Raw genomic sequence first — 114,274 nt, forward strand, 5'->3', positions numbered from 1 at the left:
AGGCCCTGTCTTCATGCACAGCCACGACAGAATCACCCGCCCCGAGGGCCACTTTCGATCACACCGCACTCAAGATCGATAGGACAACGTCTTCTTACGTACCTCTCGACGACACCTTGCGGCTCCGGACCGTACGACCCCGGCCCCGCCGGGTTCTCGTCCACATGGCCCGGGGGCTGGACCTGGGCGTGTTTCCGGGAGCGCCCGGATGACCGTCGACGGGCTCACCGTCCCCGTACCCGACATCCTCACCGCCGACTGCGCCCACTGCGGTCGCCCCACCCTCGCCCCCGTACCCCTTCGCTGGGCCGAACGCTCGCTTCACTACGCATGTCCCCACTGCGCCCCCCTCCTCACCCCAGGCCCCACCCCCGACGACGAAACACCGCCTGCCCCTGAGCCCCCGCGTGCGACAGACTCGGACGTATGAGACTCTTCGCCGCCGTGCTGCCGCCCGCCGACGCCCTCGCCGAACTCGGTGTCGCCGTGGACCGGTTGAGGGAGATGGAGGGCGCGGACCGGCTGCGTTGGACCGGGCGGGGCGGGTGGCACTACACGCTCGCGTTCATGGGGGAGGTCGACGAGAGACTCCTGCCGGAGCTGACGGAGCGGCTCGGGAGGGCGGCGCGGCGGAGTGAGGCGTTCGGGCTTCGGATCCACGGGGGCGGGCACTTCGCGAACCGGGCGCTGTGGGCCGGGGCAGCGGGTGGGTTCGACGAGATGAGGCTGCTCGCGGAGCGGGCGGACGCGGCGGCGCGGCGGAGCGGGATCGCGATGGAGGAGCACCGGCGCTACGCCGCGCATCTCACGGTCGCCCGCAACCGTACGCACGCGTCCCTGCGGCCGTACGCCGAGGAGCTGGACCGCTTCGAGGGCACGCCCTGGGAGGTGGCCGAACTGGCGCTGGTGCGCAGCAATCTGCCGGTGAGCGGGGTCAAGGGGGAAGAGCCCCGGTACGAAACGGTCGGAACGTGGGCCCTGGGCGCGGGCTCCGCCGAACGGCGGAGTTAGGCGCGAGTCGGGCGCGAGACGGGCGCTTCGCCCACCGTTCCGGACGGCCTCGGCAGCGGCTGCCGACGGCGTTCGGCGTGATCCGCCGGGACCAGGACCGGGGCTCGGACCGGGGCCGGTATCAGGTCTGGGGCTGGGCGGGTGAAGGTGCCGGGCAGGGCGGCTCTGCGCACCGTGAACCCGAGCCGGGAACGATAGAGATGAGCAGGTCCGGATTCTCCGTGCGCGACAGGTCAGACCTCCCCTGACCAGCTGTCCCACATGATCATTCAAAGGACCGATATGCATTCACTTCCCTTCCGGCGGCGGCGTGGTGCCGCCGTCGTCTCGGGTCTGCTCGCGGCGGTGACGGCTTTCGCCGCCTGGGCGATGCCCGCCGCCACCGCCACCGCCCAAGAGGGTCGGATCAAGGGCTGGGGCGCCAACGACAACTACCAGCTCGGCGGCACCCTCACCGGCGCGAAGTACAAGCCCGTGACCATTCCCGGAGCCACGGGCAGCGACATCGACAGCCTGGCCGCCGGTTACTACCACAGCCTCTCGCTGCTCTCCAACGGGACGGTGGAGAGCTGGGGGCGCAACGCCGAGGGCCAGCTCGGCATCGGGAACACCGCCGCCCAGGAGCAGGCGTCCACCGTCACCGGGCTCCGCGGCGTGGTCGCGGTCGCCGCCGGTCAGCAGCACAGCCTGGCGCTGCTCGCCGACGGCACGGTACGCGCCTGGGGGCTCAACACCTCGGGTCAGCTCGGCGACAACACCACCGCCAACCGCACCACCCCGGTCACCGTCTCCGGCCTGACCAATGTGGAGGCCATCGCCGCCGGAGCCTTCCACAGCATCGCCGTGCTCTCCGACGGCACCGTCAAGACCTGGGGTTCCAACGGCAACGGCCAGCTCGGCGACGGCACCGTGGCCACCCGCACCACCCCGGTCACCGCGACGGGCCTCGCCAACGTCCGCAGCGTCGCGGGCGGCTACGCCCACAGCCTCGCCCGTCTGGCCGACGGCACGGTCTGGTCCTGGGGCCGCAACTCCGAAGGCCAGCTCGGCGACAACACGACCACCCAGCGCCTCACGGCGGTCAAGGCCGACAACATCGCCACCGCTCGGGAGATCAGCGCCGGCGTCTACCACAGCGTCGCCCGGCTCGCGGACGGCACCGTGAAGAACTGGGGCTACAACGCGCAGGGCCAGCTCGGCGACGGCACCACCACCAACCGCACCACCGCCATCACCCTGGACGGCGCGGCCAATATCCGCGCCATCTCCGCCGGCGGCTACCACACCCTGGTCCTCGACCGGGACGGCAAGGTGAGCACGGTCGGCTACAACAACAACGGCCAGCTCGGCGATGGCACGGCCACCAACCGCAGCACCCTCGCCACCCCCGTGAACAGTCTCAGCAGCGTGTCGCTGATCGCGGGCGGCGGCGAATTCAGCCTCGCGGGCTGACGTCCTCGGCGCATCGATCACGCGCGGCGCATCGATCACGCGCGGCACATCGATCGTGCGGGGCGGGCTTCGTGTGGGGCGGGCATACGGTCTCCGGCCAGGGAGACCGGAGCCCGCCCCGCACGCCGTTCCGGGCTCATCCGCCGGATCACCATGACTATTCGTACCGGACCGGGCGGTCGGATGGGCGGTCGGATGATCGGAGCGAGGCATGGCATAGCCTCGTGGTGTGAAAACAAAGACCAGGAACCGGATCATGGCCGGTGTGCTTCTACTGATGTTCGCGATCATCGCGGTGGCTTCCGTGGCCGGTCTGTAGCCAAACCGACCGACCACGGCGCCTCAGCCGTCGGGGCTCACCGGCGGCCGACCGGGCGTACGGCCGCCGTCCCGCCCCTGTCTCACCAGGCGAACGCCTCGGGCGACGGACCCGTCCCGGGGAAGATCTCCTCCAGCGAGGCGAGCAGTTCCTCGCTCAGCTTCAGCTTGACCGCGCGCAGGGCGCTCGCCAGCTGGTCCGCCGTACGGGGCCCGACGATCGGCCCGGTGACCCCCGGCCGGGTCAGCAGCCAGGCGAGCGCGACCTCGCCGGGTTCCAGCCCGTGCTTGTCCAGCAGATCCTCGTACGACTGGATCCGCTCCCGCACGCCCGCCTGGGCCAGCGTCTGCCCGGCGAGCCCGGCCGCGCGGCGCGTGCCCTGGTTCTCCTTCTTCAGTACCCCGCCGAGGAGCCCGCCGTGCAGGGGAGACCAGGCGATGACCCCGAGTCCGTACTCCTGGGCGGCGGGGATGATCTCCATCTCGGCGCGCCGCTCGAACATGTTGTACAGACACTGCTCGCTGACCAGTCCGTACGAGCCCCTCCGCCGGGCGGCCTCGTTGGCCTGGGCGATCTTCCAGCCGGGGAAGTTGGACGATCCCGCGTAGAGGATCTTGCCCTGCTGGATCAGGGTGTCGATCGCCTGCCAGATCTCCTCGAACGGAGTGTTTCGGTCGACGTGATGAAACTGGTACAGATCGATGTAGTCGGTGCCGAGCCGTCTCAGGCTCGCCTCGACCGCGCGGCGGATGTTGAGCGCGGAGAGCTTGTCGTGGTTGGGCCACGGGTCGCCGACGGCCATGTTCCCGTACACCTTGGTGCCGAGCACGACCTTGTCCCGCCGGTCGCCTCCCTTGGCGAACCAGCTGCCGATGATCGATTCCGTACGGCCCTTGTTCTCGCCCCAGCCGTAGACGTTGGCCGTGTCGACGAAGTTGACCCCCGCCTCCAGCGCGCTGTCCATGATCGCGTGGCTTTCGGCCTCGGTGGTGTGGGGACCGAAGTTCATCGTCCCCAGGACGAGACGGCTGACCTTGAGTCCGGTGCGTCCGAGCTGTGTGTATTCCATGAATCCGTAGCCAACGCCTCAAAGCAACCTCAAAGCAAGGTTTGTGGCAAGCGGGTCGCGATGAGCGATCGTAGCGCGGGATAACTTCCTTGATGCGGCACATGTCATGCGGCGGATGTAGAAGATCATGAAATTGGGGCCCCTGCGTCCGGCACGGGGATGACAAGGTGACATCCTCGTACTCCACCGGGTCACTTACGGCCGTGGTGGTTGACGCGCGCGGCCGGTGACAACAACCTGGTTCCGGCCGCGCCAACGGGACCTGCTTCCCCGGTGATCCGCACACGCGCCGGGCAGCCGCCGCCATCACACGACCACGAAAGCAGCCAGGAAGCAGCGATGCCACAGATCTCCGTCGTCGTGCCGTGCTTCAACGAGAGGGAGGTGATCGAGACTTTTCACACCGAGCTGGTCGCCGCGCTCGATCCGACCGGGGAGACCTTCGAGATCTGCTACGTCGACGACGGCAGCAGCGACGGCACCCGCGACCGGCTGCGAGCGCTCTGCTCCGCCGGATCCCCGGCGCGCTACACGTCTTTCAGCCGCAACTTCGGCAAGGAGTCGGCCATGCTCGCGGGGCTGCGCATGTCCCGTGGCGAGGTGGTGGTCCTCATGGACGCCGACCTCCAGCACCCGCCGACGCTGATCCCCAGGATGCTGGAACTGCAGAAGCAGGGCTACGACCAGGTCATCGCCCAGCGCGACCGGGCCGGCGAGGGCATGGTGCGGACCGCGCTCAGCCAGGCGTACTACCGGCTGGTGCGCCGCTTCATGGACGTCGAAGTCATCGACGGCGCGGGCGACTTCCGTCTGCTGTCGCGGCGCGCGGTGAACGCGCTGCTGACCCTGCCGGAGAGTAATCGGTTCTCCAAGGGCCTGTTCTCCTGGATCGGGTTCGACACCGTCAGCTTCACGTACGAGAACGTGCAGCGCGCGGCCGGCCAGTCCAAGTGGGGCGGCCGACGGCTCCTCAACTACGGCATCGACGGGCTGCTCTCCTTCAACAGCCGCCCGCTGCGGCTGGCCATCCACACCGGGCTCTGGCTGGTGCTCTCCGCGCTGGCGTACGCCTTCTGGATCGTCCTGAACGTCCTCGTGAACGGGGTCGACACCCCCGGATACGCGACCCTCATCACCGCCATGGTCGGCCTGGGCGGCATACAGATCGCGACGCTCGGTGTGATCGGGGAGTACGTGGGGCGCATCTACCACGAGTCAAAACGCAGGCCGCACTACGTGATCCGGGAGACGGACGAGACCACCATGCCCACGCCCAACAACACCGTCGCCGCCGCGACCGGTCTGCGGGAAGGGCGGCGGTGACGTGACGGTCGACGTGTCCGACGCCAACGCAGGTGACAGCAAGTCAGGTATGAGCAGGTCAGGCGAGAACAAGCCAGGTATGAACAAGTCGGGTACGAGCAATTCGGTTACGAGCAAGTCGGATGTCGGGCAATCAGATGACAGCACATCAGATGACATAAAGTCAGGAATCGGTGGACCGGGCGGCGGCGACGCCGGGCCCCGGTCCCCGCGGCGGGGCCGGTTCGCCGCTCTGCTCTCCCTCTGGCCCTTCGCCCTCGCGCTGCTGCCGCTCGGACTGCTCGCCAGGGCGATCTGGTTCGGCCGGCACGTCCGGCCGAGCGCCGACGAGTGGTGCTTCCTGCCGCAGGTCCGCGAGGACGGCATCTGGGGCCTGGTCAGCACGTTCTACCTCACCGACAACGGCCGCCTCGCCAACGGGATCCTCGTCGGCGCCTATACGAAGTTCCCGGTCGGCGGACATCAGTGGTACGGCCTCGTCAGCGGCGTCCTGATGCTGGGTCTGCTGTGGGCCGTCACCGCCCAACTGCTGCGCCGAACCGGCCAGCGGGTCCCGCGCGGCGTACCGCTGCTGGTCGCGTCCATGATCGCCGCGGTGTTCCTGTTCGCCACGCCCAACACGTACAAGACGTTCTACTGGCCCGCCGCCTCCGTCTCCCACACCCTCGCGCCGGTCCTCGCCGTCGCCGCGGCGATTCCGCTGATGCGGGCACACGGCAGGCGGGGGCGGATCACCGCGCTGGTGGTCGTGGTCCTCGCGGGCGTCTTCATGGGCACCCTCTCCGAGGAGGCGTCCGTCGTCGCCCTCGTGGTGCTCGCCGGAGTCGTGCTGTTCGCCCGGTGGATCTTCGTCGAGCGCGTACGCCGCTACGCGCGGATCTGGTCGCTGGCGGGCATGGCCGGGATCGCCGTCGGCACGATCATCCTGATGACCTCTCCGGGCTCCCGCAACCGCCGGACCCGGTACGACGCCGAGAGCGTCTCCATGCTCGCCCCCGAGTCCCTGATGGGCTCGCTGCGCGGCTATGCGCACATCCTGGAGACCGTCTTCACCACCTGGCAGTACGCGGGGGCCGTCGCCGCGGGTGTGCTGCTCGGCCTGCTCGCCAAGGGCACGGCCGGCCGCGAACGGGTCCTCCTCCCGGCACGCCCGGCGCTGCTGCTGCCGCTGGGCGCGGCGGCGTTCCTCGTCTCCGGCTATCTGTGCACGGTCATCACCTACCCCGTCTTCGGCAAGGCGGTCGTGACGACGGAACGCACCTGGAACGACTACCTGTTGATGTACGTCCTGCTGCTGGTGGCCGCGGGCGCGTTCCTGGGCCGCTGGCTGCGGCTGCGTACGGCTGCCGCAGGGCCGCGGACCCAGGCAACGGCAGGGGCCGAGGCGCAGGCGGCGGCAGGGACCCAGGTGCAGGCAGGGGCGCGGACAGGCCGGTCCGGGGCGCGGGGCGCGGTGCTCGTGCGCCTCACCGCCGTGGGCGCCGCCGCCGTCTGCGCCCTCACCGTCGCGGGCCTCACGCTCCCCCTGCTCTCGCTGGCGCAGGACATGCGCGTACGGGCCGAGAAGTGGGACCGCCAGGACGCCTACCTCCGCGAGGGCGCGGCGCGCGGCGAGACGGTCATGCCGTACACGCCCACGAAGGTCGGGCGCATGCTGGAACCGTTCGGCGCGAAGGGGACCAAGCCGTGGCCCGCGCAGTGCGTCGCCGAGTACTACCGGCTGGACCGGGTGACGTACGCGCCGAAGCTGGTGCCGTAGGCGGACGGGCGGACGGGCGGACGGGCGGACGGGCGGACGGGCGGACGGGCAGACGGGCCGGGCGGTCGCGCGGGCGCGACCGGATGAGCGGCGGGCCGGGCTGCTGTGGATCTCGCCGCAGCCCGGTCCGTGGGCCCCTCCCGTACCGTCGGAGCCGTCCGGCCAGGGCCGGCCACGGGCGGACGGCTCCGCCCGGACCTCCGTCACCGAGCCGATCGGGAGGTTCGCCCGCGAGGAGTGGCAGGCTTGGGGCATGCGTTCGCTTCCGTACGTCACCGGTGCCGCCGCCCTCTTCCTCCTGCTCGCAGCCGCTTCACCCGCCGTGGCCGGGGAGCGGGACGCCGACTTCACGATCAAGGACCCGAGGATCAAGGAGTCCAGCGGTCTCGCGGCCAGCCGGGTCCACCCGGGGGTCTACTGGACGCACAACGACCAGGACGAGCCGCGCGTCTTCGCGGTCGACTCGACGACCGGGGAGACCGTCGCCACCGTGACCCTGCGCGGTGTGGGCAAGCCGCGGGACATGGAGGCGATCTCCATCGGCCCCGACGGGAGGATCTACGTCGGCGACATCGGCGACAACCTCAACGGCAGCTGGAGCCACGTCTGGATCTACGCCTTCCCCGAGCCCAAGACGCTGGGGGACATGACCGTACGGGCGACGCAGTACACGGTGAAGTACGCGGACGGGCCGAGGAACGCCGAGGCGCTGATGGTCCACCCAACGACCGGCCGGGCCTACATCGCGTCCAAGAACGAGGAGGGCGGCGGACTGTACGAGGGTCCGGCGAAGCTCACCGCCTCCGGCACGAACACTTTCCGGCGGGTGGGCGAGGTGCCGTGGGTGACGGACGGCGCGTTCTCGCCCGACGGGACGCGGCTGGTGCTGCGCTCGTACTTCTCCGCCCGCGTCTATGAGTGGGAGAACGGCCGCCTCGGCGCGGACGAGCGGGTGAGGGCTCCCATCCAGGGGCAGTCGGAGTCCGTCACGTACACGGCCGACGGCAAGGCCGTGATGTTCGGGTCCGAGGGCGAGCGGAGCGAGGTGCGCCGGGTCGCCGTCGAAGGCGGCGGCGAGGACGGCAAGTCGCCCTCCGGGGAGGGTGGTTCCGTGGCCGGGGCGGGCGGCGGCGACGGTGACCGGAGCAATTTCACCTACGGGGTGATCGTGCTGGCGGGGGCCACCGCGCTGGTCCTCGGCGTCAAAAGGCTGCTGCGCCGGGGGTGACGCGCCGCCGTCCCGCTCCGCCGTCTGCCCGTTCGGTGGGAGGCCCAGCGGGCTGAGGCAGTGGCCATGCGAGCGGTCCATGGGTCCGGCCCCTTCGTATCATCGGATGTGCGGTGCAACTTTTCTCCTCCGTCACGAGTCTCTGTGCTGTACGTCCTGCCCGCATGGCTTGAAAGGTCCCCGTGCACAAGAGTCTTGTCACCGCCGGAACCGGTGGTGCGATGTCCGTCGTCGTCCTCGGCAGCCTGCTGGCCGCCGGCCCTCAGGCGGCAGCCGCCGAGGCCACCTGCTCGACCAACGTCTACAAGCGGACGTTCTACAAGAACACGTCGTTCTCCGGCTCCCCGGTGAAGGCCGCTTGCGACGCCGCCATCAGCGAGAGCTGGTCCGGCAGCCCGGTTTCCGGCGTGCCGTCGAACAACTTCGGTGTCCGCTGGTCGGTGACCCGCGACTTCGGCTCCGGTGGCCCCTTCACCTTCACCGTCTCCGCCACCGACGGGGTCCGCGTCTACCTGGACGGTGCCCGCAAGATCGACCTGTGGAAGGGCACCGGTGACGCCGCCCGCTCCAAGAGCGTCAACCTCACCGTTCCCTCCGGCAAGCACACCCTGCGCGTCGACTATGTGAACTGGACCGGCGCCGCGAAGGTCAAGTTCACCTATGCGCCAAGGACATCGGCCGCGTACGACAGGGTGAAGCCGCTCACTCCCACCGGCGTCAAGACCGCCTACAACACCACGACACGCAAGACGACCGTCTCCTGGTCCGCCAACAAGGAGATGGACCTGGCGAGCTACTCCCTCTACCGGCGGCCCGTCAGCTCCGGCACCTGGACGAGGGTCGCCACGACCACCGCCCGCAGTCACACCGACCCCCTCGTCAACCCCGACGACCGCACGCCCTACTACTACGAGGTCCGCGCCTCGGACAAGGCGGGCAGGGTGTCGACGGGCAGCGCGGACACCATCGTCCGTCCCCTGCCCGTCGTGACCTCACTGACCGGCGCCTATGACAAGGCGACCGGCAAGGTCACCCTGAAGTGGCCCCTCAACACCGAGCCGCACTTCAACCGCTACACGGTCCTGAGCAACGACAAGGTGGACGGCTCCTACGTCTGGGTTCCGCTCGGCACCACCAAGGGCAACACCTGGACCACCGGCCCCGTCGTCTCCGACGGCGAGACCCGCCACTACCGCGTCCTCGTCACCAACGACGGCGGCACCACCACCTACAACCCGCGCTGGCTCGATGCCACCGCGGACAATGAGTTCTGGCTCGCCGTCCCCGACGGTATCGCTCCCGCGTACGCCCCCGACCTGACCCTGGGCTCGTGCGCGAGCGGAGTCCAGGCGACAGCGGTCGACTACACGCCGTCCCCGATCCGCGACTTCACCGGCTTCGCGATCGAACGCCGTGTGGCGGGGGCGGAAACCTGGTCCGTCGTCCTGCACCGGACCTTCGATCCGCGCCTCGACACCGCCACGGCCACCGTGTGCGACCCGCTGCCCGCCGACGGGCGCACCTATGAGTACAGGGCCCGTACGTATGACGCGGCCGTGAACTACTCGCCGTACAGCGAGATCCGCGCCGTGACCGTGCCGGCCCGCTGACCGCCGCGCGGAACGCGAGGCAGGGCGCACGGCGGTTACGTGCCGCCGGGACCGGCTGATCCGCAGGCGCAACCCGAGGCCGCCGGCGCGGGCTCTGGCTGCGGCTGTGCCGTCGCCGCGGGCTCGGCGCTCTCCTCCTGCCCGGCGCAGCACGCGTCGCCGCCGGAGAGGGGGCTCTTTCCGAGCTGGTCGGCGTCGGCCTTGACGACGTAGACCTCCCACGGCTCCTTGCCGGGGCCGGTCACCCACACCTTGTCCTGGAGCGCGTAGCAGCAGGAGGTGTCGTTCTCCTCGAAGGTGGCGAGCCCGGCGTCCTTGAGGCGGGTGGTGGCGGCGGTGACCTCCTCGGTGGAGGCGACCTCGACGCCGAGATGGTCCAGGCGGGTGGCCTGCCCCGGCTCGCCCTCGATGAGGACGAGCTTGAGCGGCGGGGTGGTGAGGGCGAAGTTCGCGTATCCGGGACGGCGCTTGGCGGGCTCGACGCCGAAGAGCTTGGAGTAGAAGGCCACCGACCCTTCGAGGTCGGCGACGTTGAGCGCGAGCTGCACACGGGACATGGCGGTCTCCCTGATCAGGTTGAATCGATATCTGTCGATGCAACCTTGCGCCTTGAATCGAAAAACGTCAACATAGAAGCATGTCGAAACAAGAGTTTGTGGTGCTCGGCCAGGACGGCGCCGACGGATGCTGTCCGGGGCTGCTGACCGCGCCGCTGGACGAGGACCAGGCCCAGACGCTGGCCAAGGTGTTCAAGGCGCTGGGCGATCCGGTGCGGCTGAGGCTGCTGTCGATGATCGCCTCCCGCGCGGGCGGGGAAGTCTGCGTCTGCGACCTCACCCCGGCCTTCGACCTGTCCCAGCCGACGGTCTCCCACCACCTCAAGCTGCTGAAACAGGCCGGACTGATCGACTCCGAGCGGCGCGGGACGTGGGTGTACTACCGGCTGCTGCCGCAGATGACCGACCGCCTCGCCGAGATCCTCACCCGCCCCGCCGACGCGCCGCTTCCGCAGTCCGCGTCGGCCGGGACCGCCTCGTGAGCACCGGCACTGGTACCGGCACCGGCACTGGTGCTGGTACCGACACCGCCGCACCGGCCGGGACGGTGGCCGCCCGGCTGTCGTTCCTGGACCGGTTCCTCGCGGTGTGGATCGTCCTGGCGATGGCCGCCGGTCTCGGGCTCGGCCGCCTCGTTCCCGGCCTCGGTGACGCGCTCGCGAAGGTCACCGTCACCGGCGTCTCGCTGCCGATCGCGCTCGGCCTGCTCGTGATGATGTACCCGGTGCTCGCCAAGGTCCGCTACGACCGCCTGGACACCGTCACCCGCGATCGGCGGCTGCTCATTCCCTCCCTGGTCCTGAACTGGATCGCCGGCCCGGCCCTGATGTTCGCCCTCGCCTGGCTCTTCCTGCCGGACCTGCCCGAGTACCGCACCGGTCTGATCATCGTCGGCCTCGCCCGCTGCATCGCCATGGTCATCATCTGGAACGACCTCGCCTGCGGCGACCGCGAAGCCGCCGCCGTTCTCGTGGCTCTGAACTCCGTGTTCCAGGTCTTCGCGTTCAGCCTGCTGGGCTGGTTCTACCTGAGCGTGCTACCCGGCTGGCTCGGTCTGGAGCAGACCGCGCTCGACGTGTCCGTGTGGGAGATCGCCCGCAGTGTGCTGATCTTCCTCGGCATCCCGCTGCTGGCCGGGTTCCTCACCCGCCGCCTGGGCGAGAAGACACGCGGCCGCGACTGGTACGAGACGAAGCTGATCCCCAGGATCGGCCCGTTCGCCCTGTACGGGCTGCTGTTCACCATCGTCGTCCTCTTCGCCCTCCAGGGTGACGCCATCACCTCCAAGCCGCTGGACGTCGCCCGGATCGCGCTGCCCCTGCTGGTGTACTTCGCCGTGATGTGGGCCGGGTCCATGGCCGTCGGCCGCGCGGCCGGGCTGGACTACCCGAAGGCCACCACGCTCGCGTTCACCGCCGCGGGCAACAACTTCGAACTCGCCATCGCGGTCGCCATCGCCACCTTCGGCGCCACCTCCGGCCAGGCCCTCGCCGGAGTCGTCGGCCCCCTCATCGAGGTCCCCGTCCTGATCGGCCTGGTCTACGTCGCCCTGGCCGCCCGCCGCTTCTTCCCCTCCTTCCCCCAGCCCGCCCCGGCGGCCGGACCGGCCGTCGCCCCGGAGGATTCCGCCCGTGTCTGAGTCCAAGCCGTCCGTGCTGTTCGTGTGCGTCCACAACGCCGGACGCTCGCAGATGGCCGCCGCCTTCCTCACCCACCTCTCCGAGGGCCGGGTCGAGGTCCGCTCCGCCGGGTCCGCGCCGGCCGACACCGTCAACCCGGCCGCCGTGCGGGCGATGGCGGAGGTCGGCATCGACATGTCCGCCCAGACGCCGAAGGAGCTGACCGCCGAGGCCGTGCGGACGTCCGACGTGGTGATCACCATGGGCTGCGGCGACACCTGTCCCGTCTTCCCCGGCAAGACCTACCTCGACTGGAAGCTCGACGACCCGGCGGGGCGGGGTGTCGACGCGGTTCGGCCGATCCGGGACGAGATCGAGCGGCGCATCCGCACACTGCTGGCCGAACTCCTGCCGGGTGAGGAGCCCCGGTAAGACCGACCGATCTCACCGGGATTTCCCGTACCTCGCCTCCTCACATCCTTGGACCACGAGCCGCCGTGCGGGCCCCGGCTTCGAGGGCGACCGCACGGCGACCGTACGGCGACCGCACGGCGGCGGACCGGCCGTGCGACCGGGGGGCCAGCCTTGTTGTGGACCGGCCGGGCTGTTCCGCCGCACGCGGCGTGGGGGCACCTCCCGGGCCGCCAGGCCCAGGGGGAGTACTGGTCGCCGCACACGGCGGTCACCGCACGCCCGCCCGGCAGGACTCGGAGAACGAGCGGCCCTACGCGCCGGGGGCCCCGGACTTACCGGCTCCGTCGGTCTCGCGGGCCCCTCCGGCCTCCTCGGCCACTCTGGTCTCCTCGGCCCCTCCGGCCTCGCGCTTCCGCCCCCGCCCGCGCGCCCGTGTCCGTGCCCGTTGCCTCTCCCGCTCCCGCTCCCGTACCAGCACCTCCAGCCCGTCCACCAGCCGCCGCAGCCCGAACTCGAAGTGGTCGAAGTCCTGGTCGAACGTGTCCTCGGCGAGAGCCGCCATCATCGGGTACGACCCGCTCAGCATCGCCTTCGTGAGGAAGGGCTCCTGCGCTTTCCAGAAGTCGTCGTGGCTGAGGCCGGACTCGTGCGCGGCCGCTTCCGCGTCGGATTCCATTCGTACGATGCCGCTGACGAGACTCTGCGTGGCGACGATCACCGAGATCACCTCGGCATCGCCGAGCCCCATGCCCCTGAGCCCGGTGAGGGCGGCTTCGAGGGACCGGAGCGTACTGGGACCCAGCACGCTCCGGGCCTGGTTGACCCTGAGCATCCAGGGATGCTTCCGGTAGAGGTCGAGATAGCCGCGCGCGAGTGAGTCGACGGCCTCGCGCCAGTCGATCACCTCGTCGGGGGCGGGCGGCTCCCACGGGCCCGGATCGCTGACCCGGTCCAGCATCAGGTAGAGCAGCTCGGCCTTACCGGGGACGTACCGGTAGAGGCTCATCGTGCCGGTGCCCAGCTCGGTGGAGAGACGGCGCATCGAGACCGCGTCCAGTCCCGCCGTGTCGGCGACGTCGATGGCGGCCTGCACGATCCGGTCGAGCGTCAGGCCCGGCTTGGGGCCGCGACTCGGGCGTTCGCCCGTACCCCACATCAGCTCCAGGCTGCGGGTGATATCGCCGCTGCCATCCGCGTCGTTCGTCATGACCCCAGCCTATTCGTCGCGTTCCGGCTCTCCGAAAACACCCTGGACAGGAATTGGGTACGATGTACTCTCTTGTGGGTACACTGTACGCGATTCTGTGTCCGTCCGGGATCCCCCGGAGCCGAGAACCCTGGAGACCACGTGGATGAGTACGCCGTACAGGCCGAGGGCCTGGAGAAGCGGTACGGGGAGAAGCGCGCCCTTGACGGCTTCGACCTGGCCGTCCGCCGGGGCACCGTGCACGGCCTGCTCGGGCCGAACGGCGCGGGCAAGACCACCGCCGTGCGCGTCCTTTCGACCCTGCTCCGGTTCGACGGGGGCCGGGCGCGGGTGGCCGGGCTGGACGTGGCGCGCGAGCCTCGCCGCGTACGCGGCCGGATCGGCCTCACCGGCCAGTACGCGGCCGTGGACGAGGTGATGACGGGCCGGCAGAACCTGGAGATGTTCGGCCGTCTCTTCCACCTCGGCGGGCGGCGGGCCGCACAGCGGGCCGCCGAGCTGCTGGAGCGGTTCGACCTGGTGGAGGCCGCCGACAAGGGCGTCGGCGACTACAGCGGCGGCATGCGCCGCCGTCTCGACCTCGCCTCCTCGATGATCCTCACGCCCGACGTCCTCTTTCTGGACGAGCCGACGACCGGACTCGACCCGCGGGGCCGCGGCGAGGTGTGGACGGCGGTACGGGACCTGGTGGCGGGCGGCACGACGGTCCTGCTCACCACCCAGTATCTGGAGGAGGCCGACCAGCTCGCCTCCCGTATCACGGTCATCGACCACGGCCGCGCGATCGCCGACGACTCCCCCGACGGGCTGAAGAGCACCGTCGGCGGCGACCGGATCGAGGTCGTCGTCGAGGACGCGGCCGGCCTCGAAGCGGCCTGGAAGGCGGTGGCGCGCGTCGCCGCGAGCGTGCCCGAGATGGACAAGGCCGAGCGCCGGGTCCACGCGCCCGTGAACGACCGGGTGGCCGCGCTCACCGATGTGGCCCGCACCCTCCAGGACGAGGGCGTCGCGGTCGAGGACATCGGGCTGCGCAGGCCGAGCCTGGACGACGTCTTCCTCCGCCTGACCGGACACCGTACGGAGACGAAGGAGAAGGAGAAGGAGGCGAGCAAGGCATGAGCGATCTCGCTCTGCAGAAGGGGAACGCCGGAGCGCCCGTGGCGGACGACCGACCGGACACCGGACCGGAGCGCCGCGCCTACTGGGCGGTGATGGACTGCTGGAACGTCGTACGCCGGGGCCTGACCCACTACCAGCGCCAGCCCGTCAACATCGTCTGGCAGCTCGGCTTCCCGATCCTCTCGGTCCTGCTGTACGCGTACGTGTTCGGCGGCGCGATGAAGCCGCCCGGCGGCGGGGACTACCGCGACTACCTGATGCCCGGCATGTTCGTGATGACGATGACCTTCGGCTTCATGAACACGGCCATCACCGTGGTCTACGACTCCCAGAAGGGGGTCATCGACCGTTTCCGGTCGATGCCGATGGCGCCCTCCGCCGTGGTCTCGGGCCGGGGCGTCACCGATCTCCTCGTCGCGGTCGCGGAACTCACCATCCTCGCGGCGACGGCCGTCGCGACCGGCTGGCGCGTCGGCGGCGGTGTCATGGCCACGGTGGGGGCCTTCGCGCTGCTGATCCTCCTCCGGTTCAGCCTGATCTGGGTCGGCGTCTGGCTCGGCCTGATGATCCCCACCCCGGACGCCGCCGGCGGCCTCTACGCGGTGGTCTTCCCGCTCACGATGATCTCCAGCATCTTCGTGCCCCCGTCCACGATGCCGGACTGGCTGGGCGCGGTCGCGGCCTGGAACCCGATCTCGTCCACGGCGACGGCGGCCCGTGATCTGTTCGGCAACCCGGTCGCGAGCGACGGAAGCTGGATCCAGGAGAACGCGATCCTGATGGCGGTGGTCTGGCCCCTGGTGGTGACGGCGATCTTCCTGCCGCTGGCGGTCCGCCGCTTCCAGCGGCTGAGCCGGTGAGATGTGACCGCGTGGCGTAGGGTCTGAGGTTCCGGGGGGAACCTCAGACCCTTGCCGGCTTCACGGACGTCGTGCACGACGTCGTGCACGGACGTCGTGCCAGGAAGACGAACTCCCTTCCCGGACGGTCGGGCGCGTCGCGGATCTCCTCGACCACGTAGCCGTGTGCGACCAGGTCCCGCTCGACTTCCTCGAGTTCTCGGAAGCGCAACGTCGAATCCGACGTCAGCACCTGTCCGTCCGCCGCGAACCCGTAGGTCCAGCGGAATGTCACCAGGGGCAAGCTCACGTCGATCAGCTGGACCCAGGTCTCGACGGAGCCGACGCCGGGGATCTCCGTCACGCGGTAGGAGCTCTCGCGGGTCCACTCTTCCCAGGCGCGTCCGGCCGGGTCGCGGGTCTCGAAGACCAGACGCCCGCCGGGCCGTAGCGCTTCGTAGGATCCCCGCAGCGTCGCCTGCCACGTATGAGGGTCGGCGATTGCCTGGGCGACGTTCCCCGTCATCGTCGCGAGGTCGACTCGCAGCGGTGGGAGGTCTGTCGCGTCACCGCGGATCCAGCGCACTCGCTCGCTACCCGGCTTCGTCCGGGCGACGTCGATGGACGCCAGGGCGGGATCGACGCCGACGACCTCGATCCCACGGTCGGCCAGAAGGAGTGCGAACACCCCTGTGCCGCAGCCGATGTCCAGCACTCGGTGTGTCCCGAACTCTTCCGCGATCCGCAGGTATGCGTCGAGATCGCTGCGGTCGGGGTCGAGCGGATCGTAGATCGCGGCGAGCCGTGGATGCGCGAAGCAGTCGTCAGCCATGCGGCCGAACGTATGCGGGGCCGGGCCCGAACAGCCACCGGGTTTCGCCCGTGGTGGCGAATCCCGAGCGACTCGGCACATGTGCCGGTGCTGTATCGGCGCTCTTCGAAATGGCGCTCTTCGCCGACGGCTTCGAGGCGTGCTGTGAGAGTGGCCGGCGGAATCCGGACGTCTTGGCGGTCGACGAGGTCGCGCCATTCCTTTTGGGGAGCCATTCCGTGCGCGTTGCAGGTCCGGAGCCTGCCGCAGATTATCCTTTTTTATGAATGCGTTTTTCCTGGCCGACGCGAGGGCGGAGCCGTTAACTTCAAGTAGCGGAGTTCGTCTGCGGTTTGGGGGGCCGGGTGGGTGGCGGTGAAGCCGTGGGTGTTCACGAAAAATGGCGTCAGATCAATTCTGTAAATGCGATACGCAGTTCAAAGGAATCGATATCGTGTCCGTTGCATGAGTCGATGGCGTGGGCCCTTTGAGTGCCAGTGCCGACGTGGCTCTCCGTGGAACGAAAGGGCTGAGCGTGAGAGTAGTAAATAGGGTAATAGGAAAATCGACACGGGTTGTGCGTGCGGTGACGACGGGTCTCCTCGCGTCCGTCGTGCTCTTCACGCCTGGAACGGCTACGGCCGCCGGCGTCGCCGCGTCTCCGCAGGAGGGCGGCACGGTGTACATCGGTGGCCGAGAGGGATACAGCGGCACTGGAATCTTCTCCGTCCACGCGGACACACCGGCGGACCCCGGAAATCCGGGTGAGCCGGAGCTCTGGGCGTACTGCATCGAGCACGATGTGAACCCGCTGACGAAAATCAAGGGCACGGTGGGCGATCTCGGGAGCTATCTCGGAGCCAACCACTTCACCGATCCGGCGATCCAGAGCAAGGTCCTCTGGGTGCTCGCCCACAGCTATCCCGCCCTGAGCCTCGAAGAGTTCGGAACCGCGGCAGGAGTGCCCGGGATCGCACGCAATGACGCGATCGAGGCGACGCAGTACGCGATCTGGCGATACACCGATCTCGACTTCGACGCGGCCTGGTCATGGGAGAACGCCGACTCGGAAGCCGCCTACTGGCACCTCCTCGAGGGTGCGAACGCGAGCACCGGGACGACGGCGGCCACGACCACGATCTCGATCTCCGCGCCGACCACTCCGCAGGAAGCCGGAACGATCGTCGGCCCGTTCGTCGTGACGACCAATCAGCCCAAGGTGAGCGTCTCCGTCGACCCCGCGGCGACGCTGACCGATGCGAATGGGACCGCTCTCGACCCTGACTCCGTCGTCGACGGCCAGGCCCTGTACCTCGATCTCCGAGGCACGAACAAGTCCGGGACCGCGACGATCAAGGCGACGGCCGCGGGTTCGGCGGTCAACGGCAAGGTCGTCTCGGTTCCCACTACGCCCGGAGGCACGCCCACCACGGCGAACCACGCTCAGTCGATCATCCTCGTGGCGCCGAGCGGAGCCACGACGAGTGCCGAGGCCGTCGCACAGTGGAACGCCGACGATGACGCCGGCACCAGCGGCGGTGGCACCAGCGCCGGCGGGAGCAACGGCACCAGCGGGAGCAACGGCACCAGCGGCGGTGGCAGCAGCACGGGCGGGAGCAACGGCACCAGCGGCGGTGGCGACAGCACCGGAGGGGGCGCGGCGGGTGCCACCACCGGTGGGGCGACTCCGTCCGCCACCCCGAGCGTGTCGGTCTCGCCCACGGGCCGCCCGCTGGCCGAGACCGGCAGCAGCGGCACGGGTGTGATCGCGGGTATCGCCGCCGCGCTCGCGGTGGTCGGTGGCGGCGTCCTGTTCGCCGTCCACCGTCGGCGTTCCGCCCGGCACTGACCCGGCCCGGCACTGACCCAGGCCGTCACTGGCCCAGCCCCGCAGGCCCGCCGCTTCGCACTGCGCGAAGCGGCGGGCCTGTCGCGTGTACGGGACCGGCGGGTCAGCCGGTGTCGCGCGGGACGGCACGGCAGCGGCACGGCGGCAGCGGCATCCGGCCCGAGCTGTCCACGACCTCGAAGTCGCCGACCCGAACGGGGTAGACCTCATAGCTTTCGGTGGGACGCGGCGATGAGTCTTCCAGGCCCGGCGAGTCTCACCACCGTTGTCGACAACACAGGAGGAACACATGGCTCAGCTACTGAGAGTCCAGAACTTCAACGTCTCGAGTGACGGGATCGGTGCCGGTGAGGACCAGACCCTGGAGAGGCCATTCGGTCATGTCGATCCCGAGAGGCTGTTCGCCTGGGCCGGCGCCACGGCGAGCTGGCCCATGCGCGCCGAACCCGGAGGGAGCCGGGGGCTGGACGACTATCTCGTGCGGGACTTCGCCCGCAACATCGGTGCCGAGATCATGGGCCGTAACAAGTTCGGGCCCCAGCGCGGGCCCTGGCTCGACCATGAGTGGCAGGGCTGGTGGGGTGACGAACCCCCGTTCCACACCCCGGTATTCGTCCTGACCCACCACAAGCGTCCTTCGTTCACGCTGTCGGACACCACCTTCCACTTCGTGGACGGCGACCCCGCTACGGTCCTCGAACAGGCCCGGGAGGCGGCGCGGGGCAAGGACGTCCGACTCGGCGGCGGGGCCACCACCATCCGTCAGTTCCTCGACGCCGACCTCGTCGACACCCTGCACGTGGTGGTCTCGCCGGTGAAGCTCGGGTCCGGAGTACGCCTCTGGGAGTCCCCCGACGAGCTGCTCGACCGGTTCCACCTGGAGGTGGTTCCCAGCCCGAGCGGGGTGACGCATCACCTGTTCTGGCGAAAGTGACCGGTCGTCAGGGCCATGCCGCTCCACCTACCGGGGCCGCTCTGAGGCGTGCCGCCGAAGCCGCGCGGAGGCGTGGATCGGTTTCCGCGCGCGCTGTCATCCGTGGGGCGGCGCGTCATTCCTCTTCGTCGCGGACGGTCCACCAGGCCGCGCCGGGGCCCTCGTAGGGAGCGAACCGCCGGGAGACGTACGGGATGTAGACGGTGAGCACGAGCGCGACGGTCACGGCCGCCCAGCCGGTGAGGGTGCCGGTGAGGCAGAGCGCGGTCAGCAGGACCGCGAACGCGAGGGCGAGCAGCAGCTTGGGGGTCTTGGAGGGGTCGTAGCGGGAGGGGCGGGGGGCTGGAGCGACCGTGCGGCCGGGGTCGGTCTGGCGCAGCGGGGCGCGTCGTTCGGGTAGATGGGGGATCCACTCGTGCTCGCCGGTACGTCCCCAGACGATGTGGCCGGCGTCGGTCACCAGGACCGTCGGCATGACCCGGGTCCGCATCCGGTACTCGCTCTGGTGGATCGCGTCCCAGTTCTTCGGCCAGCAGAGCCAGGCGTTCTCGCCGACGAGGTGGGGGATGGAGTGCATGAAGTGGCGCCTGGCGATTTCGTCGCGATGGGAGAACATTCCCTGCATCGGGCCGAAGCGCAGTTCCTCACCGGGCGTTCCGTCGGGTCCGGGCTCGTGCGGCGTGAGCGCGAGATAGGTCCCGTGGACGTCGTTCCAGCGGCCTCGGCTCCCGAGCGGGCGCAGGTCGGACACGGCCGCGTCAACGCGGACGCGTATCGCGCGCACCCTGCCCGCGGCCGCGTCGGTGCCCAGCCGGGTGTACGGGGGCCGGACCGTCCGGCCGAGGAATTCCGACCAGAAGATGACGGCGCAGAGGCAGAGGAATCCCAGGGCGCCGGTGAGCAGCAGGGCGGTGACGACCGGCCCGTCGGGGTCGGTGCCCGGGATGTGGGCGATGCTCAATACCGCCAGAGCGGTGAAGAAGGGTGCCCATATCGCCAGGAAGGTGGATGCGGCGGCTCCCTTCTGCCGGTTGTAGAAGGGCAGTTCGGCCGGGATCGGCGGTGGGCTGTCGGTGTCCGGTGCGGCCGGGACCGGTAGCGGGCCCTGGGGGTCCGGTACGGGTGGCGCGGCGCGTGAGACCAGGGCCCATCCGGCCGCGAGCAGCGCGGCGAGGCCCAGGGGTATCAGGACGCTCCACCGCGGCGCGGGTTCGTACCAGAAGACGGCGGCCATCAGGTAGGCGGTACCGAGCGAGACGAGCGCGGCCCCGCCGAGTCTGTTCGCGCGGTCCGTCGAGCGTGCGCGTTGCTGGGCCAAGGTTCTTCCTCGTGTGGTGTTTTCCGTACGGGACGCGGTTTCGTCGGCCCGGGGACCTGACCTCGGTCCGGGCCTCACTCCTCCTCGTCGCGGAAGGTCGTTCGTTCCTTCCGTCCAAGTCGGCGAAAACCATGAGCTTTCGGTGTCGTTCGACGGACTTCAGTGAACTTCCGGGAATGCTCTCCGCCTGGGGCTTCCGCGCGCAATCCCCGCTGAGCGATGTCTTCGGGGACGCCACCGGCCCATGGCCGGTTCCCGTGGGCGGTACGGGACCGCTCGGCCTCCTCGCGAGCGCCCCGCGTCCGTCGGCTCGAACACTGGCAGGTTCGTAGCCCAGGCCGACCGCGTCGCCATAGGGTCGGCCGCTGTGACGGTCACCTCGGATGCGGTACCGCTCTGGCGGGACCGGCAGTTCGTCCTGCTCGCCTCGGCGCGGATCATCTCGGTTCTGGGCAACGGCTTCGCACGGGTGGCGCTCGGGTTCGCCGTGCTGGCTCTGCCCGGTGCGAGTCCGGGACGGCTGTCGCTGGTGCTGGCCTGCCAGGCGTTGCCTCAGCTGGTGTTCATCCTGGCCGGCGGGGTGATCGCGGACCGTATGTCCCGGGTTCGGCTGATGGCTCTCGCCGACTGGGTCGGGATGGCGGCGTACGGGGGCCTGTCGGTCATGGTCCTGACGGGCCGTGCTCCGCTGGTGGCGATGTGCGCCCTGGCCGTCGTCGCCGGAACGGCGACCGCTCTGTTCTCCCCCGCGATGGACGGTGTGCTGCCGCTCCTGGTGTCGAAGGAGCGACTCCAGCAGGGCAACGCGCTTCTGCGGGTGGGCACCAACATGTCCCTGCTCCTGGGCCTGGCGCTGTCGGGTGTGACGGTCGCGCTGGTCGGAGCGGGCTGGGCGTTGGCGCTGAACGCGTTCTCCTTCGCGGTCAGCGCGGTCTTGGTGCTGCGGCTGCGTGTGGCGGGACGGCCGCCGAAGGCGTCGTCCGGCTGGGCCGATCTGCGGGAGGGGTGGCAGGAGTTCTCCTCCCGGCGGTGGCTGTGGCCTGTGGTCGCGCAGTACGCGGTGGTGGTCGCCGCGTTGAACGCCAACGTCGGAGTACTGGGCCCGCTGGTGGCCGAGGAGCACCTGGGCGGCGCGCGGGCGTGGTCGGTCATCGTGGCGGCGCAGGCGCTGGGCACCATCGCGGGCGCGGGCCTGGCCGCGAGGATCCGGGTGAGACGCCCGGTGCTGGTGGCCGTCCTCGCCACCTTCCCCGCCGCCGTACCGATCGCCCTGCTGGCCTGGCAGGCGCCGGTGTGGTCGATCGCCACGGCCATGTTCTGCTCCGGAATCGCCTCGGACGTCTTCGCCGTGCTCTGGGCGACCACCATCCAGCGCGAGATCCCCGAGGAGGCCCTCTCCCGAGTCAGCTCCTACGAGTGGTTCGGCTCCCTGGCCTTCGCGCCCCTCGGCCTCCTCGCCGCCGGCCCGGTGGCGGACGCCGTCGGTACCGGCCCCGCCCTGGCCGGCTGCGCGCTCCTGATAGTGCTGGCCACCGCGGCGACTCTCCTCTCTTCCTCCGTACGAGGTCTCCGGGCACCGGAAAGCACCGATGCCCTGACCGCGAAAGTCCCGACCGCGAATCCATCCCGTCGCCCTGACCCGGGGCCCGCCACAGGGAGCCGTCCGGCACGCGGGGGCGATACGACCTGACGTCGCCGGGCGTCCGGCGATCTCCGCCGTACGGCAACGGGCGACCGGGAGCCGGCCTGCGCCAGGGCGTGGCGGTCGGCGTCCCCTGCGCCGGCAGACGCGTCGGGCCCGGTATTCGGTGTCAGTAGATGATCGACACGATCTGGCAGGCGGCTTCGGCCAGTTCCCGGTCCCCGTCGATACGGGCGCGGGTCAGGGCGGTGTCCGGCTGGATGCGCCTGGTGCACAGCTGCCACGCGGTCTCCGTGTCCAGAGCGAGGGTCGCGGCGGGCTCCGCGGACGCGGTCTCGGCCAGGGACCACCGGTCCTCGGTGGCGTGGACGGTCCACGTACCGCCTCCCGGACCGTCGATCTCCACCCGGATCCGTGCACCGACGGGCGCGTCGATGTGACGGAGAGTGTGGGGCAGGGCTCTCATGAAGGTGTCCAGGACCACGGTCGTGAGCCGGGGGTCGGGGTCGGTGCCCTGGCCGATGGCGAGGCGGATCTGCTGGCGGTGAGTCCAGAACTCGGTGAGGTCGCGAGCGCTGTCCAGCCACATCGGCGCCGGGTCGACACCGGCCCAGGACACGCCCAGCGAAGGGGAGTCGGGGTCGGCGGCCTCGTAGAAGCGAGTGGCCTGCCCGCCGACCAGGTCGAGTGTGTCCGTCAGCAGGGCGGGGCTCACCCGGCGGAAGGCTTCCACCCATTCCTGGTTGATGCGGTGGATGAACCCCTCCAAGGATTCGCCCGGTGCGAAGGCGGGTCCTTCCGGGTGGCCGTCGCGGTCGCGGGCGAGGCGTCCGTAGAAGTCGCCCAGGATGTGGGCCGCGAGATCCCGCACTGTCCAGCCCGGTACCGCTTCCCTGCCCCAGTCGGCGGGCGCGAGGCGGCGCAGCGTGGACATCAGCGCGGCCTGCTCGGGTGCGAAGAGCGAGCGGGCGTCAATGGGAGCACCGAGCCAGGAAGGGCCTGATACATCATCGGGCTGGGAGTTCATGGTCAAACCCTGCCAACCGGACGCCTGTCTCGCCACCCAATAGCCCATCCACGGTCGCGCCCGTTCGGCTGTCTTCCGAAACCACGATGTGACCGGTCGAAAGGGACGCCGGGCGACGGTCGCCGTCCACCAGGGCGCTCGAAGCACTGGGCAAACGCCACCCAAGCCGTACGAATCTCACGGCCAGAAAGCAGAACGCCTATGCGTCCTGCTCCAGTTCTCCGGGCGCGGCCGCGGGAACGAGGGTTTCGGCATGCGGGGGACAGGCGTAGAGAGTTACGGGGGCGCCGCTGGTGCGCGGGATGTAGCGGACGGGGAGCGCCGCCCGGCTCCACTCTCCGCAGACACAGCACTGCGCACGGAACCCCGGGGACGGTTCTTCGGTGAGCGCGTCGCGGGTCATGCGGACATCCCCACCCTGGTCACGTCGGATCCGTCGAAGGGGAAGGGCACGTCGTACCCCATGGTCGCCGCCACGGCGGCGAGTCGGCGCTGCCGCTGCTGCCGCTGCCGCTCCCACTCGGCTTCCTGTGCGGCGATCCAGTGCCGGAGGTAGGGCGGAATCCGGGGCGGCCTGGGGACGGGCACGGTCCGGGCGAGGACGTGTACGGGCAGCGGGGTGCGGGGCGCGCAGATGACCAGGGACAAGGGTGCGGGGGCGGGTGCGGGGTCGGGCGCGGGTGCGGGTGCGGTCCGCCGGGCAAGGTTCGCGGCGGAGTGCCTGGCGGAGTGCCCGGCGGAGTGCCTGACGAAGTGTTCGGCGGAGTGCCGTCCGGGCCGGGCCCGGCGGGTCAGGGGCAGTTGTGCGAGCACCCATATGAAGGCGCGGGCGATACGATCGCGCATACGTCGGTCAGCTCCTCTGAAGCTGGTTCGGCCAGCCCCGAGGAACCGATTAGGCCCGGTCCCTCGGGGCGTTCTCGTCGTCTCTTCGGGGCTCTCACATGCCCATGGCGGCTTCCCATCGGCCACGGGTCAGATGAACGACCCCGTCCGGTGAGACGCGTGCCTGTGCGCCGTACAGGGGCAGTCCGCCCTCGGCGAGCATCCAGGTCCGGATGCGGTCCACCGTGTCCCACAGGCGCTGCGGGCCGCCCTGGTGGACGGTGGGCGGGTCGGTCCACTCTCCGGTCGCGCGCGCCCATGACCCGTCCGGATGGACCAGATACGCCGTGCGTGTGCGCCCACTGGTCTCGTAGTCGAGTTCGACGCCCGGTGTCGTGACTTCCAGCATGGAACGGACTTCCCACGCGGCCGACACGTCCACCACCGGATAGCGGCCGGTGCCGGTCTCGTCCCCGTCCGCCTCCCTGGCGAGCGCGAACAGCTCGGCGAGCGTGGGCGGGTAGTCGTCGCCGGACCGGGTGAGCATGAACCCGGCCCGGTCCCTTTCGATCCTCCCGACCACATCACCACTCGCCTGCATCCACCCTGTGAGAATCACGGAGGTCCGGGCCAGTGTGGTGACGAGCCGTCCGCCCTCGCGGAGCGCGCCGAGCATCGGCCGGAGCCCCGGGCCCGGCGGCATCCCGACCGTGGCGACGATCCGGTCGTACGACCCCGGAACCTCCTGGGTGGCGTCCCGTACGAGAAAGCGCGGAGTCAGTCCGAGCCGCGCGAGCCGTTCCGCTGCCGCGCCGGTCAGATACGGGTCCACGTCCAAGCTCGTGACGTGCTGCGCCCCGAGCCGCGCACTGGCGTACGCGGTCAGCCCCCCGGCCCCGGTCCCGAGGTCGAGCACGTCCAGTCCGGCCCCGAGCCGGCCGTGCCGCAGCATCGAGACGACCAGGCTGGGCAGGGTCGCCGACGATGTGGGGTTTCCCTCGGGCCGGTCGTCGGGGTTGGCGTGGTCTGCGTGCAGGGTGCCGACTCGGGTGATCAGCGACCGGTCGGAGTAGGCGGCGTCCAGCCACGCTTCGGGATCGGAGGCACCGTCCCTCAGCGTCCATCCGTTGCCGGGGCTCTGTTCCCACCACCGAGGCACCATGTGATGACGGGGCACCCCCGCCACCGGCGCGAGCCACCGGGAGTCGGGGTCCGTCACCTGGTGGGCAAGCCGTTCCGCGTGTCGTTCCCATTCCATGGTCACGCTCCGATCTTGGGGAACTTCGGCAGGCAGGCTTCCGTGTTGGCGGGGTCGCAGTCCGAAGAGTCGTGCGGACTGCACGCGCTACGGGGTGGCGGGATACTCGCGGAAAGGTCGGCCCAGCCCTTCCCTCCGAGCAGATCGCGGAGTCGGTCCTTCAGGACGTTCCCCGCTGGGAAATCACGAGAGAGTACGCACCCGGCGAGATCCCCGTTCGGGAGGACGGCGGCCCGCCCACGGGTGCACCTGCCGCACATCTCGTCCAGCGTCGGTGCATGCCCCGGCGGCATCGCGCGGCCCACGGCGCGCACCCGGTCCGTGTTGATGTGCGTCACGCCCAGGAAGGCCAGTTCGGCGCCCGCTTCGGCGACGCGTTGGTCCGGCAGGATGTCCACGATTCCGACGTACAGTGCGATGCCGCGTCGCAGGGCTTCTTCGATGTTGGCGCGGGTACGGAGGTACGACCCGTCTCTGCCGGTGATCTTGTCGTGCTCGGTCGGGTCATCGCTGTAGTAGCTGGTCGCCAACGTCACGCCGTCCCGCTCGAACGTCGCCCACCAGGCGCTCGCCACATGGAACAGGTTGGAGTAGACCTGTACTTCCAGTCCCGTCGAGAGCGCGTGGTCGGTGAAGTCGCGCCAATGGGGGTGAACGGTCGGCTCTCCGCCGATGAGCTGCACACGGGGAATGCCGAGCGCGGCGGCGTCCGTGATGACACGTCGCCAGTCGGCGGGGGTCATCGTGCCGTGCGATGCCTGCGGGCTGGACTCCGACAGGCAGTGCGCACAGGTGAGTTGGCACTTTCCCGTGATCTCCAGTTCCAACGTCTGGATACCGGCGATCGGGCGTTCGGCTAATACAGTCATGACCTTTCCCTGTTCTCTCGATTGATCCCGGCCGGGCAAGGGCGGGATCGGGGGTTGCCCCCTGCCGTCACACGGGGGCGGTCCGATCTCGGGCGGTTCTCCGGGAGTCCGGTGGACCGGGTCCGCACCGAGGGCGGAGGTTCGGGTCCCGACTCCGCCGCCGTCGCGTCCGGCCGCAGCCCCTCGGCTAGCAGCCGGACGTGTGTTGGGTCCGCCCCCTGCCGGTGATCGCTTGGGGAAGCGTGATCCGACAAGGGCAGGGGGCGGGGTTGGGGACCGGCCAGGCGGTGAGCGCGTACCAGCCGGTGTGATCGGTGGTGACGATCAAGAGGGGTGTGCCTGCGGCGAGTTGCCGGCGTGCCTGGTTGCGGAGTCCGTCTTTGAGGGCCCAGGCGCGGAGGTGTGCGGGTGCGTCGCCGAACAGGCCGGTGAGGGGGTACGGGACCGGGGCGAGCGCGCGGGGATGGATGGGGCTGGTGGCGGGGTCCGGGTCGAGTCCGTCCGCGAGCCGTAACGCCTGGTCCCGCATCCAGCGGAGGACCCGGCCCGGATAGGGGCTGGCGAAGGAGCCGAGGACCGTCCGGGCGCGCTGTCCGGTGCCGCCGACGATGCCTTCGGCGGTGACCTCGGCCCGGTAGGTGCCGCACGGCGGGGACCCGGCCGGGACGGGTGGCCGGGTCATGTGCTCACGCCGGGGAGGGTGGACGGGTCGGTGTCGGCGGGCGGGTCCCACTGCACGGTGTCGCAGACGGTCCGCGCGTAACGGCGGTGTCCGGTACGGCGGAAGTGGTACTCGGCCCACGCCTCGCCGTCGCCCACGGTGAGCCCCTGCCCGGTGTCGTCGGGCTCGGGCTCCGCACCGCACGGCGGGGTTCCGGAGACGCACTCGATGTGCACGCGGACGCCCTCGGACTCCACATGCGTCAGCGTCCACACCAGGTGCCGGAACAGGCGGGTCGTCCTCATGTAGCAGCTCCCCACCGGCCGCTGTTGGCGTTCCGCTCGGCGACGGCCGGCGAGAGAGTGTCGGCGACCGTGGCGGGCCGGACCTCCTTCCGTAACGCGTCCCACTCCCGCCCTCCCCGCGGCGGACGCAGCGCGCAACGCGTCCCGTAGACCTCCATGACCACTCCCAGGACCCCGGTTGCGGTGTCGTACACAACAGACCCGACAGCCAGTTCGTCATCAGGCACGGCGACCCCTCTCCGTAGCCGTTTCGCTACCAAGGTGGCTCAGAGTGGCCTAGAGTCGAGAGTCCTTCAACATGCCAGAGCCGAAGGAAAGGTTGGGCATCCGTTGGTTAACCGCAAGGAGTTAAACCCCGAGGAGAGCCCGGAAGCAGCTTTTGGGGCGCGTCTACGCAGCTCACGGGAAGCGCTCGGTTGGACGCAAGATCAGCTTGCCGAGCGGATCGGGTACTCCAGCACGCACATTTCAGCCGTTGAAACTGGTCGCAAACCCCCAACTGTGCGGTTCTCGCGTAGTGCAGACGCCGCCTTCGACCTCATAGGGACAGCCGACACCTTCGAACAGGCGTGGCGCGAGATCCGGCGCGGTTCGTTGCTGGAGGGATTCCCCGAGTACGTGGTGAACGAAGGCCGGGCAGCCGAAGTCCGGTTGTACGAAGTGGGCATCGTCCCCGGTCTGCTCCAGACGCCGGAGTACGCCTCCGTGCTGGCAGACAGCGCCGTCAAGCGGGGGACGATCACCGAAGACCAGGCACACGAGCGGGTCGCGGTCGTCGCCGAGAGACAAGCCGCACTCCGGCGCACGCACCCGCCCATGATCCTGGCCGTACTGGATGAGAGCTGCATCCGCAGACCCATTGGTGAACCTGCCGTCATGGAGGCACAGTTGCAGCGGTTGGTCGAGTTCGCCGAGCTGCCGAACACCGTGCTTCAGGTCGCGGACTTCGGCATGGGGGAGCGCCGCCCGTTCGATCTGCCGCTCTACATCCTGACCATGTCCGACCGGTCGCTCATGTCCTATGCCGAGTCGGCCCATCGGGGTCATCTGGAACGGGACAGCACCTTCGTGCTGCCCATACTGGGGGCCTACCATCAACTACAGGCGCACGCACTCTCCCAAGCCGCGTCTGTCGACTTGATCAACCAGTTACGAAAGGGCACCCCGTGACGACCGATTCCCCGTCCCCGCGTTGGTTCAAGTCCTCCTACAGCAACAACGGCGGCGCTTGCGTGGAGGTTGCCGCCAACTTCGCCGCCACCCTCGGCATGGTCCCCGTTCGTGACTCCAAGACCTCGGACGGTCCCGTCCTCGCCGTACCGACCTCCGCGTTCGAGTCGTTCATAGCGGGGGTCAAGGCCGGTGAGTTGGGCGCTGTCTGATCCTTCAGGATCAGTTCGCTCGGGAAACCGGCACAACTATGGAGAGCCCCGTCGACTCCAGCTTCTTCGGAGCGGCGGGGCTTCTCCTTGCCACCCAGGCCAATTGCGCTACCGGCCCGAGAGCCCGCCCCGCAACGGCAGTCGCCTGAGCCACAGGCTGGAAAGCGACTCGGCGGGGCCATGCATACCGCCTACCATCAGCTACAGGTTAGAACGCTGTCCCCGGCTCGCTCGCTCGACGAGCGAACAGATCGGAAAGGGCGCCTCGTGACGACCGAATCCCTGCCCCCGCGTTGGTTCAAGTCCTCCTATAGCTCCAACGGCGGTTCCTGCGTTGAATGGGCACCTGGATACGCCGCTGTTCATGGCCTAGTCCCGGTGGGTGACTCCAAGAACCCGAGCGGCCCCGCCCTCGCCATACCGGCCCCCGCCTTCGCGTCCTTCGTGGCAGGGGTCAAGGCCGGTGAGTTCGGCGCTGTCTGACCTTTCGGGACCAGTTCGCTCGGCAAACCGACAGAACGACAGAGCGCCCCGCCGACTCCAGCTTCTTCGGAGCGGCGGGGCTTCTTACGTCACCCAGGGCATCGCCACGCACGGTCCAGGAGCTACGTCCAGGCGTGTTCGGTCAGGGCGCGGGAGTCCTTGAGATAGCCGAGGAGCCCGAGTCTCGGGTACTCGATGATGTCCTCCGGTAGCTCGTGCACGCTGAACCACTCCAGCCCAAGACACTTCGACGGCTCCCGGCCGAACCGGAAGGCAGTCACCCCGTATGCGTCATGCAGTTGGTTCAGCTCGCCGATGATGTTCTCGGGGTCGCGAACGCGGATCTGGACATCCGGGTTGGCGCTCACGGCTGCTCCGCAGAAGGTGCAGTTGTAGGGGCAGCCGCGGCTGGCGACGATGTTCGCCTCCTTGTGTCCCTGGCTGGCAGCGGTCTTGAGCGTCGGCGTCGCACGATAGACGGCGAGACGCTGGTCCGTCCTCGTTGGGGAGGCTTGGTACGGGTCCTGCGGAAGGAACGTGCGATTGACGTAGGGCAAGGTGTTGATGTCGGGGCTGAGCATTCTGGTGTTCAGCTGTGGGTCTCGTGGGATACCGACCGCCCGGGTTCCGAGCAGGCGGTCGCGCCATAGCACGCCAGGCAGGTCGCGGCGGCGCTTCTCGTTCTCCAGAAGTGCGGCGACACGCGCTTCGCCTTCCCCGATGACCAGGGCGCGGAGGTTGGACATGCGTGGGTCGGCGAGGACACGGTCGGGCATGGCCTTGGCGTGGTGTCCGCCTGCCATCAGCGCGATGTCCGGGGCGAGCTGAGCTGCGATGCGTGCTGACATCTCGTAGGTGGGGGCGAGGAGATTCAGGGCCGCCCATCGCGGTGCCGCATCATTGACCAGTCCCGCTGTCGCCGTGATGCCGAGCCCGTGTGCCTCGGCGTCGAGGACGCCGACGTTGAACCCGCCCTGCTGCGCGCAGGTGGCGATGTAGGCCATGCCCAGCACGGGCAGTGTGTAGTCGTTGGTACGGGGCCGTTGGTCGTAGTCGCGGAGCGGCGCGTTTACGAAGAGGGCGTCGAGCGAACGGGCCGGATCGGCACCTGTGATCAGCGGTAACGGTGTCATTGCGCCTCCTGTTCAGCGGGCGTGTGACCCCCAGGTGAGGGTGGAGAGCGTCAGAGTGTGCAGGGTGGTGCGATCGGGGCCGGCCGTCCTGGTCCACATCGGGCCGAACGCCTTGTCCTTCTTGTCGGGCCAGGAGTGGTCGGGGGCGATCTGAGCGGCCCAGGTCCGGACGGCGAGGTCGTCATGCGGGTAGACGCTGAAGTCGCCCGTGTAGTCAGCCGCTGCGGCCGACGCCGTCCACGGGCCGATCCGGGGGATGGTGGTGAGTGCGGCGGCCAGCTCCTCAGCCCCCATGTGCCGCCAGCTGGCGGCACATTCCTCATAGTGGGTCGCGGCGGCCTGGAGGGCGCTGCGGTGGAATTTGGCGCCAACGGCCGTGAACTGATCCCCGTCGAGTGCCAGGACCTGTTCTGGCGCGGGGGCGATGGCCAGAGGTCCGTATGGACTGTCGATGGTGGTGCCGTAAGTCGAGCACCAAGTCCGGTACAACTTTCGTGCCTGCCCCGCTCGTACGACCTGCCGGAGAACGGCGGTGGTGATGGCGTCCCACAACCATGGGTTGGCGACGCGCCGCGTCGGGCCGAGGTTCTCCAGCCCGGCCCTGAGCGAGGCGGGGACGGTGTCTGGCAGACATCCGGGATCGGTGGAGACAACTGCCGGCTTCATGTCCTCGGCACCGCGTAGGCAGGTCATGTGCAGACCATCGCGGTCCCACGACACAACCCAGTCCCCGGACGCTGTAGCCACGGCCCGTGCGAGGCCGGTCCCATCTGCCGTCTCGATCCAGGCCGGATGGTCGGTCGTCAGTACAGGGGGCATGAAGCGCTCCTCGTGCTGGAAGGGCTGGCAGCCCATAGCCTCCCGCATCGAGGAGGTACGGCGGCGCGGATACGGGGCACCTGACCGGATCAGCTGACGAGTGAGGGCCCGCCCCTGCCTCCCATTCGTATCCCTTCGCGATGGGCTGATAGTCAAAGTAGAGGTGGGGTCCGCTCTTTATCAAGAAAATCAGCGTTGTCGGGTAAAAATCATGGACCACTCGTCCAAGAGTTCCCTACAGTCGTTCCCAAAGATGGCATATCGCTCGTAGGTCTCAAAGTCATTTAGATAAGCTGTTACGTCTCTATGGTCCCGCAAGATCAATGCCCCTGTAGCCGTTTCCACGGTGGCCAGTCTCCGGTCGTACACCGTAAATGTGTTCAGCGGCCTCTCCGGAATGTATCCGCCCAAGGGGACAACGCCAAGGCGCACATTCGGAATGCGGGAGACTGATGTGAGCCGATCCAACTGCATGGACATTTCTCTAGGGGGCAGCAGTGGCCACCTGATCGCTTGCTCGGTAAGGATGAACGTGAACGACTTCGAAGGTTCGTGAAGGACCTGCTGCCGTTCCAATTTCTTCGCAATGGTCTTCGACTGATCACCGGGCACGTCGGCGATGCTGGCACGCACGTACTCAGGCGTGGCAAGTAGTCCTGTGATCATCGACAGGAGGAAGAAGCGGAACTCTTTCGAGGCGGCTTCCAGTCTAGCCAGCTCATTCTGTTTCTTGTCCAATCCTCTGCGGCGAGAGGACCAGTGATCCTGCCATTCCGTATTGGCCGTTCTTGCCAGCGATAGAATTTCGGTGGATATGGCTTCGTCTGCCCCGAGGGCTTCCAGAATTAATTCGACATCGACCAGTGATGGCGTGAGTTTGCCGCTCTCGATGTTGCTGACCTTGGTTTGCGACATGGTGCAGCGGCGGGCGAGCCAGGTCTGCGTTTTCCCGGCTCGCTTGCGCTGACCTCTCAGTACTTCTGCTAGGTCGGATCTGGACTGACCCAGCTTCTCGGGCTCAAGCGTCAAGGCCCTTCACGTACTCCTCGAAGGGCACCGACTCGGCTACCGCGATTCGCTGGTACGCGATGAACCGGGCCACGTCCCCACCGTGGACCTCACGATTGATCTGTCGTCCATCGGGGTGATAGTTCATCAGTACCACTTCCGCGTGGTCGAAGATCCAGAAGTCCTGAACTCCTTCCAGAGGGTTCATCCGGTTGGTCACGTCCAGAATCCGGATCTTCTCACCCGCCAGCGCATGAGGTGCGTAATACTGGGAGAACTCGAATCGCAGGTAGGCCGACAGCGGTCGAGTCACGATGTGTACGCGCCCCTGCGAGCGCCCTTCCGCGGCCTGTCGGCGCAGCCGGTCGGTGTACTCGTTCGAGACGGCGTAGGGGTCGATACGCGCCCCTGCGTTGAACGCCGCGAATTCCCCTTCCTCCTGTGGCATGAGGTACTGCGGTAGGGTCTCAAGGCGCCAGGCTTCGCGCTGGAAACCCTCGAATCGTGCTGCCCAGTCCTCACCAGCCAAGAGCACGTACGGCCTCCCTCAGCACGCTTTCAGGGATTTCCACGAGCCCTTCTCCTCCGGGCGGCATGAACGCCTCGGAAACGTTGCCCTGGACGATGAACGAGCCGCTGGGGGTGCGGTAGACATTCGGGCAGTCGTCCTTCCCGCACTCCCCATTGCCGTTGCCGGTAAGTCGGGTCAGCTCCTCGCGCGCCATGCTGAAACCCCCTTGCGCCCGGCCCTGGTTGGGCCGCTGGAGTCGAAGCTACGGGGGCAAAGCCCTGGTCGTCCATGCGGCAGCACCGATATTCGCGTTGTCGGGTAACGATTTTCCCCAGGCACCGCAAGCTCAGCGCCGGAAGGCGGGGGAACGAGTCAACCTGGGTAGTGCCGTACAGGCCGGAAGCCCACCTCACACCGGCAACAACCCGATCCATGGGCCGGCAAACGAGTCGGTTCCAGAAGCTCAGCCTATGCGCCAGCGCCGCCCCAAAGTGGAAGGGCCTGAGGTTCCTGAACCTCAGGCCCTTGGCGGCGGTCCCGGCCGGACCACCGGGATCAGCTCTTTTGGCCGGCGGCCTGGAGAATCGCCTCCACGTCGAGTTTGACCTCGGCTCCGATCGATTCGGGGAGCGTGACGTGTTCACCGGGAGCGTGGACCCGGTGGATGGCGTAGTCGGTGTCGGCCGGGTCCGTGAGTACATGGAGCCGCTGGTGCCTGCGGTCGATGATGACGTACACCGGGATCCGGGCTTGCGCGTAGGCGGCGACCTTGTGGCGGAGGTCCGCCTGGTAGTTGCCGGAGGTGACCTCCAGGACCAGACGGAAGACGGACGGGTCGTAGCAGTTGGACTCCATGAGGTGTTCTCGGTAGTCGGCGTCGACGACGGCGAGGTCGGGGATGGCGTAGTCCTGCGAGCCGCCCGGGAGCCAGAGGCCGATGGCCTGGATGATCCTGGTCTCCCCACGGTGAAGCTCCGAGGCGATGAAAGGAACCATGAGCGCGGTGAGCGCCTCGCCATGGGCACCGTCTGCGGGTGGTGCCGCCGTGATGACGCCGCCGATGATCTCGATGCGGTTGCGGGGAAGCCGCTCCCTGAGGATGTTCGCCTCGTCTATCAGCGACTGCGGCTTGCCTTCACCCGGGTGCTCGACTGTGGCAGGCATCGTGTCCTCCTGAAGGCTGCTGGTGTCGAGAGCATCATCGGAAGCACATTGGCTCCTCCGCGTCCCGTATCGCGGTGTTCACACATACGAGTGAGGGCCCCGGCGGTTTGGTCCCGCCAGGGCCCTCAGCATGTCGCTTACGCGGTCACAGGTTCTCGATCACGTAGTCGACGCACGTCGTCAGCGCCTCGACGTCCGCCGGGTCGATCGCCGGGAACATCGCCACCCGGAGCTGGTTGCGGCCCAGCTTGCGGTACGGCTCGGTGTCGACGATGCCGTTGGCGCGCAGGGCCTTGGCGATCGCGGAGGCGTCGATGTCGTCGGCGAAGTCGATCGTGCCGATGACCTGGGACCGCTTGGCCGGGTCGGTCACGAACGGGGTCGCGTGCTTGGAGGACTCGGCCCAGCCGTACAGGGTCCGCGCCGAGGTCGCCGTGCGGCGGACGGCGAAGTCGAGGCCGCCCTGGCCGTTCAGCCAGGTCAGCTGCTCGTTCAGCAGGAAGAGGGTGCTGAGCGACGGCGTGTTGTACGTCTGGTTCTTCAGCGAGTTGTCGATCGCGGTCGGCAGGCTGAAGAACTCGGGAACGTGTCGGCCCGAGCCGTGCACGCGGGCCGCGCGCTCCAGGGCGGCCGGAGAGAAGACGCCGATCCAGAGGCCGCCGTCGGAGGCGAAGCACTTCTGCGGGGCGAAGTAGTAGACGTCCGTCTCGGCGATGTCGACGGGCAGGCCGCCCGCGCCGGAGGTCGCGTCCACCAGGACCAGCGCGCCCTCGTCGGCGCCCGCGACGCGCTTGATGGGCGCGGCGACGCCGGTCGAGGTCTCGTTGTGGGTGAAGGCGTAGACGTCGACGCCCTCCTCCGCCTCGGGGTCCGGGTGGGTGCCCGGGTCGCTGGAGATGATGGTCGGCTCGGCCAGCCAGGGCGCGAGCTTGGCGGCCTTCGCGAACTTGGAGGAGAACTCGCCGAACGACAGGTGCTGCGACTTGTTCTCGATCAGGCCGTGGGTCGCGATGTCCCAGAAGGCGGTGGAGCCGCCGTTGCCGAGGATCACCTCGTAACCCTCGGGAAGCTCGAAGAGGTCGCGTACGCCCTCACGCACCGCGCCGACCAGGTTCTTGACCGGGGCCTGGCGGTGGGAGGTGCCGAGGAGGGAGGAGCCGGAGGCGGCCAGGGCTTCGAGCGCCTCCGGACGCACCTTGGAGGGGCCCGCGCCGAAACGGCCGTCGGCGGGCTTGATGTCAGCGGGAATCTGGATCTCAGCCACGCACCGGAGCGTATCCGGTGCCGGTTCGTCCCCGTCACGCGGTCCGTCGGCTGAGACGGTCGCGCCCGTATTCGGACAGGTACGGGAGCGACCGCGCGACGGTGCCGGGACCGGAGCCGGGACGGGTCGGCCACGGGCGGCGCGGGGCCTGCGCGGGACCTGCGCGGGACCTGCGAAAGGGCGTACGCGGGGGGCCCGCGCGGGGCGTCAGCCCTTCTGGTGCAGCGACAGCGCGTGCAGATGCTCCACCAGCGCTATGAGCACGAACTTGCTCGACGAGTGGTCCCGCGCGTCGAACTCCACCAGCGGCACATCCGGCCCCAGGGCCAGCGCATGGCGGATGTGCTCGTCGCTGTGGAGCGGGCCGCCGAAGTCGTTGACGGCGACGATGTACGGCATCCCGTGGTGTTCGAGGCGGTCCAGCGCGTACCAGGCGTCCGGGAGGCGGCGGGTGTCGACCAGGACGACCGCGCCGATCGTGCCCGCGAGCAGACGTTCCCAGAGGAACCAGAAGCGCTCCTGGCCCGGCGCGCCGAACAAGTACAGGACGCTGCGGGCGTCGATGGTGATCCGGCCGAAGTCGAACGCGACGGTCGTGGCGTTCTTGGCGCTGACGCGGCTCGTGTCGTCCATCGTGCGCCCGGCGCGGCTCATCACCTCCTCCGTGTGCAGCGGGCGGATCTCGCTCACGGAGCGGACCATGGTGGTCTTGCCCGCGCCGAAGCCGCCGACCACGACGATCTTCAGGGCGTTCTCTGCCGGACCCGGTAGGGGGTGCCGCTGCTCGGCGGTACGGACCGCCCGCGTTCCGCGGGTCATCGGGCCTGGACGGTGCCGGTCATCGAGTGTTGCCTTCCGAAGGGTGGCGGGGGCATAACTGGAGCCGCGTGTTCCTGATCAAGTGGTGGTCACTATAGGAGAGTTGGCGATCACTTTGGGCTCTTCCCCCGGCCTTTGCCAAGGGCCTTAGGACCCTAATGGTCTCAGGGGGGATGTTTCCTCCCCGTGTGACGAGGTCGACGCGGGCATCCTGAGACGGATGGCCGAACCACGATCCCCCCGCCGCGACCGCGGTGACGCGGACGGCGGGAGAGGCGTGAAGGGCATGAGACGGACGGCGGGAGACGTATGAGAGGCACGGGCGGGGCGCGCGGAAAAGCCGGCGGCGGAGAGGTCGGCGGCGGAAAGGCCGGCGGCGGAAAGGCCGGTGGGAGAGAGCCAGGCGGGGCGGAGGCGGGCGCGCTGGCGCGGGCGCTCGCCGCGCGGGTCCGGGGCGAGGTCGACTTCTCCGCCACCGCCCGCGCCCTGACGACCATGGACGCGTCCAACTACCGGCGCGTCCCCGTCGGCGTCGTCTCCCCGCGCGACGCGGACGACGTGGCCGCCGTACTGGAGGTCTGCCGCCTCCACGGCGTGCCCGTCGTCGCGCGCGGCGGCGGTACGTCGATCGCCGGGCAGGCCACCGGCACCGGGGTCGTGCTCGATTTCACCCGCCATATGAACGCCGTCGTGGACGTGGACGCCGAGGCGCGTACGGCCGTCGTGCAGCCCGGTGTCGTACTTGACATCCTGCAGGATGTCATCCGCCCCATGGGACTCGTCTTCGGGCCGGATCCGTCCACCCACGCCCGCTGCACCCTCGGCGGAATGATCGGCAACAACTCCTGCGGGGCGCACTCCGTCGCCTGGGGCACCACCGCCGACAATGTCCGAGAACTGTCGGTCCTCACCTACGGAGGCGACGCCCTCCGCCTCGGCCGGGACCGGCCCGTCACCGCACCCGCCGGGCTCCGCGACCTCGTCGAACGGAACCTCGCCCTCCTGCGGACCGGATACCCCGCCGGGCTGCCCCGCCGTATCTCCGGATACGCCCTCGACGCGCTGCTCCCCGAGAACGGCACCGACCTCGCCCGCGCCCTCTGCGGCAGCGAGGGCACCCTCGCGCTGGTCACCGAGGCGCGCCTGCGGCTGGTCGAAGCGCCCCGCGCCCGCGCGCTCGCCGTCCTCGGCTACCCGGACGAGACCGCCGCGGCGGACGCCGCCGCCGAGCTGCTGCCGCTGCGGCCGCTGACCGTCGAGGGCATGGCGGACGACCTCGTGCCGGACGCCGACCAGGGCGGGATGCCCCGAGGCCGGGCCTGGCTCTACGTCGAGACCGGCGGCGACACGGCCGCCGAGGCCCGGTCGCACGCCTCGGCGATCGTGCGCGCGGCCGGCGCGCTCGACGGGACCGTCGTCTCCGACGCCGCCGCGATGCGGGCGCTGTGGCGCGTACGCGAGGACGCGTCCGGCACCGCCACCCGTACGCCCGACGGCGCGGAGGCATGGCCCGGCTGGGAGGACTGCGCGGTGCCGCCCGCCCGACTCGGCGCGTATCTGCGCGACTTCCGCGCCCTGCTCACCGAGCACGGGCTGCGCGGCACGCCGTACGGGCACTTCGGCGACGGCTGCATCCACGTCCGTATCGACTTCGACCTGATCAGCGAGCGGGGAGTGGCCGGATTCCGGCGGTTCTCCGACGAGGTCGCGGAGTTGGTGGTCGCCCACGGCGGCTCCCTCTCCGGCGAACACGGCGACGGGCAGGCGCGGGCCGAACTGCTGCCGAAGATGTACGGCCCCGAGCTGATCACCCTCTTCGGTCGCTTCAAAGACCTTTGGGACCCGGCGGGCGGACTGAATCCGGGGATGCTGGTGCGCCCGGACCCGCTGGACGCCGGCCTGCGGTTCGCCGTGCTGCCGAAGGAGCCCGTCGACGTCGTCTTCGGCTATCCACAGGACGGCGGCGACTTCACGGCGGCGGTACGGCGGTGTGTCGGCGTCGCCCGCTGCCGTGACACCTCGCCCGCTCCGGGCGGCGTCATGTGCCCGTCGTTCCGGGCGACGGGCGAGGAGGCCCACTCCACGCGCGGCCGGGCGCGACTGCTGCACGAGATGCTCGCGGGCGAGGTCGTACGGGACGGCTGGCGCTCGACCGAGGTCCGGGACGCGCTCGACCTCTGCCTGTCCTGCAAGGGGTGCCGCAGCGACTGTCCGGTGGGCGTCGACATGGCCGCGTACAAGGCGGAGTTCCTCCACCACCACTACGCGGGACGGCTGCGGCCCGCCTCCCACTACACCATGGGACGGCTGCCCCAGTGGCTGCGCGCGGCGGCCCCCTTCGCGCCCGCGCTGAACGCCCTTGCGCGGGTGCGCCCGCTCGCCGCGCTCGCCAAACGGGCGGCCGGGATCGCCCCGGAGCGCGACCTGCCCGTCCTCGCGCCCGTCACCTTCCGGCGCTGGACACGGGGACGGCTCGGCGGCGGCGAACGGCCGGCGGTCCTGTGGCCGGACACCTTTACCGAGCATCTCTCCCCGGAGGTGGGCCGAGCGGCGGTACGGGTCATGGAGTCGGCGGGCCTCGGGGTGGTGCTGCCGCCGGGCCGGGTCTGCTGCGGGCTCACCTATGTCTCCACCGGCCAGCTCGACCGGGCCCGTACGGTGATGCGCCGCACGCTCGACGTCATGGCGCCGCTGCTGGAACCGAGGCCGGACGCGGCGGGCCTTCCGGTGGTCGTGCTGGAGCCGAGCTGCGCGGCCACCCTGCGTACGGACCTGCCCGAGCTGCTGACCGACGACCCGCGCGCGGCCCGGCTGGCGGACTCGGTGCGCACCTTCGCCGAGGCGCTGGAGGAGTACGCCCCCGACTGGACCCCGCCGCTGCTGGACCGCGAGGCGGCGGGCCAGACGCACTGCCACCAGCACGCGGTCCTGGGCGACGCGGCGGACCGCCGACTGCGGGAACGGGCCGGGCTGCGGGGCGAGCTGAGCGGCGGCTGCTGCGGGCTCGCGGGCAACTTCGGCTTCGAGGCGGGGCATTACGGGGTGTCGGTGGCCTGCGCGGAGGAGCAGCTGCTGCCGTCGGTCCGCGCGGCGGGGCCGTCGGCCGAGGTGCTGGCGGACGGGTTCTCGTGCCGTACGCAACTGGCGCAGCTGGCGGGGCGGCGGGGGCGGCATCTGGCGGAGGTCTTGGCGGAGGGGCTGGGGGAGAAGGGGTGGGGGAAGGGCTGACGGAGGGGCTGGGTGGGGCGGAGTAGCCGTTCGGCTGTACGGATCCGGGGGCAGCCGAGAGGGATCCGTTGCCGGGCGGGCGGGGAGCCGGGTGGGGCTTGTCGGGCGCGTTCCCTTGTCGGGGGCGGGGCGCTCGGCGGGGGCCTCGGCTCCTCGTCCGGCTTCGCGTCGTGACTCAGGCCCGCGACTCAGGCCCGCGTCACGTCCCGGGCCAGTTCCACCAGCCGGGGCAACAGCGGGTGCGCCGCCGCGGTGGCCCGGTACACCAGGAAGACCGGCACCGGGTCCGTGCCCGGCAGCGGGCGGTAGGCCACGCCGGGGTGCGGATGCATCTCCGCCGTCGAGGCCACCGAGACCCCCGCGCCCCGGCCCGCGGCGATCGCGGTGAGCCAGTCGTCGGTGTTGGTGACCGTGAGCGTGGTGGCCGGGCGGGCGTCCGGAGGCCAGAGACCGAGGTGGGTGACCCCGGAGACCGGGTTCAGCAGCACAGGCCCGGACGCCAGATCCGCGAGGGTCAGGGCGGGCAGCGCGGCGAGCGGACCGTCCGAGGTGACCGCTGCCACCCTCGGCTCCCGGAACAGCTCCACGACCTCCAGCCCTGATGTGTCCACCCGTCCGCGCAGCACCGCCGCATCCACCCGGCCGCGTACGAGACCGGCCGTGCGGTCGTCGACGCGGAGCAGCTCCAGCGGGGTCTCCGGGTACTCGCGCTGCCAGCGGCGCAGCAGCGGAGTCGTGTACGGACCCAGGGCGGACCAGGCGTGACCCAGCCGCAGCGGCCTGCCGCGGGTGCCCGCCGGGTCCACCGCGTCGTTGAACGCGGCCACGGCGGCAGCCGCCTTGTCACGGAAGGCGCGGCCCTCGGCGGTGAGGGTCAGGTGGTGAGTGGAACGATCCATCAAGCGCATGCCGAGGTGCTTCTCCAACGCCGCGAGGGTGCGGGAGACCGCGGGCTGCGTCAGATGCAGCCGGGCCGCCGCCCTGGTCACGCTGGACTCCTCCGCGATGGCCAGGAAGACTCGCAGATGGCGCAGCTCGATGCTCATGCGCGTGGAGCATAACGGCAGCCCAATCGGCATTTCACGCGACAGGGCATGCGCACTAGCGTGGAGAGGCGTCAGCAGCGAGCCGCGGCGGATCCGTGGCAGCGGATCCCCGCTGATTCCTCGCTGATTCCCCGCTGATTCCGTGGTGAATCTGCGGTGAATCTGCGCTGAATCCGCAGAAGGCAGCTGAGAAGCCGTAGCGGGCCGCGGAGAGCGGCCGAGTCTGGAGGGGCGGGGTGGACGAGGTCCGCGATTCCGTCGTCGGCCCGGCCGGCGACCCGGCCGACGTACCGGTCGCCGTACCGGTCGTCGTGGAGCCGGAGGCGGCGGTCGCCGCGAGCGCGCACGGCGGTGCGAGTGCGGCCGGCGGTGCGAGTGGGCCCGGGGGTGCGAGTGCGCTCGGCGGTACCAAGGCCGTCTCCCGGTTCGCCTCGCTGGGGCCGGTCGGGCTGGTGCTCGGCGGGGTGCTCTCCGTGCAGTTCGGGGCGGCCGTCGCCGTACTACTGATGCCGCGAGCCGGTGCGATCGGCGTGGTCACGCTGCGGCTCGTCCTCGCCGCCGTGGTGATGCTCGCCTTCTGCCGCCCGAAGATCCGCGGCTACTCACGGGCGGACTGGGGAACCGTCGTCGTCTTCGGCACGGTCATGGCCGCGATGAACACGCTCTTCTACCAGGCCGCCGAACGGATCCCGCTGGGCCCGGCCGTCACCCTGGAAGTGCTCGGGCCGCTGGCTCTGTCGGTGATCGTGTCGCGGCGGCTGGTGAACCTCCTCTGGGCCGCGCTCGCCCTCGGCGGCGTCTTCCTGCTCAGCGGGCTGCTCACCGGCGACGGATTCGACCGGCTCGACCCCGTGGGAGCGCTGTTCGCCCTGGCGGCGGGCGTGATGTGGGCCGCGTACATCGTCTTCAGCGCCCGGACCGGCCGGCGCTTCCCGAAAGCCGACGGACTGGCGCTGGCACTGGCGGTCGGCGCGGTGCTGACGGTGCCGCTCGGACTCGCCGAGTCCGGGGCCAAGCTGATCGAGCCGTCGATCATCGGGCTCGGACTCGCCGTCGCGGTGCTGTCCTCCGTCCTCCCGTACACCCTCGAACTGCTCGCCCTGCGGCGGCTGCCCGCACCGACCTTCGCGGTGCTGATGAGCATGGAGCCCGCCGTCGCGGCGATGGCCGGATTCCTCGTCCTGAGCCAGGCGCTGTCCGCGACGGATGCGCTGGCCATCGCCCTGGTCATCGCGGCGAGCGTGGGCGCGGTACGGACCCAGATCGCCCGGAAACCCACGTAGTCGGCGGGGCCGCCGAGAGTCTCGTCGGCCCGCTGCCGAAGTCTCGTCCGCTGGGCCGGCCGCCGGCAGGCTTTCGGGGGCGGCCCGGATGTTCCCTCGGCCTGGCGGTCTCGCCTTCTCGCCTTCTCGCCTGTTCTTGCCCGGCGGCCCAGGGGTGGTCCCGCCCCTCGGCCTGGCGTTTGGGGCCCTACCGTCTCGGCTCGCTGTCTTGGGGTGGTCTCACCCCTCGCCGGGTCTGGGGCCCGCCCCTGACTTGGCGGCCTGGCGGCTCCGCCCTCACGGTCGGCGGTCAGGCGAGCCCCACGCGCACAGGACCCTCACCCGGCCCGCGCTCCGGGCGGGAAGGTGCTGCCTGGGCTACGGCCTCCGTGGGCTGCCCGATTCCGTCCGGGGCCGCGGGACATCCCGTCCAGGTCCGTAGGACCGCCGGGCCCGCCGGACCCCCTGCGCGCCGCACGGCGGCCCCGCCCCGCCCCGCCCGACCGGGGAGACAACTTAAAGCAAGCACGCTTGATTGTTTCTGCTCCCGCTGCCATGCTCCGGGGCACACCGCCGTCGTGTCCCCAGGGAGCGCACCGTGTCCGACCCGACCGTCGTACTGGACGATCTGCGCGACGAGAGCGATGGTGTCGACCAGTTGGTGCGGGAACTGCCCGCCGGGGAGTGGGCGCGGCCCACCCCCGCGCCCGGCTGGTCGATCGCCCATCAGATCGCCCACCTCGCCTGGACCGACGCGGCGGCCCTCCTCGCCGTCACCGACCCCGACGCGTTCGCCGTCGAGACGGAGAAGGCGTTCGCCGCGCCCTACTCCTTCGTCGACGCGGCTGCCGAGAAGGGCGCCCTCCGCCCGCCCGCCGAACTGCTGGCCCGGTGGCGCGAGGGCCGCGAGGAACTGTGGCAGGCCCTGGGCGAGGCCGCGCCCGGCGCGCGGTTCCCCTGGTACGGCCCGCCGATGAGCGTCACCTCCATGGCGACGGCCCGGCTGATGGAGACCTGGGCCCACGGCCAGGACATCGCCGACTCCCTCGGCATCCCGCGCCCGCCGACCGCCCGGCTGCGCCATGTGGCCTTCATCGGCGTCCGCGCCCGCGACTTCGCCCACGGGGTTCATGGACTCACCCCGCCGTCCGTGCCGTTCCGGGTGGAGCTGACCGGACCGGACGGCGAACTGTGGACGTACGGCCCCGAGGACGCGCCCCAGCGGGTGACGGGCCCCGCCCTGGACTTCTGCCTCCTGGTCACCCAGCGGGCGAACCGGGCCGACCTCGCCGTCCGGGCCGAGGGCGACGACGCGGACCGCTGGCTGGACATCGCCCAGGCGTTCGCGGGCCCGGCGGGCCAGGGCCGCGAGCCACGGGACCCCTCGGGCCAGGGCCGCGAGCCACGGGGCGCGGCGGACGGCCGCGACGATGCCCGCGACCGGCGCGGCCCCGCCGACGCCGACTCCGACTCCGGTGGCGAGGCGGTGTCATGACCGGTGACGTCCTCCGTATCGGGAACGCCTCCGGGTTCTACGGCGACCGCTTCGACGCCCTGCGCGAGATGCTCACCGACGGGCCCCTCGACGTCCTCACCGGTGACTACCTCGCCGAGCTGACCATGCTCATCCTCGGCCGCGACCGGCTCAAGGACCCCCGGCTCGGCTATGCCAGGACGTTTCTGAGGCAGTTGGAGGACTGCCTCGGCCTCGCGCACGAGCGAGGGGTGAAGATCGTCGCCAACGCGGGCGGCCTCAACCCCGCCGGGCTCGCCGACGCCGTACGCGCGCTCGCCGAACGCGTCGGCGTACCCGCGAAGGTCGCCCATGTGGAGGGCGACGACCTCCTCGGCCGGAGCTGGGGCCCCGGCGTACTCACCGCCAACGCCTATCTCGGCGGGGGCGGTATCGCCGCCTGTCTGCGCGCGGGCGCGGACATCGTCGTCACCGGCCGGGTCACCGACGCGGCCCTCGTCACCGGCCCAGCCGCCGCCCACTTCGGCTGGGCCCCCGGAATCCCCGGAATCCCCGGAATCCCCGGAATCCCCGGAATCCACGGGAATTCCCAGGACCTCCACGCGCTCGCGGGCGCGGTCGTCGCGGGCCATGTGCTGGAGTGCGGCACCCAGGCCACCGGCGGCAACTACGCCTTCTTCACCGGCCACGACGTCCGCCGCCCCGGCTTCCCGCTGGCCGAGATCCACGCGGACGGCAGCTCCGTCATCACCAAGCACGACGGCACGGGCGGACTCGTCGACATCGGCACGGTCACCGCTCAACTGCTGTACGAGACCGGGGGCGCGCGCTACACGGGCCCGGATGTGACGGCCCGGCTCGACACCGTACGGCTGGAGCAGCAGGGCCCCGACCGGGTCCGTATCAGCGGCGTGCGCGGCGAACCGCCCCCGCCGACGCTGAAGACCGGCCTCACCCGGATCGGCGGCTGGCGCAACGAGGTCGTGTTCGTGCTCACCGGACTCGACATCGAGGCCAAGGCGCGGCTGGTGCGGGAGCAGTTGGAGGACGCGTTCGGCACGGACCGGCCGTCCGAGGTGCGCTGGGAACTGGCCCGTACGGAACGGCCCGACGCGGATACCGAGGAGCGCGCCAGCGCCTATCTGCGGCTCGTCGTCCGCGACGGCGACCCGGAGCGGGTGGGGCGTGCGATCACCGGCGCGGCGGTCGAGCTGGCGCTCGGCAGCTATCCCGGCTTCCATGTGACCGCGCCGCCGGGGAAGGGCGCGCCTTACGGGGTGTTCGGCGCCGAGTACGTCGACGCGGCCACGGTCGCGCACACGGCGGTGCTGCCCGACGGCAGCCGCGTCCGGATCCCGGCCCCCGCGCGTACGGCGACTGCGTTCCCCGCGCGTACGGAGGCGGGCGGGCCGCTCGACAAGCCGCCGGCCGGGCTGCCGGAACCGTGGACCGCGACCGGCCCCACCCGTACCGCCCCCCTCGGGCTCATCGCCGGAGCCCGCAGCGGCGACAAGGGTGGGGACGCCAACGTCGGCGTCTGGGCCCGTACCGCCGACGCCTGGCGCTGGCTCGCCCATGAACTGACCGTGGACCGATTCCGCGAACTGCTGCCCGAGACCGCCGAACTGGTCGTCGTACGCCATGTGCTGCCCAATCTCCGCGCCCTGAACTTCACCGTCGAGGGCGTCCTCGGCGAGGGAGTCGCGTCGCGGGCACGGTTCGATCCGCAGGCCAAGGCGCTGGGGGAGTGGCTCCGGTCCCGCCATGTGGAGATCCCGGAGGAACTTCTGTGACCGTCATCGCATCGGCGCTCGACCCCGACGGACCCGAGTTCGCCGCCCGCCGCGCAGCCATGCTCGCCAAACTCGCCGAACTGGACGCCGAGCACGCCAAGGCGCTCGCGGGCGGCGGCGAGAAGTACGTTGCACGCCACCGGAAGCGCGGAAAGCTCCTCGTGCGGGAGCGTGTCGAACTGCTCCTCGACCCCGACACGCCCTTCCTGGAACTCTCGCCGCTCGCGGCCTGGGGCAGCGACTGGCCCGTCGGCGCTTCGATGGTCACCGGCATCGGCGTGGTGGCGGGCGTGGAGTGTCTGATCACGGCGAACGACCCGACCGTACGCGGCGGCGCGTCCAACCCCTGGACGCTGAAGAAGGCGCTGCGGGCCCATGAGATCGCGTACGCCAACCGGCTGCCGGTCATCTCGCTGGTGGAGTCCGGCGGGGCCGATCTGCCGTCCCAGAAGGAGATCTTCATCCCCGGCGGGGCCCTCTTCCGGGATCTGACCCGGCTCTCGGCGGCCGGGATCCCGACGATCGCGGTCGTGTTCGGGAACTCGACGGCGGGCGGGGCGTACGTCCCCGGAATGTCCGACCACACCATCATGATCAAGGAACGGTCGAAGGTGTTCCTCGGCGGGCCGCCGCTGGTGAAGATGGCGACGGGTGAGGAGAGCGACGACGAGTCGCTCGGCGGCGCGGAGACGCACGCCCGGATCTCCGGTCTCGCGGACCACTTCGCGCTCGACGAGCCGGACGCGATCCGCCAGGCGCGGCGCGTGGTCGCCCGCCTGAACTGGCGTAAGGCGCACCCCGATCCGGGCCCCGCCGACGCCCCGAGGTACGCGTCCGGGGAGCTGCTCGGCATCGTTCCCGAAGACCTGAAGACGCCCTTCGACCCGCGTGAGGTCATCGCCCGGCTCGTCGACGGCTCGGACTTCGACGAGTTCAAGCCCCTGTACGGGACGAGTCTGGTGACGGGCTGGGCGCGGCTGCACGGCTATCCCGTCGGCGTGCTCGCCAACGCGCGGGGCGTGCTGTTCAGCGCTGAGTCGCAGAAGGCGGCGCAGTTCATCCAGCTCGCCAACCAGCGCGACATCCCCCTGCTCTTCCTCCACAACACCACCGGCTACATGGTCGGCGAGGAGTACGAGCAGGGCGGGATCATCAAGCACGGCGCGATGATGATCAACGCGGTGTCGAACTCCCGGGTTCCGCATCTGTCGGTCCTGATGGGCGCGTCGTACGGCGCGGGCCACTACGGCATGTGCGGCCGGGCCTTCGATCCGCGCTTCCTGTTCGCCTGGCCGAGCGCCAGATCGGCGGTCATGGGCCCGCAGCAGCTCGCGGGGGTCCTGTCGATCGTGTCGCGCGCGTCGGCGGCGGCGAAGGGCCTTCCGTACGACGACAGGGCCGCCGAGGCGGACGCGGGCCTGCGGGCCATGGTGGAGCGGCAGATCGAGGCGGAGTCGCTGCCGGTGTTCCTGTCCGGGCGGCTGTACGACGACGGGGTCATCGATCCCCGCGACACCCGGACGGTTCTCGGGATCTGTCTGTCCGCGATCCACACGGCTCCGGTCGAAGGGACGCGCGGAGGCTTCGGGGTCTTCCGTATGTGAGGAACCGTCACATGAGACCGCGTCAGGCGTGCGCGTGCCGTCGGAACTTCCGGAACATGAGAGACCTTTCGGAGCATGAGAGACCTTTCAGGATGTGAGAGAGACCTTGATGATTCGTTCTGTTCTGGTCGCCAACCGGGGCGAGATCGCCTGCCGGGTGTTCCGGACCTGTCGTGAACTGGGCATCTCGACGGTGGCCGTGTACTCGGACGCCGACGCGTCGGCGCTTCACGTCCGCGAGGCCGACGCGGCGGTACGGCTGCCGGGGGCCGCGCCGTCGGAGACGTATCTGCGCGGCGATCTCATCGTGAAGGCGGCGCTGGCGGCGGGCGCGGACGCGGTGCATCCGGGGTACGGATTCCTCTCCGAGAACGCGGAGTTCGCGCGTGCGGTGGCCGGCGCGGGCCTGGTGTGGATCGGTCCGCCGCCGTCCGCGATCGAGGCCATGGCCTCCAAGACGCGGGCCAAGGAGCTGATGGGACTGGAGCCTCTGTCGGAGGTGACCGCCGCCGATCTCCCGGTTCTGGTGAAGGCGGCGGCGGGCGGCGGCGGCCGGGGCATGCGGATCGTCCGCTCGCTCGCGGCCCTGGACGCCGAACGGGAGGCGGCGCGTGCGGAGGCGGCGTCCGCCTTCGGCGACGGCGAGGTCTTCGTCGAGCCGTACATCGAGAACGGCCGTCATGTGGAGGTCCAGATCCTGGCGGACACCCATGGCACGGTGTGGGCGCTGGGCACCCGCGACTGCTCCCTCCAGCGCCGCCACCAGAAGGTCGTCGAGGAGTGCCCGGCACCAGGTCTCGCCCCGGAGCTGGTCTCCTCCCTCCACGACGCGTCGGTGTCGGCGGCCCGCGCGGTGGGCTATGCCGGCGCGGGCACGGTCGAGTTCCTGGTCGCGGCGGACGGCACGGCCCACTTCCTCGAAATGAACACCCGCCTTCAGGTCGAACACCCGGTGACGGAGGAGGTGTTCGGCGTGGACCTGGTGGCAATCCAGCTCTCGATCGCGGAGGGCGGGAGGCTCTCTCCGGAGCCGCCGCCCGCGATGGGCCACGCGGTGGAGGCGCGTCTGTACGCCGAGGACCCGGCAGCGGGCTGGACTCCCCAGACGGGAGTGCTGCACGAGCTTTCCTTCCCCGGCGGGCCGCCGCCCTTCCCCGGCGAGGGTGGCGCGTACGTGAACGGGTCGGCCGGTGCCGGTGCCGGTGCCGGTGCCGGTGGCGGTGGCGGTGCGTCGGGCGGGGGCCGGGACGCCCACTTCACGGGCCGCGCCGAGCCGGAGGCATGGCGGGCGGCCACCGCCGCCCCTCGCCTGCGCGTCGACACCGGTTACACCCACGGCGACGCGATCGGCGTCCACTACGACCCCATGATCGCCAAGGTCGTCGCCTGGGCGTCCACCCGCGAGCAGGCCGTACGACGGCTCGCGCACGCCCTGCGCCGGGCGCGGGTGCACGGTCCGGTGACCAACCGGGAGCTGCTGGTCCGATCGCTGGAGCACCCCGAGTTCACCGCTGGACGGCCCGACACCGGGTTCTACGACCGGAACCTCGGGGACCTGACGAGCGCCCCGACGGGGGAGGAGTACGCGGCCGTCGCGGCGGCGCTGGCCGCTGCGGCCGGCTCGTACGCCGGCGACGCGCATACGGTCGGCTCGTACGCGGGCGGCGGTGTTCCACGGCGGCTCGGGGCCTGGCGCAATGTGCCCTCCCAGCCCCAGATCAGGGCCTACGGCGACCACGAGATCCGCTACCGCCCCACGCGCGACGGGGGATTCACCGTCGAAGGTCTGCCCGGCGTACGGGTCGTCACGGCGACGCCCGACCGTGTCACCCTCGAAGTCGACGGGGTCGTACGGACCTTCCAGGTCACCGAGCACGCGGACGGCCGCGTCCATGTCGACTGCCCCACCGGCTCGTACGCGCTCACCGCCCGCCCCCGCTTCCCCGACCCGCAGGACCGGACCGAGCCCGGGTCCCTGCTCGCGCCCATGCCCGGAACCGTCGTACGGGTCGGGGAGGGGCTCGCCGAGGGGAGCCGGGTGGAGCGGGGGCAGCCCCTCGTCTGGCTGGAGGCGATGAAGATGGAGCACCGCATCGCCTCTCCCGCCGACGGCGTGCTCGCCGCGCTCCACGCCCTGCCGGGCCGCCAGGTCGAGGTCGGCGCGCTGCTCGCCGTCGTACAGGAAGCGCCGGACCCTCAAAACGAGGGGGTCGCAGAGGTCGCCGACAGCGCCGAGGCCCCCGGCGGCGCGGAGGCCGCCGAGCCCACGGAGGTTTCGGAGTAGCCCCTACCCGCGCCCGTACGGGAGACCCCGCCGCCGACCCCGCCCGAGCGCCCCGCGCCCGCCACCGCACACACCCCGTACCCCGTACCCGTACCCCCGCACCCCCGTACCCCGTACAGGAGGAGACCCGTGAAGACAGAGAGCCAGGAGCACCAGGACCTCCGCGCCGCCGTCGCCGCGCTGGGACGGCGGCACGGACGCGGATACGACCGGGAAGCGCTCTGGGCGGAGGCCGCCAAGCTCGGCTATCTCGGGGTGAACCTCCCCGAGGAGTACGGCGGCGGAGGCGGCGGACTCGCCGAACTCTCCATAGTGCTGGAGGAGTTGGGAGCGGCCGGCTGCCCGCTGCTGATGATGGTCGTCTCGCCCGCCATCTGCGGCACGGTCATCGCCCGCTTCGGCACCGAGGAGCAGAAGCGCGCCTGGCTCCCCGGTCTCGCCGACGGTTCCCGCACCATGGCGTTCGGGATCACCGAGCCCGACGCCGGCTCGAACGCGCACCGGATCACCACCACGGCCCGCCGCACGGACGACGGCTGGAGTCTCACCGGGCGCAAGGTCTTCATCTCCGGCGTGGACATCGCCGACGCCACCCTCGTCGTCGGCCGTACGGAGGACGCCCGGACCGGCCGTCTCAAGCCCTGCCTCTTCATCGTCCCCACGGACGCCGAGGGCTTCCACCGCTCGCGCATAGAGATGGAGATCGAGGCCCAGGAGAAGCAGTTCGAGCTGGTGCTGGACGAGGTGCGGCTGCCCGCCGACTCACTCGTCGGCGACGAGGACGCCGGACTGCTCCAGCTCTTCGCCGGGCTCAACCCCGAGCGCGTCATGACCGCCGCCTTCGCCATCGGCATGGGCCGGTACGCGCTCTCCCGCGCCGTCGACTACGCCAAGGACCGCCAGGTCTGGAAGACCCCCATCGGCGCGCACCAGGCCATCGCCCACCCCCTCGCCGAGACGCACATCGAACTCGAACTCGCCCGCCTGATGACACGGAAGGCCGCGTACCTCTACGACGAGGGGGACGACGCCGGAGCGGGCGAGGCCGCGAACATGGCCAAGTACGCGGCGGGCGAGGCATGCGCACGGGCCGTGGACCGCGCCGTCCAGACGCTCGGCGGGAACGGTCTCACCCGCGAGTACGGCATCGGATCGCTGATCACCACGTCCCGCGTCGCCCGGATCGCTCCGGTGAGCCGGGAGATGATCCTCAATTACGTATCCCATCAGTCCCTGGGTCTCCCCAAATCGTACTGACAGGCGCGATTCTGGCCGTCCGCGCGGCCCTGTCGCGCGGCCCCGTCCGCGCAGCCGTCCGCGCGGCCCGTCCACAGAGCGAGGGGTCTCTCATGGCACAGAACGGCGACCAGAACGGGCCCGGCGAGCGGAATGAGCCCGGCGACCAGAACGGGCCCGGAGAGCGGAATAGGCCCGGCGAGCAGACCGGCCGCGGCGAGCACGCGGCCGATGTCGGCCCCGCCTCCGGCACAGGCTCCGCTTCCGGCACCGGACCCGTCTACCGCGGCACGGACCACACAGCCGGCCCCGCCTCCGGCACAGGCTCCACCTCCCCCACCGGCCCCGTCTACCGCAGCTCGTACCCCGACGTCCCGCCCGTCGACCAGCCGATCCACGAAGCGGTGCTCGGCCGGGCGGCCGAGTACGGCGACACGGTCGCGCTGATCGACGGCGCGCACGGCACCACCGTCACCTACGCCCAGCTGGACCACTCCCACCGCCGCATCGCCGCCGCCCTCGCGTTCGCGGGGGTCCGCAAGGGCGATGTGCTGGCGCTGCACAGCCCCAACACGGTCGCGTACCCGAGCGTCTTCTACGGGGCCACGCGCGCGGGCGCCTCCGTCACCACCGTCCATCCGCTCGCCACGCCGGAGGAACTCGCGAACCAGCTCCGCGACTGCGCCGCCCGCTGGATCGTCACCGTGTCGCCGCTGCTCGAAGTCGCCCGGAGGGCCGCCGAACTGGTCGCCGGGATCGAGGAGATCTTCGTCTGCGACCGCGCGGACGGGCACGCGAGCGTACTCGACATGATCGGCTCGACCGCGCCCGAGCCGCGGGTCGCCATCGACCCGGCCGAGGACGTCGCGGCCCTGCCGTACTCCTCCGGCACCACGGGCCACCCCAAGGGCGTCATGCTCACCCACCGCTCCATCGCGACGAACCTGGCCCAGCTGCACCCGCTCCTGCCGATGAAACTCGGCGACCGGATCCTCGCCGTGCTGCCGTTCTTCCACATCTACGGCCTCACCGCGCTGATGAACTCGCCGCTGCGGCAGGGCGCCACCGTCGTCGTGCTGCCGCGCTTCGAACTCGACGGCTTCCTCGGCGCGATCGAGAAGCACCGCATCAACGGCCTGTACGTGGCTCCGCCGATCGTGCTCGCGCTCGCCAAGCATCCCGCGGTCGCCCGGTACGACCTGTCGTCGCTGGAGTACATCACCAGCGCCGCCGCCCCGCTGGACGCCGAGCTGGCCGCCGCCTGCTCGCAGCGGCTCGGACTGCCGCCGATCGGCCAGGCGTACGGCATGACGGAGCTGTCGCCGGGGACGCACGTCGTCCCGCTGGACGCCCCGAACCCGCCGCCGCCGGGGACCGTCGGCAGGCTGATCCCCTCGACGGAGATGCGGATCGTGTCGCTGGACGATCCTGGGAGGACGATGGGCCCCGGCGAGAACGGCGAGATCGTGATCCGGGGCCCGCAGGTGATGAAGGGCTATCTCGGCCGTCCCGACGCCACCGCCGACATGATCGACGCGGACGGCTGGCTCCGCACCGGCGATGTCGGCCGGGTCGACGAAGAAGGCTGGCTGTACGTCGTCGACCGGGTCAAGGAACTGATCAAGTACAAGGGCTTCCAGGTCGCGCCCGCCGAGCTGGAGGCGCTGCTGCTGACCCATGAGGGCATCGCCGACGCGGCCGTCGTCGGGGTGTACGACGAGGACGGAACCGAGATCCCCAAGGCGTACGTCGTACGGCAGGCGGCGGCCCCGGAGCTGACCGGGGACGAGGTGATCGCGTTCGTCGCCGAGCGGGTCTCCCCGTACAAGAAGGTCCGCCGGGTCTCCTTCATCGGCGCGGTGCCGCGCGCCGCCTCGGGAAAGATCCTGCGGCGCGAGCTGAGAGAGCCGGAAGACGGAGAGCGCGTATGAGCCCGCTGGTCACCACCGCGCACGAGCGCGGTATCACCACGCTGACGCTGGACTCGCCCGCGAACCGCAACGCCCTGTCGGCGCGGCTGGTGGGCGAGCTGGCGCAGGCGCTGGCCCGGTGCGCGAAGGACGACACCGTACGGGCGGTGGTCCTGACCCACACCGGGCCGGTCTTCAGCGCGGGCGCGGATCTGAAGGCCCCGCCGAATCCGTACACCTTCGTGGAACTGCTCCGGAAGATCGTGAGCCTGCCGAAGCCGGTGGTGGCCAGGGTGGCGGGGAAGACGCGGGCGGGCGGAATCGGCCTGGTCGGGGCCTGCGACCTGGCGGTGGCGTCCGCCGCGTCCGACTTCGCGTTCACGGAGGTACGGATCGGGGTCGCCCCCGCCGTGATCTCCCTGCCGCTCCTCCCGAGGCTGGATCCACGGGCGGCGGAGCGCTACTACCTGACCGGGGAGCGGTTCGACGCGGCCGAGGCGGCCCGTATCGGACTGCTGACGCTTGCCGCGGCCGACGTCGACGAGGGGCTCGCGCCGCTGCTCGGCGCGGTGCGCAAGGCGTCCCCGCAGGGGCTGGCCGCGTCGAAGCGCCTGGTCACGGCTAGGGTGCTGGAGACCTTCGACCGGGACGCGGAAGACCTGGTGCAGCGCTCGGCGACCCTCTTCGCGTCGCCCGAGGCGCGCGAGGGCATGACCGCCTTCCTCGAACGACGGGACCCCGCATGGGAGCTGTAGCCACATCGAGCGACACCCCGAGCGACGATCCGGGCCTCCGCGCACACCGCGACGCGGGCGCCCCGGAGGCTGCCCCCGCGCGTGGCCCGGAGCCTGTGCCTGCGCGTGGCCCGGAGCCTGAGCCCCCACGTGGCCCGGAACCCGCACCTGCGCCGGCTCAGGCTCTTGCGCCGGCTCAGGCTCCCGCGCCGGCTCAGGCTCCCGCGCCCGCGCGGGCCCCGAAGTCCGCGGCGTCCGCGAATCCGCCCAAGCAGGACCGGAGCCGGGCCACCCGGCAGCGGCTCCTGGAAGCCGCCGTGTCCTGCCTGGCGGAACACGGCTGGGCGGGTTCCACGGTCTCCGTCGTCGCCGAACGGGCGGGCGTCTCGCGGGGCGCGGCCCAGCACCACTTCCCGACACGGGAGGACCTGTTCACGGCGGCGGTCGAGTACGTCGCCGAGCAGCGTTCCTCCGCCCTGCGCGAGCTGCCCGCCCACAGCCGCGCGGAGGTCGTCACTGCCCTGGTCGACCTCTTCACGGGTCCGCTCTTCCGCGCGGCCCTCCACCTCTGGGTCGCCGCCTCCGACGAACCCCACCTCCACGCCCGCGTCACCGAACTGGAGGCGAGGGTGGGCCGCGAGACCCACCGCATCGCGGTCCGCCTCCTCGGCGTGGACGAATCACGCCCCGGCGTCCGTGAAACGGTCCAGGGCCTCCTGGACATGGCCCGGGGCCTGGGCCTGGCGAACCTGCTCACGGACGACGCGGCGCGACGGGAACGGGTGGTGCGGCAGTGGGCGGGGGTGCTGGACCAGGCACTGGGGTGACCGCCGGTTGCGGGCGACCGGAGGCCGGGGCTCGCGGCACCCCGGGCTCGCGGCACCCCGGGCTCGGAGGGCTCGGATCCTCGAAACCGCGCTCTCTGAGCGGAGCGGCGTGCTCAGGTCAGGCGCAGATTGCGTACTTTGCAGCGGATACCGGGAGCCCCTGCGAACTTGGCATCGATCGTGACCAGTTCTGCCTGAAGGTGCTCGGCAAGTGCGACGAACGAGGCGTCGTACGGCCACATGTTGTGCCGGAGTTGCCAGATGCGAGGCAGGAGCGGCATGTGCTCATAGCGTCTGAGCGCCATGCGTCCCAGGAGATTGAGAGCCCGCTCGGCTTCGGCGTCCGGGATTTTCTTGCCACGGGCCAGGCCACGCAGCACCGAGGCGCATTCCAGGTCGATGGCGTGTGGGGCCGCCAGCACATGGCTCGCCGCGTGAGCCCTCACCTCGTCGGCCAGAGAGTCCGAACCGACGAGGAGCGCCACGAGTGCCGAGGTGTCCAGAACCAGAACGCTCACCTGCGTGCCTCGCGCATATCCGCGATGGCTTCGGTGATGTCGTCGGCTGTGACCTGACCACGAGCCGCGATGGACCGAGCTTCCTCGGCGATCTCGGCGGGTGTGAGAAGTGATGCTTCACTCTTGATCATCTGTAGCAGATAGCTCTGCAGGGACTGACCGGCTCCAGCGGCGCGAACCTTCAACGTGCGTAGGTCGTCCTCCGGCACATCACGAACATGAACGGTTGCCATGCAAGCATTATAGCCCCAATGCAAGCAATGTGCTCCCGCTTGTGTGAGGGCTCAGCGCACCGTCGCGTCGTACCCCGCGATCTCGCGCGGATCCCGCGTGCCCGGCCCCACGTACCGGGCCGAAGGCCGCACCAGCCGGCCCGTGCGCTTCTGCTCCAGGATGTGCGCGGACCAGCCCGCCGTACGTGCACAGGTGAACATCGACGTGAACATATGCGCCGGGACCTCCGCGAAGTCCAGGACGATGGCGGCCCAGAACTCCACGTTCGTCGCCAGCACCCGGTCCGGGCGGCGGTTGTGCAGTTCCTCCAGCGCCGCCTTCTCCAGCGCCTCGGCGACCTCGTAGCGCGGCGCGTCCAGCTCCTTGGCCGTACGGCGGAGAACGCGCGCACGCGGGTCCTCGGCGCGGTAGACGCGGTGCCCGAAGCCCATCAGGCGCTCGCCCTTGTCCAGGGCCTGCCTGACGTACGCGCCCGCGTCGCCCGTCCGCTCGATCTCCTCGATCATGCCGAGGACGCGGGAGGGCGCGCCCCCGTGCAGCGGACCGGACATCGCGCCGACCGCTCCGGACAGCGCCGCGGCGACGTCCGCGCCGGTGGAGGCGATGACGCGGGCGGTGAAGGTGGAGGCGTTCATGCCGTGCTCGGCGGCGGAGGTCCAGTACGCGTCGACCGCCCGTACATGCCGGGGATCCGGCTCACCACGCCAGCGGATCATGAACCGCTCGACCACGGTCTGCGCCTTGTCGATCTCCCGCTGGGGAACCATCGGCAGGCCCTGCCCGCGGGCACTCTGTGCCACGTACGACAGCGCCATCACCGCCGCCCGCGCCAGATCCTCACGGGCCTGGTCCTCGCCGATGTCCAGCAGCGGTTTCAGGCCCCACACGGGCGCGAGCATCGCCAGCGCGGACTGCACGTCCACGCGTATGTCTCCGGAGTGCACCGGGATCGGGAACGGCTCGGCGGCCGGAAGCCCCGGATTGAAGGCGCCGTCGACGAGCAGCCCCCACACGTTCCCGAAGGACACCTTGCCGACGAGATCCTCGATGTCGACGCCCCGGTAACGGAGCGAACCGCCCTCCTTGTCGGGTTCGGCGATCTCCGTCTCGAACGCGACGACTCCTTCGAGCCCAGGTACGAAGTCGGACATCAGGCGGCTCCTCACGGTGCGTACGACAGGCCGGGTGCGGTGATCGGATGTCGACCGGGCACCCCGTTGATGCCCCGTTCGAGCGGTGGTCACCCGTTCGACGGGGCAGGAACGATATCTCCTGCTGTGGAAGGGCCACAGTGGCCCGGCCCCATATTTTGGCGGGTTCCGATGATGCGGGGGAAGCGTGAGAACCGGCACACTGCCTTATTTCGCCCGGCGAGGATTAGCGGCACTGCGTGCCGGGCAGACTGATGCGGTTCCCTGCGGCCGGGCTCCGCCACCCGGTTCGGTAGGTCGATTCGGCCGGTCCAGTGCATCCGGTGGGTCGGTACGGCCAGTAAGCCGGTACGGCCAGTCGGTCAGTACATCCGGTGGGTCGGTGGATCCTGTCGCTCACCGGTCCCTGTCGGTCAGCGGATCCTGTCGCTCACCGGTCCCTGTCGGTCAGCGGATCCTGTCGCTCACCGGTCCCTTTCGCTCACCGGTCCCTGTCGGTCAGCGGTCCCTATCGGTTCGGTCGGTGCCGCCGGTTACGAAGCCCCGGTCGGTTCCGCAGGCCCGGTCGGTCAGGCCGGTCCAGCCGGGATTCGGCCGGGATTCGGCCGGGATTCGGCCAGGTCCCAGACGGACCGGACCGCACAGGCCGGACCGCACAGGCCGGATCGGACGCGTTCGGTCAGGTCCGGTCAGGTCCGGTCCCGACCGTTTCACTCCTCTGGGGCAGGATGACCCCGTGACCGACCATGCCGCCACTTCGAACGCCGGGTCCTCGCACGCCGAGCCCTCGAACCCGGCCACTCCCCACGCCGTGCCGAATCCCGCCGCGATGCGGGAGCAGTACCGCTCCACACCGTTCCTGGAGGAGGATCTCGCGCCGACTCCCATCGAGCAGTTCGCCCGCTGGTTCCACCAGGCCGCGTCCTCCGGACTGCACGAGCCGAACGCCATGATCGTCTCCACCGCCACCCCCGACGGCCGCCCGTCGTCCCGCACGGTGCTGCTGAAGGAGTACGACTCGCGGGGCTTCGTCTTCTTCACGAACTACGCCTCCCGCAAGGGCCGGGAGATCACCGCCAACGCGTACGTCTCGCTGCTCTTCCCCTGGCACCCGATCGGCCGCCAGATCACCGTCACGGGCACGGCGGTCCGGATCGGCCGGGACGAGACGGCGGCGTACTTCCGCAGCCGCCCGCACGGCTCCCAGCTCGGCGCGTGGGCGAGCGAGCAGTCGTCGGTGATCGCCTCGCGGGACGAGCTGCTGACCCGGTACGAGGAGCTGGCGTCCCGCTATCCGGAGGGCGAGCAGGTCCCCGCGCCCCCGGAGTGGGGCGGTTTCCGGGTGAGGCCGGAGACGGTGGAATTCTGGCAGGGCCACGAGAACCGGCTCCATGACCGGCTGCGGTACGTACCCGGCGCGGCCGGGACCGCCGCCGCCTGGCACGTCGAGCGCCTGGCTCCCTAGCCACTTCCTGGCCAAGCCAGCCACTTCCTGCCACTTCCTGGCCAAGCCGCTGGGGCTCCCCAGCGCGGGCGGGAACGCAGAAACCCGCGGGCTCTGGTCCCTCCTTGCGGAGGGGCCGGCCGGACGTACCGGCGAGCCCGCGGGTCGGTGACTGCTTTGGATTGCGGCAGGAGGCCCGCCGACTGCACAGAGTGCGACGACGGGCCGCTAGCCCGCAGTCACCTCACGCGTCCGGATTGCATACATCTGCCAGACCACCTCCTTTCTTCGTGTGCCCCACACACTAAGAAGCCCCCGCGATCGGCTCAACCCAATTATTTGCCGGAATGCAGGTGTGTCCTGGGTCACGTTCGAGTTCAATGGTCTGACGTGCATCCATTCGCGCGGACGCGTCCTTGCAGGGGGCTCGGGATGAGTGCTTCCAAGAGTGAGACGGCCAACGCGCTCGGACCCGACGAGCCCGAGCGGAGCGGACCGGCGGCGGGCGATCCCGCCGAGGAGTCGGCCGAGGAACCGACCGCCGACGATTCGGCGGGATCCTCGGCCGGATCGGAGGAGCTGCTCGCCGCGCTCCTCGACGGCATGGACGCGGCGCTCTGCGCCTTCGACGCCGACGGCACGATCACGCACTGGAACCGCGAGGCCGCCCGTATCCTCGGCTGGTCCTCCGAGGAGGCCGTCGGCCGCCGAGGCTTCGCCGGCTGGGCGGTCAGGCGCGCCGACGCCGGTGAGGTCGAGGGGCGGCTGATGGCCGCGATGGACGTGCCGGGACGGCAGGTCCACGAGTTCGCGCTGCTGCGCAAGGACGGCGGGCGTGTCCTCGTACGCACCCAGTCGGCGCGGGTGCTCGGCACGGACGGGGAACCCGCCGGGGTGTACTGCGCCTTCAGCGAGGTGCACGCCCAGATCGATCTGGAGCGGTCGATCGCCCTCAGCGAAGCCCTCTTCGACGACGCGTCCTGGGGCGTCGTCCTCGTGGACGTCGATCTGCGGCCGACGGTCGTCAACGGCTACGCGGCGCGTGCGCTGGGAGCGGGCCGCACCTCACCGCTCGGGCGGCCACTGGGCGAACTGCTCGTCCAGGGCGTGGAGGAGCTGGAAGGCTCCCTCCACCACGTCCTGGCGGAGGGCCCGCCCCGCGCGCTCAGCGAGGTGTGGGTGACGCTGGCGCACGGCCCGGAGAAACAACGCCGCCGCTGCTGGCGGAGCGGCTTCCTCCGGCTGGCCTCCCCGCTCGCGGAGGAGCCCGTGCCCCTCGGCGTCGGCTGGCTCTTCCACGACGTCACCGAGCGGAAACTCGCCGAACAGGACGCCGACCGTCTCCGCTTCCGCACCAGCCAGCTCCACCGCGCCGGCCGGGCCGCCTCCGAGTGCGAGAACCCGATGGAGGCGGCGACGGCGTACCTCGACTTCGCCCTGGCGGGCTTCGCCGACCACGTCCTGTTGGACCTCCTCGAACCGGGCGGCGGAGGTCGCCTCATCCGCACCGCCGCCACCCCGACCGGCGCGCCGGGCCCCTGCGGCCCCGTCGCCGGAGGCGGCATCCCGATCCGCTACGCCCAGGGCCACCCCGCCCTCCAGTCCGCCGAACGGGGCGGCTCGGTCCGCGCCGACGCCCCCGACTCCGCACCCCCCGAAACGGTCGCCGCCTGGCCGAAGGACCGCCAGTGGCCCGACGGCATGATCCACGCCCTCTGCACGGTCCTCCGCAGCCGCGGCCGAGTCCTCGGCGTGGTCACCTTCCTCCGCGGCCCGACCCGCCCGGCCTTCGAACGCCCCGACGCGGTGTACGCGGAGAGCATGTCGGTCCTGACGGCCTCGGCGGTGGACCTGGCACGGCTGAGCGCCGAGGAGTGAGAGAGCGTCCGCCGACCGCGACCTCGCGCGCGCTCGGGCCGGTACCGAGGCGTCCGATCCGCTGGGCTTCTGCCCGCGGTCCGCGTTAGCGTCGGGTCCCATGATCGTATGGCTCAACGGAACCCATGGCGCGGGCAAGACGACGACCAGCGCGCTCGTGCAGCAGCTGATCCCGGATTCACGGGTGTTCGACGCCGAGAAGGTCGGCGAGACCCTCATGGACATCACACCGGGGCTGCCCTGGACGGGCAACTTCCAGGACTGGCCGCCGTGGCGGCCGCTCGTGGTCGAGACCGCCCGCCGCGTACTCGACTACGCCGGTGGCACTCTGGTGATGCCCATGACCGTCCTGGTCGAGGAGTACTGGCGGGAGATCAGCACGGGCCTCGCCGAACATGCCGTTCCGGTACGGCACTTCGTCCTCCACGCCGACCAGGAAACCCTCCGCGGACGCATCGAGGGGGACACCGATCTCGGCCCGTCCCCCTTCCGTCTCCAGTACCTTGAGCCCTACGCCGAGGCGGCCCGCACATGGCTGCACGCCGAGGCCGAGGTCGTCGACACCACGCACCTCACGCCCGCCCAGGCCGCCCTGCGGATCGCGGAGGCCGTCAAGAGTTGAGGTCCGCCCCAAGCCGACCCGCCGCAGTCGACCCTCGCCCGGCCGGCCTGGCCTCCCGCCCGCCCGGCCTGGATCGTCCGCAACTGCGGGGAATCAATACCCTTTTCCATCAGGGGAGTTGGGGCAGATCTCAGCCTGCCGGATGATTCGCGAAGCCTCCCGGCACGCCAAGGTTCAGCTTGGCCTCGTTCAGTGAGCGGAAGGACTTCCCCCGTGCAGGTACTCAGACGACGAGTGGTGCCACCGCTGGCGGTGATCGTCATGGCGACCCTCGCTCCCGTGCTCGCCGTCTCCCCGTCCGCCGCCGTCACCTCGGCGAGCCCGGGGGATCAGTACACCCGGCAGGGAGTGACATGGGGGGACTGCGGCCCCGATATGCCCGCTTCGATCCGGTGCGCCACCGTCACGGTGCCGCTGGACTACGACCGTCCCCGCGGCGAGACGATCGAGGTCGCGATATCCCGCGTCGAGGCCGCCGACCCGGCCAAGCGACGCGGTGTGCTGCTCTCCAACCCCGGCGGCCCCGGCCTTCCGGGGCTGGCGCTGCCGCTGGACCTGGCGGCGCGGCTGCCCGCCGAGGTGAAGGACCGGTACGACCTGATCGGGCTCGACCAGAGGGGCGTCGGCCGGAGCGCGCCCGTCGAGTGCGGGCTGACCGACCAGGAGCGGCCGTGGCCGGTCCGGTTCACCCCGGCGACGTACGGGAGGGACATCGCGGCGGCCCGGACGGTCGCGGACAAGTGCCAGGCCAAGTACGGCGACTCGCTCCGGCACTTCACCACCCGTAACACCGCGCGGGACATGGACGTCATCCGGGCCGCTCTCGGGGAGAAGAAGATCTCCTACGTGGGCTACTCGTACGGCACCTACCTCGGAGCCGTCTACACCCAGATGTTCCCGAAGCGTGCCGACCGGTTCGTCCTCGACAGCGCCGTGGACCCCCAGCTCGTGTGGCGGGGGATGTTCCAGAAGTGGGGGTCGGAGGCCGATCCGGCGTTCGAGCGGTGGGCCCGGTGGACGGCCGAGCGGGACGCGACGTACCGCCTCGGCGACACGCCCGCCGAGGTCGCCGAGACCTTCTGGGACATCGTCGCCCAGGCCGACCGCACACCCATCGTCGTGGGCACGAAGACCGTCACAGGCGCGGGGATACGGGACTACATGCGTGCCGAGTTCTTCTACACCACCTCCGGCTGGGCCTCCGACCTGGTCGTCGTCCTCAGAGACGCCGCCGCCGGAAAGCCGACCGCGGATCTGCCCTTCTTCGGGGACCCGAGCGACAACCGGGTCTCCTCGCAGTGGGCCGTCATGTGCGGCGACACGTCCTCCTGGCCGCAGAACCCGGAGACGTACCGTCAGGACTCCCTGCGGGACGCGGACCGCTACCGGCTGTACGGGGACTTCCCCTCCACGATCGCGCCCTGCGCGTTCTGGGGCGAGAACGCCGAGTCCGCCACCCGGATCGACAACAGGGTCCCGGCGCTGATCATCCAGAACGAGTGGGACCCGCAGACTCCCCTGTCCAGCGCTCTCGGCATGCGCCGGGCCCTCAAGGGCTCGCGGATGGTGACCGCCGCCGGGGGAGAGGGGCACATCGTCTACGCCTTCGGCGGGAACCCGTGCGCGGACGCCGCCGGTTCCACGTATCTGACCACGGGTCGGCTCCCGGCCGCAGACGTCACCTGCGGGGTCGCCGCGAGCCGGAAGGCCGCGGATGCGACGGAGGCTCCCGCCCGGCTGTCGGCGCCGGCGTTCCGCTGAGCCCGGCCGCCGGCCGGTAACCGGGGACCCGTCGCCAGTCTGGAGCCCCAGCCGAGCCCCGACGCCTTCCGTCACCCCCTCCGGTGGCGGGAGGCGTCCGTCGTTCCTGGCCGGAGCAGGTCGGTCCGGTCGGGTCCGGTCGGGTCGGGTCCGGTCGGGTCGGGTCCGTCCCGCTCCGGCCCGGTGGCCGGGTCCCCGCCCGGACGGCAGTCGGGGCTCAGCCCGCCGCGATCGCCCTGAGCGCGCCCAGATGGCGCTCGTACACCGCCCGGCCCTTCTCGGTCAGCGCCAGCCAGGTCCGCGGCCGGCGTCCGACCCGGCCCTTGTCGACGGCCAGCAGGCCCGCCTCCTCCAGGGAGGCGACCTGCTTGGACAGCGCGGAGTCGGTGACCTCGACGAGGTCGCGTACGAAGCCGAACTCGGCCTTGTCGACGGGCGCGAGGGCGGCCACGATCGACAGGCGCACCGGCGCGTTGAGCAGCGGTTCGAGGTCGTGGCGCGGGTGGCTGCCCGGAAGTCGGCCGCCGGGGTCCGGCGCCGGGTCCCGCATCGGGTCGGGAGCGGGATCAGGGGCCGGATCCGGATGCGGGTGCGGGTTCCGCGTGGTCATGACGTGTACCGGCGCTCACGCCACGCCGCGACGGCCGGAGTGAGCGCGCACCACACCGTGGCGACTACGGCGAAGGGCACGCTGCCCTCGAAAACGGTCGTGCTCAGCGCGACCGCCAGCGCGAAGGCCGCGACCCAGGACCCCATCACCTTGCCGTGCCGGGCGCCGAACCCCCGGCGTATGACGCGCTGGCGGGCCGCGTACACGCTGAGCGCCGACACCAGCAGGAGGTTGGCCAGGGTGAAGATCAGCGCGGCGACGAGGCCGCGCCACAGGAGGGCCATCGGTACGAGCACGAGCTGCGCGGCGGCGAACACCCAGAGGTAGCGCGCGTACCAGTCGCTCCGCTTACGGGCCTCGCTCTCCACGTCGGCCGCGCGCCCGAGTGCCCCGCCTGCGTCGGCGAAGTCGTTCATGTCTCCCCCTTCTTCGAGCTTCGAGCCTGTCCGGGCTTCTTCGGTCTCGTTCGAGCCCGTGTCACGGCGTCGGCGACGGCGCGGGAGCGCCCACCTTGCGATTGCCGGATTGCCGGATTGTCAGAGTGTCAAATACTTGCCATATTGGCAAGTAGATGCTCAGAGGGCATGTTCGCATGCCGGTGCACGGCTGACGCCTCCGCATGCGGGTGCCCGCCCCTGACCGGGAACCCTGCCGCAGCGCGTACGGGCCCCTGTGCCGCCCCTCGCGGCAGGCCGTGCCCGCGTCACGGGTCGCCGATGAGGCCGCGGAAGTCGACGCTCTCCGCGATGGCGCGCTGGCCCGCGTCGTTGGGGTGGATGTGGTCGCCGGAGTCGTAGGCGGGGCGGATACGCGTCGGGTCGGCGGGATCCTTGAGAGCGGCGTCGAAGTCGAGGACGCCGTCGAAGAGTCCGCCGGGGAGTCCGCCGGGGAGTCCGCCGCGCCGGATGTACGCGTTGACCGCCTGGCGGCAGCGTTCACCGGCCGGATCGTAACGGAGGAACCCTCTGTACGGCGGGATGGTGGTGGCGACGACCCGCACACCTCGGGCGCGGGCGCGGGCCGTGAACTGCTGGAGACCGCCGATGATCGCCCGCGGGTCGTACTGGTGCGGCGGCTGCTGGATGTCGTTGATGACGTCGGTGAGGACGACGGTGCGGACGTCCGGGACCGCGAGCGCGTCGCGTTCCTGACGGTCCAGCGAGCTGGGAGCGCCGGCCGCGTTCCGGGTGAGAAGCCGGGTCGCGCCGACGCTGGCGTTGACGACCGACACGGGCAGGCCGGCCTCCTCGAGGCGTCGGCCCACCTGTTCGGGCCAGGCGGTCCCGGGTGCGAGGCGGTAGCCGCCGGAGACCGACGCGCCGATCACCACGAGGGTCTGGGGCGAGTGGACGGCGAGCGGCTCGGGGATCGAGGGGGTGATCGGCAGGACCCAGCACAGGGCGAAGAGAACGGCCGCCAGAACGGCCGCCCGGAACGTGTCGAACAGTGGAGCCACGTCAGCGCCCGCCCGTGGCCGCTCTGCGGGCCGCGCGGCTCCGGCCGCCCCGCAGGATCAGCCGCCTGCCGGGCTGCTCGACCCAGCGGTACAGAGCCCAGGACAGAGCGATCGACACGGCGAAGACGGCCGCGGCGACGGCCAGCGCGGGCAACGACCCGAATCCGGGACGCGTGCCGACGAAGGGCTCCACGGTCCGCATGACCAGAATGTGGACCATGTAGAAGGCGAAGGACCACTCGCCGAGTCGCACCAGCCACCGGCGGCGCCACAGCGACGGGGCGCGGTGCAGATCGTTGAGCGCGGCCGCCGGGATGAGACAGGCCAGCCCGATCACCGTGTACGCGGCGTAACTGCCGGGGCCGGGGAACTGGTAGGCGAGGAAGTAGCCGATGAGGGTGAGCCCCATGGCCGCCTCCGACCCCGGTCCGCGCCACTGCCCGGTCTGGACGAGACGGCCGATCGCGACGCCGAGGACGAACTCGGGGAACCGGGCGAGCGGGAAGGAGTGCAGCGTCCACTCCAGCGCGTACGAGGAGTTCAGCCACGGCAGCAGGATCACGGTCGCGGTGCACGCCACCGTCAGCGCTTCGAGGCCGCGCGGGCCCATGCGGCGTATCCCCGCGTACAGGGCGGGGAAAGTGGCGTAGAAGAACGCCTCGCAGATCAGCGACCAGCTGACCGGATTCAGCGCCTGCCACCACTCCGCTTTCCAGGAGCTGACGAGCAGCAGGTTCGCGGCGCCCTCCGCGAGACCGCTGGGACGGAATCTGGGCACCAGGGTGAACGCCAGCACCAGCGCCGCGACCGCGGTGACCAGATGCACTGGGTAGACACGGGCGATGCGCCGCCGCCAGAACCGCCTCGCGCCCACACCCGGCCGGGCCGACCAGGCCAGCACGAAGCCGGACAGGATGAAGAAGAACGACACCCCCGTCGCACCTGCCCCGAAGGCCCAGTCGACGACCTGCGCGCTGTCCCCGCTGAAGTATCTGAAGTTGCCCACGTGGAAGGCGAAGACCACGAACGCCGCCGCCCAGCGCATACCCGTCAGGGACGGCAGCGGAGATCCAGCGGTCGGCGGTGTCGGTGCCGGAGCGCGTGCGGGTGCCGGGACCAGCGCTCTGTCGGATCGCAGCACCTGGAGCGTCATGGACGCACCTCCGCGATACGGGGGAGCGGCGGGCCGCTGAACACGGCGACGGATATGGGGGCGTGCATGCGGAGAGTCCTGTCACAAGGGTTCGTCCGTCACCTCTGCGCGCGGCGCGCGGAAGCGCCGGCACGGGCGACGCCCGAACCTGCTCGGGCGGATGGTCCACCACGTGAACAACGGGGTGGTGCGCGGCATGAGCCGGCCGCGGGGCGTGCTGTCGCTCCGCGAACCCGGTGGTTTCCGGGGGCGGACGCGCCGGTGACGCCCGGCGCGCTCCTCTGCTCGCGCGGCCCGGTGTCTGTCCGGGCCGATCGGCGACTGGGGACGTCGGTACGGCGGTGGTGGCGGTGACACGTTCCCGGAGCGTCCTGAGTCGGAGTGTTCCGAACCTCGTTGGGCCGTTCCGAGCCGTGTTGGCCGGATTCCGGGCCTCGTTGCCCCGGTTCCGGGCTGCGCTGAGCCGGTTCTGGGCTGCGCCGAGCCGGTTCCGGGCCGTGTCGGGCCGCCGGGGGTCAGGGGTCGTTCTCGCCCATGTCGCCGCGCTCACCGAGGAGTTCCGGAGCGCGCTGCCGAGGATCGGCCAAGGGCGCTCGCCGATGTGAAAGCGGGCGACGCCACTGGGGATCGTGGTCGCGACGGTCCGTCAGAAGCCGGTGTCGGCAGGCGGGCAGGGGCCGTCCGGCAGGGATCGGCGGCAGCCCGGCCGTCGTGTCGCGCTCGGCCGGGGCGGAACGGCGTGGGGGGCATCGGGTCTCCTCCTGGGTAGGGCGGACCGTAGGAACGCGGCCTCCTTCCGCCTGTCCGCAACCCGGCTCCCCCATGCCCCGCGCCTTGGCCGCGACGGCGTCCGCACGCTCCCGGCGGCCGGTCGGCCCCCTCCGGCCCGCGCCCGCGCCCACGGTCGCGCACCCTGCGTACGCCATCGCCGGACGGAGACTCGGGGGCATCGGGACTCCCGCTGTCCGCGCAGGCATCATCGTCTTCATGTCACGGGTTTGTCCGGACGACCCGGAGGGGTTCCCCAAACGTGACGTATGCCACAGCGGCTCGGGGAGGCTCTCCGGGCTCCGGCGTCCCGTCTCGGATGATCGGGTCCTTGGTGATGCCCGCAACTCGCATTGGCCGCATCGGCCGCATCGACCGGAGGGGCTGAGGCGCTGTGGCGCGGGAAATCACTGTTGATCCGGCCCCGGACGCACGGTTGTCCGGGGCGGACTCAGCTCAGTTGATTCAGTTGATCCGGTCGTCGCCGCTGTTCGGTCAGGGCAGGAGCGTCTCTGCCTGCGGGTCGAAGCAGTTGAGGCCCATCGACGCGGCGACCGCCGCCGCGTGGACAGCCGCTTCCTCGGCCATGCTCCAACGTATGGGGAAGTAGATCAGCGGGCCGCTGGCCTCCCCGATCAGCGGACCGCTCGACCACGGCGAGATGTCGTCCACGTCTTCGGTGAGGTCGGGCCACCGTTCCAGGAGCGCGGCGACATAGGCCGCGATCTGCTCGGTCGGAGGAACGTCGGCTCCGTCCGCGTCGATGTACGTGTCGTACAGATCGTTGAAGCACTGGGCCGCGGCGGCGTCATCCGCCGGCCGCTCGCCTTCCCAGACGGCAAGGTCATAACTCATGGGCGAAGCCTGCCATCCGGCACTGACAGCGGCACCGACACGCGAGTCCGCTTCCGGAGACGAACGAGCGTGGGGGAACGGAACGGAAGGCGTTCCCCCACGGACGGGCACAGGGAGTGAGGGACAGACGTCCCTCACTCCCTTCGCCGCGCTCAGCGGCCAGATCCGTTGAAGGCCGGAACGGCGTCTTCGGACCCCGCCCCCGACCCGTGAGGTCACCCTTGGCGGTAGAAGATGCGGTCCCGGTACTCCGACATCACCCGCCCGTTCCACTCGTGTCCGCCGTCCACATTCGCCGACCTCAGCAGCGGCGGCTCTACGCCACGCGCCACCAGGCTCTCCGCCGCCGTCGCCATCATCGCCTGCATCAGCGCGCTGGTGACGACGGTGGACGCGGGGGCGAAGGGAGCCTCGATGCCCTCGTGCGTCAGTTCCGCGTCGCCGATCGCGATCCTGGAGTCGAGGATGATGTCGCAGTGGTCCTTGAGGAAGGTGCCCGAGGCGTTCCGTGGCTCCGTGGCCTTCGCGTACGCGACCGAGGTCACGCCGATGACGGTGATCCCGAGCGCCCGCGCGTGGAGAGCCATCTCGACGGGGAGGGTGTTGCGCCCGGAGAGGGAGATGATGACGAGCACGTCCCCCGCCCGCGCGGGGCTCGTGTCGAGAACGGCCGTGGCGAGGCCGTCGACCCGCTCCAGCGCCGAACCGAGCGTCGCCGGGATGACGTCGACGCCGACCGCGCCGGGAACGGCGAGGAGGTTCATCACGGCGAAGCCGCCGGCCCGGTAGACGACGTCCTGCGCGGCCAGCGAGGAGTGCCCCGCGCCGAAGGCGAAGAGCCGGCCGCCCGCCGCGACGGCGTCGGCGATCGCCTCGCCCGCGGCCGCGATGTTCTCCGCCTCCTCCTCCCGCACCCTTGCCAGGAGGCCGATCGCCGCGTCGAAGAACTGACCGGCCAGCTTGCTTTCGCCCATCGCCGAGCCCTTTCCGAAGGTGAAGTACCCGGTCCGTGACGTACGCGTCCGGGTACGCAGAGGACGGGAAACGCGCCCGGGAACGCCCGTGCCGCGGATCACGTTGCGGTCTGGACCATTGTGCTGTCAATACGGCCCAGGACACAGGGTTGCCCGAGGGCGGCACGGTTGTCAGTCGGATGCGTAAGAATTGAGTCCGGGGCCGCAGCGCACGAATCTTCGAGGGGCACGTATGTCCGGATTGATCGATACGACGGAGATGTATCTCCGCACCATCCTTGAGCTGGAGGAGGAAGGTGTGGTTCCCATGCGCGCCCGTATCGCTGAGCGACTCGACCAGAGCGGTCCGACGGTCAGCCAGACCGTGGCCCGTATGGAGCGGGACGGCTTGGTGACGGTCGCCGGGGACCGCCATCTGGAGCTGACGGAGGAGGGCAGGCGACTGGCGACGCGCGTGATGCGCAAGCACCGGCTCGCGGAGTGTCTGCTCGTCGACGTGATCGGCCTGGAGTGGGAGCAGGTTCACGCCGAGGCGTGCCGCTGGGAGCATGTGATGAGCGAGGCGGTGGAGCGGCGCGTGCTGGAGCTGCTGCGCCACCCGACCGAGTCCCCGTACGGGAACCCGATTCCGGGTCTGGAGGAGCTGGGGGAGAAGGCCGAGGCCGACCCCTTCCTGGACGCGGGCATGGTCTCCCTCGCGGAACTGGACCCGGGCGAGGACGGCAAGACGGTGGTGGTCCGCAGGATCGGCGAGCCGATCCAGACGGACGCCCAGCTGATGTACACGCTCCGCCGCGCGGGCGTGCAGCCCGGCTCGGTCGTGAGCGTGACGGAGTCGGCGGGCGGAGTCCTCGTGGGCAGCGGCGGCGAGGCGGCCGAGCTGGAGTCGGACATCGCCTCGCATGTGTTCGTAGCGAAGCGCTGAAGGCTGCGACCGGAGGCGTTCTCGGCGAACCACTCCGGTCGCAGTGCTCAGCTCCGCGCTGTCGCCTCCGGCGGGGGCGGAGAGGCCCCCTCGGCCTGGCGGCCTGGGAGGTACCCCCACCCTCGGCCGGTGGCCTGGGAGTGCACCCCACCCCTCGGCCGGTGGCCTGGGAGTGCACCCCACCCCTCGGCCGGTGGCCTGGGAGGTACCCCTCCTCGGTCTGGGAGATCCTCCGCGCCGTGCGTCGGTGAATTCCCGGATACGTGTCCGGTACGAGGGAGGGCGACCCTCCGCACTCCGCCCCGGCCTGCCCGCACCGCGTCGCGTCCGACGCCGTGGGCCGAATCGCCGGGTACGGCGGCCGGGTGTGACGGGACAGCCTTGAGCGGGTCACGTCACGCATCACCAGGACCGGTTACCCACCGCCGGGGACCGGTCACCCGCCACCGGGATCTGCGGTCACCGCCACCGGGATCTGACGGACGGCCGGACGGCACCCGTCCGGCCGCCGACGGCGTCGGCACACCCCTCCGCGGTGGTTACCTGACGTGCCACCGGGACCCGAGATCACACAGTCGTGTCGCGTGCCCGCTGTGAAGACGACTTCCGCCCGGAATGGCGGCGCTCGGGGGAATCGCGTGCCACGCTTGGGTTGAGGCATATGACCCACCGCCGGGGAGGGATCAGGGTGATGCGCCCTTCGTGCGCCCTCCGTACACAGCGGCACGGTCCGCACGACCCGCACGACCCGGACCCGCCGGACGGCCCCCGACGGCAGCGAGCGCCCCGCTCCCCGCAGCCCCGCTCCCCGCAGCCCCGCTCCCCGCAGCCCTGCTGCCCACAGCCTCGCCGCCCACAGCCCAGCCCCCCTCCGGACCGGCTCCACCGCCGGCCTGTCCCTCCCCGGCTTCGGGAACCCGGCTTCCACCCGGCCGCCGCGCCCCGGCGGATGCACCCGGCCTCGGGCGTACGGCGGATGTCCGAGGCTCGACCGGCCCCGCGGCCGCGCCCGGCCGCGAGCGACGGACCCGCCCGGCCCGGCCGGCCCGCCCGACACGTGGGCCCGCGAACCCGGCGGGCGGGCCACGGCGCCGCTCCGGACGCCTCCCGCTCTCCATGGGTAGGCCCCGGCACCCACAGGTGCCGGGGCCTGTCCTCCCCTGCGCTGACCCGGAGCCCCGAGCTCCCAGGGTCATTCCCCTCGGACCGTCTTCCCCGATCGGTCCGCCTCCCGCAGAAGATCTCCCCCCGGTGGCGGGCGCCAACCCTGGAGCGTGGTCACTCGAACGAGGGGTGTTACGGACCAGAAGCACGTATTCGAATAGGAGTTCGATAGTCTGGATGGTGCGGGACGTGACCGACAGGCACGACCGCGGGAGAGAAAGGGGTGCCAGGCACATGGTGCGGCGCATCAATGTGACCGGAACGGACGGCGTACGCCTGGCCGCCTGGGAATTCGCCGATCCACCCAAGTGGCCGGGCGGCGGGCCCGGCAGGGGCTCCGCCGGCCCGAGTCGGGCACAACCGCGCGACGGGCGTCCGGACCGTCTTCAGGAGCAGGTCGCGGCACCGCTTCCGGAGCACCTCGCGGCGCGTCTCCCGGACCGGGCGCCGGGCGTTTTACTGCTGCACGGACTGATGGGCCGGGCCTCGCACTGGGCCTCCACGGCCCGCTGGCTGTCCGAACGGCATCGCGCGGTCGCCCTCGACCAGCGGGGGCACGGCCGCAGCGAGAAGCCGGCGGACGGCCCGTTCTCCCGTGAGGCGTACGTCTCCGACGCCGAGGCCGCCGTCGAACAGCTCGGCCTCGGGCCGGTGACGCTGATCGGCCATGCCATGGGCGCTCTCACGGCCTGGCAGCTCGCGGCCAAGCGCCCCGATCTGGTCCGGGCCCTGGTCATCTGCGATATGCGCGCCTCGGCCCTCGGCGCGGCCTCGCAGCGTGAGTGGGAGAACTGGTTCCGTGCCTGGCCGGTCCCGTTCGCGACCCTCGCGGACGTACGGAAGTGGTTCGGCGAGGACGATCCCTGGGTGGAGCATCCCAGCCCCGCGCGCGGGGACTTCTACGCCGAGGTGATGGCCGAGCGCGCGGACGGCTGGCGGCCGGTGTTCTCGCGCCGCCAGATGCTCAAGGCCCGCGAGACCTGGGTCCATGACGCGCACTGGGAGGAGTTGGTCCAGGTCCGCTGCCCGACCCTGGTGGTCCGCGGCCTCGACGGCGAACTGGGCCGCGCCGAGGCCCAGGAGATGGTCAGGGTGCTGCCGCAGGGCCAGTACGCGGAAGTGGCGGACGCGGGTCATCTCATCCACTACGACCAGCCGGAGGGCTGGCGCGCCGCCATCGAGCCCTTCCTCGACGCCGTACGCCGCCGGAGCCATGACACCGGACCCCAATAGGGCCGCCGGAGCCCGTCCAGCATCTGGACGGGCTCCAGTCGTCCCAGAGGAGACAAGCTCCCGGAACCCCCGCTCCGGCGAACCCGCTCCGGTGAACCCGGTCCGGCGAACCCGGTCTGCCGCTGTCCTCAAGGCCCGGTGGCGGGTCAGGCGATCGGTCGGCGCAGCTCCTGACGGATCTTCACCGTGGCCTCGGCCACCTTCTTGAGGTCGACCGCCTCCGGGGTCATGCTCAAGCTCTCGGGCGTGGCCATCGACACGGACGCGTTGGTGTTCTCGTCCGCCCACGCGCAGAACGGGATCGTCGCCTTCCGGCCGTCGCTCTGGCTGGAGACCATGACCTGGCACCGCACCCGGACCTCCGAGCCCTTGGGGGTGTAGTCCTTGGCCGGCACGGCGATCTCGGTGCCCTTCGCCTCGCCCGCGCCCTCCAGGATCTCGTCGAGAGCCCGGTCGGGATCGGCGATCCGGCCGTACAGACCCGAGACGATCACGAATCCCGCCTCTGTGCCGTTCACCGAGTCGTACTGGCCGGTGGCCGCCCGAGGGGCGCGGACGACCGCCTGACTCGCCTCCGCCAGCCGCTCCTGGGTCTGCTGGGACATGTCGTCGGACAGTTCGTACGCGCCGTCCAGCAGCTTCGGGGGGAGCGTGAGCCGATACTCCGCCTCCGGGAACGTCTTCCCGGAGCCTTCGTCGCCCAGGACGTTCTTGCTCAGCCAGTACACGGCGAGGGCCGTCGCGATCATCACCGGCACCGTGACGAGGAGCCCTACGCGGCGCTTCTTCGGCGGGGGCGGCGGTTGCGGCGCGCCCCAGCCGCCAGGGGGCCCGTACGCCTGCTGCGGCGGATAGGGCTGCGGCGGAATCGGAGGGCCGAACCCCTGCTGCGGCGGGACCGGAGGGCCGAACCCCTGCTCCTGGGAGTGGGGAGGCCCGCCCCCGTGTCCCTGCCCCGGAAACGGCGGCTGCTGCCCCTGCGGGTTCCCGGAACTCCCCTGCTGAGGCTGCTGATGCGGTTGAGGCGGTGGCGGAGGCGGCGTCGACATGGAGGCAACCTATGTCACCGCGCGCGACACCCGTCTCCCACCTGGGCCCCAACTCCCCTTCGCCGGTTCAGCCCTTGCTGACCGCCGTCAGGATCTCCGGCAGCCGCCGTGCCGTCAGCGGCGCCGCCAACCGTACGCCCGCCCAGCCGAGCAGTACCCCGTAGCAGGCGCCGGCGGGCAGCAGCAGCCACAGATCGGCGTGCGCGTCCGTCATATGCAGCCAGACCGTCGCGGCGATCAACGGCGCGCAGAGCACGGCTGCGGCGAACATCCCGCCGAAGAGCGAGAGCCAGGCCAGCGCGCCCTGCCCCGGTGCGGCGTTCTTGTAACCGCTGTCCTGCGGGATGGAGTACGGGTAGCGGGCGGAGGCCAGCGCGCCCGTGCCCACCATCGCGCCGAGCACCGCCAAGGACATCCCCAGCGCGGAGGACAGCGTCTGCCAGTCGCCCAGCACGGCCGCCACGACGACCGTGACCATGACCGTGTAGGGCAGGACGATCACCAGCAGGGCCAGTGCCCGTGCCCGCAGTTCCGCGTACGCGTCCTCGGTCCCCGAGATCGTCTGCGCGACCAGCCAGAACGCCGAGGTGTCCTGCCCGAACTGGTTGTACATCTGCATGCCCAGCATGCCCGTCGCGAAGGACGCGATATAGACGGAGCCGGTGCCCTGGACCGCGTTGAACACCGGCACGATCAGACCCATCACCAGCAAGGACACCCATGCCGCCTTGGTCTTCGGATCGCGCCACACATAGCGCAGGGTGCGCTGCATGACCGTGCCCGTACGGCCGTCCGGCAGCCGCCGGTGGAGCCCGGCCCGACCGCCCCCGCCCTTCTCGCTCCGCTTGCCGGCACGTTCCTCCGCCGCGCCCAGTGTCGAGCCGTCGGGAGTCGTCATCAGCCGGGTCAGACTCCGGTCCCACCACCACAGCAGGGCGTACAGGGCCACCCCCGACAGGGCGAGTTGGGCCAGCGCGACACCGTACGAACCCTCGCTCGCGGAGTCGATCGCGTCGATCGCGGACGCGGCCGGCAGCCACCGTACGACCGAGGCCGCCGGATCGAGACCGTCGAGCTCCGCGCTCCCCGACACACTGAGCCGCTGCACGCCGAAGTTGACGAACTGGATGCCGAGCGCGATCAGCAGACCCGTCAGCACCGCCAGATCGCGGCCTTTACGGGAGGTGAGCAGCCGGATGTTGGCCGCCGCGACCGCGCGCGCCAGCGCCACGAACACCAGCAGCGCGAGAGGAACGGCGACGACCGCGACGGCGACCGCGAAGCCGCCGTGGGCGAGCGCGAGCGCCGACCCCAGCAGCAGACAGAGCGAGAACAGCGGCCCGATGCCCACCAGCGAGGCCGCCAGCAGGGCCGAGACCAGCGGGCGTGGGCGCAGCGGCAGCATCACCAGCCGGGTCGGGTCCAGCGTCTCGTCACCGCCGGAGAAGAAGAGCGGCATCACCGCCCAGCCGAGCGCCAGCACACCGGTCAGCAGGACGACGACCGTCGCCGCGTGATCGTTTCCTCGGAGCAGGACCAGCCCCAGGAGCTGGCCGAGGGCGAAGATCAGGGTGAGGACGAGGCTGAGGACGAAGACGAACCTGCGGCCGGTGGACTGGCGCAGCCCGTTGCGGAGCAGCGACAGCTTGAGCCGTACGAAGATCCCGGCGAGCTGCCCGTCGCCGATCCCGGGGGCCGTGGCACCCGCCGCGTACGGCTCGGTGTCGCCCGCCGCGTACGGCTCGGTGTCGCCCGGCGCGTACGCTCCAACCGGCCCGCTGCCGGGCGGGCTCCCGGTGCCCGTAGCGGTCTCTCCCGCGGCGTCCGGCCCGTCCCCTGCCGTGTCCACCGCCGTACTCCGTGCCGTGTCAACGGACTTGCCGCCGGAGCCGCTCCCGGCCCCGGACATGGTTCCTGCCGTGTCCTCGGTGTCCTGAGTGTCCGCCGGGTCGTCCGCGCCGGCGTTCCGCGTCGTGCTCACACCGCACCGCCGCTGCCGCTGCCGGCTCCCTCACCGCTGGCGCTGTCGGCTCCCTCGGCGCTGCCGGTGCCGGTGCCGCCGAGCCAGTCCAGCGAGTCACCGTCCTGCCGCCCGCTCGCCCCGACCAGCTCCAGGAACGCGCTCTGGAGCGACGGCGCGTCGCCGCGTACCTCCGCGAGCGGTCCCTGCGCCCTGATCCGGCCCGCCGCCATCACCGCGACCCAGTCGCACAGCGACTCCACCAGCTCCATGACATGGCTGGAGAACACCACGGTCGCGCCGGATGAGGTGTACCGCTCCAGCACCCCCCGGATCGTCTGCGCCGAGACCGGGTCGACTCCCTCGAACGGCTCGTCCAGGAACAGCACTTCGGGGTTGTGCAGCAGCGCGGACGCCAGCCCGATCTTCTTCCGCATGCCGGTCGAGTAGTCGACGACGAGCTTGTGCTGGGCGCCCGCCAGACCCAGTACGTCGAGCAGCTGGGTGGCGCGTTTGTCGACCTCCGCGCCCGGCAGCCCCCGCAGCCGCCCGCTGTACGAGAGCAGCTCACGCCCCGAGAGACGCTCGAAGAGGCGCAGCCCCTCCGGCAGTACGCCGATCCGGGACTTCACGGAGACCGGATCGCGCCACACGTCGTGGCCCGCGACCTCCACCCGCCCCTGATCCGGGCGGAGCAGCCCGGTCACCATGGAGAGGGTGGTGGTCTTGCCCGCGCCGTTCGGACCGACCAGCCCGATGAACTTTCCCGCGGGAAGGGCGAGGTCGATGCCGGAGACGGCGATGTGCTCGCCGAACCGCTTCCACAGGCCCTCGACGCGAACGGCGGGCGGCGCTGTCCGCGCTCCGCCCGCCTCCACGGCTTGCGCTGCCTCCACGGCGCGCGCCGCCTGCTGGTCCGGTGTCATGGCCTGCCCTTCGGGTTCCCCGGGTCACCCGTACCGGTGGACATGTACGGGTCGGTACCGGACCACCCTATGCAGAATCCCCGCCCCGGCTACCCCCGCCCCCGGCTCACTTCCGGCCACCTCCGTCCCGGCTCACCGGCTCACTTCCGGCCATTCCCGCGCCGGCTCACCCCCGGCGGGTCCGTGCCGCGGCGGCCTCGCGCCCGCACGCGTACGCCAGCGGGCTGATCAGCTCGTCGGCGTCGGGCAGCCACCGGTTGGCCGGCGTGGGCCGGCGGGCCCACTGGACCGCACCCTGGCCGCCGATCCGGGTCGGCGGGGCGGCGACGTAGTGGCCCTCGCCGCGGACGATCAGATCGATCGAGCCAGGCTGCCAGCCCAGTGTGCGGATCAGCGCGGGCACCTTGACGGACGCTCCGGGCAGGACGAAGAACAGCATCCTGCGGTCGGGGGTGCACGTCACGGGGCCGAGCGGCAGCTCCATCCGCTCCAGCCGGGCGAGCGCCAGGAATCCGGCGGACTCGGGGAGGTCGAGCGCGTCGAAGGTACGGCCGGTGGGGAGCAGGATCGACGCCTTGGGGTGCTTCCCCCAGAGCCGCCGGACGGCGGTGGCGCTGCCGGTCGCCTGGTTCGCCCAGTCGGGCCGGACCGCGTGGGCGCCGGGCGCGGGGCAGTCGGTGTCGCCGCAGGAGCAGAACTCCCTGCCCTCGGACGCCTCCAGCCACGTACCGGGGAACACGTCCCAGTGCCGCTCTTCCGCGTACCGCACGGCGTGATCCAGCAACGGCTCACCTCGCTGCTGGGGGATCTGTGCGGCTTCTGTGACGTCGATGGTCTCTTCCACGACCCTCTCAACTCCTGCGGTCACCAGGGGTTACGGGCGTCCTACAGGCCGCCCCGACACCATGATCCCGCATATGGGGCGCATGGATGCACATACGGGGGCGCGCATGTACATCGGGCACGGAAGCGGGTATCCACTTCAAGGGGGCGTCTGCGTGGGGGACGCGCGCCCGGCCGGGAGGAGACGATCCGACGGCCGTGTTCCGGGGAACTGACGGGGCTTCTGGGACCGCATGGGTTCTGGGACCGTCCGGATTCTGGGAAGCTGCCCGGGTTCCGGAAGAACCAGAACAACTCTCGCAAGTCTGCATTCTCCGTATATCAGCCGGGAAGTGATCAGGGCGTTGATCACCGCGGCCTCAGGGGGTTTCTCATGGCAGCCAGGCCACTCGTCGCCCGTCAGCCCAACGAAAGGCTGCAGGCGCTCATTCAGGAAGCCGGGTGTTCCAACGCCGGGCTGGCCCGTCGCGTCAACATGGTCGGCGCGGAACGGGGTCTCGATCTGCGGTACGACAAGACGTCGGTGGCCCGCTGGCTGCGCGGACAGCAGCCGCGCGGGCGTGCGCCGGGCATCATCGCGGAGGCACTCGGCCGCAAGCTGGGCCGTACGGTCACGATCGACGAGATCGGCATGGCCAACGGGAAGAACCTCGCGTCCGGTGTCGGCCTCCAGTTCTCGCCGACCGTGCTCGGCGCGATCGAGCAGGTCTGCGAGCTGTGGCGGAGCGACGTCGGCCGCCGCGACTTCCTCTCCGGGGCGTCCGTGGCCGCCTCGGCGCTGGTCGAGCCCAGCCGTGACTGGCTGATCACCGGCGCGGACACCCAGGTGGCGCGTACGGCGGGCGCGCGGGTGGGCGTTTCGGATGTCGAGGCGGTACGGGCGATGACGGCCGCGCTCACCGATCTCGACCACCGCTTCGGCAGCGGGCACATCCGTCCCGTCGTCGTGCACTACCTCAACTCCGTGGTGTCCGGGCTCCTGTCGGGGTCGTACCGGGAATCGGTGGGCCGTGAACTGTTCGCGGCCGTCGCCCGGTTGACGGAACTCGCCGGTTACATGGCCGTGGACACCGGTCAGCCGGGGCTCGCCCAGCGCTACTACATCCAGGCGCTGCGGCTCGCCCAGGCGGCCGACGACCGCGGTTACGGCGGCTATGTGCTGGCCGCGTCGATGAGCCATCTCGCCGCGCAACTCGGCAATCCGCGGGAGATCGCCCAACTGGCGCGCGCCGCCCAGGAGGGGGCGCGCGGGCATGTCACCCCGCGGGCGCAGGCGATGTTCTACGCGGCCGAGGCGCGCGGGCACGCGCTCCTCGGGGACGCCCGCACCTGCCACCTCGTGGCCGGAAAGGCGCTGGCCGCGCTGGAGCGGGCCGAGCCGGACGAGGACGACGACCCGCCGTGGATCGCCCACTTCGACCGCGCCTATCTCGCGGACGAACTGGCGCACTGCTACCGCGATCTGGGCCAGGCGGAGGCGGCGGCCCGCCATGCCTCCGACGCGCTGGAGGGCCACCCGGAGTCACGGGCCCGGCGGCGGGCGATCGGGCTCGTACTGCTGGCCACGGCCCAGGTCCAGCAGCGCGAGGTGGAGCAGGCGTGTCAGACCGGCACGAGCGCGGTGGAACTGCTGGGGAAGCTGCGTTCCAGCCGGGGCGCGGAGTATCTGGACGATCTCCAGCAGCGTCTGGAGCCGTACGCGGAGGAACCGGCGGTACGCGAATTCGGGGCCAGGGTGGAGCTTCAGGCGGCGTGACGCCGGGCGTCTCCACGTGATGCCGCGGGCTGACGCTGTGGGCCGATGCCGTGGGCTTCACAGGATCGCTCGGCGGGACCCGGCGGGGCGGCCGAAACGGCGGCCGGAACGGCGGTCGAGGAGGCGGTCGACGGGCGACCGGTGGGGTGGCCGATGGGGTGGCCGATGGGTGGCCCGGGGGCGGTCGGCGGGCTCCGGTGGGAGTCCGGGGAGAGCCGGGGGAGGGGCCGGGAAGACGTCGGAGTGGCGGCATGCCCGTAATCGGCGTCTTCGTGGTGCTTGTCGTCACCTCTGGCCCAGGCGAGTGCGAAGGACTTGAACCACCCGGTAGCGTGAACCGACGGTCACGTAGGTCCACACGTAGGAGTTCCGGTGACGAACAGCGGAGAGGGTGACGAGCGGCGGCTTCCCGCGGCTCGCCCCGCGCACGAAGGGGTCGTGCTGCCCGCCGACGGATCCGACCCCCTGATACCCGGCGCTCCCGGCGCCCAGGCTCATACGGCGCCGGCGAGCGGGGAGCCGTGGGGAGAGCCATGGGGCACTCGGCAGCCGGTCCAGGACACCCAGGACCCCCAGGGGGTGCGGCCCGCGCAGGGCGGTGCCTGGGGACAGGAGCCGCAGTACGGCTACGGCGTCCCGTCCCAGCCTCTGCCACCCGCACAGCCCCAGGTCCCGCCGGGCGGGGGCGCGGGGCAGTGGGGCGGGCCTCCTCCGCAGTCGCTGCCACCGTCACAGCCACAGCCACAGCCGCTGCCTCAGTCGCAGCCGTTGCCTCAGCCGGGCGGCCCGCACCGGCAGGCACAGGACCTTCCGGGTGCGCTGCCGCCCGGAGCCGCCTTCAGCCCCACCGACGCCACGCAGTACATCCCGCCCGTGCCGTCGGCGGACGGCCCCGGAGGACCGCCGCCCTTCGGCTCCACGGACGCGACGCAGTTCATCCCGCCCGTGCCGCAGGCCGACGACCAGGACCGGGCGACGACCTTCCTCGGGACCGGGCCGCTGCCCAGTGACGGAGGAGTACGCGGTGGCGGGGGGATGCCCGGTGGCGGGGCGGTGCCGCCCGAGGCCGCCACGCAGTTTCTGCCGCCCGTGCCCGCCGGTCCCTCGGCCGGGCCGCCCATGCCCGTGGGCGCACCGCCCGGCACTTCGCCCGGCACTTCGGGCGAGCGCCCGCCGCCCGCCGAGTTCGACAGCCTCTTCCGTACGGACGGGGTCGGGGCGCCCGCGCCCGCGGGGCCTTACCGGGCGGATCCCACCCAGCATCTGCCGCGCGTGGAGGGCGGACCGCCGCCGGCCGGTCATCAACAGCCGTATCAGGGGGACCAGTACGAGGACGACGAGCGCGAGGATCGTCGGCGCAAGTCCTCGCAGATGGCGGTCATGGGCGCGGTGGTCGTCGCCTGTGCCGTGCTGGGACTCGGGGTGAGCGCCGCCATGTTCGGCGGCGGGGACGACAAGCAGCCGGACACCACACCCCGTAAGAACGTCGCCGCCCCTTCGCCCGCGCCCAGCGGCGCGGGCGAGCCGACGGAGTCCGCCGCCCCCGACCCCGAACGGACGCAGGCCGAGGCGCTCGACAAGCTTCTCGCCGACAGCAACAACAGCCGTGAGGCGGTGATCCGTTCGGTGGAGAACATCAAGCGGTGCGAGAACCTCGACCAGGCGGCCGACGATCTGCGCGGGGCGGCCGAGCAGCGCCGGAACCTGGTGACCCGGCTCGGCGAGCTGAGCGTCGACAAGCTGCCCCGCAACTCCGAGCTGACCGCGTCGCTCACCAAGGCGTGGCAGTCGTCCGCGTCGGCGGACGACCACTACGCGGCCTGGGCGAACCAGGTCAAGGGCAAGAAGGGCTGCCGGGACGGCCGGGCCCGCAACACCGGTCAGACGGCCCAGGCCAACCGCGCCAGCGGTGACGCGACCAAGGCCAAGCGCGAGGCGTCCGGGCTGTGGAACTCGATCGCGGCCGACCACGGACTGACCGAACGCCGCAGCGAACAGCTCTGACCGTGCGGCTCCGGCCGTGCGGCTTTGACCGAGCGCGGAGACCGGCTCCGACCGTGAGGCTCTGACCGAGCGCGGTGACCGGCTCCGGCCGCGCGGCGGCCGGGTGCCGGGCGTGCGGCGGCCGGGTGCCGGGCGTGCGGCGGCCGGGTGCCGGGCGTGCGGCGGCCGGGTGCCGGGCGTGCGGCGGCCCCCTCGGTGGGGACCGAAGGGGCCGGGACGATGCGCCTCGGGCTCACTGCTGCTGGGCAGACTCCTCGACCAGCGCGTGGAGTTTGCCGGTCAGGTCGGGGTGGTCGCCTCGCGATGCCGACTGCAGGAGATCGGTGCAGGCCACGAGCATGGCCGCGCGGCCGGCGGAACTCTCCAGCAGTTCGCGGAACTCGTGCCGCATCCGGGCCGCGGTGTTCGGCGCGAGTTGGGAGTAGGCCACCATCAGGGCGGCGTCGTACCCGCGCGGTGCCAACCCCCATGCTTCCCAGTCGAGCACGGTCGCGTCGGTGGTGATGTTCGCAGCGTGGAAATCGCCGTGCGCGCATTCCCAGAACTCGACGCGGGGAGCAGGGTGGCCGGTGAACTGTGGTACAGCGCGGTCGATCCACTCCTGCCGTACGGCGATCCGGTCGGTCCGGGCGGCCGCGACCGAGGCGAGGGTTCCCCGGACGGCGGTGAACCATGTGTTGGGGAGTTCGATCTCCTGGCGGAGGACCGGGTCGGCAGACAGGACTGGCTCGTGGATGAACTGGGTCAGCTCCGCCCGGTAGGCGTGCGCCGTGTCCGTCCAATCGTGCACCCCGAACAGCTGGGGCTTGGGCACGGTGGGAAAGGTCCGGGCGGCCAGCTCGGTGCCCTCCCAGAGTTTCCCTCCCACCTTCTCGGCCGGAGCGGACAGGAGACGGAGCCAGCACACGCCGTGCGCCGGGTGTACGGCCTGCCGGCCCAGGGTCCGCCCGCGCCAGCCCCACGCCTGCGGGCCCTGGAGGGCGACGCCCATGGCCTTCGCGGCGCGCTGGTGCGCGTCGGACATGCGCCGAGTTTCGGTGTCAGTCGCTGGTGGCGAGTACATCGAGAACCGTCCGGAGCGTGTAGCGGGAAACCTCGGCGTGGGGCGCGGCGAGGGCACCGCTCCAGTGTGCCGGGTTGCTGGTCGCCAGGAGGACTTTCGAGACACCGGGGCAGGAGGCCACGGCCGTGAGACAGGCGGCGGCGATCTTCGACCCTGGGCGGATGAGTTCGGCGATCTCGGGAGTGGCCAGGTGCGGCAGTTCGCCGCCGTGCAGGGGGGCGGAAGCGTGGACGTCCCATCCGAGTTCGTTCGCGGCGGCCATCACCGCTTCGGTCTCGTCCCGCAGCCGCACGTCGGGGTGCTCGTCCTCCTCGCGTCCGATGGCGGCGGTGGCCTGCTTCAGCAACTCAGCACTGCACGGCCACCCCGCGATGACGGCGGCGGCGCCTGCGGCTCCGCACGCCGGTCCGTACGCGATCCCGTCTACGTCACCCGGTCCGCGCGTCGGATGACACGAGCGCCGCAGGGCGCGGACATGCGCGTTCCGTACGCCGGCCGATCCGTACGTCGGCCGACAGGGGAGGTCAGCTCGTCTCGGACGCGACCAGCGTCTTGCTGACGTCCACGAAGCCCTCCCGCTGCGCCACCAGCCGCCCCTCGCGCACCTCTTGGAAGGTCACCCCCCGGTTGACGATCCTCGGATAGCCGGGGGTGCCGAGCATGTCCTCGTAGTCCCAGCGCAGGACGGGGGTGAGCCCGCCCGTCGAGATCTGAAGTCCGTTGTCGAGGGCGCGGGCGATCTTTCCGGGTGTGACGTCGTCGGAGTCGATCGACTGGACGACCGCCTTCAGCACCGTGTACGCGACCCAAGTGGTCTGCACGCCCGGGTCGGTGGAGTCGATGCGGTTGTCGCCGAACGCGTGGACGTCGATCACCTTTTTCATGTCGTTCCAGCGCTCATCGCCCGAATCCGGGTACCACCCGGTGATGAACGCGCCCTCGAAGGGGCCGTTGCGTCCGCCCGTCCGGTCGATCAGCGCCTGGCCGACGCTGCCGAGCACCGAGGAGACCCGGATGGTGCGGCCGTCGTCGGGCAGCCGCCGGAAGGAGTCGAAGAACGTCTCGGTGTGGTCGCCCAGCGCGGCCGTGACACAGCCGGGCCTGCGGTCGTCGCTCGTCTCGGCCCCGGCCCCCGCCTTGGTGCGGGCCTGGTCGGCCTGCCGGGTGTACTCGGTCGCGTCGTCGGGAGCCAGGATGTCCGTCGAACTGCCGTGCCCGCTCTTGGAGAGCCCGGCGTTCAGCAGCAGCGGCAGCTCGTCGCCCGCGAGGGAGTCGGGCCGTACGAGCGCGACCCGGCGGCAGACGCCCGCGAGCTGCGTCCCATGACCCGCGAGGAGGGCGGCCTGGCCTCCGTTGACGGGATAGGACAGATAGCTGGTGAACTCCTGCTCGGATATGCCGTATCCGCCGATGAAGGGGATTCCCGCGCCCTGGAGCGGGGCCATGAACGCGCTGCCGTGCTGGCTGTACGAGCCGACGACGGCGTCGACGTCCTCCTCGACCGCGCGCCGGGAGCAGGCGGCGGCCCCGGCCGAGGTGTTCTCCTCGTTGCAGGTGAGCACCTGGAGTTCATGCCCGTCGATTCCGCCCTGGGAATTGACCCAGCGGGCATACGCCTTGGCCATGGCGGGCATTCCGGGCATATTGGTTGCTTGGGTCTCCTCCGGCGCGAAGGTCATCACCTTGATGGGCTCCCGGGAGCCGCCCGGGGTTCCGGGGATCACACCGCAGCCGGTGGCCAGTACGGTTCCGGCCGCCACGGCGGCCGTCGGTATCCGCAGGGCGCGCATCCGCGCGGTCCATGAGGGGCGGGGGGTGGTGGAACGTCGCCTACCGGTCATGGGCCAGTACGGTTCCGCTGCTGAGGTAACGGCGGAGTGTGCGTCGTTGGCCGGCAGGTAGCGGAATGGTGAACACCAGGGGGCCATTGGGACCCGCGGGATGAGAACGTACGATCGAAGGCGTGCAGCAAGCCTCGGTTTCCCCTTCCCGTCGCACCCGTCGCTCATCCACCATGGGTGGTATGCCGCTCAATGACATGCCGTGGTGGCGTTGGCGCGCCAACGTGCGCTCGGCGCTGCACATGCTCTCCGATCCCGTGTTCCACCAGGACACGTGGCTGGCCGGCCGGGAGGGGTACGGGGATGTGACCGACGCCGTCTACCGGCTCGTCGAGGACACCTGGCTGGACAGCTGGTCCGCGGAGAAGTACGTCGGCACGATCTTCCGTGACGCCAATGAGGCCGCCCTCGTCGACGCAGCCGTTCTCCGGGTGCTCCGGATCATGCACCAGGTGGGCGCGGACGCTCCGGTCTCCGCGTATCTGGAGCACCCCGGCTGGCCGGAAGCGGTACGGGCGGCGCGCGAGGCGCACGTACTCCTGGCGGCGAACGACGGCGAGGACCCGGAGGTCCCGCCTCGATCACTGGACGTGCTGCGGATCATGACGCGTACGGCGTGACCTGTACGGCATGACCCGTGCGGCGTGACCGGTACGGCATGACTTGCAGGGCGTGGCTTGCAGGGTGCGACCGGTACGGCGTGACGCCTGGGGGTCGATCCGTACGCGCGGTCTGGACGCGCGGTCTGGACGCGCGGTTCGGCTGTGGGGCCGGTGCGGGCGGCCCGTGCGGACGGTCCTCGACGGTGCCGTGTGAACGGTCCCGTGTGACCTCGGACACGCGAGGCGCAGGGTTCGGGTGTCCCGCGTGACGGACGGAATCCGCCGGGGAGCCGCCGGTGTGGCACCCTACGAGGATGACCGACCAGTACGTCCTGACGCTCTCCTGCCCGGACAAGCAGGGCATCGTGCATGCCGTGTCGAGCTACCTCTTCATCACTGGCTGCAATATCGAGGACAGCCAGCAGTTCGGGGACCAGGACACGGGTCTGTTCTTCATGAGGGTCCACTTCTCGGCCGAGGCGCCGGTGACCGTCGAGAAGCTGCGGGCCAGCTTCGCCGCCGTCGGCGACGCCTTCCAGATGGACTGGCAGATCCACCTCGCCGACGAGCCCATGCGGATCGTTCTCATGGTCAGCAAGTTCGGCCACTGCCTGAACGATCTTCTCTTCCGCTCCCGGATCGGCGCGCTGCCGGTCGAGATCGCGGCGGTCGTCTCCAACCACCGCGACTTCGCCGAGCTGGTCGCCTCGTACGACATCCCCTTCCAGCACATTCCGGTCACCCAGGAGAACAAGCCCGAGGCCGAGGCCCAGCTGCTGGAGCTGGTACGGGCGGAGAACGTCGAGCTGGTGGTGCTCGCCCGCTATATGCAGGTCCTCTCCGACGATCTGTGCAAGCAGCTCAGCGGCCGGATCATCAACATCCACCACTCCTTCCTCCCGAGCTTCAAGGGCGCGAAGCCCTACCACCAGGCCCACGCCCGTGGTGTGAAGCTGATCGGCGCGACCGCGCACTATGTGACGGCCGACCTCGACGAGGGCCCGATCATCGAGCAGGAGGTCGAGCGCGTCGGGCATGAGGTCACTCCCGAACAACTGGTCGCGGTCGGCCGCGATGTGGAGTGCCAGGCGCTGGCGCGCGCGGTGAAGTGGCATGCCGAGCACCGGATTCTGCTGAACGGCCGGCGTACCGTCGTCTTCACTTGATCAGGCGAGGTCGCAGCCGCGGTCGGGACTCCGGGCGGCGGCTGCGGTCGTGATCACGGGTACCGCCGCGTAGGCGGCCGCCGCCACAGGGGAGGCGACGGTCGGCGGCCGGCTTGGCCTGCACCCTGCATCCTGCTTGGTCAGGCCCTCGCATCCTGCTTCGTGCTCAGCGAGACCTTGCATCCTGCATCGTGCCCAGCGCGACCCCCGCATCCTGCATCGTGCTCGGCGAGGTTCCTGCATCGTGCCCAGCAAGACCCTCGCATCCTGCATCGTGTTCAGCGAGGCGCCCGCATCCTGCATCCTGGCCAGCAAGACCCCGCATCCTGCATCCTGCTCGGTGTGCCCCCTACATCCTGCCCAGGGAGGCCGCCGCGAACAGGACGTCCCTGATCGCCTCGCGGTCGCCGTCCTGGCCCGCCGCAGCCTCCTCCGGAGGCACATGCCCCGCCACGAGCTTGCAGAACTCCACGCTGTCGAGCGCGACTTGGGCCACCGTATGGCTCGGTGACCCGAGAGCGGCCGGGGAGTCGAGGGCGATGTACCAGTCGCCGCCGCCCGCGCCCTCCACCTCCAGGCGCACGGAGCGGCCCGGTGCCCCCGCCGCGACGAGTTCTCTGGCCGGGCCGGCGAGGCCCGAGCGCCTGCGTCCGGCGAGCGCCGCGGGCAGCAGCCGGGCCGCGAGGTCGATCATCCCGTGCAGATGGGAGCCGCGCGGCGGACCGTACGGATAGGCCACCGCGCCCGCGATGTCGTCGGCGTGGATCCAGCACTCGAAGGCGCGGTCGAGCAGGCAGTCCCGCAGCGGAAGGGCGAAGTCCCCGTACGACACCGGCAGGTCGGCGATGCCGCTGCCCGCGAAGGACACCGTCCGGATGAGGGTGTGGCTCTGGTCGCGCCATGGAGCGTGGACCCCGCGCCCGGCCGGGTGGTACTCCGCGCGCCAGAACTTCTCCGTACGCTCCGTCGGCACCCTGGGCGCGTCCCTGCCCAGCGGGTCGCCCAGCCCGAGCGCGTCGGCCACCAGCCCGTCCACCGTCATCAGATGGCCGATGACCCCGGCGACGGTCGTCTTCCGGTTCACCGCCTCCACGCCGTCGAACCACTTGAGCCGTACCGGCGCGTGCCACTCCGCGTCCCCGATGTCGCGCAGCAGCGCGTCGAGCCGGGCGGCCTCGGCATCGTACGGAGCAGCCCACTCCGGTACCGGTATCCGGGCGGGGCGACGGCCCAGACAGTTCTCCAGCACCCGGAAACGCAGCATCGGATCGAGATCCAGATCGCGTTCGGTGTGCAGCAGTTCGACCGCGCCGCGCAGCCGGAGGGCCTCGTCGGCGCAGGGGGCGCAGCCACCGAGGTGTTCCTCCATGGCCGCGGTCTCCTCGGGGGAACAGGCGGCCAGCGCCCAGGCGCCGAGCAGGGACTTGAGCACGCTGTGGGAGAGGCTTTCGGTGTTCGGCGGTTCGGGTGTTCCGTGCATATCGGCCTCGGCCGTTTCCGCGGGCGGTTCGTACGCGGCGTCCTTCCGGACTCCCGCGTCCTTCTGGGACTCTGCGTCTGTCTGGGAATCTGTATCCGTCGAGGCGTCTGTATCCGTCGGGGGGTCTGTATCCGTCTGGGACTCCGCGTCGGTCCGGGGCTCCGCGTGCCCCGGCGAATCGGTGTCCTTCCGTGGCTGCGGCACCGCCGCGTACCCCTGCCGGGGTACGAGGTCCGGTGGTACGAGGTCGTCCCCCGCCGCACGGGGGCCCGGTATGCGCGGAGCGCCCCGGACCTCCTCCGGCCCGTCGTCCTTCTGACGCCCGTTCACAGGGAGCGTCCGTAGCCGGGCGGGGACGAGCCCTCCACGGGGCGGGTGTGCGCGGTGGACAGCAGTTGCAGGCCGAGCCGTAGCCTGCGCCGGGCCTCGTCCTCGGTCACCCCGAGATCGACGGCGGTCTGCCGGTAGTCACGGCGCTGGAAGTACGCCAGTTCCAGCGCGGCGCGCAGGGGAGCGGGCATGGAGGTGACTATGTAGTCCGCGCGTGCCGCCGCCGCGGCCCGGCGCACCTTCTGCTCCAGCTCCTCCGTGGAGCCCTCGCCGCCGTCCGCGAGCGCCTCCGCTCCGGCCCGGCGCAGCCGCTGCACGGCGTGGTTGTTGGTCACCGTGGCGACCCAGGAGCGCAGGGAGCCCTGCTTCGGGTCGTACGCGCCGGGGTTCTCCCAGATGTACCCGAAGACCTCGCGGGTCACCCGGTCCGCCTCGCCGTCGTCGTCGAGCACCCGATGGGCCAGGCTGTGCACGAGCGAGGCGAACCGGTCGTACAGCTCACCGAGGGCGGCGGCCTCTCCCCGCGCGAGCCGCTGCTGCATCTTGCGGTCCCAGCGCGGCTGCGCGTCCTTTGCCATGAGACCCCCAAGCTGTCCCTGCGTAGTACTTCTGTGCCTGTCCGTACGTGTCTTCCCCTTGAATGTAATGCGCGCGGCGTCGAGCGCACGCCCCTTTGCTCCAAGTGCGCCCCCGAGGGAGGGGTGAGGTGGTAAAGGGCCCGGTGCGTCACCGTGATTCGAATCTGTGATCAGAGCTTCACCCTGTGTTTGTTTACGGTTTCGGCGGGGTCAATTGGCGGGTACTTGCACGCGTCAGCCTCGCGGGGTCGTACTCTCCCCGCATGGACAGCGCAGAGTACGAGCGCAAGATCGCGTCTCGTTTCGCCGCCTTCGATCAGGACGGCAACGGCTACATCGACCGTGAGGACTTCAGCGGGGCCGCCGCCGCGCTGCTCGCCGAGTTCTCCACGACGGCCCGCTCGGACAAGGGCCAGGCCCTGTACAGCGGCGCGGAGGCGTTCTGGCAGGGCATGGCGGGGATCGCCGACGTGGACGGCGATCAGCGCGTCAGCCGCCAGGAGTTCATCACCGGCGCGGTCAAGCGCCTCCGTGACAACCCCCAGCGCTTCGCCGAGATCGCCCGCCCCTTCCTCCACGCGGTGATCGCCATCGCCGACGAGGACGGGGCCGGAGTGACCACGTCCGCCGCGGAGCGCGTGCTGCGGGTCCTCGGCGTGCAGCCGGGAGCGGCGCGCGACGCCGTGGTCACGCTGGACGCGGACGCGGACGGCCGTATCGGCGAGGACGAGGTGTTGGCGGCGTTCGCCTCGTACTACGTGACGCCGGAGCAGCCGTAGCGGCTTTCGCCGCGGGGGCGGTCGGGGCCCCGAGCTTCGCGTGAGGGCGGGGGATTCCCCCCGTCCTCGCCCGTGCCTGTACGCGCCTTGGCGCCGTCGCGGAGTGCCTCGGCCCCTGTGCGCGAATGTTCGCGATTGTGCGTAGGTGAACGTCTGGATGTTTGGCGTCCGAACTCTGTCTTGCCGAGACCGCCCGCGCCTCTGATCATGCTCGGGTGGAGCATAACTGTGGCGACGAACCCGTCTGTCCTCAAGGACAGTTGACCGCCCTCAAGTACGTGATCGCGTTGCGCGGGTTACGTGACTGGTCCGGGCTCACCTACCGGCAGCTCGCCGAACGCGCGGAAGTGCACGGCGAGTCGCTCCCGCCGAGCACGCTCGCGGCCGCTCTGCACCGGGTCACCGTGCCCAGGGCGGAACTGGTCGCCGCGCTGGTGCGAGCGGTCGGTCTGGACGATGCGGCGGTCGACTGCTGGCTGCGGGCCAGGGAGAGAGCGCGGGAAGGCGCCGTCGAGGGCGGCTCGCCGCCGGAAGCGGACGCCGCGGAGACCGCGGACGCCGAGGAGCCCGGGCAGCCCGGGGAGGGCGCCGGGGCCACCTCCCCCGAGGAGGCGGCCGGGACTCCGGGTGCCGCCGGGGCCGCCCGGGCCATGGAGGCGCAGCCGGTCAGCGACGAGCCGGGCACGGGATCCCGGCGCGGGCGGACGGTGCTCATCGGCGGGGCGGCCGTGCTCGCCCTCTCCCTCGCCGTCGGCGTGGGCGTGAAGATCGGGGAGTCGACCTCGTCGCCGGGGGACGGGAACTCGTCGAAGGCCAAGGGCTCCGGCCGGCCGACTCCCCTGCCCGAGGAGGGGTGGCACCGCATGCGCCCCCAGCACGTCGCCAAGGCGGACCTGTGCGTAGGCGAGGGCCGTGAGCGCAACGGCCGGACCCGGCGGCCCCTGGCCGTACTGCGCCCGTGTGACGGCACGGTGCCCCGTACGTATCTGAAGCGGATCAGCGAGGGCGTGTATCAGATCCAGTGGCACCCCGCGAAGGAGAGCGTCGGCTGTCTGACCGTGGACGCCGCCTACAAGGTCGCCGGGGCGCTGCTCGCCCCCACGTACTGCACCGGCGTGTCCCACCAGCGTTTCGCCATCGAGCCCGCTCCCGGCGAGCCCGGCCGCGACGACGCGCGCACCTATCGGATCCGGCCCTTGCACTCGAATCTCTGCCTCGGGGTCCTCGGCGGGGAAGCCGACACCGGTGCCGGCGCGGAACTCGCCCAGGGCGAATGCGACGGCGGCACCGATGAGCACTTCGCCTTCGAGCCCAGCGGATAGGCGGGAACGGCGGAACAGTGGCTGCGGGCCAGTGCGAGCAGGAGTGAGGAGCGAAGGACGTGTGTGGCGAGCCCGCGTCCGAATGACGGACCAACTACTGCGTCGGAAACGTGTGTTGGTCGCGGATCCTTTACGCAGCTGCAAACGGCTGTGTGCTCAACTCACCTGCCATGCAAACCCCGTACACCAGTCGAGAACTTCACTCCTTCCGTCCTGCTCGCACCCGCCGCCTGCGGCGGGCTTTCAGGAGCGTGCTGGCAGGTGGCGTCGCGTTCGCGGCGCTCGCCGTCGTGGCGGAGCCGGCGCAGGCGATCAGCGGCGGTGAAGAAGCCCGGAAGCGGTATCCGTTCATGGCGTCGATCCAGGACCGCCAGGGCGAGCACTTCTGCGGCGGCACCCTGATCGGCTCGCGGTGGATTCTCACCGCCGAGCACTGCGTGACCGACCTCGAAACAGGTACGCCGAAGTCCCCGAAGGGCATGCAGGTGCGCGTGGGCACCAAGGACCGGACCAAGGGCGGCACGCTGCGCGACGTCCAGAAGATCCTCCTGCCGCCCGGCGCAGAGACCCGCGAAGTGGACCTGGCCCTGCTCAAGCTCGAGGCCCCCGTCCACGCACCGACCGCGAAACTGCCCAAGCAAGCGCCAAAGACGGGCGATGCCGTTCGTCTCCTGGGCTGGGGCGACCACAACCTGCCCGACAACCCGGACGGCCCCTGGCTGCCCTTCCCGAAGAAGCTGCGCCAGCTCGACACGGACATCGTCGACCGCACCCGTTGCCCCGGCCCCGGCGGCGACCTCGACCTCCCCACGCCGCAGGAACTGTGCGTGGCCTCACTCCCCGGCAAGCCCTGGCCCCAGACCGCCCGCGGAGGAGACTCCGGCGGACCGATCCTGGCCGAGCACAAAGGCAAGTGGACGGTACTCGGCGCACTCTCCCGCGGCGTCCACATGACCGAACACAACAACATCTACACCTCCACCCACGCCCACCGGAAGTGGATCACCGACACCATGCGGGGCACCGCGACCCCCTGAGTCGGACCAGGGCGACGGGGCCTGAGCAAACCGGACCGACCGACCTCCCCGTGCCGGGGTGCCGGGCCCCGAAGTCCTTCCCCGGACACCGGGACTTGGGGATCTGTGGCGCAGTCGTCAACGGCTGCGCGACAGATCCCCAAGACCGGGGATCCGCACAGCCGCGTGCTCGGAAACCCGCGGCCGGTCCGTCTCTCGTCGGTCGGACACGCATCGCCACGTCCGGTCATCCGATGGACGGATCTCGACTCTGCGCCGAGGGCGTACGCGCACGCGTACGAGACCACCCCGGCCGGGTGCCTGAAGGGCGCCCGGCACTACGTCTCCAGGAGGAGATTTGCGCAGTCACACAAGACATACGGGCGCGGCGGTCGTCGCCGCGGCCGCGGCGCTGGCCCTCGCCGCCGGTCTGGCCGGCCAGGCGTCGGCGGAGACCAATCCGGGCGACAGCGCGGACCGTTCCGCGTATGCGGACCGTTCCGGGCATGCGGATCGTTCCGGGCAGCCCGTCGCCAAGCACCGGATCACGCTGATCACGGGTGACCGGGTGACCGTGGACGCCAAGGGCCGGTTCGTCGCTCTGGAGCCTGCCAAGGGCCGCGAGAAGATACCCGTCCACATCAGCAAGGCCGCGGGTCGTACGCTGGTGATCCCCGCGGACGCGGCCCGGCTGCTCGCGGACGGCACCCTCGACCAGCGGCTGTTCGACATCACCGAGTTGAGCAAGTCCGCGAACCTCAAGGCCCAGAAGAACGGCCCCAAGGTGATCATCGGCTACCGCGGCACCGCCGCCACGGCCAAGGCAGAGGTCCGTGGCGCGGGTACCGTGAGCCGTACCCTGAAGTCGCTGAACGCGCAGGCGGTGCAGGCCCCGAAGAACGACGCCACCGATCTGTGGAACGCGCTGACCAACGGCGACCGGGCCGCCTCGGGCATCGCCCGTATCTGGCTCGACGGCGTCCGCAAGGTCACTCTCGAAAAGTCCGTGCCGCAGATCGGCGCCCCCAAGGCATGGGCCTCGAACTACGACGGCAAGGGCGTCAAGATCGCCGTTCTGGACTCCGGTGTCGACAGCACCCACCCCGACCTGAAGGACCAGGTCGTCGCGTCCAAGAACTTCACGGGCGACCCCGACGCCGAGGACAGGATCGGACACGGCACCCATGTCGCGTCCACCGCGGCAGGCACTGGTGCCCAGTCCGGCGGCAAGCACAAGGGCGTCGCGCCCGGTGCGAAGATCCTCAACGGCAAGGTCTTCGGTTCCTCCGGCGGGGGCGACGAGTCCACCATCATCGCCGCCATGGACTGGGCGGCCGAGCAGGGCGCCGGCGTCGTCAACCTCAGCCTGGGCGGCAGCGACACTGTGGGCGTCGACCCGTTGGAGGCGGCGGTCAACCGGCTCTCAGCGGAGAAGAACATCCTCTTCGCCGTCTCGTCGGGCAACGACGGCCCGAACAGCGTGGGTTCGCCCGGCACCGCGGACGCCGCTCTCACCGTCGGCGCCGTGGACCATCAGGACCGGCTGGCACCCTTCTCCAGCGGCGGCCCGCGCATCGGTGACGGCGCCATCAAGCCGGACGTCACCGCACCCGGCGTGGGGATCACCGCCGCGGCCTCCAAGGGCAGCGCCGACCAGAGCCCGCCCGGCTACGTGGGCATGAGCGGTACGTCGATGTCGGCCCCGCATGCCGCCGGCGCCGCCGCCATCCTCAGGCAGCGGCACCCGGACTGGACGTACGCCCAGATCAAGAGCGCGATCGCCGGCTCCGCCAAGGGCGGCGACTACACCGCGTTGGAGCAGGGCTCGGGCCGGATCCAGGTCGACCAGGCCGTCAAACAGTCCGTGGTCGCGGAACCGGTCTCGGTGAACTTCGGCACCCAGCAGTGGCCGCACACCGACGACAAGCCGGTCACCCGGCAGGTGACGTACCGCAACCTCGGCACCAAGCCCGTCACTCTCTCGCTGTCGGCCACCGCCGTCGACCCCCAGGGCCGGCCGGCCCCGGCCGGCTTCTTCAAGCTGGACGCGGACAAGGTGACCGTACCGGCGGGCGGTACCGCCTCCGTCGGCCTCACCGCCGACACCAGGCTCGGAGGCACGGTGGAGGGTGCCTACTCCGGCTTCGTCACGGCGACGGACGGCGAGCAGAGCGTGCGCACGGCCGCCGTGGTGAACCGCGAACCGGAGTCGCACGACGTCACCTTCCGTTACCTCGGCCGCGACGGCAAGGGTGCCAAGGCCCACTTCGGCTACCTGCTGGGCAGGAGCGAGGGCGTCGCCGGGAAGTACATCGAGGCATCGGCCGCGGACTCCAGCACCGTCACGATCCGGGTGCCGAAAGGCAGTTACGCCCTGAACTCCTGGGTGCTCGAAGACGCGCTGAATGTGGACAAGGGGTCCGACTGGGTGGCCCAGCCGAAGCTGGACATCACCAAGGACACCACGGTCACCGTGGACGCCCGTACCGCCAAGCCGGTCTCCGTGACCGTCCCGGACCGGGCGGCCACGCTGGAACACGCGATCGTCGGCTACGACGTCAAGACGGGTAACAGCACACAATTCCTCGGCGCGTGGCTCAATTCGCTCGCCAACGTCCGCTCCGCACACCTCGGCCCGCGGACCACCGACGGCTCGCTGCGTCAGCAGTGGGACTCGCACTGGGCCGGCGACCGGGGCAAGCAGTACTCCATCACCGCGGGCGGGCCCGTCAAGCAGTTGGCCACCGGCTACACCAAGCACTACAAGACCGGTGATTTCGCCACCGTCACCGTGCGCGCAGGCACCTCGGCCACCGGCCGGCAGGGTGCGGTCAACGCCGTCGGCTGGCTGCCCGGTACCGAGATGCCCTGGCCGAGCTACCCCGAGGAGCCGAACCTGCCCGCCACCCGGACTCTGTATCTGTCCACAGCGGACGGGGTGAAGTGGGACCTGAACTTCGCCCAGTTCAGCGGGCAGGGCATCGGCATGGTCACGGAGGCCGAGTACAGCGTCGACCGCAAGACGTCCTTCAAGGCGGGAAAGAAGTACTCCAGGACCGTCAACCGGGCGGTCTTCGGCCCGGCCCTGACCGACGGCTCCGGCCTGTTCCGCACGGGTGACGAGATCAGCGGCTCGCTGCCGCTGTTCGCCGACGCCCAGCGCAACCCGGGCCGGTCCCTGTTCACCTCGGTGAACACGACCCTGTACCGCAACGGCACCAAGATCGGCACCAACCAGGATCCGCTGCAGGGCCAGGAGGTCTTCAAGGTCCCCGCCGGCAAGGCCGAGTACCGCCTGACCACCTCGGTCAAGCGGAGCCCCGAGGTCGCCGCCGCGTCCACCCGGATCGACGCGAGCTGGACCTTCCGCTCCCAGCACGCCGCCCAGGAGACCCGGCTCCCGGCCTCCGTGGTCCGCTTCAACGCGGACACCGACCTGAACAGCCGTGTCCCGGCCGGCCGGAAGGCCACCGTCCCGGTCGTGGTCGAGGGCGCCGCCAAGGGCCGCAACCTCAAGTCGCTGTCGGTGTACGTCTCGTACGACCAGGGCAAGTCCTGGAAGAAGCACGAGGTCAAGGACGGCAGGATCACCGTGAAGAACCCGGCGAAGGGGAAGTCGATCTCGTACCGCGCGGTGGTCGTCGACAAGCAGAACAACACGTCGACGGTCTCGATCCACAACGCGTACTACGGGAAGTAGCCGCACAATTGCGTGACCACGACCGCGTGATCGCAGGACCGCGTGATCGCAGGACTGCGTGACCGCGTGACCGCGTGACCGCGGCGCCTCGGCCGGTGCCGGCACACCATGCCGGCACCGGCACCCCCCACGGCTGTCGGTGAAGTCCCGCCCACAGCCGCCGTATCCGACGACGCGTGACATGGAAGGATGACCGGGTGAGCCCCACCGCCATCACGGAGACCCGCGGCCTGACGCCGCATCGCGTGGCCGTCCTGGGCCATGACGGCGTCGGCGCGTTCGAGGTGGCCCTGGCGGTGCAGGCATTCGCCTCGGCGAACGACCACGCCGGCGCCGTCCTGTACGACGTGGCCGTGGTGGGGCCCGAGCGGTCCGTCATCACGAAGACCGGGTACGCGACGAGCTTCAGTCTGTTCCCCGACCGCCCGCTGTCCTGGGCGGAGTCGGCGCACACCCTGGTCGTACCCGCGTATCCCGGACACCTGGATCCGACGGCTTCCCTCGCTGCCACGATCCTGCGCGCGCGGGCGGCGGGCGCCCGTGTCGTGTCGCTGTGCCTCGGCACCTTTTTAGTCGCCGCGACGGGCCTGCTCGACGGTCTCCAGGCGACGACGCACTGGCACTGGGCGGACCAACTCGCGGTGCGCTACCCGATGGTGCAGGTCCAACCCGAGCACCTCTTCGTCGAGGACGGGGGGATCTACTCATCGGGGGGCGGCACGGCGGGCCTGGACCTCGCGCTGCATCTCATCGAGCGGGACCACGGATCCGCGCTCGCGGCGGAGATCGCGCGCTTCATGGTGGTTCCGCTCCGCCGTGACGGCGACCAGTCGCAGTACGCGCGATGGGAGGGCCCCGGGCGGTCGCGCTCCCTGCAGGACACCCTGCGATGGGCGGAGGAGCATCCCCACGAGGCGCTCACGCTGACCGATCTGGCCCGGCACGCCTCCATGAGTACGCGCACCTTCTCCAGAAGAGTCCGCGACACGGTCGGTATCTCCCCCATGGACTGGCTCCAGCGCACCAAGGTGCGCCGGGCGCAGGAACTGCTGCAGCGCACCACCTGGACGGTCAACCGGATCGCCGAAGCGAGCGGCTTCGGGTCGGAGGCGGCGATGCGCTACCACTTCTCCAGGGTCACGAACGTCTCGCCGGGCCGGTATCGCCGGACGTACGGCCCGGCGCGGGGGCAGCGACCGAAGGGGACCACCGTGGCGTGATGTTCAACTTCAACGGCCGTTTCTGAGTGGTTCCCGGCGCAGTGGCGCGCTGAGCATGGTGATCATGGACGTACACCAGCACATAGAACAGTCGGGCACGGTCCGGATCGGCGACCGGACGGTGCATCGCATGTCCTTCGGCGCCATGCGCCTCGCCGACGCGGATATCTGGGGGCCGCCCGCGGACCGTGACAACGCTGTCCGGGTCGCGCGCCGCGCGGTCGAACTCGGCGTCGATCACATCGACACCGCCGACTGCTACGCCTTCGGCGTGACCGAGGAGATCCTGCGCGAGGCGCTGCACCCCTACCCCGACGACCTGCTGATCGCGACGAAGGCGGGCCAGACGCACATACGGCCGCGAGAGTGGGCGCCGGTGGGGCGCCCCTCGTACCTCCGCCAACAGTGCGAGGCGAGCCTGCGCCGCCTGGGCGTGGACCGGATCGGGCTGTTCTACCTCCACCGCATCGACCCGCAGGTGCCGTTCGAGGACCAGATCGGTGTGATGAGGGAGCTCCAGGAGGAGGGCAAGATCGCGCACTTCGGACTGTCGAGCGTCACCGTCGAGGAGATCGAGTCCGCTCGGGCGATCATCGACGTCGCAGCCGTGCAGAACATCTTCAGCGTCGCCGCCCGCATCGGCGAGGAGGTCGTCGGTTACTGCGAACGAGAGGGCATTCCGTTCGTCTCGTGGTTTCCCATCCTGAGCGGTGCCCTGGCGGCGCCCGGCGGTGTGATCGCCGAGGTGGCGACGGAGACGGAGTCGACGCCGGCGCAGGTCGCTCTGGCATGGCTGCTGGCCCGGTCGAAGATGATATGTCCCATCCCCGGAACGTCCTCGGTCGCGCATCTCGAGGAGAACGTCGCGGCGTCCGCGCTACGACTGACCGACGATCAGCTCGCCCGGCTTGCCGGGGCGCAGTTGCCCGAAGAGCAGCTCGCGCAGTTCCTCGCGTTGGGCACAGCCGACGAATAGCGACTCGGCGGCGATGCCCGCCGACGGTGACCGCGTCGCCGCCTCTCGCTGCCCGCCCCCCGCCACCCGCTGCCCGCCGTTCCGTCCTGCTCCGTCCCGCCCAGCCCCGTCCCGTATGCCTCGGGCTTTCGCGAGCGGGGTGACCCGAACGGGCGTACTGTCGATTTATGTGCTGATGCGGACTTGATGAGCAGCTGGGCTGCTGCCCTCTGAGAGCGGCGGTGCTCCGCTTCGTGAGTGGCGCGAGTGGCGTCAGTGCCGTCAGTGCCGTAGTCGGCATCAGTGGCGGGACGGCCAGTTGGTCACCACAGGCACATATCGCGTTCCGCATACCGCGTTCCGCATACCGCATGCGCAGTCGTACGGAGACGAGACGTGACGGCTGCGGCAACGGGCTTCGGCCGGTCGTTCCGAGGACCCCGCACAGCCCCGTCATCTTCAGCACTCCCGCATCGCGCGTCTCGCAGGTTCAGTCCGGCCACAAGTTCATTTCGGCCAAGGGGGGAATCTCCGCAGTCTCTCCTGGAGGAGCCATGCCGCACAAAGACAAGCGATCCAACGGCAGCGCGCGGGCGAAGCAGCCGGGCCAGGCAGCGGGCATGCCCGTACCTCCCACTCCCGGCACACCCGCCCGGCCGTCGGCCACGGGGTCGGCGGGGATGCCGGTTCCCGGAATGAACGCGGCCGGCAGCCCCGCGGGAGGGCAGATGCCGATGCCCGGTATGAAGCCGGCGTCGGCGGCCGGCAGGCCGGGCGAGATGCCGGTGCCGGGCGTGAAGGCGCCGTCGGCGTCCGGGAAAGGCGCGATGCCGATCCCGGGGCACGGCATGGCCGGCGGGCAGGAACCGGCGGGGCGAGCGCCGCGGCACGGCGGCTCCCCGGGCGGTGGCCGGCAGTCACCGCCGAGCGACGGCCACACCCCACCGCCTCGCTTCGGCGGGCCCGGAGGCATCATGCCGAGCGGTCCGTCGTACGAGCCGGGCGTCGTGGAGGTGGAGTTCCGCGGGGGCGTCGCGCCGTCCGTCACACCGGCCGGGAAGGCCATGCCCGCCGAGATCCGCAGCGCGACCGAGGAACCGCTCACCGAGTTCAACCGCATCCTCGCGGAGAACAACCTCGTCAAGGCCGAGCCGACGTTCCTGATCACCCCGGAGGAAGCCACCGTGGTCCAGGCGTCCGCGGTCGCCGAGGGGCACGAGGCTCCGAACCTGGCCGAGTTCGTCACTCTCCACTTCGCCGACGACGCGGACACCGTCGGGATCGCGGAGCGTCTCGGCACCCTGCCCGAGGTGGAGCGGGCGATCGCGGTCCCCGCGGCGCTGCCGCCGACCGTCACCGCCGAACGCCCCGCGCCCGGCGGCCCGGCGGTGCTCGCCCCGGCGGGTCCGCTGTCGGAACCGCTGGTCGGTACGGGCGGAACCGTGGTGGTGGACACCGCCACCGGTCTGGAGAACCAGTGGTACGTCTTCCGCTGCGGAGTGAACCAGGCATGGGGCAGGTCCACCGGCCGCGGAGTGGTCATCGCGGACGTCGACTGGGGTTACCGGACGTCCCATCAGGACCTCGCCCCCAACATCACCAACGTGTTCAACGCCTTCGACGGCACCACCGACGTCACGCACGGTGCAGCCGTCTTCCACGGAACCGGCGTCATGGGACTGGCCGGGGCCGCCGTCAACGGCGTCGGCATGGCGGGCGTCGCGGACGCCTCCTCCCTCTGGGCGGTGCAGGCGGATTCCGGAACCGGTACGGATCTCGGCGGCAACGCCTGGGCACGGGGCATCGACTGGGTGCGCACCACCGACAGCGGCGGCCGGCGCAAGGTCGTGATCCTCGAGGTCCAGACGGGGTCGTACGGGAACTACGAGTACGTGCCGTCGGTCAACGCGGCCATCAGAACGGCGATCGCCGCCGGTGTCGTCGTCTGCGTGGCGGCCGGCAACGGCGACCGGGACGCCGGGATCGGCGACGACGGACAGCCGATACCGGCGACCGGCTCGGTCCTCGTCGGCGCGACGGCCTATGACGCCACGGTCAACAAGCGCGCGTGGTTCAGCAATTACGGCCCCCGGATCGTCGTGTCCGCGCCCGGCGACGGCTCGCACGACGTGACCTGCGACAGCGGTGCCGACTCCGCGTACCGCAACGACTTCGGCGGAACGTCGGGTGCCACGCCGAAGGTCGCCGGCGCCGTCGCCCTGATGCTGGCCGCGAACCCGAATCTCAGCCACGCCGAGGTGCGCGGACTGCTCAGCGCCACCGGAACCGCCCTCACCCCGGACCCCGGCAAGGAGATCGGTACGTTCCTCAACGTCGGCGCGGCCGTACGGGAGGCGTCCGAGCGCGCGGTCAGCCGTCTGGAGGTCCTGGCCCGTGGCGGGGACCAGGCCCTGTGGCATATGTGGCAGACCGCCCCCAACAACGGCTGGTCGGGGTGGGAGTCCCTGGGCGGCTGGATCGACCTGCTCACGTACAGCCGCAACGCCGACGGCCGTCTGGAGGTCTTCGCCCGTGGCGGTGACCAGGCCGTCTGGCACAAGTGGCAGACAGCGCCGAACAACGGCTGGTCCGACTGGGAGTCCCTCGGCGGCTGGATCGACAACCTCAAGGTCGCCCAGAATCTCGACGGCCGCATGGAGATCTTCGCCCGTGGGGCCGACGGCGGCCTGTGGCACATGTGGCAGACCGCGCCGAGCAACGGCTGGTCGGGGTGGGAGTCCCTGGGCGGCTGGATCGACGAACTGGACGTCAACCAGAACAACGACGGCCGACTGGAGGTCTTCGCCCGTGGCGGTGACCAGGCCGTATGGCACAAGTGGCAGACCACGCCGGGCGGCGGCTGGTCCGGCTGGGAATCCCTCGGCGGCTGGATCGACCGGCTCTCGACGGCCCGCAACTTCGACGGCCGGTTGGAGATCTTCGCCCGTGGGGCCGATGGCGCGCTGTGGCATATGTGGCAGACCGCGCCGAGTAACGGTTGGTCGGGTTGGGAGTCGCTGGGTGGCTGGATCGACCTGCTCACCTGCGGCCGCAACGCCGATGGCCGGTTGGAGATCTTCGCCCGTGGCGGTGACCAGGCCGTATGGCATATGTGGCAGACAGCGCCGAGTAACGGCTGGTCGAGCTGGGAGACGCTCGGCGGCTGGATCGATGAACTGGACGTGAGCCAGAACAACGACGGCCGGTTGGAGATCTTCGCCCGTGGGGCCGATGGCGCGCTGTGGCATATGTGGCAGACCGCGCCGAGCAATGGCTGGTCGGGGTGGGAGTCGCTGGGCGGCTGGATCGACCGTCTGGCCGTCGCCCAGAACGCGCCCTGAGTGGTGCAGTCGCCTATCAGGCGCGTTGAGCAGCGATGATCCGCGCGACGCGGTGACTCGTGAGGAGAGGGTACGGGGTTCCGGTCGGCGTCGGCGGACGGCGCCGACCGGAGCGAGGGCCGTCCGGCCGTCCCCCGCGGTGACTCGCCGCGGGGGACGGCCGGCGCGTCACCAGGCGGGGCGGATGGGGCCCTGTGGCGCGAGCCGGGCGAGGTCGGCGACGAGTTCCCTGAAGCGTTCCTCGCCGAGTCGCCGCTGCCAGGGCGCGACGGCGGCGCGTGCGGCCCGGTCGGCGGGGTCCGCACACGGGTCGGCCTCAGCGCCGAACCGGCCGACGGCACCACCTTCACACCGCCTTGGGCCAACCAGAGCACAGCACGGTAGGCACGCGCCCAGGTCGGGGCATGAGCAGAGGGAAGAACGGCACCATGGGTTCCCGGCTGGAGAGAAGCACGAGGCGTACGGCAGGCGCGAGGAGCTGGAAGCGCAGGAGTAGCAGGAGTAGCAGGAGCGGCAGGAGCAGCACGGGAATCAGCTCGCCGGCGGCTTGTCGTACAGAACCCGACCCGTCACCCGACCTGACCCGAACCCGACACCCGACCCGAAGGAGATCCGTATGTCCGCGACCCCGCTGACCGGAGCCGAACTCGACCAGGCCCTCGCCGGCCTGGCCGGCTGGGCCGTCGAGGACGGCAGCCTGACCGCGTCCTTCAAGGCCGCCCGCGCACGGCTGCCCGGACTGTACGCGGCCGTCGCCGCCGCCGAGGACGCCGCCAACCACCATGCGGACATCCGGATCTTCTACCGGACGGTCAGCTTCGCCCTCAACACCCATGACGCGGGGGGCGCGATCACCGCCCGCGACACGGCTCTCGCCGCCCGGATCACCGGCCTGGCCGCCGAACACGGCGCTGAGCAGGCCGGTCGCTGAACCACGGGTGCGGCTGCGGCTGCGGGTACGGTTCCGGTCCGCGCCGACCGGACCCCGGCACGGCAACAGATGACCGCCGACCGGGTCCGGTTCCCTGGACATTCGCGACCGAGGCCGTGCCGCGCCGCGCCGGGCGGCGAACCGGACCTCCCGGCGCCCCCGTGGTCGTCCTCGCCGCCAGCCGTCGCCGCCAGCCGTCGCCGACGGCCGTCGCTGTCAGGCGTCGCTTTCAGCCGTCGCTGTCAGGCGTCGTCGCCGGGAATCACCAGCCCGGACTCGTACGCCACGATCACCGCCTGGGTCCTGTTCTGCGCGCCCAGCTTCATCAGCACATTGCTCACATGCGTCTTGACCGTCTCCAGGCTGACCACCAGCCGGCCCGCGATCTCCGGATTGGACAGGCCCTTCGCCATCAGCCGCAGTGTCTCCGTCTCACGGCCGGTGAGCGGGAGGAGGGGCGACCGGCCGGGCGGGACGGGAGCGGGGCGGGCCGTGGCCAGGCGGCGGATCGCTTCGGGGAAGAGGAGGGAGTCGGCCGTGGCGACCAGATGGACCCCTCGGGCGATCCGGTCGGCGGGGGTGCGTTTGAGGACGAAGCCGTCCGCCCCCGCGCGCAGCGCCTCGTACACGTGATCGTCGCTCTCGAAGGTGGTGATGACCACGACCTTGGGCGGATCGTCGAGGGCCGCCCGCAGCCGCCGGGTGGCCTCGATGCCGTCCATGCCGGGCATGCGTACGTCCATGAGCACCACATCCGGCCGCAGCCGCGACACCAGCGGCAGCACCTCCGTGCCGTCGGCCGCCTCGCCCACCACGTCGAGATAGGGCTTGGCCGACAGCAGGGTCCGCAGGCCGGTGCGGGTCAGTTCCTCGTCGTCGGCGATGAGCACGGTCACGGGCGGCGGCGGGGTGTTCACGGTGACGACCGTAGCGGTATGCGCGCCGCCAGCCTCCACCGTCCGTCGGGGGCGGGACCGGCGGTGACTTCGCCGTTCAGGAGACGGACTCGCTCGCCGACGCCGGTGAGGCCGTAGCCTTCCCGGCCGGAGCGGCCCGGATCGTGGCCGTCCGGGATCGGATCGCGGCCGTCCGCCGCCGGGTCGCGGCTGTCCGGGATGGGGTTGCCGCCGTCCGTGACGCGGCCCGTGCCGTCCGGGATCGGGTTGGTCAGCTCGGCCTCCAGCCAGTCGCCGGTCACGGTCAGACGCAGGGTGACGGGCTCCTGGCGGGCGTGGCGGAGGGCGTTGGTGAGGCCCTCCTGGATGATCCGGTACGTCTCACGGGACACGGCTGCGGGCACCCGGTCCGTATCGCCGACGATGTCCGCGCGCAGCTCGGTTCCGGCGCGCCGGACACGTTCCAGCAGCGCGGGCAGACCGGCCAGCGTCGGCAGACGGGTGGCCGGACCAGGCGCCTCGGCCGACGGCGCGTCAGCCGGCATCGGCCGATGCACCGTCGACGGGAACGCGTCGGCCGGCGCGGGGTGGCCGGCCGAGGGGAGCCGGACCGCCGCGGGGGCCGCGGCCCCGCCCTGGCGGAGCACCCCGAGGACGCGGTCGAGATCGTCCAGCGCGCTGCGCGAGGCTTCCTCGATGCTGCTGAGCGCGCGCCGGGCGCTCTCGGGGTCCGTCTCCATCAGCTCACTCGCCACCGCGGCCTGGATGGTGGAGGCCGTGAGGGTGTGGCCGATGGAGTCGTGCAGCTCCTGCGCGAGCCGGTTGCTCTCCGCCAGTACCCGCATACGCTCTTCGAGCGCCGCCACGCGCTCCGCACGCCCCGGCCCGAGCAGCACCGGCGCGAGCCGCCGGAAGAGGGCCGTGGCGGCAGCGGCCGTCGCCGCCGCCGCGACGAGCGAGGCGATGGCGAGCAGGACGGCCCAGCTCCCGCGCCAGCCGGCTCTCACATCGGCCGTCACCGTGAGGAGCTGGACGCGGTCCCCGCCGCCCAGCCACACCGCGGTCATCGTCGCCGCCGTCGCGGCCAGCAGTCCCCCCACGGCCGTGACCAGCCAGCCGAGGACGGAGTGCAGCAGCAGCCACGCCGCACCGCGCCACCGGTCGGGCCGGCCGGGCCCCGGCCCCGTCACCGGTGACGGCAGGGCGGTGCCGAGCAAGGAGTTGGCCAGCCGCACACCGCGCGCCCGGACGGGCCTCAGCAGGCCGATGACCAGGATCGACGATACGAACAGCACGGCGACGGCCGCCGAGCGCGGCCCGGCCGGCCAGTCCCGTGTCAGCCCGCCCGTCAGGATGACCGCCGCCATCAGCGGCGGCAGACCGAAAGCCGCGCCGACGACCGCGTAACCACCACCGCGCCAAGTGGCCCCGCTCAGCAGCGCGCGTGACAGCCCACGGACGGTCAGCCCGCGAAGAGCCGGTCCACGAACGGCCGGTTCACGAGCGGCTGGTTCACGATCAACCAGCCCACGACCAGCCGGTCCACGAACGGCCGGTTCACGGCCAGTCGGTGCGGGACTCGCCTGCCGATGAGGGCGTCGGCGACTCGGCCGTCGGCCACCCGGCCACGCGGGCTTCAGTTTCCACACGCATTCGAGTGTCGCAGTGACGTGCGTCGATCCGCCTCCCTCGCGTGAGGGAAGCCCGTCACCCCTCGGCCGGGGGAGGCCCGGAATCCCTCGCGGCCGCGATGCGCCCGCCCGTACGCCTCGCGGACAGTGGCCGGCATGCTCGAACTGAAGGATGTCCACAAGGTCTACCGAGGCGGGAAACGGGCTGTCGAGGGCCTGACGATGCGGCTCGAACCCGGACTGCTGGGGCTGCTGGGACCCAACGGCGCCGGCAAGTCGTCCCTGATGCGGATCGCCGCGACCGTCACCCGGCCCACCAGCGGCAGCGTCCTGTTCCAGGGCGCGGACGCGGTTGCCGCCCCCGGCCCGCTCCGCCGAGCCCTCGGCTATCTGCCGCAGGACTTCGGGGTCTATCCGCAGCTGACCGCCCGTGAGTTCCTCGGCTACCTCGCGGCGGCCAAGGGGATCTCCGCCCGGTCCGCCCGTGCCCGTATCGACGAGCTGCTCGAACTGGTCAATCTCACCGATGCGGCCCGGCGGCCCCTCGGCAAGTACTCCGGCGGCATGCTGCGCCGGGTGGGCATCGCCCAGAGCCTGCTCGCCGATCCCCAGGTGCTGATCGCCGACGAGCCCACCGCCGGGCTCGACCCCCAGGAGCGGGTGCGGTTCCGGAACCTGCTCAGCGAACTGGCCGCCGACCGGGTGGTGATGCTCTCCACCCACATCGTCTCCGACGTGGAGTCCGTCGCCACCGACATCGCCATCCTCGCCGGGGGACGGCTGCGGCGGCGGGGTTCCCCCGAGGAACTGCTCCGGGACGTCGAGGGACGGGTATGGGAGGCGGTGATCGCGCCGGAGCAGGTCGCGGCGGTACAGGCGCGGTATGCCGTCAGCCGGCTGGTGCGTACGGGAGCGGGCGTACGGGTGCGGATGCTGGCCGCCTCGCCGCCGTTCCCGGACGTGGAGTGCGTGCCGCCCGATCTGGAGGACGCGTATCTGGCCGCCGTGCACCAGCCGGACCCGGCCGTACCACATGGGCAGGGGGAGTGGCGGGGGCAGCCGGAGGCGGGGGCGCGGAGGCAGCCGGGGTGGCCGGGGCAGCAGGCACAGGGCCAGCACGGGCAGCCGGGTTGGCAGGAACCGGGCCGGCCCGGACCGCAGGGACAAGGGCAGCCGAGCCGGCAGGCACCGGGCCGGCCAGGCCAGCAGGGGCATGGCCATGGCCACGGGCAGGGATGGCGGTGACCATGCCCGCGCTTCCGCGCCTCGCCCTCGCCGACTTCCTCGACCGGGCCCGCCGCCCCGCGTACGCCGCCACCCTGCTGACCGCCGTCGCGCTCGGCCGGCTGGCCGTGCCGTCGCCGGACGCGCGCTGGGTCATCATGCAGATCGGCGACTACCGGGGCGTCTACAACAGCGCCTACACGGGCATGGCCATCGCGCTCGCCGGTGCGCTCTGGCTGATGCTCGTCGGCTTCTACGTCGTACGCAACGCGGTCTCCCGCGACCACGCCACCGGCGTCGGCAGGCTGCTCGCCGCGACCCCGCTGACCCGGACCCGCTATCTCGCGGCGAAGTTCCTGAGCAACACGATGGTGCTGGCGTCCATGGTCGTCGTGCTCGCCGTCACGGCGGTGGTGATGCAACTGGCCCGAGGCGAGGACACGGCGATCGACCCGGCGGCGCTGCTGACGCCGTTCGCCGTGATCACGCTGCCCGCGGTGATTCTCACGGCAGCCTGCGCGCTGCTGTTCGAGGCCGTGCCGCCGCTCCGCGCCGGACTGGGCAATGTGCTGTGGTTCTTCGTCTGGATGGTGCTCGCGCTGGGCGGACAGGGAGCGAAGGCCCCGCTCGGCGGGCTCGGCGTCCACGACGTCGTACGGACCATGCGGGAGGACCTGCTCGCCGGGGGCACCGGGTGTCCGGCGAGTTCAGCCTCGGTCTGACGATCGTCGAGGAGCCGCTGCGGTCCTTCGTCTGGGACGGGTTCGTTCCGGACGGGGGCTATCTGCTCAACCGGCTGGGGCTGGTTCTGGTGGCGGTCGCGCTGGCGCTCGTTCCGGCGTTCTGGTTCCACCGGTTCGACCCCGACCGGGTGGGGGTGAAGCGGACGGGCCCGCTTCCGGAGGATGGGCGCGAGGTCCCGTACACGGCCGTCCCGTACGAGGCGGCGGGCGCGGGCCCGTCCCAGCCGCCGCCCGGTCCGGGCCGGACCCAGACGTACGGCGGGGCCTGGGGGCAGACGTACGGAGGGGCCCAGACCCGTGGCGGGCTCCGGGGCCGGGGCCGGCGTCGGAGCCACGCGCCGGACCCGAACGGAGGCCAGGGCTTCGGCGGACCGCCGACCAGTGTGGTCCGTCCCGGCCGCCCCTGGGGCTCGGCTCTGACGGGCGAACTGAGGATTCTCCTCCAGGGCACGCCCTGGTGGTGGTGGCTCGGCACCGCCGCGGTCACCGCCGCCGCCTTCGCGACATCCGCCTCCGGCGTGACCCGGATCGTCCTCCCGGCGGCCTGGCTCTGGCCCGTGCTCATCTGGTCCCGGCTCGGCGCGCAGCGGCACGAGCACGGGGTCGAGGCGCTGCTCGCCGCGTACCCCGCACCGCGCCGCCGGACGTTCGCCGAGTGGACGGCCGGGCTGACGGTCACCGTGCTGACCGGGCTGGGGCCGCTGATCCGTATGACCGCGTCGGCCGACTGGGCGGGCGTGACGGCCTGGTCCGCCGGTGCCGTGTTCATCGCCTCGCTCGCCCAGGCCCTCGGCACGGTCAGCCGCGGCCACCGGCTCTTCCAGGCGGGCTATCTCCCGCTCTGGTACGCCGCCGCCAACGGGGTTCCGATGGGGGACTTCATGGGGGCCGTACGGGAGAACGGCGTGCCCGCCGGGCCCCATCCGGCGTTCGTCGCGGGCCTCGCCGGAGCGCTGGTCGCCGCCACCTTCGCGATCGAGGCCGCACGCCGCCGCCCCCGGAGATGAGGACAGGGCCGTTCGCCTGCCCGAACCGCCCCCTGCCCGAACCGTTCCAAGAGCCGGTACTTGAGCACCTTCGTCGGCGTCTCGTTACGCGGCAACTCCTCCACCACCTTCACCTGTTCCGGCAGTTTGTACGGGGACAGGCCGGACCCGGTCGAGATCGCGGGGGCGAACTCCTCGCGTAAGAAGCCGCCGTACGCAACGCGCGCGACTGCGTCCGGGGCCATGGCGGCGTGGGCTTCACCGGGGAGGCGGACGTCCTTTCACCCGCGCGTGGGTGTGCGTCCGGATGCGGCTCACCGCCGCCGAGGCCGAGGAGATCCAGGCCGAAACCTCTCGCCATAGCACTCTGAAGCGTGACGGTGCGTCGATATCGGGTTGTGTCCTTCGGATGTCTCGTCACGGCCCGTCGTCGGGTCAGCACTCCGGTACCCTCCGTGAGATGCGAGTCGTTCCGAGGCGGGGATGTCACGGGGGCGCCGGTGAGGCGGCTCCGGCAACGGGAATGCGCGCCGCTCAAGCGATGGATGAGCGAGCCGCGAGCCTCTGTTCGACTTCCCGCAGCGGGCGTCGCACAGTATGGGCCATGGGTACTCCTTGGCGCTGGAATATGCCCGAAGCGCTTGTTGCGGTGACTGTACGTCAACCATGCTGTCTCGTAAGGGAGTCACGTTCAGTGACCTGTCGAGGATGTCGATGACCCAGTCGAGGCGCGAGGCGATGTGTCCGCCGGTTCGGATGGTGTGAGCGGTGCAGGTGCTCCAGGTTCAGTTGGAGGTCGGACCCGATCCCGCGGAGGTGGGGAGGGCCCGGAGGTGGGCGCGTTCGCGGCTCGTCGGATCCGGGATAGAGGACGACGAGCCGCTGGCGGAGACCCTGATCCTGCTGATCTCCGAACTGGTCACCAACGCCGTGGTGCACACCGGCTGCCCCGCCGTACTGCGCATGCTCTTCGGCGCGGGCGTGGCGGAGGCGGGGACCGTCAGGGTCGAGGTCGCGGACAACTGCTCCCGCCCGCCCCGGCGGCGCGCAGCCGAGGACGACGAGACCAACGGCCGCGGCCTGGAACTGGTCGACGGGCTCGCCGACCGGTGGGGCTGGGAGCGTGAGGGCTCCGGCAAGGCGATCTGGTGCGAGGTGGACCGGGGGATGCCGGAGATCGCGTACGGCGGCGGAAGGCGGAGGCTCGCCACCGTAAGGCGGTAACGACGCACCGGCCACGCGGCGGACGGCGGGCCGGGGCGGACGGCTTGAGCGAACCGCGCACGCGACGGCTTGCGCGTGCGGCGGCTGCGGAGGCCGTCGGCGAGGGGGGTGCCTCCCGCGCGGGGCGGGGGTTTGGGCCGCCGTACTCAGAGGATCGCGACGAGAGCGACGAGTGTCCCCGTGCCGCCGACGAACGGCTCGGGCATCGCGGACAGCGGAAACGCGTAGCGCCATTCTTCTCCACAGGCTGTGGACAACATTTCCGGATTCCAGTTCCGGCCCAGCGTCATCCCCACCTCGACCAGGTCCGAGATCCGGCGCGGCATTTTCACGGAGCGCGTGCTCGGCCCGTCCCGGGCGTTCCTTCTCGCGCGGTGGTGCGGCGGGGCGTGTCGGCGTCAACGGTGCTCGAACGGAAGGGAACTTCACCGAGCCCGCTTGAGCGCCCGGCTCATCGGACGGGCCCTTCGGCATCGTGACCCGTGAGGCACTGGCGGAGGCTACGAGATTCGAACTCGTGGAGGGTGCCCCCCAGACGCTTTCCCACTGTCCTCGACGGTGTTCAGGAGACTCCGGGGGTGTCCTGACCTGCACCGGGGCCGAGGTAAGCGGCGGTCTGAACGGTCCCGGACGCAGATCAATGAGACCAGAAACGAGACCAGTGAATCCGGGGATTCGGCCTGGTCAGTGGGGCTTGCCAGCCGATTCGGCTGCTGGCGGCTCTCCGTGTTCCAGGTAGGCGGTCAGGCCGCTCGCGCGGGCCTGGACGCCGGCGGTGATCCGGTGCACGAGGCGGGGGATGGTGAGTTCCGGCAACCGTTCGGCGTGGTGGAAGCCGTAGCCGCGGAGCTCGTCGGCTTGCAGCCTGATCTGGTGGCGGTGATCTGTGCTGAGAATGCCGCCGTCGAAGAGGTAGAGGACCTTGTCTCCCTCTCCGGGGCTGGGTGCCCAGTCGACGACGAGCAGGCGGCCGATGCGGGGTTCGATGCCCAACTCCTCGTGGATCTCGCGTGCGCAGGCTTGCAGGGGTGACTCGCCCTGTTCGACGTATCCACCTGGAATATCGCGATAGTCCTTGTATGTCGGCTCGACGAGCAGGACGCGATCGGCTTCGTCGAACAAGAGGACGCCGGCTGCCATGCGGGGGTGGGCCATCTTCGCCTCATGCTCGTTCACGGCATGGACTCTAACTGCCTGCGAGGATGTGAAGCCTGCGGGCCAAGTCCGTCATGGTCTGGGAGGGGCGGCCTCTCGTACCGCGAATCCAGCCGATGACCAGCTCTCGGCTCAGGAAGTGGTGGCGTACCTGCTCGGGGGCGGCCTGTTCGGCGTCCAGCAGGATGGACAGGGCTTCGTCGGTCCGGTTCCAGGCGCTGAGCACTCGGGCGACCTCAAGGCTGTGCCGTACTCGGCGCTCCAGCGGCATGCCGCTGGTGTCGATTCGAGGTCCGAGGTCCGCCGCGATCTGCATGTCCCCGAGCTCTCTGGCCGTGGCCACGCAGTGGATGGCTACGTTGGTCGGGCCAAAAGCCGTCCACATGTGGTTGGCATCGACACCCAACCGGATTGCGGATTCGTCGGCCTCTCTGAGGAAGGTCTGCGCTGTCGCTCGGTCGTCTGCTCTTGCCGCCGCCATCGCCCCGGCGAGGAAGAGCGTGCCGTACACCGATAGGTATTCGTCGTCTGCACCGCCCAGTTCCGGTTGCATCACGGCTGCTGCGTCCTTCACCAGCTGGATCGCCGCAGTGAAGCGTCCAGTGGCCAGAAGGCAGTGCGTGACCGACCGGATGAGCGAGCCCGTCACCGCGCTGTGTCCGTTGTGCTGCGCTGCTGCCAGACCACGGTCGGCGGCGACCCACGCCAGCTCGGGTTCCCCGACCTTGCCCAGAACCATGGCTGCACCTTGGTAGGCCAGGGCGAGCAGGGCATGGGACTCCTCCCGTTTGCGCCCCGAGTACGCACGGGATGCGGCGAGGGCATCGGCAAGGACGAAGGGAAGGCGGCGCGTGGCGAATCCGTAGCGCGATGCCTGGTAGGCGTCGAGGGCCTCCTTCAAGTCGGCCCGGAGGTCCTTCAGGGCCGGTGGTTCGACATCGGATGGAGACCCCAGCAAGGGTGTGAGCTGCTTGTAGTCCATGAGCGCTTCGCGCAATGCGGAGACTGTGCGGGTGCCGCTATCGCCTGACCGGTTCAGGAGGGTGGGCTCGGCAAGCAAGTCTCCGAGGGAGACATCGAGTGCTTTGGCGAGTGCGGTGAGGACCGAGAGTCGATCGAGTTCTATCCGGTTGTTCTCCGCTTTGCTCAACCAGTCCGTGGTGCGTCCGACCAGGCCGGCCAGGACCTCCTGCGAGAGCCCGCGACGGCGGCGGTACCAGGCGACGCGCTCGCCGATGGTCAGGTTCTCTGTCATCCCTCGCATGTTCCTGAGTATCACCTCGTGGCCGAAAGGGACCTCGGAATCTTTCTCCGGGGTACTGCGGAGTTCCTTCCCTACTGTCGCAGCAGATCGAGAAGACCGCCGACTGATGCAGTCAACTCCCTTCTGATTTTGGTGGCTTCGGTGATCTGTCCTGCTTCTCGGCCGGGAAGAGGCCACGGCCCACTGAAACAGACCCTGGAGGTCTGATGAGGGATTCCGTCGCACGCCGCCTCGTGACGTGGCCGCGCCGCTTGCCCCCCGAGACTGAAGCGATCGTGCGCGTGACCTGGTGGGCCGCTCTCACGACCGGGTTGGCGCTGTTGGGCGTGATCGTTCACGGAGACCTCGCGCATGCCCAGGGATGCAACAGCGTGACCGAGGGCGCGCTGGACAGCGCTTCGGCGGCAGACGTCCATGACAACGCCACCCAGGTGGACTCCTTTCCCGGCGTGCTTCTGGCCCGGGAAGGTGCCCAACAGCACTTCTGACGGCGGGAATGCTCCGCTCCATCGCACTCTGTTCAGCCCACACCACCGCGCATCGGCCTTCCGGTGCCGCCGTACACCACAACCCCGGGGAGACGCCGTGAACGCCGTACGACCCGTAGCCGATTCACCCATGATTGACTGGACTGCCCTGCACAACTTCGCTGCCTTGCGCGGGCAGATAAGGGTGTCCCTGACACCCCGCTGTAATATCGCGTGCTTCTTCTGTCACAACGAGGATGACGTCCCGCCGCCGCGGACTCGTCTGGACCGCAGCCAGCAGCCTCGTGCGCGTGTCTACCGGGCGGAGCATTTCCTGACTGTTATCGCCTCGATGGTGAGGGCAGGCATCAAGCGCGTGTACTTCACGGGCGGGGAGCCCCTGAACTCGCCACTGGCCCGTGACGTGCTGACGGCTCTATCGCCTTCCGGCCCTGATGGCTCGTACACGCTGATCACCAACGGCACTCAAGTCCGGACTCATCAGGACTGGCTTCCCCAGGCGCCACTGGACAAGATCAAGGTGTCGCTCCACTACTTCTCCGATGAGTCCCTGCGCATCATCGCGGGTACCCGCATCGGCATCGACACCGTCCTGGACGGCATCGATGCGTCTCGGGAGATGTTCGAGCGGGTTGAACTGAACTGCCTGTTGCTCAAGCAGAATGCCCACGAGGTCGAGTCCATCCTTGAGTTCGCACTGAGCCGGCGGATGCCGGTTCAGTTCATCGAACTGGTGCCGACCGACTTCAACGACGGCCGTGTCGATACCGCCGTCTCCGCTGAGGGGATCATCGGACACTTGAGGACCCTCACTCAGGACGAGCATGTCGAGGTAGCCGGTGTCGGCCAGGGGCGGCGGGTCTTCCGCGTCGACGGGGTGGAGATTGACGTGATCCACCGTGATCTGGGCCGTCACCATGTCGGCCAGTGCGGTACCTGCCCGGTCCGGACCAAGTGCGTCGAGGGTTTCTGGGCCCTGCGTGTGGACCACGCCGGGGGCATCCAGCCTTGCCTGCTTCGCGGAGACCTACGCCTGGACGTCAAGGGTCTGATCCAGGAGCCCGACCGGCTCGCCTCCGCCGTTGCCGGGCACATCGCCCGGTTCACCGAGGGAACCTTGTGATACTGCCCGCCGCGTATCGGCCCACCCCGCGTAGCGAGAGCCGTCAAGGCCCGTTCGTCGTCCTGGAAGGCGTTTCCGGTATCGGCAAGTCGACCTTGACCGCGCAGCTGGCTCGCCGCATGAACGCGACAAGTCTGCACACCCTGGCCGACCCGCACACCGGATGGAGCTTGAAAGTAAACGAACAGCTCCGAGCCCTGCCCCAGTTCGCGTTCTACCTTTCCGGCTTGCTGCACGCTTCCGATCGCGTTCGTCAGGCTGTAACGACCGGGCCGGTCGTCGCCGATCGCTATGCCTCTTCGGTAGCGGCCTGCCATGCTGCCGTCCACGGCCTTGACCCTGCCGAAGTGGCTGTGCTGATGGACCCGTTCCGTCCCTACCTGTTCGTCCCCGACGCCACGTTCTACCTGGTTTGTTCCGAGGCGACCCTGCGTGAGCGAATGGCCGACAAGCTCGACATCAAACAGGACGACACCGACCTGTTCGACGTGCCCGACCGTTACACGCGGCTCCTGGACAACTTCGAGCAGGCCGCTGCCTGCGACCCCACAGCAGTGATCCTCCCAACCGATGGCCGAAGCCCGGACCAACTCGCCGACACGATCGCGACACATCTGGAGGAAGCCGGTGCTTAACCCCATCGACGCCGAGACGGTGGTCCGAGACGGTGGTGCGCACGGCCGGTTTCCCGGCCAGATTCACGCCGGGGTCGCCTGGTGGATGGCGGCCTGCTTCGTCGTCGTCGCGCGTACCAGCCGCTTGGTGGTAGCCCACGACGGGAAACCCACCTCAGTCGAGTTCTTCGACCGGCTGTGCCAGGGTGCCGTCAACGCTCAGCATTACGCCTGCCAGGTTCTCAACCGGGGCCAAGCCGACGAAGCCGCGCTGCTGGTTGCCATGCGTCAGGCCGGAGACGTCCCCGGCATCCTCGTCGTCACCAACGGGACCGGCGGTGCCACCGTACAGGTCACGATCGCTTTGTACAGCCGCGACGGCAAACCGCTCGATGAACCAGGCGGGCTCGCCGCAATCCGGCGGATGATCGCGGAAGACCGGGTGCCGATCCCCGTAAACGAAACCTCCAGGGGCAGAGTCCAGCCGTTCATGACGGCCGTCAGCGAGGAGGCAGACAAGTGATCGATGCGCCTGACGCCATACTGGCGGGTACCAACATTCTCTTCGTCACCCTCGACTCGCTGCGCTACGACGTCGCCCGTACAGCTTTGGACGAAGGCCGCACTCCCCACCTCGCCCGGCTGCTGCCCGACGGAGGATGGGAACTCCGGCAGACTCCAGGCACGTTCACCCTTCCCGCCCACATGGCGTTCTTCTCGGGGTTCCTGCCCAAGCTTCCTCAGCCCGAACAGCCACCTCGCCTGTGGGAATGCCGCCCGCCGTCGTTCAAGACCGTGCCGTCCCAGACGTTCGTGTTCGAGGCCCCCAACCTTCTCAAAGGACTGAATCAGCACGACTATCGCACCGTGTGCATCGGCGGTGTCACTTACTTCTCTCGTGAGACCCCGCTCGGCGGCGTGCTGCCGGACATGTTCGACGAGGATCACTGGCGGTCGGAGTTCTGCTCACCCGAGCCGGACTCCACCCGCCATCAGGTCGACCAGGCTCTCGGATTGGTGGACCAGTACTCCGGACGCTCGTTGTTCCTGTTCGTCAACGTCTCGGCCACCCATGTGCCCCACGGCTTCTACGTTGGAGACAGCGAGGACAGCGCCCGCTCCCAGATGGCTGCCCTCGCCTATGCCGACACCTATCTCGGGCGGCTGGTCGACACCCTCACCCGCGATCGCCGCTGGTTGATCATCATGTGTGCCGATCACGGTGACGCCTTTGGGGAGGGCGGATACTGGGGGCGGGGGATCGTGCGCCCGGAAGTTACCGATGTTCCGTTCGCGGCCTGGCTGTCCTGACGCACCGCTACTCTCGCGTCGCATGAGCGACGAGAACACCAGCACCCCCATCCGCGACGCATCCGTGGTCGTCGCCGTGGACGGGAAGGGGGCGGCGGCGATCCTCTCCGCCCAATTCCCCGGTCACGGCGGCGAGTATCTGTTCCTGCCGGGTGGCCGGATGGAGGACGGGGAGACTCCTCAGCAGTGTGCCCGGCGAGAACTCGCCGAGGAGGCAGGGATCACCGCCGAAGCGTGGAGCCCGCTGGGCTCCTATGCCATCACCCTTGCATCACCCGCACGTGTCCACCTTTTCGAGGCGCGTCGGCTTTCTCTGGGCCCGCAGCGGCTGAACCCCAGCGAAGTGGAGTTCAAACTCACATGGTGGCCTGTGTCCGAAGCCGTACGAGCCGCTGTCGAGGGGCGCTTTCTGCTCCCTGCTGGTCCGCTCGCCCTCATGCTGGCTGTCTGGATGGGTGAGGCCAGGGTCGTCGGCTGACAGTGCCGTTGACGTGCGGGCGACTGGAGGCCGGATTTCCTTGAGAAGAGCCTCCGGTAATTGTGACCGCTCTGCCGACGGTGCCGGTAGCGCGGGTCATGGAACAGGGCTGTCACTACGTCTCCCGACTCGCACACCGCGGCTACACCCTGAACCTCTCCTCCCGTTCTGGACCGGTGGCCGCGCCTGGCGTGCGCATCCGCTCACGCCCGTGACGAATCCGCCCTGAACGTACGGCGGTAGACCGTCGGCGGCACCCCCAGTGCCGTCTGTAGATGCTGCCGCATCGACTGCGCCGTGCCGAACCCGGCGTCCCGGGCGACCTGGTCGACCGAGAGATCCGTCGACTCCAGCAAGTGCCGGGCCCGCTCCACGCGTTGGCGGGTCAGCCACTGGCCGGGGCTGGCCCCGACCTCCTCGCGGAAGCGGCGCGTGAAGGTCCGTACGCTCATCGACTCACGCTCGGCCATGTCCCGCAGCTGGATCGGCTCGTGCAGCCGTCCGAGCGCCCAGTCGCGGGCCGCCGAGGTGGTCGCCGACGGTCCCTCGGGGACGGGACGGCGGATGTACTGCGCCTGGCCGCCGTCCCGGTGCGGCGGTACGACACTGTGCCGGGCCACGGCATTGGCGACGGCCGCGCCGTGATCGCGCCGGACCAGATGCAGACAGAGGTCGATGCCGGCCGCGACCCCCGCCGAGGTGAGTACATCGCCGTCGTCGATGTACAGCACGTCCGGGTTGACCATGACGGACGGGAACAGGCGCTGGAGCCGATCGGCCAAGGACCAGTGGGTGGTGGCCGGCCGGCCGTCGAGGAAACCGGCCGCCGCCAGGAAGAAGCTGCCGGTGCAGATGGAGGCCAGCCGCGTACCGGGCCGGATATGGGCGAACACCTCGGCGAGTTCATCCGGCAGCCGGCCCTCCGTGAGGAGGACGGAGGGCTTGTACGCCGCCGGGACGATCACCGTGTCCGCCTCAGCCAGCGCCTCGGGCCCCCGCTCCACGTGCACCTCGAAGTCGGCCGTGGTGCGCACGGGACCGGGTACGGAGGTGCAGGTGACGACCTCGTACAGCGGATCGCCGCCCGCCGAGAACGCACGGCCGAAGATGCGGTGCGGGATGCCCAGTTCGAACGGGATGACGTCGGGGAGCGCGAGCACGACGATACGGTGGCGGTCATGGCTCATGGCCCGATCCTATCGAATGCTGTCCTTCGGGCCACTCGATCGGCCCGGCCGGTCCCCGGATGCTGAGTTCCGTGACCGAGACCGAGACCGAGCCCGAAATCGCCGCGACAGCCGGACCGCGCCGACCCGCCCGTTTCCACCGCGCCTGGTCCGTCGCCGCCGTCGCCTTCGTGACGATCATCGGCGCCGCCGCCTTCACCTCCCTGCCCGGCCTTCTCATAGACCCCCTGCACCAGGAGTTCGACTGGTCGCGCGGCACGATCGGCTTCGCGGTCTCGGTCAACCTCGCGCTGTACGGGTTGACCGCGCCGTTCGCCGCCGCGCTGATGGACCGGTTCGGCATCCGCCGCGTGGTGGCCGTCGCGCTCACGGTCATCGCCATCGGCTCCGGGCTCACCGTCTTCATGACGGCGGCCTGGCAGCTCATCCTCTACTGGGGCCTGCTCGTCGGACTCGGCAGCGGCACGATGGCCCTCGCTTTCGCCGCGACCGTCACCAACCGCTGGTTCATCCGCCGCCGGGGCCTGGTCACCGGCATCCTCACCGCGGCCGGGGCCTCCGGTCAGCTCGTCTTCCTCCCCCTGCTGTCCTGGCTGGTGGAGGACCACGGCTGGCGGCCGGCGGCCGTCACCGTCGCGCTCTCCGCGCTCGCCGTCGTCCCCTTCGTCTGGCTGCTGCTGCGGGACCATCCGGCCGACGTGGGGCTCGCGCCCTACGGGGCCGAGGGCTTCGTGCCCAAACCGCCCCCGGTGCCGGGAGCGGCGAGCCGCGCGGTCAAGGTGCTGTTCAAGGCGGCCAGAACCGGGCCGTTCTGGCTGCTCGCCGGCACCTTCGCGATCTGCGGCGCGTCCACGAACGGGCTGATGAAGGTCCACTTCGTACCCGCCGCCCACGACCACGGCATGGCGATCACGGCGGCGGCCTCGCTCCTCGCCGTTGTCGGCGTCTTCGACGTCATCGGGACGATCGCGTCGGGCTGGCTGACCGACCGCTTCGAACCGCGGAGGCTGCTGGCCGTCTACTACGCCCTGCGGGGCGTCAGCCTGCTCTTTCTGCCGATGCTGCTCGCGCCCACCGTCCAGCCGCCGATGATCTTCTTCATCGTCTTCTACGGCCTGGACTGGGTGGCCACCGTTCCGCCGACGATCGCCCTGTGCCGCGAGCACTACGGCGACGACAGCGCGATCGTCTTCGGCTGGGTCCTCGCCTCGCACCAGGTGGGCGCGGCGGCCGTCGCGTTCGGGGGCGGTGTGGCGCGGGACGTGTTCGGCTCGTACGACATCGCCTGGTACGCCGCGGGCGCGCTGTGCGCGGTGGCGGCGCTGATGTCGATGGT

Annotated in this window: 101 protein-coding genes and 3 pseudogenes (1 of these 104 cut by a window edge); 57 read left to right on the top strand and 47 right to left on the bottom strand. The window is 70.7% G+C overall.

Annotation, left to right across the window (positions count from 1 at the left end; genetic code table 11):
• The first annotated feature begins 426 nt into the window (after positions 1–426).
• A complete protein-coding gene (thpR, locus tag ACWEFL_RS14580; protein WP_451711650.1) occupies positions 427–1,011 on the top strand; it encodes an RNA 2',3'-cyclic phosphodiesterase in 585 nt (194 codons plus the stop codon).
• Positions 1,012–1,293: 282 nt separating this feature from the next.
• On the top strand, positions 1,294–2,463 hold the full coding sequence (locus tag ACWEFL_RS14585) for an RCC1 domain-containing protein (RefSeq protein WP_451711653.1): 1,170 nt from the start codon (positions 1,294–1,296) through the stop codon (positions 2,461–2,463).
• A gap of 401 nt (positions 2,464–2,864) precedes the next feature.
• Here ACWEFL_RS14585 and ACWEFL_RS14590 read toward each other — a convergent pair whose 3' ends face one another.
• A complete protein-coding gene (locus ACWEFL_RS14590; protein ID WP_451711655.1) occupies positions 2,865–3,851 on the bottom strand; it encodes an aldo/keto reductase in 987 nt (328 codons plus the stop codon).
• Between the two features lie 339 nt (positions 3,852–4,190).
• Between ACWEFL_RS14590 and ACWEFL_RS14595 the strand changes: the two genes are divergently transcribed.
• The 4 genes from ACWEFL_RS14595 to ACWEFL_RS14610 all read left to right on the top strand — a co-directional run bounded on the left by ACWEFL_RS14595 (position 4,191) and on the right by ACWEFL_RS14610 (position 9,771).
• On the top strand, positions 4,191–5,174 hold the full coding sequence (locus tag ACWEFL_RS14595; protein ID WP_451711658.1) for a glycosyltransferase family 2 protein: 984 nt from the start codon (positions 4,191–4,193) through the stop codon (positions 5,172–5,174).
• Positions 5,175–5,223: 49 nt separating this feature from the next.
• Positions 5,224–6,933 carry a DUF6056 family protein gene (locus ACWEFL_RS14600; protein ID WP_451711661.1) on the top strand — a complete coding sequence of 570 codons (1,710 nt, stop codon included), beginning with the start codon at positions 5,224–5,226 and terminating at the stop codon, positions 6,931–6,933.
• Between the two features lie 253 nt (positions 6,934–7,186).
• A complete protein-coding gene (locus tag ACWEFL_RS14605; protein ID WP_451711664.1) occupies positions 7,187–8,161 on the top strand; it encodes a WD40 repeat domain-containing protein in 975 nt (324 codons plus the stop codon).
• Positions 8,162–8,343: 182 nt separating this feature from the next.
• Positions 8,344–9,771 carry a PA14 domain-containing protein gene (locus ACWEFL_RS14610; RefSeq protein ID WP_451711667.1) on the top strand — a complete coding sequence of 476 codons (1,428 nt, stop codon included), beginning with the start codon at positions 8,344–8,346 and terminating at the stop codon, positions 9,769–9,771.
• A gap of 35 nt (positions 9,772–9,806) precedes the next feature.
• On the opposite strand, the gene ACWEFL_RS14615 is transcribed toward ACWEFL_RS14610, so the two are convergent.
• On the bottom strand, positions 9,807–10,328 hold the full coding sequence (locus ACWEFL_RS14615) for an ArsI/CadI family heavy metal resistance metalloenzyme (RefSeq protein ID WP_451711670.1): 522 nt from the start codon (positions 10,326–10,328) through the stop codon (positions 9,807–9,809).
• Between the two features lie 80 nt (positions 10,329–10,408).
• Here ACWEFL_RS14615 and ACWEFL_RS14620 point away from each other — a divergent pair, with 80 nt between their 5' ends.
• From ACWEFL_RS14620 to ACWEFL_RS14630, 3 genes are read left to right on the top strand one after another with little or no spacing between them, the layout of a single operon-like run.
• Entirely contained in the window at positions 10,409–10,810 is a 402-nt protein-coding gene (locus tag ACWEFL_RS14620; RefSeq protein ID WP_451711672.1) for an ArsR/SmtB family transcription factor, read from the top strand.
• A complete protein-coding gene (arsB, locus tag ACWEFL_RS14625; protein WP_451711674.1) occupies positions 10,807–11,967 on the top strand; it encodes an ACR3 family arsenite efflux transporter in 1,161 nt (386 codons plus the stop codon). Before ACWEFL_RS14620 ends, arsB begins: the two co-directional genes overlap by 4 nt.
• Complete coding sequence (locus ACWEFL_RS14630) at positions 11,960–12,379, top strand: arsenate reductase ArsC (protein ID WP_451711676.1); 420 nt, start codon at positions 11,960–11,962, stop codon at positions 12,377–12,379. The genes arsB and ACWEFL_RS14630 overlap by 8 nt, the downstream gene beginning before the upstream one ends.
• 292 nt (positions 12,380–12,671) lie before the next feature.
• On the opposite strand, the gene ACWEFL_RS14635 is transcribed toward ACWEFL_RS14630, so the two are convergent.
• Positions 12,672–13,568, bottom strand: coding sequence for a TetR/AcrR family transcriptional regulator (locus ACWEFL_RS14635; RefSeq protein ID WP_451711678.1), 897 nt, complete (start codon positions 13,566–13,568; stop codon positions 12,672–12,674).
• Positions 13,569–13,709: 141 nt separating this feature from the next.
• Between ACWEFL_RS14635 and ACWEFL_RS14640 the strand changes: the two genes are divergently transcribed.
• Together ACWEFL_RS14640 and ACWEFL_RS14645 are read left to right on the top strand one after the other, a co-directional pair.
• Complete coding sequence (locus tag ACWEFL_RS14640) at positions 13,710–14,687, top strand: ATP-binding cassette domain-containing protein (protein WP_451711679.1); 978 nt, start codon at positions 13,710–13,712, stop codon at positions 14,685–14,687.
• Complete coding sequence (locus tag ACWEFL_RS14645; RefSeq protein ID WP_451711680.1) at positions 14,684–15,547, top strand: ABC transporter permease; 864 nt, start codon at positions 14,684–14,686, stop codon at positions 15,545–15,547. Before ACWEFL_RS14640 ends, ACWEFL_RS14645 begins: the two co-directional genes overlap by 4 nt.
• Positions 15,548–15,590: 43 nt before the next feature.
• Here the strand turns inward: ACWEFL_RS14645 and ACWEFL_RS14650 are convergent, their stop codons facing one another.
• The gene (locus ACWEFL_RS14650; protein ID WP_451711682.1) at positions 15,591–16,358 is read right to left on the bottom strand and encodes a class I SAM-dependent methyltransferase; all 768 of its coding nucleotides are present in this window, start codon (positions 16,356–16,358) and stop codon (positions 15,591–15,593) included.
• Between the two features lie 565 nt (positions 16,359–16,923).
• Between ACWEFL_RS14650 and ACWEFL_RS14655 the strand changes: the two genes are divergently transcribed.
• Positions 16,924–18,186: a Cys-Gln thioester bond-forming surface protein gene (locus tag ACWEFL_RS14655; protein ID WP_451711684.1), complete on the top strand. Its 1,263-nt coding sequence runs from the start codon at positions 16,924–16,926 to the stop codon at positions 18,184–18,186.
• A gap of 289 nt (positions 18,187–18,475) precedes the next feature.
• Positions 18,476–19,120 (top strand): dihydrofolate reductase family protein, encoded by a 645-nt coding sequence (locus tag ACWEFL_RS14660; protein WP_451711686.1) that lies wholly within the window; start codon positions 18,476–18,478, stop codon positions 19,118–19,120.
• Between the two features lie 115 nt (positions 19,121–19,235).
• Here ACWEFL_RS14660 and ACWEFL_RS14665 read toward each other — a convergent pair whose 3' ends face one another.
• A complete protein-coding gene (locus ACWEFL_RS14665; RefSeq protein ID WP_451711688.1) occupies positions 19,236–20,438 on the bottom strand; it encodes a hypothetical protein in 1,203 nt (400 codons plus the stop codon).
• Between the two features lie 367 nt (positions 20,439–20,805).
• Between ACWEFL_RS14665 and ACWEFL_RS14670 the strand changes: the two genes are divergently transcribed.
• Entirely contained in the window at positions 20,806–22,128 is a 1,323-nt protein-coding gene (locus ACWEFL_RS14670; protein ID WP_451711689.1) for an MFS transporter, read from the top strand.
• A 121-nt stretch (positions 22,129–22,249) separates the two neighbouring features.
• Here ACWEFL_RS14670 and ACWEFL_RS14675 read toward each other — a convergent pair whose 3' ends face one another.
• The 8 genes from ACWEFL_RS14675 to ACWEFL_RS14710 all read right to left on the bottom strand — a co-directional run bounded on the left by ACWEFL_RS14675 (position 22,250) and on the right by ACWEFL_RS14710 (position 27,252).
• The gene (locus tag ACWEFL_RS14675; protein WP_451711691.1) at positions 22,250–23,107 is read right to left on the bottom strand and encodes a maleylpyruvate isomerase family mycothiol-dependent enzyme; all 858 of its coding nucleotides are present in this window, start codon (positions 23,105–23,107) and stop codon (positions 22,250–22,252) included.
• Between the two features lie 199 nt (positions 23,108–23,306).
• Positions 23,307–23,510 carry a hypothetical protein gene (locus tag ACWEFL_RS14680; RefSeq protein ID WP_451711693.1) on the bottom strand — a complete coding sequence of 68 codons (204 nt, stop codon included), beginning with the start codon at positions 23,508–23,510 and terminating at the stop codon, positions 23,307–23,309.
• Positions 23,507–23,953 carry a hypothetical protein gene (locus ACWEFL_RS14685; RefSeq protein WP_451711696.1) on the bottom strand — a complete coding sequence of 149 codons (447 nt, stop codon included), beginning with the start codon at positions 23,951–23,953 and terminating at the stop codon, positions 23,507–23,509. The genes ACWEFL_RS14680 and ACWEFL_RS14685 overlap by 4 nt, the downstream gene beginning before the upstream one ends.
• Before the next feature lie 94 nt (positions 23,954–24,047).
• Positions 24,048–25,190 carry a methyltransferase domain-containing protein gene (locus ACWEFL_RS14690; RefSeq protein ID WP_451712103.1) on the bottom strand — a complete coding sequence of 381 codons (1,143 nt, stop codon included), beginning with the start codon at positions 25,188–25,190 and terminating at the stop codon, positions 24,048–24,050.
• 2 nt (positions 25,191–25,192) lie between these two features.
• A complete protein-coding gene (locus ACWEFL_RS14695; protein WP_451711698.1) occupies positions 25,193–26,059 on the bottom strand; it encodes a radical SAM/SPASM domain-containing protein in 867 nt (288 codons plus the stop codon).
• Positions 26,060–26,246: 187 nt separating this feature from the next.
• Positions 26,247–26,741 carry a hypothetical protein gene (locus ACWEFL_RS14700; protein ID WP_451711701.1) on the bottom strand — a complete coding sequence of 165 codons (495 nt, stop codon included), beginning with the start codon at positions 26,739–26,741 and terminating at the stop codon, positions 26,247–26,249.
• Positions 26,738–27,025, bottom strand: a complete 288-nt coding sequence (locus ACWEFL_RS14705; RefSeq protein WP_451711704.1) for a DUF7848 domain-containing protein — start codon at positions 27,023–27,025, stop codon at positions 26,738–26,740. The genes ACWEFL_RS14700 and ACWEFL_RS14705 overlap by 4 nt, the downstream gene beginning before the upstream one ends.
• Positions 27,022–27,252 (bottom strand): hypothetical protein, encoded by a 231-nt coding sequence (locus ACWEFL_RS14710; RefSeq protein ID WP_451711706.1) that lies wholly within the window; start codon positions 27,250–27,252, stop codon positions 27,022–27,024. Before ACWEFL_RS14710 ends, ACWEFL_RS14705 begins: the two co-directional genes overlap by 4 nt.
• Positions 27,253–27,355: 103 nt before the next feature.
• Here ACWEFL_RS14710 and ACWEFL_RS14715 point away from each other — a divergent pair, with 103 nt between their 5' ends.
• The 3 genes from ACWEFL_RS14715 (at position 27,356) to ACWEFL_RS14725 (ending at position 28,890) form a co-directional block, all read left to right on the top strand.
• Entirely contained in the window at positions 27,356–28,195 is an 840-nt protein-coding gene (locus tag ACWEFL_RS14715) for a helix-turn-helix domain-containing protein (RefSeq protein WP_451711709.1), read from the top strand.
• Positions 28,192–28,407, top strand: coding sequence for a DUF397 domain-containing protein (locus ACWEFL_RS14720; RefSeq protein WP_451711711.1), 216 nt, complete (start codon positions 28,192–28,194; stop codon positions 28,405–28,407). The genes ACWEFL_RS14715 and ACWEFL_RS14720 overlap by 4 nt, the downstream gene beginning before the upstream one ends.
• A gap of 267 nt (positions 28,408–28,674) precedes the next feature.
• Positions 28,675–28,890 carry a DUF397 domain-containing protein gene (locus ACWEFL_RS14725; RefSeq protein ID WP_451711714.1) on the top strand — a complete coding sequence of 72 codons (216 nt, stop codon included), beginning with the start codon at positions 28,675–28,677 and terminating at the stop codon, positions 28,888–28,890.
• A gap of 122 nt (positions 28,891–29,012) precedes the next feature.
• Here the strand turns inward: ACWEFL_RS14725 and ACWEFL_RS14730 are convergent, their stop codons facing one another.
• The 8 genes from ACWEFL_RS14730 to ACWEFL_RS14765 form a co-directional block, all read right to left on the bottom strand.
• The gene (locus ACWEFL_RS14730; RefSeq protein ID WP_451711717.1) at positions 29,013–30,023 is read right to left on the bottom strand and encodes a cobalamin-dependent protein; all 1,011 of its coding nucleotides are present in this window, start codon (positions 30,021–30,023) and stop codon (positions 29,013–29,015) included.
• Positions 30,024–30,035: 12 nt separating this feature from the next.
• The gene (locus tag ACWEFL_RS14735) at positions 30,036–30,842 is read right to left on the bottom strand and encodes a hypothetical protein (protein ID WP_451711720.1); all 807 of its coding nucleotides are present in this window, start codon (positions 30,840–30,842) and stop codon (positions 30,036–30,038) included.
• 189 nt (positions 30,843–31,031) lie between these two features.
• The gene (locus ACWEFL_RS14740) at positions 31,032–31,871 is read right to left on the bottom strand and encodes a helix-turn-helix domain-containing protein (RefSeq protein WP_451711722.1); all 840 of its coding nucleotides are present in this window, start codon (positions 31,869–31,871) and stop codon (positions 31,032–31,034) included.
• Positions 31,861–32,385: a DUF6879 family protein gene (locus ACWEFL_RS14745; RefSeq protein ID WP_451711725.1), complete on the bottom strand. Its 525-nt coding sequence runs from the start codon at positions 32,383–32,385 to the stop codon at positions 31,861–31,863. Before ACWEFL_RS14745 ends, ACWEFL_RS14740 begins: the two co-directional genes overlap by 11 nt.
• On the bottom strand, positions 32,369–32,575 hold the full coding sequence (locus ACWEFL_RS14750; RefSeq protein WP_451711728.1) for a hypothetical protein: 207 nt from the start codon (positions 32,573–32,575) through the stop codon (positions 32,369–32,371). The genes ACWEFL_RS14745 and ACWEFL_RS14750 overlap by 17 nt, the downstream gene beginning before the upstream one ends.
• Positions 32,576–32,916: 341 nt before the next feature.
• Positions 32,917–33,525, bottom strand: coding sequence for a Uma2 family endonuclease (locus ACWEFL_RS14755; RefSeq protein WP_451711730.1), 609 nt, complete (start codon positions 33,523–33,525; stop codon positions 32,917–32,919).
• A gap of 145 nt (positions 33,526–33,670) precedes the next feature.
• A complete protein-coding gene (serC, locus tag ACWEFL_RS14760) occupies positions 33,671–34,789 on the bottom strand; it encodes a phosphoserine transaminase (RefSeq protein WP_451711733.1) in 1,119 nt (372 codons plus the stop codon).
• 207 nt (positions 34,790–34,996) lie between these two features.
• Entirely contained in the window at positions 34,997–35,608 is a 612-nt protein-coding gene (locus ACWEFL_RS14765; protein ID WP_451711736.1) for a GTP-binding protein, read from the bottom strand.
• A 309-nt stretch (positions 35,609–35,917) separates the two neighbouring features.
• Between ACWEFL_RS14765 and ACWEFL_RS14770 the strand changes: the two genes are divergently transcribed.
• A complete protein-coding gene (locus tag ACWEFL_RS14770; RefSeq protein ID WP_451711738.1) occupies positions 35,918–38,836 on the top strand; it encodes an FAD-binding and (Fe-S)-binding domain-containing protein in 2,919 nt (972 codons plus the stop codon).
• A gap of 188 nt (positions 38,837–39,024) precedes the next feature.
• On the opposite strand, the gene ACWEFL_RS14775 is transcribed toward ACWEFL_RS14770, so the two are convergent.
• Entirely contained in the window at positions 39,025–39,882 is an 858-nt protein-coding gene (locus tag ACWEFL_RS14775; protein ID WP_451711741.1) for a LysR family transcriptional regulator, read from the bottom strand.
• Between the two features lie 311 nt (positions 39,883–40,193).
• Here ACWEFL_RS14775 and ACWEFL_RS14780 point away from each other — a divergent pair, with 311 nt between their 5' ends.
• The 9 genes from ACWEFL_RS14780 (at position 40,194) to ACWEFL_RS14820 (ending at position 53,006) form a co-directional block, all read left to right on the top strand.
• Positions 40,194–41,165 carry an EamA family transporter gene (locus tag ACWEFL_RS14780; RefSeq protein ID WP_451712106.1) on the top strand — a complete coding sequence of 324 codons (972 nt, stop codon included), beginning with the start codon at positions 40,194–40,196 and terminating at the stop codon, positions 41,163–41,165.
• Between the two features lie 577 nt (positions 41,166–41,742).
• Positions 41,743–42,639 (top strand): TIGR03084 family metal-binding protein, encoded by an 897-nt coding sequence (locus ACWEFL_RS14785; RefSeq protein WP_451711744.1) that lies wholly within the window; start codon positions 41,743–41,745, stop codon positions 42,637–42,639.
• Positions 42,636–44,411, top strand: coding sequence for an acyclic terpene utilization AtuA family protein (locus ACWEFL_RS14790; protein ID WP_451711746.1), 1,776 nt, complete (start codon positions 42,636–42,638; stop codon positions 44,409–44,411). The genes ACWEFL_RS14785 and ACWEFL_RS14790 overlap by 4 nt, the downstream gene beginning before the upstream one ends.
• Positions 44,408–46,015 (top strand): acyl-CoA carboxylase subunit beta, encoded by a 1,608-nt coding sequence (locus ACWEFL_RS14795; RefSeq protein ID WP_451711748.1) that lies wholly within the window; start codon positions 44,408–44,410, stop codon positions 46,013–46,015. The genes ACWEFL_RS14790 and ACWEFL_RS14795 overlap by 4 nt, the downstream gene beginning before the upstream one ends.
• A gap of 109 nt (positions 46,016–46,124) precedes the next feature.
• Entirely contained in the window at positions 46,125–48,299 is a 2,175-nt protein-coding gene (locus ACWEFL_RS14800; RefSeq protein ID WP_451711751.1) for an acetyl/propionyl/methylcrotonyl-CoA carboxylase subunit alpha, read from the top strand.
• A gap of 129 nt (positions 48,300–48,428) precedes the next feature.
• On the top strand, positions 48,429–49,556 hold the full coding sequence (locus tag ACWEFL_RS14805; RefSeq protein WP_451711753.1) for an acyl-CoA dehydrogenase family protein: 1,128 nt from the start codon (positions 48,429–48,431) through the stop codon (positions 49,554–49,556).
• Positions 49,557–49,648: 92 nt separating this feature from the next.
• Entirely contained in the window at positions 49,649–51,466 is a 1,818-nt protein-coding gene (locus ACWEFL_RS14810) for a 4-coumarate--CoA ligase family protein (protein WP_451711754.1), read from the top strand.
• Entirely contained in the window at positions 51,463–52,200 is a 738-nt protein-coding gene (locus tag ACWEFL_RS14815) for an enoyl-CoA hydratase family protein (protein WP_451711757.1), read from the top strand. Before ACWEFL_RS14810 ends, ACWEFL_RS14815 begins: the two co-directional genes overlap by 4 nt.
• A gap of 284 nt (positions 52,201–52,484) precedes the next feature.
• The gene (locus ACWEFL_RS14820) at positions 52,485–53,006 is read left to right on the top strand and encodes a TetR/AcrR family transcriptional regulator (RefSeq protein WP_451712108.1); all 522 of its coding nucleotides are present in this window, start codon (positions 52,485–52,487) and stop codon (positions 53,004–53,006) included.
• 113 nt (positions 53,007–53,119) lie between these two features.
• Here ACWEFL_RS14820 and ACWEFL_RS14825 read toward each other — a convergent pair whose 3' ends face one another.
• Genes ACWEFL_RS14825 through ACWEFL_RS14835 form a run of 3 tightly spaced genes read right to left on the bottom strand, consistent with a single transcriptional unit; the run spans position 53,120 to position 54,909 of the window.
• Positions 53,120–53,524, bottom strand: a complete 405-nt coding sequence (locus ACWEFL_RS14825) for a type II toxin-antitoxin system VapC family toxin (protein WP_451711759.1) — start codon at positions 53,522–53,524, stop codon at positions 53,120–53,122.
• Positions 53,521–53,757 (bottom strand): FitA-like ribbon-helix-helix domain-containing protein, encoded by a 237-nt coding sequence (locus ACWEFL_RS14830; protein WP_451711762.1) that lies wholly within the window; start codon positions 53,755–53,757, stop codon positions 53,521–53,523. The genes ACWEFL_RS14825 and ACWEFL_RS14830 overlap by 4 nt, the downstream gene beginning before the upstream one ends.
• A 51-nt stretch (positions 53,758–53,808) precedes the next feature.
• Positions 53,809–54,909: a citrate synthase 2 gene (locus ACWEFL_RS14835; RefSeq protein WP_451711765.1), complete on the bottom strand. Its 1,101-nt coding sequence runs from the start codon at positions 54,907–54,909 to the stop codon at positions 53,809–53,811.
• 829 nt (positions 54,910–55,738) lie between these two features.
• Between ACWEFL_RS14835 and pdxH the strand changes: the two genes are divergently transcribed.
• The 4 genes from pdxH to ACWEFL_RS14855 all read left to right on the top strand — a co-directional run bounded on the left by pdxH (position 55,739) and on the right by ACWEFL_RS14855 (position 60,614).
• Positions 55,739–56,374 (top strand): pyridoxamine 5'-phosphate oxidase, encoded by a 636-nt coding sequence (gene pdxH, locus ACWEFL_RS14840; RefSeq protein WP_451712110.1) that lies wholly within the window; start codon positions 55,739–55,741, stop codon positions 56,372–56,374.
• Between the two features lie 411 nt (positions 56,375–56,785).
• Positions 56,786–58,231, top strand: a complete 1,446-nt coding sequence (locus tag ACWEFL_RS14845) for a PAS domain-containing protein (RefSeq protein ID WP_451711767.1) — start codon at positions 56,786–56,788, stop codon at positions 58,229–58,231.
• A 100-nt stretch (positions 58,232–58,331) separates the two neighbouring features.
• Positions 58,332–58,853 (top strand): AAA family ATPase, encoded by a 522-nt coding sequence (locus ACWEFL_RS14850; RefSeq protein WP_451711769.1) that lies wholly within the window; start codon positions 58,332–58,334, stop codon positions 58,851–58,853.
• A gap of 213 nt (positions 58,854–59,066) precedes the next feature.
• Entirely contained in the window at positions 59,067–60,614 is a 1,548-nt protein-coding gene (locus ACWEFL_RS14855) for an alpha/beta fold hydrolase (protein ID WP_451711772.1), read from the top strand.
• 217 nt (positions 60,615–60,831) lie between these two features.
• Here ACWEFL_RS14855 and ACWEFL_RS14860 read toward each other — a convergent pair whose 3' ends face one another.
• The 6 genes from ACWEFL_RS14860 to ACWEFL_RS14885 form a co-directional block, all read right to left on the bottom strand.
• Positions 60,832–61,164, bottom strand: a complete 333-nt coding sequence (locus tag ACWEFL_RS14860; RefSeq protein WP_451712113.1) for a winged helix-turn-helix domain-containing protein — start codon at positions 61,162–61,164, stop codon at positions 60,832–60,834.
• Positions 61,165–61,220: 56 nt separating this feature from the next.
• Positions 61,221–61,640: a hypothetical protein gene (locus ACWEFL_RS14865; RefSeq protein ID WP_451711775.1), complete on the bottom strand. Its 420-nt coding sequence runs from the start codon at positions 61,638–61,640 to the stop codon at positions 61,221–61,223.
• Positions 61,641–61,927: 287 nt separating this feature from the next.
• A complete protein-coding gene (locus ACWEFL_RS14870; protein ID WP_451711778.1) occupies positions 61,928–62,680 on the bottom strand; it encodes a GDSL-type esterase/lipase family protein in 753 nt (250 codons plus the stop codon).
• Position 62,681: 1 nt separating this feature from the next.
• On the bottom strand, positions 62,682–63,833 hold the full coding sequence (locus tag ACWEFL_RS14875) for an acyltransferase family protein (protein WP_451711781.1): 1,152 nt from the start codon (positions 63,831–63,833) through the stop codon (positions 62,682–62,684).
• A 1,263-nt stretch (positions 63,834–65,096) separates the two neighbouring features.
• Complete coding sequence (locus ACWEFL_RS14880) at positions 65,097–65,456, bottom strand: hypothetical protein (RefSeq protein ID WP_451711783.1); 360 nt, start codon at positions 65,454–65,456, stop codon at positions 65,097–65,099.
• Between the two features lie 215 nt (positions 65,457–65,671).
• On the bottom strand, positions 65,672–66,430 hold the full coding sequence (locus ACWEFL_RS14885; protein WP_451711786.1) for an SIS domain-containing protein: 759 nt from the start codon (positions 66,428–66,430) through the stop codon (positions 65,672–65,674).
• A gap of 232 nt (positions 66,431–66,662) precedes the next feature.
• Between ACWEFL_RS14885 and ACWEFL_RS14890 the strand changes: the two genes are divergently transcribed.
• Positions 66,663–67,355, top strand: coding sequence for a metal-dependent transcriptional regulator (locus ACWEFL_RS14890; protein ID WP_451711788.1), 693 nt, complete (start codon positions 66,663–66,665; stop codon positions 67,353–67,355).
• 1,398 nt (positions 67,356–68,753) lie between these two features.
• Positions 68,754–69,752 (top strand): alpha/beta fold hydrolase, encoded by a 999-nt coding sequence (locus tag ACWEFL_RS14895; protein ID WP_451711791.1) that lies wholly within the window; start codon positions 68,754–68,756, stop codon positions 69,750–69,752.
• A gap of 146 nt (positions 69,753–69,898) precedes the next feature.
• On the opposite strand, the gene ACWEFL_RS14900 is transcribed toward ACWEFL_RS14895, so the two are convergent.
• The 4 genes from ACWEFL_RS14900 to ACWEFL_RS14915 all read right to left on the bottom strand — a co-directional run bounded on the left by ACWEFL_RS14900 (position 69,899) and on the right by ACWEFL_RS14915 (position 74,531).
• A complete protein-coding gene (locus tag ACWEFL_RS14900; RefSeq protein ID WP_451711793.1) occupies positions 69,899–70,501 on the bottom strand; it encodes a hypothetical protein in 603 nt (200 codons plus the stop codon).
• Between the two features lie 367 nt (positions 70,502–70,868).
• Positions 70,869–72,782: a transporter gene (locus ACWEFL_RS14905; protein ID WP_451711795.1), complete on the bottom strand. Its 1,914-nt coding sequence runs from the start codon at positions 72,780–72,782 to the stop codon at positions 70,869–70,871.
• Entirely contained in the window at positions 72,779–73,687 is a 909-nt protein-coding gene (locus ACWEFL_RS14910) for an ABC transporter ATP-binding protein (RefSeq protein ID WP_451711797.1), read from the bottom strand. The genes ACWEFL_RS14905 and ACWEFL_RS14910 overlap by 4 nt, the downstream gene beginning before the upstream one ends.
• Before the next feature lie 166 nt (positions 73,688–73,853).
• Complete coding sequence (locus ACWEFL_RS14915) at positions 73,854–74,531, bottom strand: bifunctional DNA primase/polymerase (protein WP_451711800.1); 678 nt, start codon at positions 74,529–74,531, stop codon at positions 73,854–73,856.
• A 372-nt stretch (positions 74,532–74,903) separates the two neighbouring features.
• Here ACWEFL_RS14915 and ACWEFL_RS14920 point away from each other — a divergent pair, with 372 nt between their 5' ends.
• Complete coding sequence (locus ACWEFL_RS14920) at positions 74,904–76,286, top strand: transcriptional regulator (RefSeq protein ID WP_451711802.1); 1,383 nt, start codon at positions 74,904–74,906, stop codon at positions 76,284–76,286.
• 372 nt (positions 76,287–76,658) lie between these two features.
• Positions 76,659–78,290, top strand: coding sequence for a hypothetical protein (locus ACWEFL_RS14925; protein ID WP_451711805.1), 1,632 nt, complete (start codon positions 76,659–76,661; stop codon positions 78,288–78,290).
• A gap of 232 nt (positions 78,291–78,522) precedes the next feature.
• On the opposite strand, the gene ACWEFL_RS14930 is transcribed toward ACWEFL_RS14925, so the two are convergent.
• The 3 genes from ACWEFL_RS14930 to ACWEFL_RS14940 all read right to left on the bottom strand — a co-directional run bounded on the left by ACWEFL_RS14930 (position 78,523) and on the right by ACWEFL_RS14940 (position 81,194).
• On the bottom strand, positions 78,523–79,314 hold the full coding sequence (locus tag ACWEFL_RS14930; RefSeq protein WP_451711808.1) for a phosphotransferase: 792 nt from the start codon (positions 79,312–79,314) through the stop codon (positions 78,523–78,525).
• 16 nt (positions 79,315–79,330) lie between these two features.
• Entirely contained in the window at positions 79,331–79,699 is a 369-nt protein-coding gene (locus tag ACWEFL_RS14935) for a hypothetical protein (protein ID WP_451711811.1), read from the bottom strand.
• 178 nt (positions 79,700–79,877) lie between these two features.
• A complete protein-coding gene (locus tag ACWEFL_RS14940) occupies positions 79,878–81,194 on the bottom strand; it encodes an ABC transporter substrate-binding protein (protein WP_451711814.1) in 1,317 nt (438 codons plus the stop codon).
• Between the two features lie 173 nt (positions 81,195–81,367).
• Between ACWEFL_RS14940 and ACWEFL_RS14945 the strand changes: the two genes are divergently transcribed.
• Positions 81,368–81,814 (top strand): SCO4402 family protein, encoded by a 447-nt coding sequence (locus ACWEFL_RS14945; protein ID WP_451711817.1) that lies wholly within the window; start codon positions 81,368–81,370, stop codon positions 81,812–81,814.
• Between the two features lie 296 nt (positions 81,815–82,110).
• Positions 82,111–82,962 (top strand): formyltetrahydrofolate deformylase, encoded by an 852-nt coding sequence (gene purU / locus ACWEFL_RS14950; RefSeq protein ID WP_451711820.1) that lies wholly within the window; start codon positions 82,111–82,113, stop codon positions 82,960–82,962.
• A gap of 349 nt (positions 82,963–83,311) precedes the next feature.
• Here the strand turns inward: purU and ACWEFL_RS14955 are convergent, their stop codons facing one another.
• A complete protein-coding gene (locus ACWEFL_RS14955) occupies positions 83,312–84,772 on the bottom strand; it encodes a zf-HC2 domain-containing protein (protein WP_451711823.1) in 1,461 nt (486 codons plus the stop codon).
• Positions 84,769–85,350 carry a sigma-70 family RNA polymerase sigma factor gene (locus ACWEFL_RS14960; RefSeq protein ID WP_451711826.1) on the bottom strand — a complete coding sequence of 194 codons (582 nt, stop codon included), beginning with the start codon at positions 85,348–85,350 and terminating at the stop codon, positions 84,769–84,771. Before ACWEFL_RS14960 ends, ACWEFL_RS14955 begins: the two co-directional genes overlap by 4 nt.
• A 263-nt stretch (positions 85,351–85,613) precedes the next feature.
• Between ACWEFL_RS14960 and ACWEFL_RS14965 the strand changes: the two genes are divergently transcribed.
• The 8 genes from ACWEFL_RS14965 to ACWEFL_RS15000 all read left to right on the top strand — a co-directional run bounded on the left by ACWEFL_RS14965 (position 85,614) and on the right by ACWEFL_RS15000 (position 98,614).
• On the top strand, positions 85,614–86,129 hold the full coding sequence (locus tag ACWEFL_RS14965; protein WP_451711827.1) for an EF-hand domain-containing protein: 516 nt from the start codon (positions 85,614–85,616) through the stop codon (positions 86,127–86,129).
• A 260-nt stretch (positions 86,130–86,389) separates the two neighbouring features.
• The gene (locus ACWEFL_RS14970; protein ID WP_451711830.1) at positions 86,390–87,451 is read left to right on the top strand and encodes a helix-turn-helix domain-containing protein; all 1,062 of its coding nucleotides are present in this window, start codon (positions 86,390–86,392) and stop codon (positions 87,449–87,451) included.
• A gap of 251 nt (positions 87,452–87,702) precedes the next feature.
• Positions 87,703–88,488, top strand: coding sequence for a S1 family peptidase (locus tag ACWEFL_RS14975; RefSeq protein WP_451711833.1), 786 nt, complete (start codon positions 87,703–87,705; stop codon positions 88,486–88,488).
• 337 nt (positions 88,489–88,825) lie between these two features.
• Entirely contained in the window at positions 88,826–92,167 is a 3,342-nt protein-coding gene (locus ACWEFL_RS14980) for a S8 family peptidase (protein ID WP_451711836.1), read from the top strand.
• Between the two features lie 197 nt (positions 92,168–92,364).
• Positions 92,365–93,387, top strand: a complete 1,023-nt coding sequence (locus ACWEFL_RS14985) for a GlxA family transcriptional regulator (protein ID WP_451711838.1) — start codon at positions 92,365–92,367, stop codon at positions 93,385–93,387.
• A gap of 64 nt (positions 93,388–93,451) precedes the next feature.
• The gene (locus ACWEFL_RS14990) at positions 93,452–94,363 is read left to right on the top strand and encodes an aldo/keto reductase (protein WP_451711841.1); all 912 of its coding nucleotides are present in this window, start codon (positions 93,452–93,454) and stop codon (positions 94,361–94,363) included.
• 953 nt (positions 94,364–95,316) lie between these two features.
• Complete coding sequence (locus tag ACWEFL_RS14995) at positions 95,317–97,683, top strand: S8 family serine peptidase (protein ID WP_451711844.1); 2,367 nt, start codon at positions 95,317–95,319, stop codon at positions 97,681–97,683.
• 616 nt (positions 97,684–98,299) lie between these two features.
• A complete protein-coding gene (locus ACWEFL_RS15000; protein WP_451711847.1) occupies positions 98,300–98,614 on the top strand; it encodes a 4a-hydroxytetrahydrobiopterin dehydratase in 315 nt (104 codons plus the stop codon).
• 242 nt (positions 98,615–98,856) lie between these two features.
• Here ACWEFL_RS15000 and ACWEFL_RS15005 read toward each other — a convergent pair whose 3' ends face one another.
• The 3 genes from ACWEFL_RS15005 to ACWEFL_RS15015 all read right to left on the bottom strand — a co-directional run bounded on the left by ACWEFL_RS15005 (position 98,857) and on the right by ACWEFL_RS15015 (position 101,131).
• Positions 98,857–99,531, bottom strand: a complete 675-nt coding sequence (locus tag ACWEFL_RS15005) for a response regulator (protein WP_451711850.1) — start codon at positions 99,529–99,531, stop codon at positions 98,857–98,859.
• Entirely contained in the window at positions 99,528–100,877 is a 1,350-nt protein-coding gene (locus ACWEFL_RS15010) for a sensor histidine kinase (protein ID WP_451711853.1), read from the bottom strand. The genes ACWEFL_RS15005 and ACWEFL_RS15010 overlap by 4 nt, the downstream gene beginning before the upstream one ends.
• Positions 100,878–100,972: 95 nt before the next feature.
• Entirely contained in the window at positions 100,973–101,131 is a 159-nt protein-coding gene (locus ACWEFL_RS15015) for a hypothetical protein (RefSeq protein ID WP_451711855.1), read from the bottom strand.
• A gap of 166 nt (positions 101,132–101,297) precedes the next feature.
• On the opposite strand from ACWEFL_RS15015, the pseudogene ACWEFL_RS15020 reads away from it, so the two are divergent.
• From ACWEFL_RS15020 to ACWEFL_RS15040, 5 genes and pseudogenes are all read left to right on the top strand, one after another.
• Positions 101,298–102,149, top strand: a pseudogene (locus ACWEFL_RS15020) (ATP-binding cassette domain-containing protein); the annotation flags it as partial.
• Positions 102,150–102,388: 239 nt separating this feature from the next.
• Positions 102,389–103,087 (top strand): hypothetical protein, encoded by a 699-nt coding sequence (locus tag ACWEFL_RS15025; protein WP_451711857.1) that lies wholly within the window; start codon positions 102,389–102,391, stop codon positions 103,085–103,087.
• Positions 103,060–104,115 (top strand): hypothetical protein, encoded by a 1,056-nt coding sequence (locus ACWEFL_RS15030; RefSeq protein WP_451711859.1) that lies wholly within the window; start codon positions 103,060–103,062, stop codon positions 104,113–104,115. Before ACWEFL_RS15025 ends, ACWEFL_RS15030 begins: the two co-directional genes overlap by 28 nt.
• A 144-nt stretch (positions 104,116–104,259) precedes the next feature.
• A pseudogene (locus ACWEFL_RS15035) lies at positions 104,260–104,440 on the top strand (acyl-CoA dehydrogenase); the annotation flags it as partial.
• 422 nt (positions 104,441–104,862) lie between these two features.
• On the top strand, positions 104,863–105,318 hold the full coding sequence (locus ACWEFL_RS15040; protein ID WP_451711861.1) for an ATP-binding protein: 456 nt from the start codon (positions 104,863–104,865) through the stop codon (positions 105,316–105,318).
• Positions 105,319–105,464: 146 nt separating this feature from the next.
• Here the strand turns inward: ACWEFL_RS15040 and ACWEFL_RS15045 are convergent.
• From ACWEFL_RS15045 to ACWEFL_RS15055, 3 genes and pseudogenes are all read right to left on the bottom strand, one after another.
• Positions 105,465–105,632: pseudogene (locus ACWEFL_RS15045) on the bottom strand (cyclase family protein); the annotation flags it as partial.
• 370 nt (positions 105,633–106,002) lie between these two features.
• Positions 106,003–106,473, bottom strand: a complete 471-nt coding sequence (locus tag ACWEFL_RS15050; RefSeq protein WP_451712116.1) for an NUDIX domain-containing protein — start codon at positions 106,471–106,473, stop codon at positions 106,003–106,005.
• Positions 106,474–106,504: 31 nt separating this feature from the next.
• A complete protein-coding gene (locus ACWEFL_RS15055) occupies positions 106,505–107,728 on the bottom strand; it encodes a helix-turn-helix domain-containing protein (protein WP_451711862.1) in 1,224 nt (407 codons plus the stop codon).
• Between the two features lie 215 nt (positions 107,729–107,943).
• On the opposite strand from ACWEFL_RS15055, the gene ACWEFL_RS15060 reads away from it, so the two are divergent.
• The 6 genes from ACWEFL_RS15060 (at position 107,944) to ACWEFL_RS15085 (ending at position 111,751) form a co-directional block, all read left to right on the top strand.
• Positions 107,944–108,225 carry a hypothetical protein gene (locus tag ACWEFL_RS15060; protein ID WP_451711864.1) on the top strand — a complete coding sequence of 94 codons (282 nt, stop codon included), beginning with the start codon at positions 107,944–107,946 and terminating at the stop codon, positions 108,223–108,225.
• A gap of 130 nt (positions 108,226–108,355) precedes the next feature.
• Positions 108,356–109,348 carry a radical SAM protein gene (locus tag ACWEFL_RS15065; protein WP_451711866.1) on the top strand — a complete coding sequence of 331 codons (993 nt, stop codon included), beginning with the start codon at positions 108,356–108,358 and terminating at the stop codon, positions 109,346–109,348.
• Positions 109,345–109,983 carry a dTMP kinase gene (locus ACWEFL_RS15070; RefSeq protein ID WP_451711869.1) on the top strand — a complete coding sequence of 213 codons (639 nt, stop codon included), beginning with the start codon at positions 109,345–109,347 and terminating at the stop codon, positions 109,981–109,983. Before ACWEFL_RS15065 ends, ACWEFL_RS15070 begins: the two co-directional genes overlap by 4 nt.
• A complete protein-coding gene (locus ACWEFL_RS15075; RefSeq protein ID WP_451711871.1) occupies positions 109,976–110,485 on the top strand; it encodes a hypothetical protein in 510 nt (169 codons plus the stop codon). The genes ACWEFL_RS15070 and ACWEFL_RS15075 overlap by 8 nt, the downstream gene beginning before the upstream one ends.
• The gene (locus ACWEFL_RS15080; RefSeq protein WP_451711872.1) at positions 110,482–111,273 is read left to right on the top strand and encodes an STM4013/SEN3800 family hydrolase; all 792 of its coding nucleotides are present in this window, start codon (positions 110,482–110,484) and stop codon (positions 111,271–111,273) included. The genes ACWEFL_RS15075 and ACWEFL_RS15080 overlap by 4 nt, the downstream gene beginning before the upstream one ends.
• Positions 111,274–111,295: 22 nt before the next feature.
• Positions 111,296–111,751 carry an NUDIX hydrolase gene (locus ACWEFL_RS15085; protein ID WP_451711874.1) on the top strand — a complete coding sequence of 152 codons (456 nt, stop codon included), beginning with the start codon at positions 111,296–111,298 and terminating at the stop codon, positions 111,749–111,751.
• Between the two features lie 203 nt (positions 111,752–111,954).
• On the opposite strand, the gene ACWEFL_RS15090 is transcribed toward ACWEFL_RS15085, so the two are convergent.
• The gene (locus ACWEFL_RS15090; protein WP_451711876.1) at positions 111,955–112,938 is read right to left on the bottom strand and encodes a GlxA family transcriptional regulator; all 984 of its coding nucleotides are present in this window, start codon (positions 112,936–112,938) and stop codon (positions 111,955–111,957) included.
• Positions 112,939–112,997: 59 nt separating this feature from the next.
• Here ACWEFL_RS15090 and ACWEFL_RS15095 point away from each other — a divergent pair, with 59 nt between their 5' ends.
• A protein-coding gene (locus ACWEFL_RS15095) for an MFS transporter (protein WP_451711879.1) crosses the window boundary here: on the top strand, positions 112,998–114,274 show its 5' portion. The gene runs 73 nt beyond the window's last position; the window shows 1,277 of its 1,350 coding nt (coding positions 1–1,277); the start codon lies at positions 112,998–113,000; the stop codon falls past the right edge of the window.

The organism is Streptomyces sp. NPDC004838 (genome assembly GCF_053600955.1).

Excerpts from the sequence above, each read along its gene's own strand:
- thpR (WP_451711650.1), top strand. The coding sequence starts at position 427 with ATGAGACTCTTCGCCGCCGTGCTGCCGCCCGCCGACGCCCTCGCCGAA.
- ACWEFL_RS14585 (WP_451711653.1), top strand. The coding sequence starts at position 1,294 with ATGCATTCACTTCCCTTCCGGCGGCGGCGTGGTGCCGCCGTCGTCTCG.
- ACWEFL_RS14590 (WP_451711655.1), bottom strand. The coding sequence starts at position 3,851 with ATGGAATACACACAGCTCGGACGCACCGGACTCAAGGTCAGCCGTCTC.
- ACWEFL_RS14595 (WP_451711658.1), top strand. The coding sequence starts at position 4,191 with ATGCCACAGATCTCCGTCGTCGTGCCGTGCTTCAACGAGAGGGAGGTG.
- ACWEFL_RS14600 (WP_451711661.1), top strand. The coding sequence starts at position 5,224 with ATGAGCAGGTCAGGCGAGAACAAGCCAGGTATGAACAAGTCGGGTACG.
- ACWEFL_RS14605 (WP_451711664.1), top strand. The coding sequence starts at position 7,187 with ATGCGTTCGCTTCCGTACGTCACCGGTGCCGCCGCCCTCTTCCTCCTG.
- ACWEFL_RS14615 (WP_451711670.1), bottom strand. The coding sequence starts at position 10,328 with ATGTCCCGTGTGCAGCTCGCGCTCAACGTCGCCGACCTCGAAGGGTCG.
- ACWEFL_RS14620 (WP_451711672.1), top strand. The coding sequence starts at position 10,409 with ATGTCGAAACAAGAGTTTGTGGTGCTCGGCCAGGACGGCGCCGACGGA.
- ACWEFL_RS14635 (WP_451711678.1), bottom strand. The coding sequence starts at position 13,568 with ATGACGAACGACGCGGATGGCAGCGGCGATATCACCCGCAGCCTGGAG.
- ACWEFL_RS14645 (WP_451711680.1), top strand. The coding sequence starts at position 14,684 with ATGAGCGATCTCGCTCTGCAGAAGGGGAACGCCGGAGCGCCCGTGGCG.
- ACWEFL_RS14650 (WP_451711682.1), bottom strand. The coding sequence starts at position 16,358 with ATGGCTGACGACTGCTTCGCGCATCCACGGCTCGCCGCGATCTACGAT.
- ACWEFL_RS14660 (WP_451711686.1), top strand. The coding sequence starts at position 18,476 with ATGGCTCAGCTACTGAGAGTCCAGAACTTCAACGTCTCGAGTGACGGG.
- ACWEFL_RS14675 (WP_451711691.1), bottom strand. The coding sequence starts at position 23,107 with ATGAACTCCCAGCCCGATGATGTATCAGGCCCTTCCTGGCTCGGTGCT.
- ACWEFL_RS14680 (WP_451711693.1), bottom strand. The coding sequence starts at position 23,510 with ATGACCCGCGACGCGCTCACCGAAGAACCGTCCCCGGGGTTCCGTGCG.
- ACWEFL_RS14685 (WP_451711696.1), bottom strand. The coding sequence starts at position 23,953 with ATGCGCGATCGTATCGCCCGCGCCTTCATATGGGTGCTCGCACAACTG.
- ACWEFL_RS14690 (WP_451712103.1), bottom strand. The coding sequence starts at position 25,190 with ATGGAATGGGAACGACACGCGGAACGGCTTGCCCACCAGGTGACGGAC.
- ACWEFL_RS14695 (WP_451711698.1), bottom strand. The coding sequence starts at position 26,059 with ATGACTGTATTAGCCGAACGCCCGATCGCCGGTATCCAGACGTTGGAA.
- ACWEFL_RS14700 (WP_451711701.1), bottom strand. The coding sequence starts at position 26,741 with ATGACCCGGCCACCCGTCCCGGCCGGGTCCCCGCCGTGCGGCACCTAC.
- ACWEFL_RS14705 (WP_451711704.1), bottom strand. The coding sequence starts at position 27,025 with ATGAGGACGACCCGCCTGTTCCGGCACCTGGTGTGGACGCTGACGCAT.
- ACWEFL_RS14730 (WP_451711717.1), bottom strand. The coding sequence starts at position 30,023 with ATGACACCGTTACCGCTGATCACAGGTGCCGATCCGGCCCGTTCGCTC.
- ACWEFL_RS14735 (WP_451711720.1), bottom strand. The coding sequence starts at position 30,842 with ATGCCCCCTGTACTGACGACCGACCATCCGGCCTGGATCGAGACGGCA.
- ACWEFL_RS14750 (WP_451711728.1), bottom strand. The coding sequence starts at position 32,575 with ATGGCGCGCGAGGAGCTGACCCGACTTACCGGCAACGGCAATGGGGAG.
- ACWEFL_RS14755 (WP_451711730.1), bottom strand. The coding sequence starts at position 33,525 with ATGCCTGCCACAGTCGAGCACCCGGGTGAAGGCAAGCCGCAGTCGCTG.
- ACWEFL_RS14765 (WP_451711736.1), bottom strand. The coding sequence starts at position 35,608 with ATGACCCGCGGAACGCGGGCGGTCCGTACCGCCGAGCAGCGGCACCCC.
- ACWEFL_RS14770 (WP_451711738.1), top strand. The coding sequence starts at position 35,918 with ATGAGAGGCACGGGCGGGGCGCGCGGAAAAGCCGGCGGCGGAGAGGTC.
- ACWEFL_RS14775 (WP_451711741.1), bottom strand. The coding sequence starts at position 39,882 with ATGAGCATCGAGCTGCGCCATCTGCGAGTCTTCCTGGCCATCGCGGAG.
- ACWEFL_RS14790 (WP_451711746.1), top strand. The coding sequence starts at position 42,636 with ATGACCGGTGACGTCCTCCGTATCGGGAACGCCTCCGGGTTCTACGGC.
- ACWEFL_RS14800 (WP_451711751.1), top strand. The coding sequence starts at position 46,125 with ATGATTCGTTCTGTTCTGGTCGCCAACCGGGGCGAGATCGCCTGCCGG.
- ACWEFL_RS14810 (WP_451711754.1), top strand. The coding sequence starts at position 49,649 with ATGGCACAGAACGGCGACCAGAACGGGCCCGGCGAGCGGAATGAGCCC.
- ACWEFL_RS14815 (WP_451711757.1), top strand. The coding sequence starts at position 51,463 with ATGAGCCCGCTGGTCACCACCGCGCACGAGCGCGGTATCACCACGCTG.
- ACWEFL_RS14830 (WP_451711762.1), bottom strand. The coding sequence starts at position 53,757 with ATGGCAACCGTTCATGTTCGTGATGTGCCGGAGGACGACCTACGCACG.
- ACWEFL_RS14835 (WP_451711765.1), bottom strand. The coding sequence starts at position 54,909 with ATGTCCGACTTCGTACCTGGGCTCGAAGGAGTCGTCGCGTTCGAGACG.
- pdxH (WP_451712110.1), top strand. The coding sequence starts at position 55,739 with ATGCGGGAGCAGTACCGCTCCACACCGTTCCTGGAGGAGGATCTCGCG.
- ACWEFL_RS14845 (WP_451711767.1), top strand. The coding sequence starts at position 56,786 with ATGAGTGCTTCCAAGAGTGAGACGGCCAACGCGCTCGGACCCGACGAG.
- ACWEFL_RS14850 (WP_451711769.1), top strand. The coding sequence starts at position 58,332 with ATGATCGTATGGCTCAACGGAACCCATGGCGCGGGCAAGACGACGACC.
- ACWEFL_RS14860 (WP_451712113.1), bottom strand. The coding sequence starts at position 61,164 with ATGCGGGACCCGGCGCCGGACCCCGGCGGCCGACTTCCGGGCAGCCAC.
- ACWEFL_RS14865 (WP_451711775.1), bottom strand. The coding sequence starts at position 61,640 with ATGAACGACTTCGCCGACGCAGGCGGGGCACTCGGGCGCGCGGCCGAC.
- ACWEFL_RS14875 (WP_451711781.1), bottom strand. The coding sequence starts at position 63,833 with ATGACGCTCCAGGTGCTGCGATCCGACAGAGCGCTGGTCCCGGCACCC.
- ACWEFL_RS14880 (WP_451711783.1), bottom strand. The coding sequence starts at position 65,456 with ATGAGTTATGACCTTGCCGTCTGGGAAGGCGAGCGGCCGGCGGATGAC.
- ACWEFL_RS14885 (WP_451711786.1), bottom strand. The coding sequence starts at position 66,430 with ATGGGCGAAAGCAAGCTGGCCGGTCAGTTCTTCGACGCGGCGATCGGC.
- ACWEFL_RS14890 (WP_451711788.1), top strand. The coding sequence starts at position 66,663 with ATGTCCGGATTGATCGATACGACGGAGATGTATCTCCGCACCATCCTT.
- ACWEFL_RS14895 (WP_451711791.1), top strand. The coding sequence starts at position 68,754 with ATGGTGCGGCGCATCAATGTGACCGGAACGGACGGCGTACGCCTGGCC.
- ACWEFL_RS14900 (WP_451711793.1), bottom strand. The coding sequence starts at position 70,501 with ATGATCGCGACGGCCCTCGCCGTGTACTGGCTGAGCAAGAACGTCCTG.
- ACWEFL_RS14910 (WP_451711797.1), bottom strand. The coding sequence starts at position 73,687 with ATGACACCGGACCAGCAGGCGGCGCGCGCCGTGGAGGCAGCGCAAGCC.
- ACWEFL_RS14920 (WP_451711802.1), top strand. The coding sequence starts at position 74,904 with ATGGCAGCCAGGCCACTCGTCGCCCGTCAGCCCAACGAAAGGCTGCAG.
- ACWEFL_RS14930 (WP_451711808.1), bottom strand. The coding sequence starts at position 79,314 with ATGTCCGACGCGCACCAGCGCGCCGCGAAGGCCATGGGCGTCGCCCTC.
- ACWEFL_RS14940 (WP_451711814.1), bottom strand. The coding sequence starts at position 81,194 with ATGACCGGTAGGCGACGTTCCACCACCCCCCGCCCCTCATGGACCGCG.
- ACWEFL_RS14945 (WP_451711817.1), top strand. The coding sequence starts at position 81,368 with ATGGGTGGTATGCCGCTCAATGACATGCCGTGGTGGCGTTGGCGCGCC.
- purU (WP_451711820.1), top strand. The coding sequence starts at position 82,111 with ATGACCGACCAGTACGTCCTGACGCTCTCCTGCCCGGACAAGCAGGGC.
- ACWEFL_RS14960 (WP_451711826.1), bottom strand. The coding sequence starts at position 85,350 with ATGGCAAAGGACGCGCAGCCGCGCTGGGACCGCAAGATGCAGCAGCGG.
- ACWEFL_RS14965 (WP_451711827.1), top strand. The coding sequence starts at position 85,614 with ATGGACAGCGCAGAGTACGAGCGCAAGATCGCGTCTCGTTTCGCCGCC.
- ACWEFL_RS14990 (WP_451711841.1), top strand. The coding sequence starts at position 93,452 with ATGGACGTACACCAGCACATAGAACAGTCGGGCACGGTCCGGATCGGC.
- ACWEFL_RS14995 (WP_451711844.1), top strand. The coding sequence starts at position 95,317 with ATGCCGAGCGGTCCGTCGTACGAGCCGGGCGTCGTGGAGGTGGAGTTC.
- ACWEFL_RS15000 (WP_451711847.1), top strand. The coding sequence starts at position 98,300 with ATGTCCGCGACCCCGCTGACCGGAGCCGAACTCGACCAGGCCCTCGCC.
- ACWEFL_RS15010 (WP_451711853.1), bottom strand. The coding sequence starts at position 100,877 with ATGGCGGCGGTCATCCTGACGGGCGGGCTGACACGGGACTGGCCGGCC.
- ACWEFL_RS15025 (WP_451711857.1), top strand. The coding sequence starts at position 102,389 with ATGCCCGCGCTTCCGCGCCTCGCCCTCGCCGACTTCCTCGACCGGGCC.
- ACWEFL_RS15050 (WP_451712116.1), bottom strand. The coding sequence starts at position 106,473 with ATGGCCCACCCCCGCATGGCAGCCGGCGTCCTCTTGTTCGACGAAGCC.
- ACWEFL_RS15055 (WP_451711862.1), bottom strand. The coding sequence starts at position 107,728 with ATGACAGAGAACCTGACCATCGGCGAGCGCGTCGCCTGGTACCGCCGC.
- ACWEFL_RS15060 (WP_451711864.1), top strand. The coding sequence starts at position 107,944 with ATGAGGGATTCCGTCGCACGCCGCCTCGTGACGTGGCCGCGCCGCTTG.
- ACWEFL_RS15065 (WP_451711866.1), top strand. The coding sequence starts at position 108,356 with ATGATTGACTGGACTGCCCTGCACAACTTCGCTGCCTTGCGCGGGCAG.
- ACWEFL_RS15085 (WP_451711874.1), top strand. The coding sequence starts at position 111,296 with ATGAGCGACGAGAACACCAGCACCCCCATCCGCGACGCATCCGTGGTC.
- ACWEFL_RS15090 (WP_451711876.1), bottom strand. The coding sequence starts at position 112,938 with ATGAGCCATGACCGCCACCGTATCGTCGTGCTCGCGCTCCCCGACGTC.